This is a genomic window from Dietzia sp. JS16-p6b (assembly GCF_003052165.1).
Lineage (GTDB): Bacteria > Actinomycetota > Actinomycetes > Mycobacteriales > Mycobacteriaceae > Dietzia.
Genome location: NZ_CP024869.1, coordinates 1,875,441 through 1,990,114, shown reverse-complemented (window position 1 = coordinate 1,990,114; position 114,674 = coordinate 1,875,441). Strand labels below are relative to the sequence as shown.

General features: G+C 70.1%; 110 protein-coding genes, 4 tRNA genes and 1 pseudogene (2 of these 115 cut by a window edge). 89 read left to right on the top strand and 26 right to left on the bottom strand.

The window, feature by feature from the left end:
• Window positions 1–79: the 3' portion of a tyrosine recombinase XerC gene (locus CT688_RS09075; protein WP_107756636.1), read on the top strand. It extends 890 nt beyond the left edge of the window; only the last 79 of its 969 coding nucleotides appear in the window; its start codon lies beyond the left edge, outside the window; it ends in the stop codon at window positions 77–79.
• A gap of 65 nt (window positions 80–144) precedes the next feature.
• On the opposite strand, the gene CT688_RS09070 is transcribed toward CT688_RS09075, so the two are convergent.
• Window positions 145–744 (bottom strand): M23 family metallopeptidase, encoded by a 600-nt coding sequence (locus tag CT688_RS09070; RefSeq protein ID WP_197431397.1) that lies wholly within the window; start codon window positions 742–744, stop codon window positions 145–147.
• Window positions 745–1,134: 390 nt separating this feature from the next.
• Here CT688_RS09070 and rpsB point away from each other — a divergent pair, with 390 nt between their 5' ends.
• The 5 genes from rpsB to CT688_RS09045 all read left to right on the top strand — a co-directional run bounded on the left by rpsB (window position 1,135) and on the right by CT688_RS09045 (window position 5,556).
• A complete protein-coding gene (rpsB, locus tag CT688_RS09065) occupies window positions 1,135–2,031 on the top strand; it encodes a 30S ribosomal protein S2 (protein ID WP_107756635.1) in 897 nt (298 codons plus the stop codon).
• A 202-nt stretch (window positions 2,032–2,233) separates the two neighbouring features.
• On the top strand, window positions 2,234–3,058 hold the full coding sequence (gene tsf, locus CT688_RS09060) for a translation elongation factor Ts (protein WP_107756634.1): 825 nt from the start codon (window positions 2,234–2,236) through the stop codon (window positions 3,056–3,058).
• Between the two features lie 241 nt (window positions 3,059–3,299).
• Window positions 3,300–4,025 carry a UMP kinase gene (gene pyrH / locus CT688_RS09055; protein WP_107756633.1) on the top strand — a complete coding sequence of 242 codons (726 nt, stop codon included), beginning with the start codon at window positions 3,300–3,302 and terminating at the stop codon, window positions 4,023–4,025.
• 47 nt (window positions 4,026–4,072) lie between these two features.
• Window positions 4,073–4,630 (top strand): ribosome recycling factor, encoded by a 558-nt coding sequence (gene frr / locus CT688_RS09050; protein WP_107756632.1) that lies wholly within the window; start codon window positions 4,073–4,075, stop codon window positions 4,628–4,630.
• A gap of 47 nt (window positions 4,631–4,677) precedes the next feature.
• Window positions 4,678–5,556, top strand: a complete 879-nt coding sequence (locus tag CT688_RS09045) for a phosphatidate cytidylyltransferase (RefSeq protein ID WP_107756631.1) — start codon at window positions 4,678–4,680, stop codon at window positions 5,554–5,556.
• A gap of 23 nt (window positions 5,557–5,579) precedes the next feature.
• On the opposite strand, the gene CT688_RS09040 is transcribed toward CT688_RS09045, so the two are convergent.
• Window positions 5,580–6,002 carry a lipopolysaccharide assembly LapA domain-containing protein gene (locus CT688_RS09040; protein ID WP_107756630.1) on the bottom strand — a complete coding sequence of 141 codons (423 nt, stop codon included), beginning with the start codon at window positions 6,000–6,002 and terminating at the stop codon, window positions 5,580–5,582.
• Between the two features lie 86 nt (window positions 6,003–6,088).
• Between CT688_RS09040 and rlmN the strand changes: the two genes are divergently transcribed.
• On the top strand, window positions 6,089–7,198 hold the full coding sequence (gene rlmN, locus CT688_RS09035; RefSeq protein ID WP_107758108.1) for a 23S rRNA (adenine(2503)-C(2))-methyltransferase RlmN: 1,110 nt from the start codon (window positions 6,089–6,091) through the stop codon (window positions 7,196–7,198).
• Between the two features lie 145 nt (window positions 7,199–7,343).
• On the opposite strand, the gene CT688_RS09030 is transcribed toward rlmN, so the two are convergent.
• On the bottom strand, window positions 7,344–7,703 hold the full coding sequence (locus CT688_RS09030) for a DUF2631 domain-containing protein (RefSeq protein ID WP_107756629.1): 360 nt from the start codon (window positions 7,701–7,703) through the stop codon (window positions 7,344–7,346).
• A 164-nt stretch (window positions 7,704–7,867) separates the two neighbouring features.
• On the opposite strand from CT688_RS09030, the gene dxr reads away from it, so the two are divergent.
• From dxr to map, 5 genes are all read left to right on the top strand, one after another.
• Window positions 7,868–9,031: a 1-deoxy-D-xylulose-5-phosphate reductoisomerase gene (gene dxr, locus CT688_RS09025; RefSeq protein ID WP_231750269.1), complete on the top strand. Its 1,164-nt coding sequence runs from the start codon at window positions 7,868–7,870 to the stop codon at window positions 9,029–9,031.
• A gap of 6 nt (window positions 9,032–9,037) precedes the next feature.
• Window positions 9,038–10,255 carry an RIP metalloprotease gene (locus CT688_RS09020; RefSeq protein WP_107756627.1) on the top strand — a complete coding sequence of 406 codons (1,218 nt, stop codon included), beginning with the start codon at window positions 9,038–9,040 and terminating at the stop codon, window positions 10,253–10,255.
• A gap of 136 nt (window positions 10,256–10,391) precedes the next feature.
• Window positions 10,392–11,540, top strand: coding sequence for a flavodoxin-dependent (E)-4-hydroxy-3-methylbut-2-enyl-diphosphate synthase (gene ispG / locus CT688_RS09015; RefSeq protein WP_182612891.1), 1,149 nt, complete (start codon window positions 10,392–10,394; stop codon window positions 11,538–11,540).
• 3 nt (window positions 11,541–11,543) lie between these two features.
• Entirely contained in the window at window positions 11,544–12,398 is an 855-nt protein-coding gene (locus CT688_RS09010; protein WP_107756625.1) for a GNAT family N-acetyltransferase, read from the top strand.
• Between the two features lie 46 nt (window positions 12,399–12,444).
• Window positions 12,445–13,320 carry a type I methionyl aminopeptidase gene (map, locus tag CT688_RS09005; RefSeq protein WP_107756624.1) on the top strand — a complete coding sequence of 292 codons (876 nt, stop codon included), beginning with the start codon at window positions 12,445–12,447 and terminating at the stop codon, window positions 13,318–13,320.
• Window positions 13,321–13,355: 35 nt separating this feature from the next.
• Here the strand turns inward: map and mtr are convergent, their stop codons facing one another.
• Together mtr and CT688_RS08995 are read right to left on the bottom strand one after the other, a co-directional pair.
• A complete protein-coding gene (mtr, locus tag CT688_RS09000) occupies window positions 13,356–14,756 on the bottom strand; it encodes a mycothione reductase (protein ID WP_107756623.1) in 1,401 nt (466 codons plus the stop codon).
• Between the two features lie 5 nt (window positions 14,757–14,761).
• Entirely contained in the window at window positions 14,762–15,799 is a 1,038-nt protein-coding gene (locus CT688_RS08995; protein ID WP_231750268.1) for an alpha/beta hydrolase, read from the bottom strand.
• A gap of 132 nt (window positions 15,800–15,931) precedes the next feature.
• On the opposite strand from CT688_RS08995, the gene mqo reads away from it, so the two are divergent.
• Entirely contained in the window at window positions 15,932–17,428 is a 1,497-nt protein-coding gene (gene mqo, locus CT688_RS08990) for a malate dehydrogenase (quinone) (RefSeq protein ID WP_107756621.1), read from the top strand.
• Between the two features lie 131 nt (window positions 17,429–17,559).
• Window positions 17,560–18,786, top strand: coding sequence for a uroporphyrinogen-III C-methyltransferase (cobA, locus tag CT688_RS08985; RefSeq protein WP_107756620.1), 1,227 nt, complete (start codon window positions 17,560–17,562; stop codon window positions 18,784–18,786).
• A gap of 8 nt (window positions 18,787–18,794) precedes the next feature.
• Here cobA and CT688_RS08980 read toward each other — a convergent pair whose 3' ends face one another.
• Complete coding sequence (locus CT688_RS08980; protein ID WP_107756619.1) at window positions 18,795–19,544, bottom strand: YaaA family protein; 750 nt, start codon at window positions 19,542–19,544, stop codon at window positions 18,795–18,797.
• Window positions 19,545–19,602: 58 nt separating this feature from the next.
• Here CT688_RS08980 and CT688_RS08975 point away from each other — a divergent pair, with 58 nt between their 5' ends.
• Entirely contained in the window at window positions 19,603–21,354 is a 1,752-nt protein-coding gene (locus CT688_RS08975; RefSeq protein ID WP_107758107.1) for a proline--tRNA ligase, read from the top strand.
• 4 nt (window positions 21,355–21,358) lie between these two features.
• Here CT688_RS08975 and CT688_RS08970 read toward each other — a convergent pair whose 3' ends face one another.
• Both CT688_RS08970 and CT688_RS08965 read right to left on the bottom strand, forming a co-directional pair.
• Complete coding sequence (locus CT688_RS08970) at window positions 21,359–21,763, bottom strand: DUF4439 domain-containing protein (RefSeq protein WP_107756618.1); 405 nt, start codon at window positions 21,761–21,763, stop codon at window positions 21,359–21,361.
• The gene (locus CT688_RS08965; protein WP_107756617.1) at window positions 21,760–22,242 is read right to left on the bottom strand and encodes a hypothetical protein; all 483 of its coding nucleotides are present in this window, start codon (window positions 22,240–22,242) and stop codon (window positions 21,760–21,762) included. The genes CT688_RS08970 and CT688_RS08965 overlap by 4 nt, the downstream gene beginning before the upstream one ends.
• A 108-nt stretch (window positions 22,243–22,350) precedes the next feature.
• Between CT688_RS08965 and rimP the strand changes: the two genes are divergently transcribed.
• From rimP to CT688_RS17475, 22 genes and pseudogenes are all read left to right on the top strand, one after another.
• Window positions 22,351–22,896, top strand: coding sequence for a ribosome maturation factor RimP (gene rimP / locus CT688_RS08960; protein ID WP_107756616.1), 546 nt, complete (start codon window positions 22,351–22,353; stop codon window positions 22,894–22,896).
• A complete protein-coding gene (gene nusA, locus CT688_RS08955; RefSeq protein ID WP_107756615.1) occupies window positions 22,893–23,879 on the top strand; it encodes a transcription termination factor NusA in 987 nt (328 codons plus the stop codon). Before rimP ends, nusA begins: the two co-directional genes overlap by 4 nt.
• Window positions 23,880–24,018: 139 nt before the next feature.
• Entirely contained in the window at window positions 24,019–24,321 is a 303-nt protein-coding gene (locus CT688_RS08950; protein WP_107756614.1) for a YlxR family protein, read from the top strand.
• Window positions 24,322–24,487: 166 nt separating this feature from the next.
• Window positions 24,488–27,304, top strand: coding sequence for a translation initiation factor IF-2 (infB, locus tag CT688_RS08945; protein WP_107756613.1), 2,817 nt, complete (start codon window positions 24,488–24,490; stop codon window positions 27,302–27,304).
• Window positions 27,305–27,416: 112 nt separating this feature from the next.
• Window positions 27,417–27,878: a 30S ribosome-binding factor RbfA gene (gene rbfA / locus CT688_RS08940; protein ID WP_107756612.1), complete on the top strand. Its 462-nt coding sequence runs from the start codon at window positions 27,417–27,419 to the stop codon at window positions 27,876–27,878.
• Window positions 27,875–28,849 carry a bifunctional oligoribonuclease/PAP phosphatase NrnA gene (locus tag CT688_RS08935; RefSeq protein WP_107756611.1) on the top strand — a complete coding sequence of 325 codons (975 nt, stop codon included), beginning with the start codon at window positions 27,875–27,877 and terminating at the stop codon, window positions 28,847–28,849. The genes rbfA and CT688_RS08935 overlap by 4 nt, the downstream gene beginning before the upstream one ends.
• Window positions 28,833–30,227, top strand: coding sequence for an MATE family efflux transporter (locus tag CT688_RS08930; protein ID WP_231750267.1), 1,395 nt, complete (start codon window positions 28,833–28,835; stop codon window positions 30,225–30,227). Before CT688_RS08935 ends, CT688_RS08930 begins: the two co-directional genes overlap by 17 nt.
• Window positions 30,224–31,149 (top strand): annotated as a pseudogene (locus tag CT688_RS08925) (metallophosphoesterase). The gene CT688_RS08930 and the pseudogene CT688_RS08925 overlap by 4 nt, the downstream one beginning before the upstream one ends.
• Window positions 31,146–31,853: a 4'-phosphopantetheinyl transferase gene (locus CT688_RS08920; RefSeq protein WP_107756610.1), complete on the top strand. Its 708-nt coding sequence runs from the start codon at window positions 31,146–31,148 to the stop codon at window positions 31,851–31,853. Before CT688_RS08925 ends, CT688_RS08920 begins: the two are co-directional and overlap by 4 nt.
• Before the next feature lies 1 nt (window position 31,854).
• Complete coding sequence (gene truB / locus CT688_RS08915) at window positions 31,855–32,775, top strand: tRNA pseudouridine(55) synthase TruB (protein ID WP_370446295.1); 921 nt, start codon at window positions 31,855–31,857, stop codon at window positions 32,773–32,775.
• A 23-nt stretch (window positions 32,776–32,798) separates the two neighbouring features.
• Window positions 32,799–33,776: a bifunctional riboflavin kinase/FAD synthetase gene (locus CT688_RS08910; protein ID WP_107756609.1), complete on the top strand. Its 978-nt coding sequence runs from the start codon at window positions 32,799–32,801 to the stop codon at window positions 33,774–33,776.
• 112 nt (window positions 33,777–33,888) lie between these two features.
• Window positions 33,889–34,158, top strand: coding sequence for a 30S ribosomal protein S15 (rpsO, locus tag CT688_RS08905; protein ID WP_017836938.1), 270 nt, complete (start codon window positions 33,889–33,891; stop codon window positions 34,156–34,158).
• A gap of 337 nt (window positions 34,159–34,495) precedes the next feature.
• A complete protein-coding gene (locus CT688_RS08900; RefSeq protein WP_107756608.1) occupies window positions 34,496–36,763 on the top strand; it encodes a polyribonucleotide nucleotidyltransferase in 2,268 nt (755 codons plus the stop codon).
• Between the two features lie 97 nt (window positions 36,764–36,860).
• Window positions 36,861–38,180, top strand: coding sequence for a pitrilysin family protein (locus tag CT688_RS08895; RefSeq protein ID WP_107756607.1), 1,320 nt, complete (start codon window positions 36,861–36,863; stop codon window positions 38,178–38,180).
• 43 nt (window positions 38,181–38,223) lie between these two features.
• Entirely contained in the window at window positions 38,224–38,973 is a 750-nt protein-coding gene (dapB, locus tag CT688_RS08890) for a 4-hydroxy-tetrahydrodipicolinate reductase (RefSeq protein ID WP_107758104.1), read from the top strand.
• A 7-nt stretch (window positions 38,974–38,980) separates the two neighbouring features.
• Window positions 38,981–39,460 carry a hypothetical protein gene (locus CT688_RS08885; protein ID WP_107756606.1) on the top strand — a complete coding sequence of 160 codons (480 nt, stop codon included), beginning with the start codon at window positions 38,981–38,983 and terminating at the stop codon, window positions 39,458–39,460.
• Window positions 39,457–39,909, top strand: a complete 453-nt coding sequence (locus CT688_RS08880) for a flavodoxin family protein (protein WP_107756605.1) — start codon at window positions 39,457–39,459, stop codon at window positions 39,907–39,909. Before CT688_RS08885 ends, CT688_RS08880 begins: the two co-directional genes overlap by 4 nt.
• A gap of 35 nt (window positions 39,910–39,944) precedes the next feature.
• Complete coding sequence (gene thyX / locus CT688_RS08875; protein WP_107756604.1) at window positions 39,945–40,697, top strand: FAD-dependent thymidylate synthase; 753 nt, start codon at window positions 39,945–39,947, stop codon at window positions 40,695–40,697.
• 58 nt (window positions 40,698–40,755) lie between these two features.
• The gene (gene dapA / locus CT688_RS08870; RefSeq protein WP_107756603.1) at window positions 40,756–41,703 is read left to right on the top strand and encodes a 4-hydroxy-tetrahydrodipicolinate synthase; all 948 of its coding nucleotides are present in this window, start codon (window positions 40,756–40,758) and stop codon (window positions 41,701–41,703) included.
• A complete protein-coding gene (locus tag CT688_RS08865) occupies window positions 41,700–43,856 on the top strand; it encodes a ribonuclease J (protein WP_107756602.1) in 2,157 nt (718 codons plus the stop codon). Before dapA ends, CT688_RS08865 begins: the two co-directional genes overlap by 4 nt.
• A 62-nt stretch (window positions 43,857–43,918) precedes the next feature.
• A complete protein-coding gene (locus tag CT688_RS08860; RefSeq protein ID WP_194305377.1) occupies window positions 43,919–44,518 on the top strand; it encodes a TIGR03085 family metal-binding protein in 600 nt (199 codons plus the stop codon).
• A 313-nt stretch (window positions 44,519–44,831) separates the two neighbouring features.
• On the top strand, window positions 44,832–47,414 hold the full coding sequence (locus CT688_RS17475; protein WP_197431396.1) for a DNA translocase FtsK: 2,583 nt from the start codon (window positions 44,832–44,834) through the stop codon (window positions 47,412–47,414).
• A gap of 11 nt (window positions 47,415–47,425) precedes the next feature.
• Here the strand turns inward: CT688_RS17475 and CT688_RS08845 are convergent, their stop codons facing one another.
• Window positions 47,426–47,707: a YciI family protein gene (locus CT688_RS08845; protein WP_107756599.1), complete on the bottom strand. Its 282-nt coding sequence runs from the start codon at window positions 47,705–47,707 to the stop codon at window positions 47,426–47,428.
• Window positions 47,708–47,784: 77 nt separating this feature from the next.
• Here CT688_RS08845 and pgsA (CT688_RS08840) point away from each other — a divergent pair, with 77 nt between their 5' ends.
• From pgsA (CT688_RS08840) to CT688_RS08800, 9 genes are all read left to right on the top strand, one after another.
• Complete coding sequence (pgsA, locus tag CT688_RS08840; protein WP_107756598.1) at window positions 47,785–48,372, top strand: CDP-diacylglycerol--glycerol-3-phosphate 3-phosphatidyltransferase; 588 nt, start codon at window positions 47,785–47,787, stop codon at window positions 48,370–48,372.
• A 12-nt stretch (window positions 48,373–48,384) separates the two neighbouring features.
• On the top strand, window positions 48,385–48,918 hold the full coding sequence (locus tag CT688_RS08835; RefSeq protein WP_370446294.1) for a CinA family protein: 534 nt from the start codon (window positions 48,385–48,387) through the stop codon (window positions 48,916–48,918).
• A gap of 16 nt (window positions 48,919–48,934) precedes the next feature.
• Window positions 48,935–49,273 carry a helix-turn-helix domain-containing protein gene (locus CT688_RS08830; protein ID WP_107756596.1) on the top strand — a complete coding sequence of 113 codons (339 nt, stop codon included), beginning with the start codon at window positions 48,935–48,937 and terminating at the stop codon, window positions 49,271–49,273.
• Window positions 49,274–49,370: 97 nt separating this feature from the next.
• Window positions 49,371–50,198 carry a PspA/IM30 family protein gene (locus tag CT688_RS08825; protein WP_107756595.1) on the top strand — a complete coding sequence of 276 codons (828 nt, stop codon included), beginning with the start codon at window positions 49,371–49,373 and terminating at the stop codon, window positions 50,196–50,198.
• A 70-nt stretch (window positions 50,199–50,268) separates the two neighbouring features.
• Entirely contained in the window at window positions 50,269–50,463 is a 195-nt protein-coding gene (locus CT688_RS08820) for a DUF3046 domain-containing protein (RefSeq protein WP_107756594.1), read from the top strand.
• A 222-nt stretch (window positions 50,464–50,685) separates the two neighbouring features.
• Window positions 50,686–51,792, top strand: a complete 1,107-nt coding sequence (gene recA / locus CT688_RS08815; protein WP_017836921.1) for a recombinase RecA — start codon at window positions 50,686–50,688, stop codon at window positions 51,790–51,792.
• Entirely contained in the window at window positions 51,792–52,400 is a 609-nt protein-coding gene (locus tag CT688_RS08810) for a regulatory protein RecX (RefSeq protein WP_107756593.1), read from the top strand. The genes recA and CT688_RS08810 overlap by 1 nt, the downstream gene beginning before the upstream one ends.
• Before the next feature lie 14 nt (window positions 52,401–52,414).
• Window positions 52,415–54,004 (top strand): tRNA (N6-isopentenyl adenosine(37)-C2)-methylthiotransferase MiaB, encoded by a 1,590-nt coding sequence (miaB, locus tag CT688_RS08805; protein ID WP_370446293.1) that lies wholly within the window; start codon window positions 52,415–52,417, stop codon window positions 54,002–54,004.
• Window positions 53,992–54,564, top strand: coding sequence for a hypothetical protein (locus CT688_RS08800; RefSeq protein ID WP_107756591.1), 573 nt, complete (start codon window positions 53,992–53,994; stop codon window positions 54,562–54,564). The genes miaB and CT688_RS08800 overlap by 13 nt, the downstream gene beginning before the upstream one ends.
• A 77-nt stretch (window positions 54,565–54,641) precedes the next feature.
• Here the strand turns inward: CT688_RS08800 and CT688_RS08795 are convergent, their stop codons facing one another.
• On the bottom strand, window positions 54,642–56,027 hold the full coding sequence (locus CT688_RS08795; RefSeq protein WP_107756590.1) for a DUF349 domain-containing protein: 1,386 nt from the start codon (window positions 56,025–56,027) through the stop codon (window positions 54,642–54,644).
• A gap of 195 nt (window positions 56,028–56,222) precedes the next feature.
• Here CT688_RS08795 and CT688_RS08790 point away from each other — a divergent pair, with 195 nt between their 5' ends.
• The 3 genes from CT688_RS08790 to CT688_RS08780 are packed head-to-tail and all read left to right on the top strand — an operon-like array spanning window position 56,223 to window position 58,620.
• On the top strand, window positions 56,223–56,918 hold the full coding sequence (locus CT688_RS08790) for a hypothetical protein (RefSeq protein ID WP_231750265.1): 696 nt from the start codon (window positions 56,223–56,225) through the stop codon (window positions 56,916–56,918).
• Complete coding sequence (gene miaA, locus CT688_RS08785) at window positions 56,870–57,877, top strand: tRNA (adenosine(37)-N6)-dimethylallyltransferase MiaA (RefSeq protein WP_107756588.1); 1,008 nt, start codon at window positions 56,870–56,872, stop codon at window positions 57,875–57,877. Before CT688_RS08790 ends, miaA begins: the two co-directional genes overlap by 49 nt.
• Before the next feature lie 35 nt (window positions 57,878–57,912).
• Window positions 57,913–58,620 carry an IclR family transcriptional regulator gene (locus tag CT688_RS08780; RefSeq protein ID WP_231750263.1) on the top strand — a complete coding sequence of 236 codons (708 nt, stop codon included), beginning with the start codon at window positions 57,913–57,915 and terminating at the stop codon, window positions 58,618–58,620.
• 81 nt (window positions 58,621–58,701) lie between these two features.
• Here the strand turns inward: CT688_RS08780 and CT688_RS08775 are convergent, their stop codons facing one another.
• Window positions 58,702–60,882: a malate synthase G gene (locus tag CT688_RS08775; RefSeq protein ID WP_107756586.1), complete on the bottom strand. Its 2,181-nt coding sequence runs from the start codon at window positions 60,880–60,882 to the stop codon at window positions 58,702–58,704.
• Between the two features lie 119 nt (window positions 60,883–61,001).
• Between CT688_RS08775 and dapF the strand changes: the two genes are divergently transcribed.
• Both dapF and hflX read left to right on the top strand, forming a co-directional pair.
• Window positions 61,002–61,886 carry a diaminopimelate epimerase gene (dapF, locus tag CT688_RS08770; protein WP_197431395.1) on the top strand — a complete coding sequence of 295 codons (885 nt, stop codon included), beginning with the start codon at window positions 61,002–61,004 and terminating at the stop codon, window positions 61,884–61,886.
• A 56-nt stretch (window positions 61,887–61,942) separates the two neighbouring features.
• A complete protein-coding gene (gene hflX / locus CT688_RS08765; protein ID WP_107756585.1) occupies window positions 61,943–63,391 on the top strand; it encodes a GTPase HflX in 1,449 nt (482 codons plus the stop codon).
• Between the two features lie 98 nt (window positions 63,392–63,489).
• On the opposite strand, the gene lexA is transcribed toward hflX, so the two are convergent.
• A complete protein-coding gene (gene lexA / locus CT688_RS08760; RefSeq protein WP_017836910.1) occupies window positions 63,490–64,158 on the bottom strand; it encodes a transcriptional repressor LexA in 669 nt (222 codons plus the stop codon).
• A gap of 228 nt (window positions 64,159–64,386) precedes the next feature.
• Here lexA and CT688_RS08755 point away from each other — a divergent pair, with 228 nt between their 5' ends.
• From CT688_RS08755 to CT688_RS08745, 3 genes are all read left to right on the top strand, one after another.
• Entirely contained in the window at window positions 64,387–64,749 is a 363-nt protein-coding gene (locus CT688_RS08755; protein WP_156607182.1) for a hypothetical protein, read from the top strand.
• Between the two features lie 114 nt (window positions 64,750–64,863).
• Window positions 64,864–65,322 (top strand): transcriptional regulator NrdR, encoded by a 459-nt coding sequence (gene nrdR / locus CT688_RS08750; RefSeq protein ID WP_107756583.1) that lies wholly within the window; start codon window positions 64,864–64,866, stop codon window positions 65,320–65,322.
• A gap of 80 nt (window positions 65,323–65,402) precedes the next feature.
• The gene (locus CT688_RS08745) at window positions 65,403–65,948 is read left to right on the top strand and encodes a hypothetical protein (RefSeq protein ID WP_156607180.1); all 546 of its coding nucleotides are present in this window, start codon (window positions 65,403–65,405) and stop codon (window positions 65,946–65,948) included.
• A gap of 30 nt (window positions 65,949–65,978) precedes the next feature.
• On the opposite strand, the gene hrpA is transcribed toward CT688_RS08745, so the two are convergent.
• Together hrpA and CT688_RS08735 are read right to left on the bottom strand one after the other, a co-directional pair.
• Window positions 65,979–69,893, bottom strand: a complete 3,915-nt coding sequence (gene hrpA / locus CT688_RS08740) for an ATP-dependent RNA helicase HrpA (RefSeq protein ID WP_107758102.1) — start codon at window positions 69,891–69,893, stop codon at window positions 65,979–65,981.
• Between the two features lie 47 nt (window positions 69,894–69,940).
• On the bottom strand, window positions 69,941–70,129 hold the full coding sequence (locus CT688_RS08735) for a hypothetical protein (protein ID WP_017836905.1): 189 nt from the start codon (window positions 70,127–70,129) through the stop codon (window positions 69,941–69,943).
• 47 nt (window positions 70,130–70,176) lie between these two features.
• On the opposite strand from CT688_RS08735, the gene CT688_RS08730 reads away from it, so the two are divergent.
• The gene (locus CT688_RS08730) at window positions 70,177–70,938 is read left to right on the top strand and encodes a hypothetical protein (RefSeq protein ID WP_107756581.1); all 762 of its coding nucleotides are present in this window, start codon (window positions 70,177–70,179) and stop codon (window positions 70,936–70,938) included.
• Between the two features lie 56 nt (window positions 70,939–70,994).
• Here CT688_RS08730 and CT688_RS08725 read toward each other — a convergent pair whose 3' ends face one another.
• Together CT688_RS08725 and CT688_RS08720 are read right to left on the bottom strand one after the other, a co-directional pair.
• Complete coding sequence (locus CT688_RS08725) at window positions 70,995–71,654, bottom strand: TrkA family potassium uptake protein (RefSeq protein WP_107758101.1); 660 nt, start codon at window positions 71,652–71,654, stop codon at window positions 70,995–70,997.
• Between the two features lie 91 nt (window positions 71,655–71,745).
• On the bottom strand, window positions 71,746–72,408 hold the full coding sequence (locus CT688_RS08720) for a TrkA family potassium uptake protein (protein ID WP_107756580.1): 663 nt from the start codon (window positions 72,406–72,408) through the stop codon (window positions 71,746–71,748).
• A gap of 113 nt (window positions 72,409–72,521) precedes the next feature.
• Between CT688_RS08720 and CT688_RS08715 the strand changes: the two genes are divergently transcribed.
• From CT688_RS08715 to dxs, 3 genes are all read left to right on the top strand, one after another.
• Window positions 72,522–74,513 (top strand): APC family permease, encoded by a 1,992-nt coding sequence (locus tag CT688_RS08715; RefSeq protein WP_107758100.1) that lies wholly within the window; start codon window positions 72,522–72,524, stop codon window positions 74,511–74,513.
• Window positions 74,510–75,835, top strand: coding sequence for a class I SAM-dependent RNA methyltransferase (locus tag CT688_RS08710; protein ID WP_107756579.1), 1,326 nt, complete (start codon window positions 74,510–74,512; stop codon window positions 75,833–75,835). Before CT688_RS08715 ends, CT688_RS08710 begins: the two co-directional genes overlap by 4 nt.
• Window positions 75,836–75,944: 109 nt before the next feature.
• Window positions 75,945–77,834 (top strand): 1-deoxy-D-xylulose-5-phosphate synthase, encoded by a 1,890-nt coding sequence (gene dxs / locus CT688_RS08705; RefSeq protein ID WP_107756578.1) that lies wholly within the window; start codon window positions 75,945–75,947, stop codon window positions 77,832–77,834.
• 12 nt (window positions 77,835–77,846) lie between these two features.
• Here dxs and CT688_RS08700 read toward each other — a convergent pair whose 3' ends face one another.
• Window positions 77,847–79,085, bottom strand: a complete 1,239-nt coding sequence (locus CT688_RS08700; RefSeq protein ID WP_107756577.1) for an HRDC domain-containing protein — start codon at window positions 79,083–79,085, stop codon at window positions 77,847–77,849.
• Complete coding sequence (locus tag CT688_RS08695) at window positions 79,082–79,669, bottom strand: DUF3000 domain-containing protein (RefSeq protein ID WP_107756576.1); 588 nt, start codon at window positions 79,667–79,669, stop codon at window positions 79,082–79,084. The genes CT688_RS08700 and CT688_RS08695 overlap by 4 nt, the downstream gene beginning before the upstream one ends.
• Before the next feature lie 106 nt (window positions 79,670–79,775).
• Here CT688_RS08695 and hemE point away from each other — a divergent pair, with 106 nt between their 5' ends.
• The 3 genes from hemE to hemQ are packed head-to-tail and all read left to right on the top strand — an operon-like array spanning window position 79,776 to window position 82,975.
• Window positions 79,776–80,891, top strand: a complete 1,116-nt coding sequence (gene hemE / locus CT688_RS08690; RefSeq protein ID WP_107756575.1) for a uroporphyrinogen decarboxylase — start codon at window positions 79,776–79,778, stop codon at window positions 80,889–80,891.
• Window positions 80,892–80,893: 2 nt separating this feature from the next.
• Window positions 80,894–82,276, top strand: a complete 1,383-nt coding sequence (locus tag CT688_RS08685) for an FAD-dependent oxidoreductase (RefSeq protein ID WP_107756574.1) — start codon at window positions 80,894–80,896, stop codon at window positions 82,274–82,276.
• Between the two features lie 3 nt (window positions 82,277–82,279).
• A complete protein-coding gene (hemQ, locus tag CT688_RS08680) occupies window positions 82,280–82,975 on the top strand; it encodes a hydrogen peroxide-dependent heme synthase (RefSeq protein WP_107756573.1) in 696 nt (231 codons plus the stop codon).
• Here hemQ and msrB read toward each other — a convergent pair whose 3' ends face one another.
• The 4 genes from msrB to CT688_RS08660 form a co-directional block, all read right to left on the bottom strand.
• Window positions 82,976–83,416, bottom strand: coding sequence for a peptide-methionine (R)-S-oxide reductase MsrB (gene msrB / locus CT688_RS08675; protein ID WP_107756572.1), 441 nt, complete (start codon window positions 83,414–83,416; stop codon window positions 82,976–82,978).
• 9 nt (window positions 83,417–83,425) lie between these two features.
• Window positions 83,426–84,592, bottom strand: a complete 1,167-nt coding sequence (locus CT688_RS08670) for a glycosyltransferase family 87 protein (RefSeq protein ID WP_234414823.1) — start codon at window positions 84,590–84,592, stop codon at window positions 83,426–83,428.
• An 80-nt stretch (window positions 84,593–84,672) separates the two neighbouring features.
• Entirely contained in the window at window positions 84,673–86,196 is a 1,524-nt protein-coding gene (locus tag CT688_RS08665) for an alpha/beta hydrolase (RefSeq protein WP_228549447.1), read from the bottom strand.
• Window positions 86,193–86,945 carry a dihydrofolate reductase family protein gene (locus CT688_RS08660; RefSeq protein WP_107756569.1) on the bottom strand — a complete coding sequence of 251 codons (753 nt, stop codon included), beginning with the start codon at window positions 86,943–86,945 and terminating at the stop codon, window positions 86,193–86,195. The genes CT688_RS08665 and CT688_RS08660 overlap by 4 nt, the downstream gene beginning before the upstream one ends.
• A 51-nt stretch (window positions 86,946–86,996) precedes the next feature.
• Here CT688_RS08660 and zapE point away from each other — a divergent pair, with 51 nt between their 5' ends.
• On the top strand, window positions 86,997–88,013 hold the full coding sequence (zapE, locus tag CT688_RS08655; RefSeq protein ID WP_107756568.1) for a cell division protein ZapE: 1,017 nt from the start codon (window positions 86,997–86,999) through the stop codon (window positions 88,011–88,013).
• A gap of 133 nt (window positions 88,014–88,146) precedes the next feature.
• Here the strand turns inward: zapE and CT688_RS08650 are convergent, their stop codons facing one another.
• The 4 genes from CT688_RS08650 to CT688_RS08635 all read right to left on the bottom strand — a co-directional run bounded on the left by CT688_RS08650 (window position 88,147) and on the right by CT688_RS08635 (window position 89,280).
• Entirely contained in the window at window positions 88,147–88,692 is a 546-nt protein-coding gene (locus tag CT688_RS08650) for an N-acetyltransferase (RefSeq protein ID WP_107756567.1), read from the bottom strand.
• A 290-nt stretch (window positions 88,693–88,982) separates the two neighbouring features.
• A tRNA-Val gene (locus CT688_RS08645) sits at window positions 88,983–89,057 on the bottom strand.
• A 28-nt stretch (window positions 89,058–89,085) separates the two neighbouring features.
• Window positions 89,086–89,159: transfer RNA gene (locus tag CT688_RS08640), tRNA-Cys, on the bottom strand.
• A 48-nt stretch (window positions 89,160–89,207) separates the two neighbouring features.
• Window positions 89,208–89,280 (bottom strand) — tRNA-Gly (locus CT688_RS08635).
• Between the two features lie 246 nt (window positions 89,281–89,526).
• Here CT688_RS08635 and CT688_RS08630 point away from each other — a divergent pair.
• The 27 genes from CT688_RS08630 to CT688_RS08500 all read left to right on the top strand — a co-directional run.
• A tRNA-Val gene (locus tag CT688_RS08630) sits at window positions 89,527–89,598 on the top strand.
• A gap of 391 nt (window positions 89,599–89,989) precedes the next feature.
• The gene (locus CT688_RS08625) at window positions 89,990–90,565 is read left to right on the top strand and encodes a MauE/DoxX family redox-associated membrane protein (protein ID WP_107756566.1); all 576 of its coding nucleotides are present in this window, start codon (window positions 89,990–89,992) and stop codon (window positions 90,563–90,565) included.
• Window positions 90,566–90,670: 105 nt separating this feature from the next.
• Complete coding sequence (locus CT688_RS08620) at window positions 90,671–91,279, top strand: redoxin domain-containing protein (protein WP_107756565.1); 609 nt, start codon at window positions 90,671–90,673, stop codon at window positions 91,277–91,279.
• Between the two features lie 70 nt (window positions 91,280–91,349).
• A complete protein-coding gene (locus tag CT688_RS08615) occupies window positions 91,350–92,063 on the top strand; it encodes a methylamine dehydrogenase light chain (RefSeq protein ID WP_370446292.1) in 714 nt (237 codons plus the stop codon).
• Between the two features lie 22 nt (window positions 92,064–92,085).
• Window positions 92,086–93,444, top strand: a complete 1,359-nt coding sequence (locus tag CT688_RS08610) for a hypothetical protein (RefSeq protein WP_107756563.1) — start codon at window positions 92,086–92,088, stop codon at window positions 93,442–93,444.
• On the top strand, window positions 93,444–95,045 hold the full coding sequence (locus CT688_RS08605; RefSeq protein ID WP_107756562.1) for a multicopper oxidase family protein: 1,602 nt from the start codon (window positions 93,444–93,446) through the stop codon (window positions 95,043–95,045). Before CT688_RS08610 ends, CT688_RS08605 begins: the two co-directional genes overlap by 1 nt.
• A gap of 6 nt (window positions 95,046–95,051) precedes the next feature.
• A complete protein-coding gene (locus tag CT688_RS08600; protein WP_107756561.1) occupies window positions 95,052–95,411 on the top strand; it encodes a plastocyanin/azurin family copper-binding protein in 360 nt (119 codons plus the stop codon).
• A complete protein-coding gene (locus CT688_RS08595; RefSeq protein WP_107756560.1) occupies window positions 95,408–95,761 on the top strand; it encodes a cupredoxin domain-containing protein in 354 nt (117 codons plus the stop codon). The genes CT688_RS08600 and CT688_RS08595 overlap by 4 nt, the downstream gene beginning before the upstream one ends.
• A 182-nt stretch (window positions 95,762–95,943) precedes the next feature.
• The gene (locus CT688_RS08590; protein WP_107758099.1) at window positions 95,944–96,744 is read left to right on the top strand and encodes a methylamine utilization protein; all 801 of its coding nucleotides are present in this window, start codon (window positions 95,944–95,946) and stop codon (window positions 96,742–96,744) included.
• Window positions 96,745–96,977: 233 nt separating this feature from the next.
• Entirely contained in the window at window positions 96,978–99,065 is a 2,088-nt protein-coding gene (gene thrS, locus CT688_RS08585) for a threonine--tRNA ligase (RefSeq protein ID WP_107758098.1), read from the top strand.
• Window positions 99,062–99,640 carry an HIT domain-containing protein gene (locus CT688_RS08580; protein ID WP_107756559.1) on the top strand — a complete coding sequence of 193 codons (579 nt, stop codon included), beginning with the start codon at window positions 99,062–99,064 and terminating at the stop codon, window positions 99,638–99,640. Before thrS ends, CT688_RS08580 begins: the two co-directional genes overlap by 4 nt.
• A gap of 13 nt (window positions 99,641–99,653) precedes the next feature.
• Window positions 99,654–100,298 (top strand): phosphatidylinositol phosphate synthase, encoded by a 645-nt coding sequence (gene pgsA, locus CT688_RS08575; protein WP_107756558.1) that lies wholly within the window; start codon window positions 99,654–99,656, stop codon window positions 100,296–100,298.
• Window positions 100,295–101,203, top strand: coding sequence for a phosphatidylinositol mannoside acyltransferase (locus tag CT688_RS08570; protein WP_107756557.1), 909 nt, complete (start codon window positions 100,295–100,297; stop codon window positions 101,201–101,203). The genes pgsA (CT688_RS08575) and CT688_RS08570 overlap by 4 nt, the downstream gene beginning before the upstream one ends.
• Before the next feature lie 7 nt (window positions 101,204–101,210).
• A complete protein-coding gene (locus tag CT688_RS08565) occupies window positions 101,211–102,326 on the top strand; it encodes a glycosyltransferase family 4 protein (RefSeq protein ID WP_107756556.1) in 1,116 nt (371 codons plus the stop codon).
• On the top strand, window positions 102,316–102,948 hold the full coding sequence (locus tag CT688_RS08560) for an NUDIX hydrolase (protein ID WP_107756555.1): 633 nt from the start codon (window positions 102,316–102,318) through the stop codon (window positions 102,946–102,948). Before CT688_RS08565 ends, CT688_RS08560 begins: the two co-directional genes overlap by 11 nt.
• 95 nt (window positions 102,949–103,043) lie before the next feature.
• Window positions 103,044–103,949: a pyridoxal 5'-phosphate synthase lyase subunit PdxS gene (gene pdxS / locus CT688_RS08555; RefSeq protein WP_107756554.1), complete on the top strand. Its 906-nt coding sequence runs from the start codon at window positions 103,044–103,046 to the stop codon at window positions 103,947–103,949.
• A gap of 7 nt (window positions 103,950–103,956) precedes the next feature.
• The gene (locus CT688_RS08550; RefSeq protein ID WP_107756553.1) at window positions 103,957–104,835 is read left to right on the top strand and encodes an acyl-CoA thioesterase II; all 879 of its coding nucleotides are present in this window, start codon (window positions 103,957–103,959) and stop codon (window positions 104,833–104,835) included.
• Complete coding sequence (gene pdxT / locus CT688_RS08545; RefSeq protein ID WP_107756552.1) at window positions 104,832–105,449, top strand: pyridoxal 5'-phosphate synthase glutaminase subunit PdxT; 618 nt, start codon at window positions 104,832–104,834, stop codon at window positions 105,447–105,449. The genes CT688_RS08550 and pdxT overlap by 4 nt, the downstream gene beginning before the upstream one ends.
• Before the next feature lie 81 nt (window positions 105,450–105,530).
• Window positions 105,531–106,283 (top strand): YebC/PmpR family DNA-binding transcriptional regulator, encoded by a 753-nt coding sequence (locus CT688_RS08540; protein ID WP_107756551.1) that lies wholly within the window; start codon window positions 105,531–105,533, stop codon window positions 106,281–106,283.
• A 59-nt stretch (window positions 106,284–106,342) separates the two neighbouring features.
• Entirely contained in the window at window positions 106,343–107,014 is a 672-nt protein-coding gene (gene ruvC, locus CT688_RS08535; RefSeq protein WP_107756550.1) for a crossover junction endodeoxyribonuclease RuvC, read from the top strand.
• Window positions 107,011–107,610: a Holliday junction branch migration protein RuvA gene (ruvA, locus tag CT688_RS08530; protein ID WP_107756549.1), complete on the top strand. Its 600-nt coding sequence runs from the start codon at window positions 107,011–107,013 to the stop codon at window positions 107,608–107,610. The genes ruvC and ruvA overlap by 4 nt, the downstream gene beginning before the upstream one ends.
• Window positions 107,610–108,701, top strand: coding sequence for a Holliday junction branch migration DNA helicase RuvB (gene ruvB / locus CT688_RS08525; protein WP_107756548.1), 1,092 nt, complete (start codon window positions 107,610–107,612; stop codon window positions 108,699–108,701). Before ruvA ends, ruvB begins: the two co-directional genes overlap by 1 nt.
• Complete coding sequence (gene yajC / locus CT688_RS08520; protein WP_231750261.1) at window positions 108,698–109,120, top strand: preprotein translocase subunit YajC; 423 nt, start codon at window positions 108,698–108,700, stop codon at window positions 109,118–109,120. The genes ruvB and yajC overlap by 4 nt, the downstream gene beginning before the upstream one ends.
• A gap of 54 nt (window positions 109,121–109,174) precedes the next feature.
• Complete coding sequence (secD, locus tag CT688_RS08515; RefSeq protein WP_231750260.1) at window positions 109,175–110,908, top strand: protein translocase subunit SecD; 1,734 nt, start codon at window positions 109,175–109,177, stop codon at window positions 110,906–110,908.
• Complete coding sequence (secF, locus tag CT688_RS08510) at window positions 110,905–111,960, top strand: protein translocase subunit SecF (protein WP_107756547.1); 1,056 nt, start codon at window positions 110,905–110,907, stop codon at window positions 111,958–111,960. The genes secD and secF overlap by 4 nt, the downstream gene beginning before the upstream one ends.
• Complete coding sequence (locus tag CT688_RS08505; protein ID WP_107756546.1) at window positions 111,957–112,514, top strand: adenine phosphoribosyltransferase; 558 nt, start codon at window positions 111,957–111,959, stop codon at window positions 112,512–112,514. The genes secF and CT688_RS08505 overlap by 4 nt, the downstream gene beginning before the upstream one ends.
• A gap of 45 nt (window positions 112,515–112,559) precedes the next feature.
• Window positions 112,560–114,674, top strand: the 5' portion of a protein-coding gene (locus CT688_RS08500; protein WP_107756545.1) for a bifunctional (p)ppGpp synthetase/guanosine-3',5'-bis(diphosphate) 3'-pyrophosphohydrolase. 261 nt of this gene lie beyond the right edge of the window; only the first 2,115 of its 2,376 coding nucleotides appear in the window; the start codon lies at window positions 112,560–112,562; the stop codon falls past the right edge of the window.

Here is a 114,674-nt window from a genome sequence, read left to right as displayed (position 1 = left end):
GGCGACAACCCAGGTGTACACACACGTCTCAGCGGAGCGGCTCCGCGCCGCCTATCGGGGCGCCCACCCGAGGGCCTGACCGGGTCGGCGGTGCCCGGGCCGGCGCTGCGCGGATCAGGCCGGCGTGGGTCGCCTCGGCGCGGCTCATCCGGCCCCGTCCCCGGGCAGGGTCGGCTTGAGGCGGATCGGCCGGTCGTGGACCGAGAGAAGGCTCAGCGGGTCGATGTAGTCGTCGTCACCCGCAGGCCCGCCCGAGGCGACGCGCGCGCCCCAGTGCAGACACGCGTGAACGGGACACCCTGCGTGGCCGGCGAGGAGATGTCCCACCGTGTCCCCGGTGGCGACGTCGTCCCCGGTGCGCACGGTGGCCCGGACCGGTTCGTAGGTCGTGCGGAGCCCCGCACCGTGTTCGATCGAGAGCACCGGACGACCGCCCACGGCGCCCGCGAACACCACGGTGCCGCCAGCGGGTGCGCGGATGACCGCGAGGGGCGGCGCCGCCAGGTCGACCCCCCGGTGCCCCGACAGCCATCGCTGAGCGGGAGGGTCGAAGGGCCTGACCGCCGACACCGGCCCGGGAAGCGGCCCCCTCAGATCCCGGCGCGGTGGTTCCGGGACCGCCGCGGCCCGGGGGGCCACGACCAGCAGCCCGACCACTGCCACCACTGCCGCTGCGGACACGACAGTGGACGCCCGGGCCGGGCGTGCAGGTGTCGTCGCGGTGGCCGGACTCGTGGATCCCATGGTGTGAGTACACCCGTCGGGCTCGGGTGAGGCCCGCCCGTCGGCCGTGCTGTGGAAGGTGCGGAGGACGCTCCACAGAAGGGGCGACCGGTGACGGTGTGTTGGAGTGCGGGCGCAGGCGGGTTATGATTTTCGACGCGGTCGACTGACGTCGATTGACTTCGCGTGTCCTGCGCTCTCCACGGAGGGGGCATCCGGACCCGGGGCGAGCAGCCCCGGCCATACCGGACAGCGGACCTGTAGGTGCCCCTGCTCGTCAGGGGTTCGGTCCGGTGCGGACACCAGGGCCCGAGACCACCCGGTCTCACGGGCGTAACCCGATACACAGAAAGCGAGGACGAGGGCCTCGCGGTCCGGCTGCTTCCAAGCCGGACGAGCCCTCAACCCATCATGGCAGTCATCTCCATGAAGCAGCTGCTCGACGCAGGTGCCCACTTCGGCCACCAGACCCGTCGCTGGAACCCGAAGATGCGGCGGTTCATCTTCACCGACCGCAACGGCATCTACATCATCGACCTGCAGCAGACCCTGACGTACATCGACCAGGCGTACGAGTTCGTCAAGGAGACCGTCGCCCACGGTGGCACCGTCCTGTTCGTCGGCACCAAGAAGCAGGCCCAGGAGGCCATCGCCGAGGAGGCCGCCAAGGTCGGTATGCCGTACGTCAACCAGCGGTGGCTGGGCGGCATGCTCACCAACTTCCAGACCGTGCACCAGCGCCTCATCCGCCTCAAGGAGCTCGAGGCGATGGAGCAGTCGGGCGGGTTCGAGGGCCGCACCAAGAAGGAGATTCTCATGCTCACGCGTGAGATGACCAAGCTGGCGCGCACCCTCGGCGGTATGCGCGACATGACCAAGGTGCCGTCCGTCGTGTGGATCGTCGACACCAACAAGGAGCACATCGCGGTCGGCGAGGCACGCAAGCTCAACATCCCGGTCGTCGCCCTGCTCGACACGAACTGTGATCCCGACCTGGTGGACTACCCGATCCCGGCCAACGACGACGCGATCCGTTCGGTCAGCGTCCTGACCCGGGTCATCGCCTCCGCCGTCGCCGAGGGTCTCAAGGCCCGCTCCCAGGCCGGCAAGGCCACCGGCGAGGAGGCCGAGCCGCTCGCCGAGTGGGAGGCCGAGCAGCTCGACCAGGTCACCGGCACCGCCGCGGCCGAGGGCGCCGAGTCGCCCGCCCAGGTCACCGGCACCGAGTCCCCTGTGGCCGAGGCCCCCGAGGCCGACCCGCAGGAGATCGCCGCCGCGACCTCCGAGGCTCCGGCCCCCGAGGCCTGACCTCCGCACGCTCGAACAGCTCGGGCCCGGCCGCCCACGATCCCTCCGGGGATCTCCCGGGGGGCCGGGCCCGAGGTGTCGGTGAATGCGGGCGAGGGGTCCACCGGCGCCGCGGCGTCTAGGGTGGAGTCGATCGCGCCGGCCGGCCGACGCCAACAACTTCCGATACATCACGAAACTCTTTTAGGAGGGTCGCCCCACCATGGCGAACTACACCGCTGCCGACGTCAAGCGTCTGCGTGAGCTCACCGGCTCCGGGATGATGGACTGCAAGAAGGCACTCGAGGAGACCGACGGCGACTTCGACAAGGCCGTCGAGGTCCTGCGCATCAAGGGCGCCAAGGACGTGGGCAAGCGTGCTGAGCGCACCACCGCCGAGGGCCTGGTCGCCGTCAAGGACGGCGTCATGATCGAGCTCAACTCCGAGACGGACTTCGTCGCGAAGAGCGCCGAGTTCATCGCGCTGGCCGACAGGATCGTCGCCGTCGCCGCAGCACAGGGCATCTCCGATCTCGATGCGCTCAACAATGCCGACCTCGACGGGTCGACGGTCGCCGACGCGGTGGTCTCGTTCTCCGCCAAGTCGGGCGAGAAGCTGGTCCTGCGTCGAGTGGGCAAGCTCGACGGCCCGGTCGCCGTGTACCTCCACAAGCGCTCCTCCGACCTCCCGCCGGCGGTCGGCGTCCTAGTGGCCTACGAGGGCCAGGGCGAGGCCGCGGAGGCGGCCGCCCGCTCGGCCGCCATGCAGATCGCCGCACTCAAGGCGCAGTACGTCTCACGCGACGAGGTGCCCGCCGACATCGTGGCCAAGGAGCGCGAGATCGCGGAGGCCACCGCCCGCGAGGAGGGCAAGCCGGAGCAGGCTCTGCAGAAGATCGTCGAGGGTCGTCTGAACGGCTTCTACAAGGACGTCGTCCTGCTGGACCAGCCGTCGGTCACCGACAGCAAGAAGACCGTCGGCGCGCTCCTGTCCGAGGCGGGTGCCACGGTGACCGCGTTCCTCCGCTTCGAGGTCGGCCAGGCCTGATCCCTCCCCGGCATCCGCGGTGGCGGATGCCACGTCGACGGCGGCACCCGGACCCCCGGGTGCCGCCGTCGGTCTGTGTCCGACCGTTCCGGCCTCCGAACGCGCGGGCTGCGGTGTGGCGCCGGGGGTGATAGGGCAGAATGGACGAGGTCCCACCATGGGCCGTACGGCCGCCCGACGAGGACGTCGGGGGGCGTTTGACGCACGAGACGGGCGCGATCCGTCCGGGACGAGGAGAGCGATGACCGACCCGCGGGACGGCTACAGACGTGTGATGCTCAAGCTGGGCGGAGAGATGTTCGGCGGGGGCGGCGTGGGGATCGATCCCGATGTGGTCCAGTCGGTCGCGAGGCAGATCGCCGAGGTCTCCCGCACGGGTGCGCAGATCGCGATCGTCATCGGCGGCGGGAACTTCTTCCGCGGCGCCCAGTTGCAGCAGCGTGGTCTCGACCGTGCGCGCAGCGACTACATGGGGATGCTCGGCACCGTGATGAACTGCCTGGCGCTCCAGGACTTCCTCGAGCAGGAGGGCGTGTCGACCCGGGTGCAGACCGCGATCCACATGGGACAGGTCGCGGAACCGTACATCCCCCTCCGTGCCGAGCGACATCTGGAGAAGGGACGGGTGGTGATCTTCGGCGCGGGCATGGGGATGCCGTACTTCTCCACCGACACCACCGCCGCCCAACGCGCGCTCGAGATCAAAGCGGAGGTGCTGTTGATGGCGAAGGCCGTCGACGGGATCTACTCCGACGACCCGCGGACCAACCCCGACGCCGAACTGTTCACGCGGATCGAGCACCGCGAGTGCCTGGAACAGGGACTGAAGGTCGCCGACACCACCGCGTTCAGTCTCTGTATGGACAACAAGATGCCGATCCTGGTCTTCAACCTCCTCACCGAGGGCAACATTGCGCGCGCGGTCGCCGGTGAGGAGATCGGAACCCTCGTCAGCAGCCCGGCCTGAGGCGCAGGACCCCCCACCTCACTCACGTAGAGAACGGAAGACATCACATGATCGACGACACCCTGCTCGAGGCCGAGGAGAAGATGGAGAAGGCCGTCGAGCGCGTCCGTGACGAACTCGCGGCCATCCGCACCGGTCGCGCCAACCCCGGCATGTTCAACCGGGTGCTCTGCGAGTACTACGGGACCCTGACCCCCATCACCCAGATGGCCAGTGTCTCGGTTCCCGAACCCCGGATGCTCATCATCAAGCCGTACGAGATGTCCCAGATCGGGCCGATCGAGAACGCCATCCGCAATTCCGATCTCGGCGTCAATCCGACCAACGACGGTCAGGTCCTCCGCGTGACGGTTCCGCAACTCACCGAGGAGCGTCGTCGCGACCTCGTCAGACAGGCCAAGGCCAAGGCGGAGGACGGCCGCATCGCAGTGCGCGGGGTCCGTCGAAAGGCGATGGACGAACTCAAGCGCATCGTCAAGGACGGCGAGGCCGGCGAGGACGAGGTCAACGCCGCCGAGAAGGAGCTCGACAAGCTCACCCACCGCTTCGTGGCCGACGTGGACGAGCTCGTCAAGGGCAAGGAAGGCGACCTCATGGAGGTCTGACCACCGACGCACCCGCCGACCGACCCCCGAGATCCGAGGAGAATGCCGTGGACACCGCCCCGCCAGGCCCACCCGGGCCCACAGCCGCGGCAGCTGCTCCACCATCGCGGGCGGGCCGGGACCTGACCCGCGCCATCCCCGTGGGCGTCGGGCTCGGGGCGCTGGTCATCGCGAGCATCGCGTTCAACCCCAGGGCCTGGTACCTGGTCGCCGCCGGCGCGGTCGCCATCGGGACCTGGGAGGTGTTCAAGCGTCTCCGGCAGGCCCAGTTCCGGCTCCCGCTCCTGCCTCTGCTCCTGGGCGGGCAGGCGATGGTCTGGGCCGGGTTCTTCGCCGGGGCCAGAGGGGCCTTCGCTGCGTTCGCCGCCACGACGGTTCTGGTCCTGGTCTGGCGGCTGTTGATGGCGGGCCTGACCACGGCACCGCAGAACTACCTCCGGGACGTCTCGGTCGCCGTCTTCGTCCTCGTGTGGATCGCGGTCCCGGGCGCTCTCGGGGCCATGCTCGCGGACGGCGACTTCGGGGCCCAGCGGGTCGTCGCCCTGATCCTGTTGGTGGTGTGTTCGGACGTCGGGGGATACGTCACAGGCGTGCTGTTCGGCAAGCATCCGATGGCGCCCGCGGTGAGCCCCAAGAAGTCGTGGGAGGGCTTCGCCGGCTCGATGGTGTTCGCCATCGTCGGGGGCGCGCTCGTCGTGGTGTTGTTGTTCGATGACAACGTCTTCAAGGGCGTCCTGCTGGGCGTCCTCACCGTGTTCACCGCGACCCTGGGCGACCTCATCGAGTCCCAGGTCAAGCGGGACCTCGGGATCAAGGACATGGGTACGATGCTGCCGGGACACGGCGGGTTCATGGATCGCCTGGACTCGGTCCTGCCCACCGCCGTCGTGGTGTGGATCATCTTCACCTTCGTCGTCCCGACCTGACCGCACCGGGCACCGCCGGCAGGTCAGCGGCCGCGGGCGCTCACCTTGCGCGCTCGGCGGGCACGCATACGGAGCTGGAGGATGCGGAACCCGGCGAACAGCGCCATGATCAGCGCACCGGCGATGGCGGCGAACAGGATCAGCACCCCCAACGGGAGGCTGAACTCGAGACCGAGATATCGGACGTCGGTCGAGGTGGTGTTCTGCGCGACGAAGACCAGCAGCAGAATCGTCACCAGAGCACCGAGGACCAGCCCCACCCACGCCGATCCGAGTCTGCCGGCCGAGACATCGGGAAGTCCGACGTCAGGTCCCCGCCCGGCATCCCGGGCCCCTTCGGCGGGCACCGGCGCCGAGGCGGAGGCGTGGGTGTCCTCGAGAGGGGCGATGTCGGTCGACGCCGGATCGTGATCGGGTTCTACGGGGTCGTGCGAACGCGTGGGCATGCCAGGACTCTATTCCCTCCGCCCGGCCCCCGGCATCCGCTGGCGGTGTGTCGTGCAGACCGGCTTCTGACACAATGGCACCCATCATGGTTGAGCCACTGCCCCTCGTCTTCGACGCCCCCCGGCGGGGTCTTCCCCCTCGTCACTTCGCCGATCTCGACGCCGCGGGCCGGGCCGAGGCGATGGGTGAACTCGGGGTCCCCGCGTTCCGGGGCAAGCAGCTCGCCAACCAGTACTTCGGTCGCCTCGAGGCGGACCCGGGTGCAATGACGGATCTGCCGGCCGGTCTGCGCGAGCAGATCGGTTCGGAGTTGTTCCCGCGCCTGGCCTCCTCGGTCCGGCACATCGCGGCCGACGGGGGCACCACGCGCAAGACCCTGTGGAAACTCCACGACGGGTCGCTGGTCGAGAGCGTCCTCATGCGTTATCCCGACCGCGCCACGCTGTGTATCTCGAGCCAGGCCGGGTGTGGAATGGCGTGCCCGTTCTGTGCGACCGGGCAGGCCGGGCTCCAGCGCAATCTCTCGGCCGCCGAGATTCTCGAACAGGTCCGGGAAGCGGCCCGGGCCATGCGGGACGGTGAGGTCCCCGGGGGGCCGGGCCGACTGTCCAACGTGGTGTTCATGGGAATGGGGGAGCCGCTGGCCAACTACAAGCGGGTTCTCACCGCGGTCCGGGGGATCGTCTCCCCGCCACCGTCGGGGTTCGGACTGTCCCAGCGGTCGGTGACGGTGTCGACCGTGGGGGTGGTGCCCGCCATCCACCGGCTCGCGGAGGAGGGGCTGCACGTCACCCTGGCGGTGTCCCTGCACACTCCCGACGACGAACTGCGCGACACCCTGGTCCCCGTCAACAACAGGTGGCCCGTCAGCGAGGTCATGGACGCCGCGCGGCACTACGCCGACGCCACGGGTCGTCGCGTGTCGATCGAGTACGCGCTGATCCGCGACGTCAACGACCAGACCTGGCGCGGGGAGATGTTGGGTCGACTGCTCACCCAGCGGCTCGGGCCCATGGCTCATGTGAACCTGATCCCGCTCAACCCGACACCGGGCAGTGAGTGGGACGCCAGCCCGAAGCACCAACAGGACGCATTCGTGGCGGCGGTTCGGCAATCCGGGGTGTCCTGCACCGTCAGGGACACCCGGGGTCAGGAGATCGCGGCCGCCTGTGGCCAACTCGCCGCCGAAGGGTGAGGCCCGGGGGGTGAGGCCGGGGGTCAGGCTCGCGAGGTGAGCGCCGGGGGTGAGGCTCGAAGGGATGAGGCCGGTCGCCCCGGACCACGGACGAGGCCGCCGCCCGCGAGATTCGCGGGCGGCGGCCTCGTCCGTGCAGGGGCTCTCAGCGCTTGGCGGGAGCGGTCCCGACCGCGCCGGACGCCGCGGCACCGACCACCGAGTAGTGATCGGCGGGCACCTCGTACACCCTGGCCTTCTTCAGGCTGTCATCCTTCTTCGGGCGCAGCGAGTGGAACATCCAGGCGGCGAGGAACAGGGCGATGGCGACCACCCAGATGTCCTCGACCCGGCCGATGTGGTTGCCGAAGAGCATGGCCAGGAGGAACAGCACGAAGAAGCCGCCCACGGCGAGGCCGACCTTCCTGCTGTGCTGGTGCCAGCCCCATTCAACGGAGGGCTCGTCCAGCGAGCTGATGCCCCCCACGACGATTTCCTTGCTGGTGTGGTGCCCGTCCGCGCTCATGCTCCCCGGTTCTCCTCACGGCTCGCTGGCGGCCCCGCGGGCCGCCGACATCGCGTCCAGTCTGGCACACGCCCGGTGAGGGACTGTGGGTAACCCGCCCGCATCGGGGCCGGGCGTGACCACGCGATGCGGCGCCGGGCGCTCCGGACGTGGACAATGACGAGGTGACCACGCGCGTTCTCATCCTCGGAAGCACCGGTTCGATCGGTACCCAGGCACTGGAGGTGACCTCCGGGGCCGGCCCCGGCCGGTTCGACGTGGTGGGCCTGGCCGCGGGCGGCGGGCGGATCGGGCTGCTCGGCGACCAGATCGCCGCCACGGGCGCCGGACACGTCGCCGTCTCCGATCCCGCCGGAGCCGCGCGTATCCGGGCGGAGTTTCCGGAGGTGACCGTGTTCGAGGGGCCGGGGGCCGCGACCGAGTTGGTCGGGGCAGTGGAGGCGGACGTCGTGCTCAACGGCATCGACGGCTCGATCGGCCTCGGCCCCACACTCGCGGCGCTGGGGACCGGCGCCCGTCTGGCGTTGGCGAACAAGGAGTCCCTCGTCGCCGGCGGCGCGCTGGTGACCGGCGCCGCCGCGCCGGGGCAGCTGGTGCCCGTGGACTCGGAGCACTCGGCCATGGCGCAGTGCCTGCGCTCGGGCACGGCGGACGAGGTCGCGGGACTGGTGCTCACCGCGTCCGGAGGCCCGTTCCGGGGCAGGACGCGCGCGCAGCTCGCGGACGTCACCGCGGAGCAGGCGCTGCAGCACCCCACCTGGGCGATGGGGCGGATGATCACGCTCAACTCGGCCACCCTGGTCAACAAGGCTCTCGAGCTCATCGAGGCGCATCTGCTGTTCGGGGTGCCCTACGACAAGATCGAGGTGACCGTCCACCCGCAGTCGGTGGTGCATTCGGCCGTGACCTTCGTCGACGGTGCCACGATCGCCAAGGCCTCTCCTCCCTCGATGAAGTTGCCCATCGCGCTGTCCCTCGGGTGGCCGGACCGGATCCCCGGGGCCACGACCCCCCTGGATTTCTCCGCCTCACACACCTGGACGTTCGAGCCCGTGGACGAGCAGACGTTCCCGGCGATCTCCGTGGCCCGCGCGGCGGGATCGGCGGGGGGCCTGCGGACGGCGGTGTTCAACGCCGCCAACGAGGAGGCCGCGCCGGCCTTCCTCGACGGCCGGATCGGCTTCACCGAGATCGTCGACGTGGTGGCGGAGACGGTCGGGGCGGCGGACGAGTGGTCATCCGATCCCCGGGATCTGGACGACGTGACGGCGGCGGAATCCTGGGCGCGGCGGCACGCCGCCGCCCTCGTCGCGGGTCGGGAGGGCTGAGCCGTGATGGTCCTCGGGATCGTGCTCTTCGCACTAGGGATCATGGTGTCGATCGTGCTCCACGAGTACGGGCACATGAGGGTGGCGCAGTGGTCGGGCATGAAGGTCCGTCGATTCTTCGTCGGTTTCGGGCCGACGCTGTGGTCCGTGCGCCGTGGCGGGATCGAGTACGGCCTCAAGGCGGTCCCGCTGGGCGGGTTCTGCGACATCGCCGGGATGACCGCGTACGACGAACTCGCGCCGGAGGACGAACCGAAGGCCATGTGGCGTCAGGCCTGGTGGAAGCGTGTGGCGGTCCTGCTGGCCGGCCCCGTCATGAACATCGTCCTGGCGATCGCGCTCTTCTACACGGTGGCCCTGGGGTGGGGTCTGGTCAACAGGGACGTCCAGCCGATCCCGACCGACCGGGTCGCTGCGGTGGTGGGCGACACCTGCGCGGCGGCGGATCGGTGCGGGGTCGGGGTCGGCCCCGCGGGTGAGGCGGGGATCCTGCCCGGCGACCGGATCACATCCGTGGACGGGCAGCCCGTGAACAGTTGGTCCGACCTGTCCGAGGTGGTCTCCGCGCGTCCCGGCCAGACCGTGCCGGTGACGGTGGACAGGGCGGGGGACACACTGACGACGACGGCGAGCCTGACCTCGTCCTCCGAGGGAGGGCAGGCGAGGGGGGCACTGGGAGTCCGGCTGTCCGAGGACGGGATCCCGCGGGAGATCCTCGACGACCCCGCCTATCAGTCGGTCCACACCTACGATGCGCTCGGAGCCATCCCGGCGACCTTCGTCTTCACCGGGGAGATGATCGAGGCCACGATCGACGGGCTCATCTCGTTCCCGTCCAAGATCCCGGCGGTGGCGGCGTCGATCTTCGGTGCCGAGCGGGCCGAGGACTCGCCCGTCTCGGTCGTCGGCGCGAGCCACATCGGCGGCCAGGCGGCAGAACAGGGTGCCTGGTGGCTCTTCCTGCTCTTCCTCGCCGGGCTGAACCTGTTCCTCGGGGCGTTCAACCTCGTCCCGCTCACCCCGTTCGACGGTGGGCACATCGCGGTGGTGTTCTACGAGAAGATCCGGGACGCACTGAGACGACTCCGCGGTCTGGCGCCGGGCGGGCCGGCCGACTACGAGAAGCTCGCGCCGCTGACGATCGGCGTGTTCGTGCTGCTGATCGGCGTGTCCGCCATCGTCATCACGGCGGACTTCGTCAACCCCATACTGCTGACGGGATGAGCGCGCGGACTCCTGCCCTCGCCCCCGCGCCCCGGAACGCGGATAATGGCGGACGCCGATCAGCGAGCACCCGGCTGGCAACCCTACGGAAGGCCCTGTTGTGAACGACTCCTCCTCCATCCCCGTCGGTCTGGGCATGCCAGACGGTCCGCCGCCGGTCCTCGCACCGCGCCGCAGGACGCGTCAACTGGCCGTGGGCCCGGTCGGTGTGGGCAGCGATCATCCGGTGTCGGTCCAGTCCATGACCACCACCAAGACCCACGACGTCAACGCCACGCTCCAACAGATCGCCGAGCTCACGGCGTCGGGCTGTGACATCGTGCGCGTGGCCTGTCCCCGCCAGGAGGACGCCGACGCCCTGTCGACGATCGCCCGCAAATCGCCGATCCCCGTCATCGCGGACATCCATTTCCAGCCCAAGTACATCTTCGCCGCGATCGACGCGGGGTGCGCGGCGGTGCGGGTCAACCCGGGAAACATCAAGGAGTTCGACGGGCGGGTCGCGGAGGTCGCGAAGGCGGCCGGTGCGGCCGGTATCCCCATCCGGATCGGGGTGAACGCGGGGTCCCTCGACCCACGACTGCTCGCCAAGTACGGCAAGGCCACCCCGGAGGCGCTCGTGGAATCCGCGCTGTGGGAGGCGTCCCTCTTCGAGGAGCACGGGTTCGGGGACATCAAGATCTCGGTCAAGCACAACGATCCCGTGATCATGGTGGAGGCCTACCGTCAGCTCGCGTCGAAGAGCGACTACCCGCTCCACCTCGGGGTCACCGAGGCCGGGCCCGCGTTCCAGGGCACCATCAAGTCCGCGGTCGCGTTCGGGGCCCTGCTGTCGGAGGGGATCGGCGACACCATCCGGGTCTCCCTCTCCGCGCCGCCGGTCGAGGAGATCAAGGTCGGCTCGCAGATCCTGCAGTCCCTGAACCTGCGTCCCCGCAAGCTCGAGATCGTCTCGTGCCCGTCGTGCGGGCGTGCCCAGGTGGACGTCTACAAGCTCGCCGACGAGGTCACCGCGGGTCTCGAAGGCATGACCGTCCCGCTGCGGGTCGCGGTCATGGGGTGCGTGGTCAACGGGCCTGGTGAGGCGCGTGAGGCGGATCTGGGTGTGGCCTCGGGTAACGGGAAGGGCCAGATCTTCGTCAAGGGCGAGGTCATCAAGACCGTCCCGGAGGCGATGATCGTCGAGACGCTCATCGAGGAGGCCATGCGGATCGCGGAGGAGATGGGCGAACCCGTCGGGGAGGCCGCCGTCGGCCAGGGCCCCCAGGTCAAGGTCACGCGATAGGCCATGACCGACACGGCCGCGCCTGCGGCAGCGACCGACGGATGCCGCGGGGTGGGGCCCGGAGAGGCCCGGGCACTCCTCGCTGTCCTCGAGTCCGACCCGCTGGTGTCGTGTCCCGCTGCGGAGAAGTTCGCCACCTCCGGTGCGGTCCCCGGGCCGGAGGGCAGGTTCCTCACCCTGGGTGGCCCCGAGAGGTCGTTGGTGTTCGTGGGGAGCTCGGTCCTGCCCCTGCGCGGTGACGCGCACGATCACCGCGCGCTCGGAGTCGCCGTGGCGGGCCTGGGTGTCGGTCCGATGTCCGTCCACGGGCGGAGGGAACAGGTCTCCGCACTGTGGGACGCTCTCGGCGCCTGCTGGGGTCCCCACCGGGAGTATCGGGACTCGCAGCACCTCATGTCCCTGCGCCGCCCGGTGGACCGGGCCCTCGTCCTCGGCGGTGTCCGGGCCGCGACCCTGGTCGAGTTCGAATCGGTCCTCGCCGCCGCTGCGGCGATGTACCGCGAGGAGCTGGGCTCCGATCCGTTCGCGGTGGGTTCCGGGATCCCGTTCCGGCGTCGGGTCGCGCGTTCCCTGGCCAGGGGCAGGACATGGATCGGGGTCGACGACGGTGAGGTGTTCTTCAAGGCCGACGTCGCCGCGGTCTCGTCGTGGTCGGCGCAGATCCAGGGGGTCTGGGTCCGACCCGAGCGGAGGGGGGCAGGGCTCGGAACCGGTGGCATCGCCGCGGTGTGTTCCGCCCTCCAGGCCCGCCGGTTGACTCCGTCGCTCGTGGTCAACGGATCCAACACCGCCGCCCGAGCGACCTACCGCCGGGTCGGGATGACCGACGCCGTCGACTACGCGACCGTCCTGCTGTGACCTCCCGGACCGGTCCGGTCGCGCGAGCGGCCCTATCCTGGAGACCATGACGACCCCCACCCGCCATCCCCTCGTCCCCGGTGACCCCACCCCGATCCGGACGGTGCCCGAGTCGATCCCACGGCCGGAGTACGTCTGGCGCGACCGCGTCGACGAGGCCAACGGTGAGCCGTGGGTGCAGACCCCCGAGGTGATCGAGTCGATGCGCACCGCGTGCACCATAGCGGCCGACGCCCTCGCCGTGGCCGGGCGAGCTGTGGCGCCCGGCGTCACGACCGACGAGATCGACCGGATCGCCCACGAGTACATGTGCGATCACGGCGCCTACCCGTCGACCCTGGGGTACAAGGGCTTCCCCAAGTCCAGCTGCGTCTCCCTCAACGAGGTGATCTGCCACGGCATCCCCGACACCACGGTGATCATGGACGGTGACATCGTCAACATCGACGTCACCGCCTTCATCGACGGGGTGCACGGTGACACCAACGCCACGTTCCTGGCCGGCGACGTCTCGGAGGAGAACAGGCTGCTGGTCGAACGGACCCGGGAGGCCATGGACCGGGGGATCAGGGCCATCCGGCCCGGCCGGGAGGTCAACGTGATCGGGCGCGTCATCGAGTCCTACGCACGACGGTTCGACTACACGGTCGTCCGGGAGTTCACCGGGCACGGCGTGGGGCCCACGTTCCACAACGGCCTCGTGGTGCTCCACTACGACGACCCGTCGCGGACCGAGGTCCTCGAGCCCGGTATGACCCTGACCGTCGAGCCGATGATCTCCCTGGGTGGTCCGGGGTTCGACGTCTGGGACGACGACTGGACCGTCACCACGGCGGACAAGGCGTGGACCGCCCAGTTCGAACACACCGTGCTGGTCACTCAGGACGGCGTCGAGGTGTTGACGCTACCGAGCGGGAGCTGACCCCGCGTGGTCGGCGCGGTGGCCCCGACGTCGGCTCAGAAGCCCCGGTCCGGGAAGTCCAGACCCAACAGGGCGTTCTCGACCACCTCGGCCATCGCGGGGTGGATCCAGTACTGACGACGCGCGAGTTCGGGAACGGTGATCTCGAACTCCATGGCCTGGATGAGGATCTGGATGAGGGACGGCGCGTGGGCGCCCATGATGTGGGCGCCCAGGAGTAGTCCGGTCGCCCGGTCGGCGATGAGCTTGCAGCATCCGACCGAGTCCTCCATGGCCCAGCCGTACGCCACGTCGCCGTAGTCCTGGACCTTCACCGTGATGTCGAATCCCGCCTCCCGGGCCTCGACTTCCGTCAGACCCACCGAGGCGATCTGGGGCCAGGTGAACACCGCCCATGGCACGTGTCGGTGGTTCACGGGATGGAGGTCGTCCGGGTGCCGCAGGTTGTGCCCGACCACCCGCTGCTCGTGATTGGCCACGTGCTTGAGCTGGTACGGCGAGCTCACGTCCCCGAAGGCCCACACGCCGTCGGCCGTGGTACGGCCGTACTCGTCGACGCGGACCCGCTCGATGTCCATCTCCACCCCGGCCGCCTCGAGTCCCAGGAGATCGCCGTTCGGGATCCGGCCGGTCGCCACCAGGAGTGCGTCGCCGGAACAGGTCGACCCGTCCTCGAAGGTGACCTCGACGCCGCGCCGGTCCGCGCCGGTCGCGGTCATCGTGGTGATCTGCTGCCCGAGCCGGACGTCCCACCTCAGTCGGGCCTGGTCGGTGAACCGCTCCGCCAGTTCCCGGTCCACGTGCTTGAGCAGGACGTCCGACCGGCCGATCACGGTCACCTCGACACCGAGAGCCGAGAACACGTGGGCGAACTCACAGGCGATGAAGCCGGAGCCCTGGATCACCATCGACCTGGGGAGCTCGGGGATCCTCATGACATCGTCGCTGGTGTAGTAGGCGACGCCGGCGTCGGTGACGATCCGGGGGATCAGGGGTCGGGCCCCCGCGGCGATCACGACGGAGTCGGCCGTGATGATCTCCCCGGTCCCCGTGTCGATGGTGCGCGGACCCACGAACCTCGCGTGACCGTCGTACACCGTGACGTTGTCGCACCGGTTCCGTCGGTAGTCCTCACCGCTCGAGGCGATGGGGTCGATCCGACGATCGAACACCCGCGAGACGATGTCGGGCCACCGGACACCGTCAAGGGTGGAGTCGATCCCGTACGTGCTCGAGTGGGTGATCGAGACGGCGGTGTCCGCGGCGTAGACGAACATCTTCGTGGGGATACAGCCCACGTTGAGACACGTCCCGCCGAAGGTTCCCTTCTCGCAGATCGCCACGGACTTGTCCGCGAACGACTCGTCGATCAGCGAGTTCCCGCTTCCGGTACCGATCACGACGAGGTCGAAGTGACGGGAGGGGGTCTGGGTCATTGTCGTCAGGACTCCTTGGTGTGGGGTGCGAGGATCTGGTCCAACCAGTCGCCGAGGTGTCGGAAGACCACCTCGAGCACGTCCGCGCGGGAGAGGAACACGTCGTGTCGGGCGCCGTCGACGGGGATGTCCGTGACCCGGTCCGAGACACGGTCGGCGAACCGCTCCATCGACCGCACGTCCAGGATCAGGTCGGTGTCGACGTCGGGCGCCCCGTCCCCGCGGTGGGTGCCCACGGAGGAGGCCGTGGACCGCAGCAGGAGGACGGGCAGAGGGAGGTCGACCCCCGCCTGCAGGCGCTTCTGCGCGCGGCGGACGGCCGCGAGCCAGCCGGCCCGGACCCCCACCCCGCCCGGGGGTTTGAGCTCGGTGTCGAAGTGGAAGTCCCCGTCATGATCGATGTGGGTGCTCACCACGTACCGGTCCGAGGTCTTCAGCGGGAGCCGGTAGTAGGGCCTGGCGGAACCGAGGGCACGGATGACCGGGTCCACCAGCCGGCGCGCGCGGTCGGGCAGGTCGAGCTGGAACCAGGGAGAGTTCAGGACCAGCCCGACGACGGGATCCAGTGCGCCCCTGTCGCGGCGGCGGGCGAGCCACAACGGCACCACGAGCCCTCCGGTCGAGTGCGCGGCCACGAGGACAGGCAGACCCGGGTGGTCGGCGGTGATCACGTCGAGCGACCGGTCGAGTTCCTCGTCGTATCTCTCCAGGTCGGTGATGAAGTGCGGCGTCAGTCCGTCCCGCCTGGAGCGGCCGCACTTGCGCAGGTCCACCCCGTAGGTGGCGAGCCCCCGATCGGCGAGGAACTCGGCGAGATGGGTGTGGAAGAAGTAGTCGGACAGTCCGTGGACCACCAGCAGCGCCGCGACCGGCTGATCCGGTGAGTCCTCGTGCCGGACCAGGGTGGCGGAGATGGGTCCCTCACCGTCCGGATCGGTCCCGAGTGGCAGCTCGAGACGACGGTAGGACGGCCCCAGCAGGTCCGGGATCCACCGCGCATCGGATCCGGTGGGGGCGACGGCATCGGGGGAGGGCGGAGACACGACGACCACCCTAGTCCGGTGTGCCGAGGGGGAGGTCCGGTGAGTAGTCTTGGGACCCGGTGGACGCGGGGTCCCAGGACGGGCCCGTGACGTGTCCGATTCGGGTCCACGACCAAATAGCGAGGGTAGCCGGTGACTTCAGACCAGGTGGCAAAGCACGGAACGACTGATGTGGCGCTCATCGGCGCGGGCACCATGAGCGCGACGCTCGGTGCTCTCCTGCGTCGCCTCCAGCCCGACTGGCAGATCGAGATCTTCGAGCGCCTCGAGGGCCCCGCGCTGGAGTCGTCCGATGCGTGGAACAACGCCGGGACCGGCCACTCCGCGCTCTGCGAACTCAACTACTCGCCCAAGACCGCCGACGGCGACGTGGACATCACCAAGGCCGTGAGCGTCAACGAGAAGTTCCAGGTCTCCCGGCAGTTCTGGTCCTATGCCGTGGAGAACACGATCCTCGGTGACCCGACGGAGTGGATCCGCCCGGTCCCGCACATGAGTTTCGTCTCCGGCGAGGCCGGCCAGGCGTACCTGCAGAAGCGGTACGACAGGCTCGCGGGTCACCCCCTGTTCCCCGGGATGGGCCACACCACCGACTTCGGGGAGCTCGAGCGTCGTGTTCCCCTCATGGCCCGGGGCCGCTCCCCGGAGCAGCCCTTCGCCCTCAGCTACTTCGACAACGGCACCGATGTGAACTTCGGTGCTCTCACCCGTCAGTTCGTGAAGTACCTGACCAGGACCGGCACCGAGGTCCACTACCAGAACCAGGTCAAGGACCTCGAGCGCAACACCGACGGGACCTGGCGGCTGACCGTTGCCAACCGCCACACCGGGGACGAGCGCACGGTGGACGCGAAGTTCGTCTTCGTGGGAGCGGGCGGCGGGGCCCTGCACCTCCTGCAGAAGTCGGGTATCCCGGAGATCAAGGGCATCGGCGGGTTCCCCGTCGGAGGCCAGTGGCTCCGCTGCACCAATCCCGACCTCATCGACCAGCACCAGGCCAAGGTCTACAGCCAGGCGTCGGTCGGTGCGCCACCGATGTCGGTGCCGCACCTCGACACCCGTGTCATCGACGGCAAGAAGGGGCTGCTCTTCGGCCCGTTCGCCGGATGGACCCCGAAGTTCCTCAAGATGGGCAGTTTCCTGGACCTGCCCTCGAGCGTCCGGCCGGGGAACCTGTTGCCCATGGCCAACATCGGCCTCACCGAGATGGGCCTGGTCAAGTACCTCATCACCGAGCTGGCCAAGAACCACGGCGCGCGTGTCGACGCACTCCGCGATTTCGTGCCGTCCGCGCAGGACGGGGAGTGGGAGAAGGTCGTCGCCGGGCAACGCGTCCAGGTGATCAAGCCCAACGGTCGCGGTGGCACGCTCGAGTTCGGGACCGCGGTGGTCAACGCGGCCGACGGGTCGATCGCCGGTCTGCTGGGTGCTTCCCCCGGTGCCTCGACCGCGGTCGACGCGATGGTCGATGTGCTCCGCCGCTGTTTCCCGAGCCGGTTCGCCGACTGGAAGCCCGCGCTCGAGGAGATGATCCCGTCCCTCGGGCGCGACCTGGCCGCCGAACCGGGTCTGTTCGCCGAGCAGTTCGAGCGGTCGACCCGCACACTCAAGCTCGACCAGAAGGTCTGAGCGCGGGCCGGACCCGCCACGAACGACCCCGCCATCCCCCGGTCGCCGCGTCACCGCGGCCGGGGGATGGCCTGTTCGGGGCCCCGGGGGCGGGGCGGTCCCGGCCACCGGTGGCGGATAGGATCGGCGGCATGATCCGGCCCGTGAACCCGTACCCTGTCGGCCTGGACCTCGAAGGCCGCCGGGTCGTGGTGATCGGCGGTGGATCGGTGGCCCAGCGGCGGATTCCCGTGCTCCTGGACTCCGGTGCCGTCGTCCACCTGGTGAGTCCTGAGATCACACCCACGCTGCAGGGGCTGGTCGACTCCGGGCGGATCCGCTGGGAGGCCCGCGAGTTCCGCTCGGGCGACCTCGACGGCGCCTGGTACGTGGTGGCGGCCACCAAGGACTCGCTGGTCAACGCGAGAGTCGCGGCGGAGGCGGAGCAGGACCGCACCTTCTGCGTGCGGGCGGACGCCGTCCACTCCGGCACCGCGGTGACGCCTGCGGTCGTCCGCCGCGACGAGATGCTGGTCGCGGTGCTCACCGGCGACCGGGCACGTACCGCAGAGGCCCGCGACCTCGTGGCCCGCGCACTGGACGGCGCGAGCGCCGGAGCACCGGACGCCGAGGAGGAGCTGCGGGGCACCGTCGCGCTGGTCGGCGGTGGCCCGGGAGCGGACGACCTCATGACGCTGCGGGGCAGGAATCTGCTCTCGCGCGCCGACGTCGTGGTGGCCGACCGGCTCGCGCCCCAGCGTCCGCTGGGGGAGCTGCGTCCGACCGTGGAGATCGTCGACGCGGCGAAGATCCCGTACGGCAGGTCCATGGCCCAGGACGCCATCAACCAGGTACTCGTGGACCGGGCGCGGGAGGGCAAGTTCGTCGTCCGGCTCAAGGGCGGTGACCCGTTCCTCTACGGGCGGGGATACGAGGAGGCACAGGCCTGCGCGGAGGCCGGGATCCCCTGCAGTGTCGTCCCCGGGGTGTCGAGCGCGCTTAGCGTCCCCGCCCTGGCAGGGATCCCCGTGAGCAACCGCGGCATGACCCATGAGGTCACCATCGTCTCGGGTCATCTGCCGCCGGGCCACCCGGGCTCTCTGATCGACTGGGAGGCCCTGGCACGGATGCGGGGGACGCTGGTCATCCTCATGGGGGTCAAGAACTCCCCGGCCATCGCGGAGTCGCTCATGACCGGTGGGCGGTCGGCGGACACACCCGCCGCGATCATCGTGGACGGGAGCCTGGACGGCCAGTTGGCGCACCGGTGCACCCTCGGGACCATGGCGGACACCCTGTCCGGCCATGACGTACGGCCACCGGCGATCGTGGTGGTCGGTGCGGTCGCCGGGCTCCCGCAGGTGCTGACCCGGGCCTGAGGCGGCTCTCAGGGGCGGGTCACCATCGTCAGGGTGGTGGCCGAGTCGTGCTCGAGCGTGTGTCCGGCCCGCCTGGCCACCCGCAGCAGCGCCGGGATGTCCGTCATCTCCGCGCGTGAGGTCGCGAGCGATCTGGCGAGGAGCCCCTTGTGGTGCTTGGAGAAGTGGGAGACCACCTTGCGGGTGCCGTCCGGGTACTGGGTGACGACGTCGACCGTGACGGCGCCCGGAACCGGTCCCAACTGCCGGTAACCCCCTGACCGGAGATCGATCACGAGGTCGTCCGCCCACTGCGAGGTGGCGGCGGTGAGTGCGGGCTTCCACACGGAGCGGAGCGTGCCGAGTCCGGGTAGTCGGGTCCCCGCCGAGAGTCGGTAGTGGGGGATGGGGTCGGCGGCGGCGAGCAGTCCGAACAGCGCCGACCCGATCCACAGCCGCGATTCGGCGCGCGACCGGGTGGCGCGGGTGAAGGAGGACTGGTCCAGCGCGTCGTAGAGCACCCCGGTGTACCGGCTGAGCGCGGGCGCGGTGGGTGAGGACCACAGGTGCGCGTCGTGGGTCACCTCGGCGGCGAGCGAGTCGCCCAGGCCGAGGGCGGTTCGTGCGCCGTCCGGATCGTCGGCGCACATCGCGACCAGGGCTCCGGCCACCGATCGCCGGGTGTCGGTGAGCGCGGGGAGCGACAGCGACGCCAGGTCCAGGGGGGCGCCCGACCCGCCGACGGACTTGGTCTCGGAGGGCGAGAGGAGGATGCGCACGCGGCCGAGGCTACCGTCGCGCCGGAGGCGGGTCCCCGGGCGGCTAGGCTTGACCACCGTGATCACGCGTCTGTCCCACCTGTTCCTGCGCACGCTCCGCGACGACCCGGCCGATGCCGAGGTCCTGAGCCACAAGCTGCTGGTCCGTGCCGGCTACATCCGGCGCGTCGCGCCCGGCGTGTACTCCTGGCTGCCCCTCGGTCTGCGCACCCTCCGGCGGATCGAGCAGGTCGTGCGAGAGGAGATGGACGCCTCCGGCGCCCAGGAGATCAGCCTGCCCGCGCTCCTGCCCCGCGAGCCCTACGAGACGACGGGGCGGTGGACCGAGTACGGGCCGGCGCTGTTCCGTCTCAAGGACCGCAAGGGCAACGACATGCTTCTCGGCCCCACCCACGAGGAGTTGTTCACGCTCACGGTCCAGGGTGAGTACTCCTCGTACAAGGACCTGCCCGTCACCCTGTACCAGATCCAGTCCAAGTACCGGGACGAGGAGCGACCCCGCGCGGGAATCCTCCGGGGGCGTGAGTTCACCATGAAGGACTCGTACTCCTTCGACCTGGACGACGCCGGTCTCGAGCGCTCGTACCAGGTGCACCGGGAGGCCTACCAGCGCATCTTCGACCGCCTGGGAATCGAGTACGTGATCTGCGCCGCCACCTCGGGGGCGATGGGCGGTTCGGCGTCCGAGGAGTTCCTCGCGATCTCCCCGGCGGGTGAGGACACCTTCGTCAGGTCGACCGACGGGCGTTACGCGGCCAACGTCGAGGCGGTCGTGACCCCGGTTCCGCCCTCCCGCCCGCTCGAGGGACTGCCTGCCGCCGTCGTCCACGACACCCCCGGGACGCCGACCATCGCGACGCTGGTCGACTGGGCCAACGGAGCGGGACTCGGCCGCGAGGTGACCGCGGCGGACACCCTCAAGAACGTGATGCTCAAGGTCCGTGCCCCGGGCGGGGACTGGGAACTGCTGGGCGTGGGCCTGCCCGGGGACCGCGAGGTCGACATGAAGCGCCTCGAGGCGGTCCTCGAGCCCGCCGAGGTCGCGGTGCTCGACGACGCCGACTTCACCGCCAACCCGTTCCTCGTCAAGGGGTACATCGGTCCCGGGGCCCTGGCCGCCCACGAGGTCCGGTACCTGGTGGACCCCAGGGTGGTCGAGGGGACCGCGTGGATCACCGGGGCGGACGAGCCCGGCAGGCACGTCGTGGACCTGGTCTGCGGCCGCGACTTCACCCCCGACGGAACGATCGAGGCCGCGGAGGTCAGGGAGGGTGACGAGGCCCCCGACGGCCACGGCACGCTCACCCTCGAACGGGGGATCGAGATCGGCCACATCTTCCAGCTCGGTCGCAAGTACACCGACGCCTTCGGATTCGACGTCCTCGGGGAGAACGGCAAGCCCGCTCGGGTGACGATGGGCTCCTACGGCATCGGGGTGTCCCGGCTGGTGGCCGTGCTGGCCGAGCAGTACGCGGACGAGAAGGGTCTGGTGTGGCCGCAGGCCGCCGCGCCGGCAGACGTCCACGTGGTGATCGCCAACAAGGACGAGGCGGCGATCAGCGGGGCCGCGACGCTCGTGGAGGCGTTCGACCGGGCCCGCCTCGAGGTGATCCTCGACGACCGCAAGGCCTCGCCGGGAGTGAAGTTCAAGGACGCCGAGCTGATCGGTGTCCCGTGGGTGGTCGTGGTGGGCCGTGGCTGGTCGGAGGGGACCGTCGAGCTCCGGGAACGCGCGACGGGCGAGATCACCCAGGTCCCGGTGGACGGCGCCGCCGAGGAGATCGTCCGCACGATCGGGGCCGGGCGCTAGCCGGTCAGGCCTGGGGAGGGAAGCCGGGTAGCGCCTCGAACGGGGCGCCCGGGACCAGCGTCCGCCACCGCTGGAGCTGGATCGACGCGGCCGTGAGGGAGTCGAGACAGAACCTCCGGACCTCCGGCGACCGCGCGGTGCCGATCTCCGTCCGCCACGCCACGCAGCAATCGGACTCGAGACGGATGGCGAGGAGCACTGGCGAGGTCGGGGTGTCGGGGGTCGTCAGATAGCCGACCGGGGCGGCGGGGGCCCCGGGCCAGAGTTCCTCCGCAGCGTCCCGCCGGGCGCGGTGGGCGGCGAGTTCACGCAGGACCGCGGCGCGGATAGAGCTGTCGGCAGCGGCCAGGACGAGGCCGTAACCGTAGACGGCGGCGTCCTCGGCCGCCAGGCCGGCTGGAGTCGTCATGCCAGCACCACCTCGACCGCGGTCGTGCAGGCGGCGGAGACCGAGGCCGCGAGTTCGGATCGGTATCCGCGCGAGTCCACGGCGACCTCGCGGGCACGACGCGCGTCCTCGCGTAGACGCTCCCGGACCTCCCCGATGGGGGGACAGACCGCGGGGACCCCGTCCCCGGGGCCGGGTGCGTCCGCCGTGTCGGTGGGCTCCGCCTCGGAGGCCCCGATCTCGGCAGAGAGCCGCTCGGCATGAATGCGGCGGGCATCGGCGATCCCGCGGAGCCGGGGGGCGTCGTCACCGTGGGAGGCGTCCGCCGCGGCGAGCTCCCGGGCGTCCCGGGCGGCGGCCGCGGCCAGTGCCAGCAGGGGATCCGGTTCGTCGTCGACCGGGGGCAGGGCGCACCCTCCGGCGAGCGCCAACCCGGTGGCGACCGCGGTCACGGCGACGAACCGTCGGCGCGACACGGGGGCGGTGAAGGAATCGGGCACCCCGACATCCTGCCAGGGCCCGTCGGTAGCCGGTCCCGGGGGCGGTACAGTGATCCGGCCCGTCCGCAACCCGGATCGGCACCCACCAGCCGCGACGCCAGGAGCACAGTGATCGTCCCCGAGCCCGACAGGGCGCACATCCGCAGAGCGGTCGTCGACCGCGGACTCGAACTCGAGGAGATCCGGGAGGACTCCCGGGCGGCCGACTGGCACGTCACCGTCGTCGTGGACGGCGACTCCGGTGTGACCCTGGACGATCTCGCGAGCCTGTCGACCGATCTCGATGCCGTCGCCGAGCAGTGGGGGGCACCCGACCAGGCGGTGACGTTCGAGGTGACGAGCCGCGGCGTGGACGCCCCTCTGGAGGCTCCCCGGCACTGGAGACGGGCTCGCGGACGCCAGGTCGACCTGACCTACGTCGAGGGGGTCGGCGGTCCGGCCCGTGGGCGGATCGGTGACCTCGACGAGGAGAACGGGACCGTACGGCTGGTCTCGAGGTCGGGTCGTGGGATGCGTGTGGACTCGGTACCGTTGGACGGCGTGGCACGCGCTGTGATCCGGGTCGAGTTCCGTCCCGCTCCGGAGGACGAACTCGCCCTCCTGTCGGAGCCCGCGAACCCCGGACGTGGCGGGCGAGAAGGAGAAGACAGTTGAACATCGACATGGCGGCGCTGAACATGTTGTCCCAGGAGCGGGAGATCCCGTTGGACGACCTGGTGCGGACCCTCGAGAACGCCCTGCTCACCGCGTACAAGCGCACCGAGGATGCGCACCGAGTCGCGAGGATCCAACTCGACCGGAAGGCCGGGACCGTCACCGTGATGGCCGCCGAGGTCGACGAGGAGGGGAACCGGATCGGCGAGTTCGACGCCACGCCCTCCGATTTCGGCCGGGTGGCGGCGGCGACGGCCCGGCAGATCATCCTCCAACGCCTGCGGGAAGCGGAGACCGAGCGGATCTACGGCGACCTCGTGGCCCGCGAGGGCGAGGTGGTCAGCGGGGTCATCCAGTCGGACTCACGCGCGAACGCCCGAGGGATCGTCGTCGTGCACATCGGACCCGAGAACGGAGGGACCGAGGGCACCATCGCTCCGGCCGAACAGGTCCCCGGCGAGACCTACGAGCACGGTGCGCGCATCAAGTGCCACGTGGTGGGGGTCCACAAGGGTCCGCACGGTGCCTCGGTCTCGCTGTCCCGTACCCACCCCGACCTCGTCCGTGGCCTGTTCGCCCTGGAGGTCCCCGAGATCGGCGACGGTTCGGTCCGGATCTCGGCGATCGCGCGCGAGGCCGGCCACCGGACCAAGATCGCGGTGGAGACCACCGTGTCGGGCCTCAACGCCAAGGGCGCGTGCATCGGGCCCAACGGCGCCCGCGTACGGGCGGTGATGTCGGAACTGAACGGCGAGAAGATCGACATCGTGGACTTCGACGAGGACCCGACGGTCTTCGTCGGCAACGCGCTGTCGCCTGCCAAGGTGATCTCCGTGACCGTGGCGGACGCCGAGACCAGGGCGGCGCGGGTCGTGGTCCCCGATTATCAGCTCTCACTCGCGATCGGCAAGGAGGGGCAGAACGCCCGCCTGGCCCATCGCCTGACACAGTGGCGGATCGACATCCACAGCGACGCGGAGTGACCTCCGGCGCGTGCGCGGTCCACGCGGTCGGGCGCGCCGTTAGTCTCGAGGGTCGACGACCTGTAGACTCATCTGATGTCACAGTGACTTCACGTTCACCCACTCGCGTGGGGGTGCGGTGAGAAACCGAGGCGGCCTCATGCAGGTGCGACACGACCAGCAGCAGGGCGCGGCCGAGGTGCGGGGTCCGGTTCGGACCTGCGTCGGCTGTCGCCGCCGGGATTCAGATTCCCGGCTCCTGCGGATCGTCCTCGATCCACGGGCGGCAGCCCTCTCGCCGGACCCCGCCCGGCGAGCGGTCGGACGGGGAGCCTGGGTGCACCGTGACCAGCGGTGCATCGCGACAGCACTCGACCGCAAGGCCTTCACGAGGTCACTGCGGGTCACCGGGAACGTGTCCCACGACGCGATCTCGGAGGTGCTCGAGACGCTATCGTCGTGAGCACGAGACCACCCGTCGGCCGCATGGGCCGATCGGGGGAGCACATGAGAAGGAACGGACCAGACACGATGAGCACACCGTGAAGCTCCAGCGATGAACGTCCATCGAATGTAGACCGAGGTCGCGCGGCCAGCCCTGCCGTGGAGACCTCGCAGTGAGGAGAGCAGTGGCAGGCAAGCCCCGTGTACACGAACTGGCAAAAGAGTTCGGTATCACCAGTAAAGAACTTCTGACGAAACTCCGCGATCAGGGGGAGTTCGTCAAATCCGCGTCCTCGACCCTCGAGGCGCCGGTCGTCCGTCGCCTCCGCGAGTCGCACGCACCGGCGGGCGGTGGATCCGACGCCGCGGCCTCGACGCCCGGCACGGGTGGGTCGACGGCACCCAAGCCCGGCGGGACCTCCAAGCCCTCGCCGGGTCCCCGTCCGGGTGCGGATCCCCGCAAGGCCGCTCCCAAACCCGCAGCGGACCGGCCCACCCCCGGTGCCAGGCCCGCCGCCCCGGCTCCCACGCCCGCGGCGGACCGGCCCACCCCCGGTGCCAGGCCTGCGGCCCCGGTGCCCGGACCCGCGCCCGAGCGCCCGGCACCGAGTGCCCCCGAGGCGCCGGCTGCCTCGCGTCCGGCACCCGGGCCGCGTCCGGCCGGGCCGAAGCCGGGGCCCAAGGCCCCGCGCGTCGGCAACAACCCCTTCTCGAGCGGCACCACTCCGGCGCCGCGTCCGCAGGGCGGCGCCCGGCCGACCCCCGGCCAGGGTGGTCCCCGTCCGGGCGGCCAGCGACCGGCTCCGGGTCAGGGCGGTCCCCGTCCGGCTCCGGGTCAGGGCGGTCCCCGTCCGGCGCAGCGTCCGGGCGCGGCGGGCCCGGGCGGTCCGCGTCCCAGCCCCGGCCAGATGCCCGGGCAGGTCGCACGTCCCGCCGCCGGTCGCGGTAGGCCGGGTGGCCCGGGCGGACGACCGGGTGGCGGTGGCTTCCGCCCCGGTGGCGGCGGTGCCGGTGCCCCGGCGGCGGGAGGCGGCGGTTTCCGCGGTCGCCCCGGCGGTGGCGGAGGCAACCGTGGCCGCAGTGGTGCGGCGGGTGCGTTCGGTCGTCCCGGTGGCGCTCCGCGCCGGGGCCGCAAGTCCAAGCGTCAGAAGCGTCAGGAATATGACTCGATGCGGGCCCCCGAGGTCGGCGGCGTCCGGCTCCCCGACGGTCGTGGGCAGGTCCTGCGGCTGGCGCAGGGTGCGTCGCTGAGCGACTTCGCGGACAAGATCGATGTCAACCCGTCGCAGCTGGTCCAGGCGTTGTTCAATCTGGGTGAGATGGTCACCGCCACGCAGTCCGTCACTCCGGAGACCCTGCAGCTCCTCGGCGAGGAGATGGGTTTCAAGGTCCAGGTCGTCAGTCCTGAGGACGAGGACCGCGAACTGCTCGACTCGTTCGATCTGTCGTTCGGTGAGGACGAGGGCGGCGAGGACGATCTCGAGATCCGTCCCGCGGTCGTCACCGTCATGGGACACGTCGACCACGGCAAGACCCGGTTGCTCGACAGCATCCGGTCGGCGAAGGTCGGCGAGGGCGAGGCCGGTGGGATCACCCAGCACATCGGCGCGTACCAGGTCACCGTTCCGGTCGACGACGTCGACCGGACGATCACCTTCATCGACACCCCGGGTCACGAGGCGTTCACCGCCATGCGCGCCCGCGGCGCCAAGTCGACGGACATCGCGATCATCGTGGTCGCGGCGGACGACGGTGTGATGCCGCAGACGGTCGAGGCGATCAACCACGCGCAAGCGGCCGACGTGCCGATCGTCGTGGCGGTCAACAAGATCGACAAGGAGGGCGCGCAGCCTGACAAGATCCGCGGCCAGATGACCGAGTACGGGCTCGTGCCGGAGGAGTACGGCGGCGACACGATGTTCGTCGACATCTCGGCGAAGCAGGGACTCAACATCGATTCGCTGCTCGAGGCCGTCGTCCTCACCGCGGACGCGTCCCTCGACCTGCGCGCCAACCCGGACATGGACGCGCAGGGTGTGGCCATCGAGGCGCACCTCGACCGCGGACGCGGCCCGGTCGCGACGGTGCTCATCCAGCGCGGAACGCTCAGGGTCGGTGACTCGATCGTCGCGGGCGACGCGTACGGGCGGGTCCGCCGCATGGTCGACGAGCACGGGGAGGACGTCGAGGAGGCGACCCCCTCACGTCCGGTCCAGGTGATCGGTCTGACCAGCGTGTGTGGAGCGGGTGACACCCTCATGGTGGTCGACGAGGACCGCACCGCCCGGCAGATCGCCGACAAGCGGAACGCGCGCAAGCGCAACGCGCTCGCCGCTCGGTCCCGCCGCCGGATCAGCCTGGAGGACCTGGACTCGCATCTCAAGGAGACGAGCCAGCTCAACCTCATCATCAAGGGCGACAACTCCGGTACGGTCGAGGCCCTCGAAGAGGCCCTCATGGGAATCGAGATCGACGACGAGGTGCAGTTGCGGGTCATCGACCGCGGTGTCGGTGCGGTCACCGAGACCAACGTCAACCTGGCTGCCGCATCCGACGCCGTCATCATCGGGTTCAACGTCCGCGCGGAGGGCAAGTCGACCGAGTTGGCCAACCGCGAGGGCGTCGACATCCGGTACTACTCGATCATCTACCAGGCGATCGACGAGATCGAGAGCGCGCTCAAGGGCATGCTCAAGCCGATCTACGAGGAGAAGAAGCTCGGCCAGGCGGAGATCCGCCAGCTGTTCCGCTCCTCCAAGCTCGGCAACATCGCGGGCTGCATGGTCCTCGACGGGATCATCCGCCGCAACGCCAAGGCCCGCCTCATCCGCGACGGCAAGGTCGTCGTCGAGGAGATGAGCGTGTCCTCGCTGCGCCGCGAGAAGGACGACGTGACCGAGGTCCGGGAGGGCTTCGAGTGTGGCCTCACCGTGACGTACTCCGACATCAAGATCGGCGACGTCATCGAGACCTACGAGCTCGTCGAGAAGCCGCGCGACTGACGTCGACGGCGACACCCCTGGGGGCAGGTTCCGTGGTCTGCGGGCCTGCCCCCACGGCATTCTGGGAATCGAACGGCCGCCCGGCGGCCGCATCACGTCAAGGAGGATCGCCATGGCCGGAAAGGGACGGGCCGGACGGCTCGGCAAGCGGATCGGGGAGATCGTCGCAACGGCGATCGAACACGAGATCAAAGACCCGCGTCTGGAGTACGTCACCATCACGGATTCCCGGATCACCGCGGATCTGCGGGTGGCCACCCTCTACTACACGGTCCGGGGCGAGACGCTGGACGAGGACCCGGACATCGAGGCCGCGGAGGACGCGCTGGCCACGGCGCGGGGTCGCCTCCGGACGATGGTCGGCAAGCAGACCGGGGTGAAGTTCACCCCCGAGTTGACGTTCGTCCTGGACTCCGTGCCGGACGCCGCGCGACAGATGGAGGAGTTGCTCGCCCGGGCACGGGCGCAGGACGAGGAGGTCCGTCGCGTGGCGCAGGGCGCACGTCCCGCCGGGGACGAGGACCCCTACCGGAGAGACGACGAGGAGGAGCGACCGGAGGGCGACGACCGGTGATCACCCTGGTGGACGCGGCCGGCGCGGCGAGCGTCCTGGCCCGGCACCGCGAGGTGACCGTGCTGTGCCACGTCCGCCCCGACGCCGACGCCCTCGGCAGTTCCGCGGGTCTCGCCCGCGCACTGCGTGCGGACGGCGTCGTGGTCCACCACTCGTTCGACCCCGGGGCCGTCCCGGATCCGCTCCGGGTCATCCCGGGCACGGACCGTGTGGTCTCGATCGACGAGGTGCCGGAACACGACGGCCTGGTGGTGACCCTGGACTGCGCCAGCCCGGACCGGGTGGGCGACTGGGAGCGGCTGGCCCGATCGGCGTCCGAGGTACTGGTGGTGGACCATCACCGTTCCAACCCCGGCTTCGGGACGCACCTGTTCCTGGACCCCGGAGCGGCCTCCACCGCGAGCATGGTCCTCGATGTGCTCGAGGCCGGACGCTATCCGATCGACCCCGATCTCGCGACGAGCCTCTACGCCGGTCTCGTCACCGACACCGGGTCCTTCCGGTGGGGTGGCGCGGGGTCGCACGACACGGCCCGGCGACTGCTCGCCGCGGGTGCGGAGGCCAGAGCGGTGGGATTCGCGCTGCTCGACGCGCATTCCTTCCCCTGGCTCCGGGTGCTGGGGGAACTGCTGAGCACGGCTCGCCTGGACCCCGGCGCGGTCGGGGGACGGGGGGTGGTCTGGCTGACGGTTCCCCACGAGGTCGTGGCGTCGGCGGACGAGGCGGACGTCGAGTCGCTCGTGTCCCACCTCCAGGGGGTGAGGGAGGCGCAGGTCGCGGTTCTCGTCAAGGAGATCCGCCCGGGAGAGTGCGCGGTATCACTGCGTTCCCGTCCCGGTCGCGGCGACAGTATCGATGTCTCGGCCGTCGCCTCGGCGCTCGGCGGGGGAGGGCACCCCGCTGCGGCCGGGTGCACCGTGCGCGGAGACGCCGCACGCGTCACGGCGAGGCTCCGTGAGCTCCTCGTCTGACCCGGGGCCTCGGCCCACCGCCCCGGAGATGGGCGTGGGGGATCTCGGACGCCGCCTGTGGTCGATCGCACTACCGGTCCTCCCGGTGCTGGCGGCCGAACCGATCTACCTGCTCGTCGACGGCATCGTCGTGGGCCGGCAGGGTCCCGAGGACCTCGCCGCGCTGGGTGTCGGCGCGCTGGTGTTGTTGGTGCTCGGCACCCAGATGAACTTCCTCTCGTACGGGACGACGGCCCGGGCCGCCCGACTCCACGGAGCCGGACGGCGTGCGGACGCGGTGGCGGAAGGGGTCCAGGCCACCTGGATCGCGCTGTCGGTCGGTGCGGTCGTGGTGGCGGGCGTCCACACGTTTCTCGGACCGCTGACGCGCGTGCTCGCGGCCGACGCCGAGGTGGCGGCCGGCGCCGCGGACTGGCTGAGGGTGGCGGTGTGGGGTATCCCGTGCATCCTGGTCGCGTCCGCCGGGCACGGGTGGATGCGGGGAGTCCAGCGCGTCAGGACGCCTCTCGTCCTGGTGGCCGTGGGGATAGGTGTCTCCACGATCGGCTGCGTGGTGCTGGTGCCCGGTCTGGGACCCGCGCCCGCGCTGGGACTGGTGGGCAGTGCGTGGTCCAACCTGGCGGGCCAGATGATCATGGCCGGGGGATTCCTCGGCGCCCTGGCGGGCGAGCACAGTGGATCGCTGCGTGCTCGGTGGAGCGTGATCGTCGAGCAGCTCCGTCTGGGAGTCAACCTGGTCATCCGTACCGCGTCCTTCCAGGTGACCTTCGCCGTGGCCACCACCGCCGCCGCGGCCGCGGGCGTCGACTCGCTCGCCGCGCATCACCTCGCGCAGCAGCTCTGGGCCCTGTACACCCTCGTGCTCGACTCGGTCGCGATCGCGGCACAGTCCCTCGTCGGTGCGGCGCTGGGCGCCGGCCTGGCCTCCCAGAGCCGCGCCCTGGCCCGCGCGGTGGTCGTGTGGTCGGTGGGGCTCGGTGTCGGGCTCGCCGTTATCACGGTGCTCTTCCGCGACCCGATGTCGACCCTCCTGTCGGGAGACGCGGAGGTCGCCGGCCGACTCGTCGTGGCGTTGACCGGCATGGCCCTCGTGGTGATCCCCGCCGCCCTGGTGTTCGGGCTCGACGGCGTCCTCCTGGGCGCCGGTGACGCCGCGTACCTCCGCACCAGCACCGTGATCGCCGCCCTGTGCGGCTTCCTGCCCGTCCTCCTGGCCACGAGACACTTCGGCTGGGGGCTCGCGGGTATCTGGTGGGGGATGGGCGTGTTCGTGGCGATGCGACTCATCGCGGTCGCCGCTCGGGTCCGCGGTGACCGCTGGCTGGTCCTGGGAGCGCGGACTCCTGCCGGTCGGCCGTCCGAGGGGACCAGGGCATGACCCGTGGCCCGAGCCTGCGCGCGGTGTCCGACCTGCACGTCGGCCACCGCGGCAACGCCGGCGTCCTCGACGACATCCGGCCGACCCACCCGGGGGACTGGTTGATCGTGGCCGGAGACGTGGCGGAGAAGACCGACCACGTGATCGGCGCACTTCACACTCTCGCGGACCGGTTCGAGCGTGTGATCTGGGTGCCGGGCAACCACGAGTTGTGGATCGGCTCCGACGACGACGGGATCAGCTCCACCGCGAAATACGACAGGCTGGTCTCCGCCTGCCGTTCGATCGGTGTCGACACCCCCGAGGACCCCTACCCGCTGTGGACCGGCCCGGGGGACCCGCGTGGGTCGTGCCGATGTTCCTGCTCTACGACTACTCGTGGACCCGCCTCCCCGGCCAGTCGCGCGAATCGGCTCTCCAGGGCGCCCGGGAACGACGGGTGGTGGCGTCGGACGAGTTCCTCATCGATCCGGCCCCGTACCCGGATGTCGCCGCCTGGTGTGTCGCTCGGCTGGTGGCCACGACGACCAGACTGGCGGCTCTGGACCCGGCGCACCCCACCGTGCTGGTGAACCACTGGCCACTGCTGCGCGCCCCGACGGAGGTCCTGCGACATCCGGATTTCGCGCTGTGGTGCGGCACCGGACAGACCGCGGACTGGCACCGTCGCTATCGGGCCTCGGCGTGTGTCTACGGGCACCTGCACATCCCGCGCAGCACCGTCCACGACTCGGTGCGCTTCGAGGAGGTCTCACTGGGATACCCGCGTGAGTGGGCGGCCCGTGGCCGGCCCGACCCACTGGCCCGCCCGATCCTCCCGGGCCCTGCCCACCCCCAGGTGCGGTGGATCCGGGGCGAGGAGGGGATGCCGAGGATCGCGCGGCCCGGTGAGACCGGACCCGACCTGGAGGAGGAACGGTGATCAGGGACCTGCTGCCCGACGACGTGGTGGCCGTGGAGTTCGACGAGCTCGGCATGACCGACGAGGCGGCGTTGGCCGCCATGTACCCAGTCGAGGCCGAGCAGATCGCCCGGGCCGTCGAGAGCCGGCGGATCGAGTTCGCCGCGGTCCGGGCCTGCGCGCGCGAGGCGATGAGCAGGCTGGGCGTGCCCCCCGGCCCGATCACGCGGGGCGGCAGGGGGATGCCGGTGTGGCCCACAGGGGTGGTGGGCACACTGACCCACACCGGGGGTCTGCGTGCCGCGGCGGTGGGGCCGACGGACCGGATCCGCTCCCTCGGACTGGACGTCGAACCCCACGGGCCGCTGCCCCGGGGGGTCCTCGAGGCAGTCGCGTTACCCGAGGAGGCGGCCTGGGTGACCGCGGCGCGGGAGGAGGAGGAGGCGGTCCACTGGGACCGGCTGCTGTTCACGGCCAAGGAGGCCACCTACAAGACGTGGTATCCGCTCACCCGGAGGTGGCTGGGATTCGCCGACGCCCACATCACCCTGACGCCCACCCACGTCGACGGCCGGTCCGCTTCGGGCGAGTTGCGGTCGAGGATCCTCGTCGACCCGCGCGCGGTCGACGGGGGACCCGACCTGGTGGAGTTCCACGGCCGGTGGGCGCTGTGGGACGGCCACATCGCCTCGGCGATCGCGCTCCGGCCGGGTGGTGGGGGATAGCGTGTCCGGCGTGACCCCGCGCAGACCCGACCCCCGCCCCGCTCCCGCCCCCGGACTCGTCGTGGTCGACAAACCGGCCGGCATGACCAGTCACGACGTCGTCGGGCGCCTGCGCCGGTACTTCGGAACGCGCAAAGTGGGGCACGCCGGAACGCTCGACCCGATGGCCACCGGCGTCCTGGTGGTGGGAATAGAACGCGCCACCAAGCTCCTGGGGCTGCTCGCGCTGGAGACCAAGTCCTATCGGGCCACGATCCGACTCGGGGAATCCACCACCACCGACGACGCTGAGGGCGAGACCACGGCGCGGGTCGACGCCTCGACGGTGACCGACGAGGCGATCGACTCCGCGGTCGCGGCACTCACCGGCGAGATCGAGCAGGTGCCGTCCTCGGTGAGCGCGATCAAGGTGGCCGGCCGACGGGCCTACGACCGGGTCCGGGCCGGCGAGGACGTCCGGCTCGACGCGCGGACCGTCACGGTGTCGCGGTTCGAGATCGTCGAGCGGATCCCTGCCGGAGCGGTGGTGGACCTCGTCGTCGTCGTCGACTGCTCCACCGGCACCTACATCCGCGCACTGGCCCGCGACCTCGGCGCCGCGCTCGGGGTGGGGGGACATCTCACCGCGCTGCGCCGTACGTGCGTGGGACCGTTCGGCCTGGATGTCGCCCGCACACTCGGAGAACTCGAGGAGGATCCGCGGTTGTCCCTGGACCTCGACACCGCCGCGTTGACCGCCTTCCCCCGCCGCGACATCGACGCGGACGAGGCGGAGGGACTGCGACACGGGCGGTGGCTGCAGGCCAGGGGTGACGACGGGGTGGTCGCGGCCGTGGGTCCGGACGGACGGGTCGCCGCCCTGGTCTCCGAGTCCGGCAATCGCGCCGCTCCGGTCGTCGTCATGCGACCGGCGGGCCTGTGAGGCCCGGGCGTAAGGTGGTCGCCGTGCAGCTGTGGCGGACGTTCGACGAGATCGTGATCCCCGACGGCGGGACCTCCGTCGCACTCGGGGTGTTCGACGGACTCCACCGGGGGCACCGGAGCCTGGTGGACCACGCGGTGGCGGCCGGGCGGGAGTCGGGCGCGAGCCCGGTGTTGGTGACGTTCGATCCGCACCCGGTCGAGGTCATCCGACCCGGCACCCATCCCCTGGTCCTGACACCGCTCGAACGACGCGCGGAACTGGCCGGCGAACTCGGTGTCGACGCGGTCTTCGCCCTGCCCTTCGATACCGGCATGGCCTCGTGGGACCCCGAGGAGTTCATCGACCGCGTTCTGGTCCGGGGATTGCGGAGTCGCTCCGTCACCGTGGGGAACAATTTCTCCTTCGGTCGACGAGCCGCGGGGACCCCGGAGACGCTGCGTGAGCTGTGCTCCGAGCGGGGGATCGACGTTCGCGTGATGGACCTGCTGGAACTCGGTGGGGAACCGGTCTCCTCCTCCCGGGTACGTCGACTGCTCGCGGAGTCGGACGTGGCCGGCGCGGCGACGATCCTCGGTCGTCCCCACCGCGTGTCCGGGACCGTCGTGCACGGGGCCGGACGCGGGGGACGCGACCTGGGGTACCCGACGGCGAACCTGGACCTGCCGGAGTACACGGCCGTGCCCGTCGACGGCGTCTACGCCGGGTGGTTCACCCTCCTCGACGAGCACGACGTCGACGGGACGATCCTCCCCGGCCGGCGCTACCCCGCCGCGATCTCCGTGGGCACCAACCCGACCTTCGGGGAGGCGGCGCGGAGTGTCGAGGCGTTCGTGCTCGACGAGTCGGCGGACCTCTACGGACGTGTGGCCGCCGTCGACTTCGTGGACCACGTCCGCGATATGGAGAAGTTCTCCTCGGTCGACGAACTGCTGGTGGCGATGGACCGCGACGTCGCCAGGACCAGAGTCGTCCTCGATGTGGGGACCGCGCGCCGCTGACGCCGATTGGGGTGTCGGGTCCGAGCGCTGGTAACGTCTTCTCCCGGCCCTCCTGCGGTCCGCGGCGGCGGGGCCATTCATTTTCGCGGACTGGAACAACCAGGAGTCACCCATGGCGTTGAGCACCGAAGAGAAGAAGGCCGTCCTGGCCGAGTACGGCATCCACGAGACGGACACCGGTTCGCCCGAGGCCCAGGTCGCGCTGCTCACCAAGCGGATCAGCCAGCTGACCGAGCACCTCAAGACCCACCAGCACGACCACCACTCCCGTCGCGGCCTCCTCCTGATGGTGGGCCGTCGTCGTCGCCTCCTCAAGTACATCGCGAAGGTCGACATCGCGCGCTACCGCTCGCTCATCGAGCGCCTCGGCCTGCGTCGCTGAGCCGGCACCGCCCGCACGTCCACTGTTCCCCGTCCTCGTCGAGGGCGGGGAACAGTGCTGTGCGGGGGCGGTGCCGGGAGTGTCAGCGATGACCCGGGGGAGTTGCCACTGGTAGCCTGATCACGGCCGGTGCGCGCGTACCGGGTGTCGACAGGTCCGATTGACGGTCCTCGGTAGTGGCTGCCGGAACGACGGGTGCCCCGGGAGGGGGCACCGGTTCCGACCGCTTCGATCGAAGACCGGAATCGCCACCGGGACGCCCTGACGCGTGATCCGGCGGGCCCGGCGGAGACGTCTCCGCCGTGAGGCCCCAGTCACCGACAGAACAGGACTACACATGCCAGAGATCACGGCCGTCGAGGTCGAAGACGGAGTCTTCGAGACCGTCGCGACCATCGACAACGGCGACTTCGGTCGCCGAGAGGTGCGATTCGAGACCGGACGCCTTGCCAAGCAGGCCGCCGGGGCGGTCGTCGCGTACCTCGACGACGACACCATGCTGCTGTCCGCCACGACGGCGGGAAAGCATCCCAAGGAGCATTTCGACTTCTTCCCCCTGACGGTGGACGTCGAGGAGCGGATGTACGCCGCAGGGCGCATCCCGGGTTCGTTCTTCCGCCGCGAGGGCCGGCCCAGCACCGACGCCATCCTCACGTGCCGCCTCATCGACCGCCCGCTGCGTCCCACCTTCGCGGACGGCGTCCGCAACGAGGTCCAGGTCGTCGTGACCGTCATGAGCCTGGACCCCAAGGACCTCTACGACGTCGTGGCGATCAACGCCGCATCGGCCTCCACGCAGCTGTCCGGCCTCCCGTTCTCGGGACCGGTCGGTGGCGTGCGGATCGCCCTGATCCCCACCGCCGCCCGCCCCGAGGGGCAGTGGGTCGCCTTCCCGACCGTCGAGCAGCTCTCCGAGGCGGTCTTCGACATGGTCGTCGCCGGTCGAGTCGTGGGCTCCGGTGACAGCGCCGACGTCGCCATCATGATGGTTGAGGCCGAGGCCACCGAGACCGTCATCGAGAAGATCGCGGGAGGCGCACAGGCGCCCACCGAGGACGTGGTGGCGCAGGGCCTCGAGGCGGCCAAACCGTTCATCTCCGAGTTGTGTGCCGCACAGCAGGCACTGGCGACCGCGGCACCCGCCGAAGCCCGTGAGTTCCCCCTCTTCCCGCCGTACCAGGAGGATGCGCTCGCCGCGGTCACCGAGGTGGCCGAGGCCAAGCTCGGCGAGATCATGTCGATCGCCGACAAGCAGGAGCGCGACGGCGCGACCGATCAGCTCAAGGCCGAGGTCCTGGCGTCGCTGGAGGAGCGGTTCTCCGGGCGTGTCGGGGAGCTGGGTGCCGCGTTCAAATCGCTCACCAAGAAGATCGTCCGGAAGCGTATCCTCACCGACCACTTCCGTATCGACGGACGCGGTGTCAGGGACATCCGCGCACTGTCCGCCGAGGTGGAGGTCATCCCGCGGGCCCACGGTTCCGCCCTGTTCGAGCGCGGTGAGACACAGATCCTCGGCGTCACCACCCTGGACATGGTCAAGATGGCCCAGCAGATCGACTCGCTCGGTCCGGAGACCAGCAAGCGCTACATGCACCACTACAACTTCCCGCCGTACTCCACCGGTGAGACCGGCCGGGTGGGCTCTCCCAAGCGTCGCGAGATCGGCCACGGAGCCCTCGCGGAGCGTGCGCTCGTGCCGGTGCTCCCCAGCGTCGAGGAGTTCCCGTATGCCATCCGCCAGGTGTCGGAGGCGCTGAGCTCCAACGGATCCACCTCGATGGGCTCCGTCTGCGCCTCCACCCTGTCCCTGCTCAACGCCGGTGTCCCGCTGCGGGCGCCGGTGGCGGGGATCGCGATGGGCCTGGTCTCCGACGAGGTCGACGGGGAGACCCGCTACGTCGCCCTCACCGACATCCTCGGTGCCGAGGACGCGTTCGGCGACATGGACTTCAAGGTCGCGGGCACGGGTATGTTCGTCACCGCGCTGCAGCTCGACACCAAGCTCGACGGCATCCCGTCCGAGGTCCTGGCCGGCGCGCTCACCCAGGCCCGGGAGGCCCGCCTGACCATCCTCGACGTGATGGCCGAGGCGATCGACGAGCCCGACGAGCTGAGCCCGTTCGCGCCCCGCATCATCGCGATCAAGGTCCCGGTCGACAAGATCGGCGAGGTGATCGGCCCCAAGGGCAAGATGATCAACTCGATCACCGAGGAGACCGGTGCGTCCGTCTCGATCGAGGACGACGGCACCGTCTACATCGGGGCCACCGACGGGGAGTCGGCCCAGGCCGCCATCGACAAGATCAACGCCATCGCCAACCCGCAGCTGCCCAAGGTCGGCGAGCGGTTCCTCGGAACGGTCGTCAAGACCGCCCCGTTCGGCGCCTTCCTGTCGCTGCTGCCCGGCCGCGACGGTCTGGTGCACATCTCGAAGCTCGGCCAGGGTAAGCGCGTCGGCAAGGTCGAGGACGTCGTGAACGTCGGCGACAAGATGCAGGTCGAGATCGCGGACATCGACAACCGCGGCAAGATCAGCCTCGTGCCGGTGGGCGACGAGTCCGCCGCGTCCGAGGCGTCGGCTGACGCCGAGGGCGACGACAACTGATCCACCGCCGGGGTCGCTCGCGCACCCCGGCACCCAGCGAGGCACGCACCCCTGATCCCGGGGTGCGTGCCTCGCATCGCTGGAAGGGAGAGCCGCCGTGGACCCCACGATCAGAGTGGACAGATCGATCCCCGGGCTACGTGTCGTCACCGAGGACCTCCCGTGGTGCCACACGGCGGCGGTCGGGGTGTGGATCGCGGCGGGATCCGCGCACGAGGCGCCCGGGGAGCACGGCGCCGCGCACTTCCTCGAACACGTCTTGTTCAAGCGGACGACCACGACATCGGGCAGGGAACTCTCCGAGCGGATCGATCTTCTCGGGGGGGACCTCAACGCCTACACCGGCCGCGAGCACACCTGCTATCACGTGCACGTCCCGGCCGAGGGCCTGGGGACGGCGGTCGACGTGCTGGTCGACGTGGTGGCGAACGGGTCCTGTGCGGCGGAGGACGTGGAGATCGAGCGGGACGTGGTGCTCGACGAGCTCGCGGGCCGGGCCGACGACCCGGAGGATCTCGCCTGTGAACTGGTCACGGAGGCCGTTCTGGGTGACGACCCGTTGGCCCGACCGATCATCGGTACCGAGGAGTCGGTGACGGCTCTGGACGCCGACACGCTGCAGTCCTTTCACCGGAGGGTGCTCCGTGCGGGTGATGTCGTGGTCGCCGCGGCGGGGCGCGTCGACCACGAGGACCTGGTCCGCCGCATCGCCGACGGACCGCTGGCCGCCGTGATCGCCGGCGGCCCGGACAGCGCGGCGTCCGCGCGGCCCGACCCGCGCGCCACCGGCCAGGACACCGGGCACGAGGGGTGGGCGCCGACGCCGGTCCTGGTGGGGGAGGACGACGACTGCGAGCAGGTCCTCCTGGCGCTGGCCCGACGAACCCCGTCGCGCGATCACCGGGACCGCGCGTCGGCCCAGGTCGCGACTGCCGTGCTCGGCGGTGGGCTGAGCTCCAGACTGTTCCAGCGGGTCCGCGAGGAGCTCGGGCTGGCCTACACCGTGTACGCGTCGATGGATCAGTTCCGCACCACCGGCCTCGTGTCGGTCGTCGCCGGCAGTCCGGTCGGGCGGGTGGACGCCCTGGGCGATGCTCTGGCCGAGGTCGTGTCCGGGATGGTCCGACGACCCCCGTCCCTCGACGAGGTGGACCGGGCGATCGGGCACCTCACCGGGTCGATCCGGCTGGGGTTGGACGATCCCCTGTCGCGGATGACGCGGATCGGCCGCCACCTGCTGGACCGCGACGCGGTGGTGACCGTCGCCGACTCGCTGTCCCGCCTGCGCGCGGTGCGCCGCGACGACGTCGCGGACTACTGGACGGGCGAGGTCGCTCCGTGGTGTCTGGCGGCCGTGGGTCCGGGCATGCCCGGCACCGAGGGTGCGGCGGGTCTCCTGGCCCGGGTGGGCGGATAGGCTGGTGGGCGGGTCGGCGACCAGTGAGGAGACTGAGGAGACGATGACGGTGACGAAGGTCGGTGTGCTCGGTGCACGCGGCAAGGTGGGCACGGCGATCTGCGAGGCGGTCCGCGCGGCGGAGGACCTCGAACTCGTCGCCGAGGTGGACCACGGTGACCCCCTGGGGATGCTCACCGATGCCGGAGCGGAGGTGGTCGTCGACTTCACCCACCCCGACGTGGTGATGGACAACCTCGAGTTCTGCATCACGCACGGCATCCACGCGGTGGTCGGCACGACCGGATTCACCGACGAACGTCTGGACACCCTGCGGGGGTTGCTCTCGTCTCATGCGGACACCGGGGTCCTCGTGGCACCCAACTTCGCCATCGGAGCGATCCTCATGATGCGCTTCGCCGTCCAGGCCGCCAGGTACTTCCCCTCGGCCGAGATCGTGGAACTCCATCACCCGAACAAGGCCGATGCCCCGTCGGGAACGGCACACCGCACCGCCGAGATGATGGCCACCGCCCGCACCGCCGCCGGGATGGGACCATGCCCGGACGCCACCTCCACGGAGCTGGAGGGGGCGAGGGGCGCCGACGTCGGTGGGGTGAGGGTGCACTCGGTCCGAGTGACCGGCCTGGTCGCGCACCAGGAGGTGATCCTGGGGACCCAGGGGGAGACCCTGACGATCCGGCACGATTCCCTCGACCGCTCCTCCTTCGCGCCCGGCGTCCTCCTGGGGGTGCGCTCCATCTCGCGTGTGCCCGGACTCACCGTGGGGCTCGACGCCTTCATGGATCTGTAGGCCGACCGTGGACAGAGTCGTCAAGCCCCTGGTCATGGCCCTCACCGCGGTCGGTCTGGTGGTGGCGTTCGGGTACCTGCTGTACCTCGGGTGGTCCATGGTCAGCCGATCCGAGTACCTCGCCATGCGTGGGCTCGGGGTCGGGATCATCCTGCTGACCGCCGTCGGGGCTTGGGCGACGTGGGCGATCCTGCGGAACGGGTTCGAACTCCAGAAGATCTCCGCCGCCGCCGCCGCGGAGGGGATAGAGCTCGACGTCTCCACCCTGGACCACCGTCCCTCCGGGCGTCTCGAGCACGCCGCGGCGGATGAGCTGTTCGACCGGGTCAGTGCCGAGTACCAGGCGGCCCCGGACGACTGGCGCACCAACTATCGTCTGGCCCGGGCGTATGACCATGCGGGCGACCGCGCCCGCGCCCGGGAGATCATGCGGGTGGCCATCACTCTGCACGAGGCGGACACCTCCGGTGCCCGGGATCAGCGATGAGCGCCGTTCTCCTGGTCCACCACGCACCGTCCCCGAGGCTCCGCCGCATACTGGAAGCCCTGGAGCGCGGGCTCGCGCATCCCGAACTCGAGGGAGTCGAGGTGGAGTCGGTACCCGCTCTGGCCACGACCGACGACCACGTACTCCGGGCGGACGGATACGTCCTGCTCACCCCGGCGAACTTCGGTTACATGTCAGGTGCGCTCAAGCACTTCTTCGACCGCACCTATTACACGTGCGAGGGCGCCGTGGCCGGTCGGCCCTTCGCACTGTGCGTGCACGGGGACGACGACACGTCGGGGGCCGTCACCTCGGTCGAGCGGATCACCACCGGGTGGGATCTGCGACCGGTGGCGCCGGCCCTTCATCTGACCGGCGAGCCCGGCGGCGAGGATCTCGACGCCGCGTCCGAGATCGCCGCGACGGTGGCCGCACACCTTCTCGGCTGACCCGCCGGGCGACACGACACCACGAGGAGTCCACCATGTCCGAGCTCGTCCGGCGGCAGGTCCGCATGGTCGCGCACACCGCGTTCACGCCACCCGACGAGATCGGGTGGGAGACGGACGCCGACGGCGGATCCGCACTGGCCGAGTTCGCGGGTCGGGCCTGTTATCAGAGCTGGGACAAGCCCAATCCGCGCACGGCGTCGAACGCCGGCTACCTGAGGCACATTCTCGAGGTGGGGCACCTCTCGGTGTTCGAGCACGCGAGTGTGACGTTCTACATCACGGGCATCTCCAGATCGTGCACCCACGAACTCATCAGGCACCGACACTTCTCCTACAGTCAGCTGTCGCAGCGGTTCGTCCCGGAGCACGATTCAAAGGTGGTGCCCCCGCCGGCGATCGCGGAGGACCCGGAACTGGTGGAGATCTTCCGCCGGGCGACCGACGCGTCCCGGGAGGCGTATGCGGAGATGCTCTCCAAGCTCGAGGAGAGATTCGCCGACGTTCCCAACCCGATGTTGCGGCACAAGCAGGCGCGACAGGCCGCGCGTTCGGTGTTGCCCAACGCGACCGAGACCCGGATCGTGGTCACCGGCAACTACCGCTCGTGGCGCCACTTCATCGGGATGAGGGCGACCGAGCACGCGGACACCGAGATCCGCGGGCTGGCCATCGACGTCCTGCGGCAACTACGCGCGGCTGCGCCGGCGGTGTTCGCAGACTTCGAGATCACCTCGCTCGAGGACGGTTCGGAGATCGCGGTGAGTCCCTACGTCCTGGAGGGGTGATCCGTAACGCCGGGTCGGAATCGGGACTTCCCGTGGTCTGAGGGTAGTCTGGGAGGCCATGACACACGTGACCACAGGGGGCCCGACGTCGGCGGACGGTCGACAGGCACTCTCCCCGCCCGGGCGCCCCACTCCGTTCGGCACGGTGCTCACGGCGATGGTCACTCCCTTCGGGTCCGATGGCTACGTCGACCTGAGGGCCGTCGCGTGTGTCGCGCAGCACCTCGTGGACTCCGGGTGCGACGGTCTCGTTGTCTCCGGGACCACGGGAGAGTCGCCCACCACCACGGACGCGGAGAAGATCGCGGTTCTCGAAGCCGTTCTGGCCGCGGTGGGGGACAGGGCGTTCGTGGTCGCCGGGGTCGGGACATACGACACCGCGCATTCCGTGCACCTCGCGCGGCAGGCGGCGTCAGTCGGTGCGCACGGCATGCTCGTGGTGACGCCGTACTATTCCAAGCCCACCCAGGCCGGCCTCGACGCCCATTTTCGGGCGGTCGCCGACGCCACCGATCGACCGGTGATGCTCTACGACATCCCACCGAGGTCGGTGGTCCCGATACAGGCGGAGACGCTCATCGGGCTGTCGTCCCACCCCAATATCGTCGCCGTCAAGGACGCCAAGGGTGACTTCCATGACGCGGTCACCGTGATGTCCCACTGTGACCTCGTCTACTACTCGGGAGATGACCAGCTCAACCTCCCGTGGTTGGCCGTGGGAGCCAGCGGTTTCGTCAGCGTGATCGGCCACGTGGCCGCCGCGCATCTCGTGGAACTGCGCCGTGCGTTCCTCGCGGGCGACATCGACACCGCGCGTCACATCAACCTCGGACTCCTCCCGCTCTTCGACGCCCAACGGGCTCTCGGTGGCGTGTCGATGTCCAAAGCAGCTCTAGAACTTCTCGGGATCCCGGCCGGAGCGCCGCGACTCCCGCAGTTACCACCCACCACCGAGCAACAGGACGCGTTGGCGTCGCTGCTGCACAGAGCAGGAGTCATCAGATGACAGAAGACCCGACCACCAACCGGGGTCGCAGCCGCACACGGCGCGCCGCCGGGCGCCCCACCGGCGAACCCGCGCCCGCGACCGCCGTGCAGTTCACCGAGCCCGCGGCCACCTCGGCCGCGCCGTCCACGAGCAGCGGCGACGACCGCCCGACGCAGGACCAGGACAGTCAGGGGCAGCGGAGGCAGGGCAAGTCCCAGCAGGGCGGCTCCCAGCAGGGCGGTTCCCAGAAGAGCAGGGGACAGCAGGGCAAGGGACAGCAGGACCAGAAGCAGGATTCTCCCAAGGGCGGTTCGCGCGGTCGCGGGCGTGGGTCCGCAGGCGGTGGAAACCAGTCCGGTGAGAGCCAGTCCGGTGGGCAGCAGGGTCGCGGCCGCGGAGGCCGGGGCCGCGGTCGCGGGAACGGCAACACCTCCACGGCCGAGTTCGGCGGGGTCAAGACCATGCAGGGCGGGGACATGACCGTGCGTCTGCCCAGCCCGCCCAAGCCCCGCAAGGGAGCGCTGCGGATGGTGGCCCTCGGTGGAGTCACCGAGATCGGCCGCAACATGATGACCTTCGAGTACGACTCGAAGCTGCTCATCGTCGACTGTGGCGTGCTGTTCCCGAGCTCGACAGAGCCGGGAGTGGACCTCATCCTCCCCGATTTCGGGCACATCGAGGACCGCCTCGACCAGGTCGAGGCGCTCGTGTTGACCCACGCCCATGAGGATCACATCGGGGCCATCCCGTTCCTGCTCAAGCTCCGACCGGACATCCCGATCCTGGGGTCCCGCTTCACGCTCGCACTGGTCGCGGCCAAGTGCCGTGAGCACCGCATCAAGCCCGTCTTCCGTGAGGTCGACGAGTCCAGCGTGAGCACCCTCGGGAAGTTCGAGGTGCGCTACTTCGACGTCAACCACTCGATCCCCGAGTGCCTCGGCGTGGTCATCCGCGCCGGCGGTCAGTCGGTGATGATGACGGGCGACATCAAGCTGGACCAGCTCCCGACGGACAAGCGCCCCACCGACCTGCCCAAGATGGGCAGGTTCGGTGACGAGGGCATCGACCTCCTGCTGATGGACTCGACCAACGCGACCACGCCGGGCGTCAGTCGGTCGGAGTCTGAGATCGGTCCCGCTCTCCAACGGCTCATCTCGGACGCCCGTCAGCTCGTGGTCGTGGCGTGCTTCGCCTCGAACGTCTACCGCGTCCAGTCGGTCATCGAGGCGGCCGCCGCGAGCGGGCGCAAGGTCGCCCTCACCGGTCGGTCGATGATCCGGAACATGGAGATCGCACTCGAGATGGGGCTGCTGTCCGATCCCGAGAACGTGATCGTGGACATGGATACCGCGGCGAAGCTCCCGTCCGAGAAGGTCGTCGTGATGACCACCGGAACGCAGGGCGAGTCGATGGCGGGGCTGTCCCGCATGGCGCGCCGTGAGCACCGCCAGATCAACCTCTCCGAGGGCGACACCGTGATCTTCTCCTCGTCCATCGTCCCGGGCAACGAGGAGCCCGTCTTCGGTGTCCAGAACAGCCTGTCCCAGATGGGCGTGAACGTGGTCACCAGCCGCGACGCGAACGTCCACGTGTCGGGCCACGGCGACGCGGGGGAGTTGCTCTTCGTCTACAACGCCGTGCGCCCCAAGAACGCGATGCCGGTCCACGGCGAGTGGCGACACCTGCGTGCCAACAAGGCTCTGGCGATTGCCACCGGGGTGCCGGAGGAGAACGTGGTGCTGGCCCAGAACGGCGTCGTGGTGGAGTTGGTGGACGGGAAGGCCTCGGTGGTCGGCCAGGTCCAGGTGGGCAACCTCTACGTGGACGGCCTGTCGACCGGCGACATCGGTGACACCGTCCTGGCTGACCGCACCGCGCTCGCCGAGGACGGCTTCATCGTCGCGACCGTGGTCGTGGATCCCCGTACCGGGCGACCGGTGAGCAAGCCCCAGATCATCGGAAAGGGCTTCACCGACGAGCCGGGCGCACTGGACCCCGTGGTCGAGCTCGTCGAGAACGCATTGTGGGACCTGGCGGGCGAGGGCGAGACCGATCCCTACCGCCTCGCGCAGTCGGTGCGCCGCACAGTCGGTTCCTGGGTGTCCGAGAAGTGGCGCCGCAAGCCGATGATCGTGCCCACCGTCATCACCTCCGTGGCGGCGGAGGGCTGAGGCGGGTGGACCCCGGCCGGCGGACACTGGCGCAACGGGAGCGGAGCGCTCTCGTCGAGACGATGCGTGCCGCCGGTCCGGAGGCGCCGACACTGTGCGACGGGTGGACGACCCGGGATCTCGCCGCGCACCTCGTGGTGCGAGAAGCGCGCCCCGACGTCGCCGCGGGGATCGTCCTGCCGGCGCTCGCCTCGCGCATGGAGGACCTGCGCCTCCGGGAGACCGAGACCCCGTGGGAGGAACTGCTGGAGAAGATCGCCGCGGGCGCACCGTGGTACTCACCGCTCCGCTACGCAGACCGTGTGGCCAATGCCGCGGAGTACCTCGTGCACCACGAGGACGTCCGAAGGGCCGACGGGCAGTGGACGGCGCGGGAGTTCGGCATCGAGGATCTCGATCGCATCTGGGCGCTCGGGACGACCGTGGCGAAGACGTTCCTGCGGCGGGTGACCGCCCGTGTCGATCTGCGTACCCCTCCGGGGATGAGTCTGAGCAAGCCCGGTGCGGTGTCCACCGGGGCCGCGCTCGCCCCGCTCGTCAGCGTGACGGCCGCCCCCGTGGAGCTTCTCCTGTGGGCGTTCGGTCGGCGTGCGGTCGACGTGGACATCTCCGGCTCGCACCAGGGGATCGCCGCGCTGGAGGCGGTGCCGAGGGGCATCTGACCTACCGCCGCCCCGTGTGGCTGCTGTTACCGATGGGGTGCGAGAAGATAGAGTGACTCCCATGGCACCCAGCTCGAACACGCGATCCACCCGTGCCCCAGGTGGACGACGCCCGGCCTCGAAGTCCGCCGGACAGCGAACCACCGCGTCTACCTCGTCGTCGTCCCGTGGGGGTGGTTCCCGGCGCGGTGCCGTCGTCTCGACTCCGAAGTCCGGTACGCGCGCACGTTCCCGCGCGGTGACGCCCGCTCCGGAACGGACGTCCGGAGCCTTCGGCGCGGTCGGTCGCGGTCTGCGGGGTGGATGGGCGGGGATGGCGAGAGGCCTCGGTCACGGTGTGCGCGGCCTGCGGGGCGCTGACGACGAGGACCGTGTCGCACCGCCGCACAGACGGGACGGACTCGGGTTGGCCCTCGTCGGGATCGCGATCGTGTTCGCAGGAGCGGTGTGGTTCGGCGCGGCGGGCCCGGTCGGGGAGTGGATCGACACGGGTGTCCGGACGGTCGTCGGAACCCCCAGCGCGCTCCTGCCGCTGGTCCTCGGTGTCTGGGGCGTGCTCGTGATGGCCCGGGAGCCACGGCCCGACGTCCAGTCCAGGTGGGTGGTGGGGACCACCGTGACCACACTCGGTGTGCTGGGTCTGTGGCATCTGGGATCGGGTTCACCCGCGGACCCGGACGGTGTCCGTGGCGGAGCCGGCGTGCTGGGGAGGATCGTCGGGGGCACGCTCGAGGCGGGCCTGTCCATCTTCGTCGCCGTCCCGCTGTTGGTCCTGCTCGTCGCGTTCGGTGTCCTGGTTCTTGTGGGTCGACCGGCCAGGGAGATCCCGGGAGTCGTGCGCGGGTTCTTCGGGTGGGACGGAAGCGGAGACATCGTCGATCACGAGGACCCGGAGGCGGTCTGGGACGACCCGGACGCCACGACCGCGTACCCGATCTCCGAGAACGGTACCCCGGACGACCGGGAGCGACCCGCACCACGACGTCAGGCGCGCCGCCGGGTGGCCGCGTGGTCGGATACGCCGAGCACCGGCGAGACGGTCGAGATGCCGGCTGCCGCCGGTGCAGCAGGCGAGTCGGTGTCCGAGGGCGACGGGCCCCCCGCCGCACCCCAGCGCCGGTCCCGGAAATCGGCCGCTCGCACCGCAGTACTGCCCTCGGCCGACACCGGCGTCGTCGACGGCGTCGACGGCGTCGACGGGCCCGGCGTGGACGACGACATCGTCGCGACCACCGCCCGCCCGGCGGGATCCCGCGCAGCAGCGGACACAGCCGTTGTGCCGCAGACCAACTCCCCGTCCACCCACACCGCGGCGGACAGTGACGTCGACCGGCTCGATTCCCAGAAGCAGTTGCTCAACGGGGTCGAGTACACCCTGCCGCCCGTGAGCCTGCTGACCGCGGGAGACCCGCCCAAGGAGCGCAGCGAATCCAACGACCAGATGATCGAGGCCATCCAGGGCGTCCTCGAACAGTTCAAGATCGACGCCGCGGTCACCGGGTTCACCCGCGGGCCGACGGTCACGCGGTACGAAGTCGAGCTGGGCCCCGGTGTGAAGGTGGAGAAGATCACCGCGCTGCACCGGAACATCGCCTACGCGGTGGCCACCGACAACGTCCGGCTCCTCGCCCCGATCCCGGGCAAGTCCGCCGTGGGTATCGAGGTCCCCAATCTCGACCGTGAACTGGTCAGACTCGCCGACGTTCTCACCGATCCCAAGACCGCCACGAAGCACAACCCGATGCTCATCGGGCTGGGTAAGGACATCGAGGGGGATTTCGTCACCGCCGATCTGGCGAAGATGCCGCACCTGCTGGTGGCGGGTTCGACGGGCTCGGGCAAGTCCAGTTTCGTCAACTCGATGCTCGTGTCGTTGCTCACCCGGGCGACCCCGGACGAGGTGCGGCTGATCCTCGTGGACCCCAAGATGGTCGAACTGACACCGTACGAGGGCATCCCGCACCTGATCACCCCCATCATCACCCAGCCCAAGAAGGCGGCAGCGGCGCTGGCGTGGCTGGTCGAGGAGATGGAGCAGCGTTATCAGGACATGAAGTCGACCCGGGTGCGCCACATCACCGACTTCAACGATCGCGTGAAATCGGGCGCCATCACCACCCCGCCCGGGAGCGAGCGCGTCTACCGCCCGTACCCGTACATCGTCGCCGTCGTGGACGAGCTCGCCGATCTCATGATGACCGCGCCCCGGGACATCGAGGACGCGATCGTGCGGATCACGCAGAAGGCCCGGGCCGCCGGCATCCACCTCGTACTGGCCACCCAGCGTCCGTCGGTCGACGTGGTGACGGGTCTGATCAAGACGAACGTGCCGTCGCGCCTGGCCTTCGCGACCTCCTCGCTCACCGACTCGCGGGTCATCCTGGACCAGGCGGGGGCCGAGAAGTTGATCGGCATGGGCGACGGACTGTTCATCCCCATGGGAGCGTCCCGGCCGATCCGTATGCAGGGCGCCTTCATCACCGACGAGGAGATCCACGAGGTCGTCGACTACGCCAAGAACCAGGCGGAGCCCGACTACGACGACACCGTCACCGCCGCCAAGGAAGAGTCCACGAAGGAGATCGACGGGGACATCGGAGACGACCTGGACGACCTGCTCGCCGCCGTCGAACTCGTGGTCTCCAGCCAGTTCGGGTCCACCTCGATGCTGCAACGCAAGCTCCGCGTCGGATTCGCCAAGGCCGGGCGCCTCATGGACCTGATGGAATCGCGCGGCATCGTGGGCCCCTCCGAGGGGTCCAAGGCCCGTGACGTCCTGGTCAAACCGGAGGAGTTGGCCTCGGTCATCTGGATGATCAAGGGGGGCACGCCGCCGCAGGAAGACGCCGACGAGCCGACCGGGAGCGAGACCCTCGACGAGGCGCCGGTGGGCTGAACGTCCGAAGGTCAGGCCAGCGCGCCGAACACGGGCATCCACCCCCGGACTGTGACCCCGGATACAAACCCACGCAGACAATGCGGGTCCTCGGCGACCAGGGAGCGGGCTGCGCCGGCGTCGTCCGCCTCGACGATGAGCAGAGCCCCGGACCCGTCGGTGTACGGTCCCACCGTTCGAATCGTCCCCGCCTCGACCTGGGCGGACAGCCACTCGCGGTGCGCGGGCTTGTTCGCCTCCCGGTCCTCCGACTGCTCTGGTTCGTACCGGTAGCTGACTGCGAAGAGCGGCATCGCTGGGGTCCTTCCCGATCATGGTGAGAGCGTTTTCGGATCCAGGGTATTGGCCCGGGTCTCGCTAAGGTGTGGGGGTGACACTTCCCTTCACCGACGACGGCCGCCCCGGTGCCGAGGTCCCCCTGCTCAACATCGCCAACGTGCTCACCGTCCTGCGAATCCTGCTGGTCCCGGTGTTCGTGGTCCTGTTCTTCGTCTCCGACGCCCAGGATCCGTGGTGGCGAGTCGGTGCGTTCGTGGTATTCGCGCTCGCGATGGCGACCGACTACGTGGACGGGTACCTCGCCCGGCGCCTGGGCCTGGTCACCGATTTCGGCAAGATCGCCGACCCGATCGCGGACAAGGCCCTCATGGCCGCGGCCATGATCTCGCTGTCCCTGGTCGACGAGCTGTTCTGGTGGGTCACGATCGTGATCCTGGTCCGAGAGGTCGGGATCACCCTCTGGCGCCTGTTCGGTGTGGACCACGTGGTGGCGGCCAGCAAGGGCGGAAAGCTCAAGACCGTCACCCAGACTCTGGGGGTGGGGATGCTGATCCTGCCGCTACCGTACTGGTTCTGGCCGGTCGAGTGGGCGGTGATCGGGGTGGCTCTCGTGCTGACCGTCTACACGGGTGTCGACTACCTGGTGAAAGCGCGTCAGGCAGCGCGGGCCGGGCGCTGAGGGCCCGGAACCGTGTCCGACACGACATCCCCTGTGCGCCCGGGTGCCGGGCCCGATCCCTCAGCCGCGGCCGCGGTGACAGCTCTCGCCGGGCGGGGATGGACGCTGGCGACCGCGGAGTCGCTGACCGCGGGGTTGCTCGCGGCCACCGTGGCCGGTGTCCCGGGGGCGAGCGCGGTCCTGAGGGGCGGCCTCGTGGTCTACGCCACCGACCTCAAACACGACCTCGCCGGGGTTCCGGAAGACGTGCTCCGGAGGCACGGGGCCGTCTCAGGTGAGACGGCTCGCGCCCTCGCCGCGGGCGCGGCCCGCCGGTGCGGGGCCGACGTCGGGGTGGGGTTGACCGGCGTGGCGGGACCCGACCGGCAGGAGGGGCATCCGGTAGGGACCGTCTACCTGGGGTTCTGTGCACCGGGACTCGCTCCGTGGTCGACGGAGCTGGAACTACGTGGCGGCCGCGACGCGATCCGCCGGGCTGCTTGCGACGCGGCCCTCGACCGGCTGGTGGGGATCGTCGGCTACCGCGGGAACGAATCGGGCGCATGAGGCGTTGTACCCCGTGATGCCGAACATCCAGATGACCACGCTGCCCCACCCGGACCACCGGAGCGGCCCCCCGTTGCTCCGGGAGACCCTCGGGACGGTGCTCCGCGGACTGAGGGGCGAGACGGGACGGACCCTGAGGGACGTCGCGGACGCGGCCCGGGTGAGTCCCGGGTACCTCTCCGAGATCGAGCGCGGACGCAAGGAGGCCTCGAGTGAGCTCCTCGCGTCGATCTCGGGCGCTCTCGACGTGTCCCTCGGGGAGATCCTGATCAGGGCCGCCGTCCAGGTCTCGCCCCCGGGCACCGTCCCGGCCCCGGGGACCGTGTCACCGCGGGAACCGGTCCTCGCGGCCTGAATCCCGCCCCGGCAACGCCCGGTGGTCGCCCCCCGGCGTAGTTCGGTACCGTGGTAACGACCCGTCGTCCGAATCGGCAGAAGGACACTACGCAGCGATGGCCAATCCGTTCACCAAGGCATGGCGCTACCTCATGGCGTTGTTCGATTCGAAGATCGACGAGAATGCTGACCCCAAGGTCCAGATCCAGCAGGCGATCTCGGACGCACAGCGCCAGCACCAGCAGCTGTCCCAGCAGGCGGCCGCCGTGATCGGCAACCAGCGGCAGCTGGAGATGAAGCTCAACCGACAGCTGGCCGACATCGAGAAGCTGCAGGGTTCGACGCGGCAGGCGCTCCAGATGTCCGAGCAGGCCCGCCAGAACGGTGACGCCCAGAAGGCGACCGAGTACGAGAACGCCGCGGAGGCGTTCGCCGCCCAGCTCGTCACCGCCGAGCAGAACGTCGAGGACCTCAAGGGTCTGCACGACCAGTCGCTCCAGGCCGCGGCCCAGGCCAAGAAGGCCGTGGAGCAGAACGCGATGGTCCTCCAGCAGAAGGTGGCCGAGCGGACCAAGCTGCTCAGCCAGCTGGAGCAGGCCAAGATGCAGGAGCAGGTCAGCGCGTCGCTGCAGTCGATGTCCGAGGTTTCCTCCGGAGGAAACACCCCGAATCTCGACCAGGTGCGGGACAAGATCGAGCGGCGGTACGCCAACGCCCTCGGTTCGGCCGAGCTCGCCCAGAACTCCGTTCAGGGCCGGATGCTCGAGGTCGAGCAGGCGTCGACGCAGATGGCCGGGCACAGCCGTCTCGAGCAGATCCGCGCGTCGATGAAGGCGGAGGGTGGCCAACTCGGGCAGGGCACCGGTTCGGCGTCCCAGCTCCCTCAGGGGCAGCCCCAGGCCGCGACGTCGCCGGAGCAGCAGGCGCAGACCGAACAGCAGTGAATCGTGCGAGGACGGGCCGCCGGTGAGGACGCCGGCGGCCCGTCCTCGTCCGTCGTGAAAGGGTGGGCACGTGACTCTGACGGAGTTCAGGGCCCGGACCGTCGAGGCCTTCGGGGACCTGCGAGCCGATCATCTCGTACGTTCCCATCACCTCGGGGCGTTCGACGGACGCACGGCGGAGGAGGCCATCGACGCCGGCGCCCCGGTCAAGCAGGTCTGGTTGGCCCTGTGCGCCGAGTTCGAGGTTCCCGACTCGTTACGTTGACACCCGGGCGGCGTGTCGTTGCCCCTCGAACACGCGTTCGCCTATAGTCGGGGCACGTGATGACGGGAGTGCCCGTCCACAGGGCGCCGTCCCTCCACAGTGAAGGGGTGCCGGGCTCGCGCGAGTCGTTCGTGTCGTACCCGACCCGTAGCGTCCGCGAGAGAGCAGACCACACAGACCATCCGGCACGACACCGGTGGTCGAGCACGAACGGAGAACATCATGGCCCCCAAGAACACCGCCAAGTCCGGAACCCGGACCGGCGTCGCCCCGAATCGGGAGCAGGCACTGGAGCTGGCGCTCGCCCAGATCGACAAGGCCTACGGCAAGGGGTCGGTCATGAGGCTCGGGGATGACACCCGCCCGCCGGTCCAGGTGATCCCCACCGGCGCCCTGTCGCTCGACGTCGCACTCGGAGTCGGCGGGTTCCCCCGCGGGCGCGTCGTGGAGGTCTACGGTCCGGAGTCGTCGGGTAAGACCACCGTCGCACTGCACGCCGTGGCCAATGCGCAGGCCGCCGGTGGTATCGCCGCGTTCATCGACGCGGAGCACGCACTGGATCCCGAGTACGCCCGCAAGCTCGGTGTGGACACGGACAACCTCATCGTCTCCCAGCCGGACACCGGCGAACAGGCGCTCGAGATCGCGGACATGCTGGTCAGGTCCGGATCCATCGACATCCTGGTCGTCGACTCCGTCGCGGCGTTGGTGCCGCGGGCGGAGATCGAGGGCGAAATGGGCGACAGCCACGTGGGACTCCAGGCCCGCCTGATGAGCCAGGCGCTCCGGAAGATGACCGGTGCGCTGCACAACACCAACACCACCGCCATCTTCATCAACCAGCTGCGCGAGAAGATCGGGGTGATGTTCGGCTCGCCCGAGACCACCACCGGCGGTAAGGCGCTCAAGTTCTACGCCTCGGTCCGCCTGGACGTGCGCAGGATCGAGACCCTGAAGGACGGCGCGGATGCGGTGGGTAACCGCACCAAGGTCAAGGTGGTCAAGAACAAGATCGCCCCGCCGTTCAAGATCGCGGAGTTCGACATCCTCTACGGGGAAGGCATCAGCCGCGAGGGATCGCTGATCGACATGGGCGTGGAGAACGGGTTCGTCAAGAAGTCGGGTTCCTGGTTCACCTACGGTGCCGACCAACTGGGGCAGGGCAAAGAGAATGCCCGCCGGTATCTGAAGGAGAACCCCTCGGTTCGCGATGAGATCGAGCGGAAGATTCTCGACAAGCTCAACATCGGGGCCGGTGCGGAGCTCGCGGAGATCGAGGCGGAGGCAGATGAGGACGCACCCATCGACGTGGTGCCTGTCGAGTTCTGATGAGTGTCCGGGAGCCTGATTCCGACGAGCGGGTGCGGCGGATCACATCGGAGCAGCTACGCGCGGCGATCGCCGCGGTGGAGGCCAGGTCGTCAGGGAGCTCGGATCTGCCACCGTTGGCGCCCGAGGCCCACGACGCCGCGACTGCGGCCCTCCGACTCCTGCGCCACCGTCCCCGTAGCGAACACGAACTCCGCGAGAGGCTTCTGGGTAAGGACCACGCGCCGGCCGCCGTGGACGAAGCGCTGGCCAGGGTCCGGGTCTGGGGCCTGGTGGACGACGCCGAATTCGCATCGGAATGGGTCAGAGGCCGCCGACGCCGACGCGGACGGTCGCGCGGCGCCCTCGAGCGGGAGCTCCGCGAGAAGGGTGTCGCCGAGGCCCACATCGCCAGGGCGGTCTCCCACATCGACGAGTGCGACGAGCATGACCACGCCGCCGAGCTGGTGCGGGCGCGGCTCGCGCGCCGGCCGACCGGGTCCCGTCGCGCCGCCGACCTCCAGGGGGAGCGGCGCAGGTTGGTGGCGTTCCTCGGACGGCGGGGTTATCCGACGGGGTTGGCGATGACGGTGGTCGATGCCGAATTGGCGGCCCAGGTGTCGCCCTGAGTACCCTGGCCTGCGTGGATACTCTCGTGACCGACCAGCAGACGACCGCCGGAGACGCCGGTGTCGAGCGTGTCGAGCGTGTGGAGGGGCGCACCTATCAGGTGCGGACCTTCGGATGCCAGATGAACGTCCACGACTCGGAGCGGCTCTCGGGTGTACTCGACGAAGCGGGATACGTCCCGTTCGAGGGCGAGGCGGATCCCGTACGGGGCGCACTGCCGGACCTCGTCGTGTTCAACACCTGCGCCGTCCGTGAGAACGCCGATAACCGCCTCTACGGCACGCTCGGCCATCTGCGACCGTGGAAGGACGCCAACCCGCGGATGCAGATCGCAGTCGGGGGCTGCCTCGCGCAGAAGGACAAGGACGTCGTGGTCTCGCGGGCACCGTGGGTCGACGTCGTCTTCGGCACCCACAACCTCGGTCACCTCCCCACCCTGCTCCAGCGTTCGCGCCACAACGAACGAGCCGAGGTGGAGATAGCCGACTCGCTCCAGCACTTCCCGTCAGCCCTCCCCGCGACTCGCGAGTCCGCCTACGCCGGCTGGGTCTCCGTGTCGGTCGGCTGCAACAACACCTGCACCTTCTGCATCGTCCCGTCCCTCCGCGGCAAGGAGGTGGACCGGCGTCCCGGAGAGGTACTCGCAGAGATGCGGGCGCTGGCGGACGAGGGTGTCCTCGAGGTCACCCTGCTGGGTCAGAACGTCAACGCTTACGGGCGCTCGTTCCACGACCCTGCCGAGCCGTCCGACAGGGGAGCCTTCGCGAAGTTGCTGCGCGCTGCCGGTCGGGTCGAGGGAATCGAACGGATCCGGTTCACCTCGCCCCATCCGGCGGAGTTCACCGACGACATCATCGAGGCGATGGCCGACACCCCCGCCGTGTGCCCACAGCTGCACATGCCCCTGCAATCGGGCTCGGATCGTGTGCTCCGGGCGATGCGGCGGTCGTACAGGTCGGAGCGCTTCCTCGGCATCCTGGACAGGGTGCGTGCCGCGATGCCGCACGCGGCCATCACCACGGACATCATCGTCGGTTTTCCCGGCGAGACCGAAGAGGACTTCCAGGCCACTCTCGACGTCGTCGAGAAAGCACGCTTCACCAGCGCTTTCACGTTCCAGTACTCACCGCGACCGGGGACGCCGGCGGCGACGATGGACGAGCAGATCCCCAAGTCCGTGGTGCAGGAGCGCTACGACAGACTGATCCGGCTCCAGGAGCGGATCACCCTCGAGGAGAACGAGAAGCAGGTCGGTCGTGAGGTCGAGCTGCTCGTCACGGCGGACCAGGGGCGAAAGGACGCCGCGACCGCTCGGATGACCGGCCGGGCCCGCGACGGCCGCCTGGTGCACTTCGCCCCGGTGGGGGAGCACTCCGGGCGGATCCGTCCCGGCGACGTGGTCACCACCCGAGTCACCTCGGCGGCACCACACCACCTTCTCGCCGATGACGGAGTGCTGACCCTGCGGACGACCAGGGCGGGCGACAGGCACGAAGCCGGTGAGAAGCCGGAGACGCCACCGATCGGGGTGGGGCTCGGACTGCCCACCCTGCGGAGGGCCGCCGACACCCCCGACACCACCCCGAAGGGATGCCCCACGTGAACACCGCTGACCGCCCCGACCCGATCGAAGGGATTCTGGAGTCCGGCACCGTCAACTCGGAGCTCCGTCAGAAAGATCGGGTCCTGGGCCACACTCTCGTGATCGGCAAGGCCTATCTGGCGTCGGCTCTCCTGATCGTGCTGCTCGCGGCCGCACTGGTGTTGCCCCACAGTGACGGGGTGCGCGGTCTTGATGTGTTGTTCTTCACCGAAGCGGCCCGGGCCCAGGAGACGTCGCTGCCGTCCCACGTGTTCGTCCTCATCTATTCGGCCGGTGCCATCCTGTTCGGCGCGGTCATGATCATCACCCAGAAGTGGTGGGCGGCGGGGATCGCGTGGGGCGCGAGTTGTGTCGCCGCCGTCTACGGGATGCTCGCGATCTGGCTGCGCCAGTCCGGGCGAGGACCCGACCCGGATTTCCGGGACTTCGGGGCCCCCGGGATCGGGATGTACGTCAGCGTCATCCTGGTGCTGCTGCTGGTGATGACACTGGCGGGCGTGCTGTGGGCGCGGACGCCGGAGCAACGAGAGCTCGAGGACTCGCTGCGCCACCGCGAGTGAACCGGAGCCCCACCGTTCAGGGGGTCCTGCTCACGTCTCCCGCCTCAGAGGCGGGGCTCAACTGACGATCGTCGTGCTCAGCGGGTGTCGACAGCGTTCTCGGCGGCCTCTGCCCACTCCCTCCACTGCGTGGCCTGCGCGCGGGCCTTCTCCGCATCCTTCGACCTGCCCGCGGCTTCGGCCTTCGCCGCCTGCTCTTCGAAATCGTCCACGCGCACCCAGAACTGGGCGGCGCGGGCCTTGGCCTCGGGGTCGGTCCGTCGCCACTCCGCATCCGCCGCATCGGACACGGACCTCTCCAGCGCCCGGATCCTTCCCTCGAGCTCTCCCATCCGCTCCCGCGGGACCTTGCCGATCTCCTCCCAGCGGGTCTGGAGTTCCCGCAGGGCCGTGCGCGCGGCGGTGAGGTCCTTCTGGGGATCGATCCGGCCCGCGTAGTCGGCGAGCAGCGCCTCTTTCGCATCCGCGTTGCCGGCGAACTCGGCGTCCCTCTCGGCGGCCGCGGCATGGCGGGCGTCGAAGAACGTGTCCTGGGCCGCCTTGAACCGCTTCCACAGCGCGTCATCGGCCTCGCGGGGTGCGCGGCCCGCGGCCTTCCACTCGTCCATGAGCCGCCTGAACGCGGTCGCCGTGTCATTCCAGTCGGTCGAGCCCGAGATCGCCTCGGCGCGCTCGACCAGCTCTTCCTTGACCCGCTTCACCGATGCCCGATTGCGGTCCAGTTCCGCGAAGTGCGAACCCCGGCGACGGTTGAACGCCTCGCGCGCCTTGGAGAAGCGCTTCCACAGGGCGTCGTCGGTCTTGCGATCGATACCTCGGATGGTCTTCCACTCGTCGAGGATCTCCCGCAGGCGATCGCCGGCGGCCTTCCACTGGGTGGAGGACTCCCCGATCTCCTCGGCCTCGACGGCCAGCGCCTCCTTGCGTGCGATCGCGGTCGCGCGCTCCTCCTCCTTACGGTGGCGCGCCTCGGCCTCGACGGCGCCGGACCGTTCGATCACTGTCACCAGCCGGGCCGCGAGGGTGTCGAGATCGCCCACCGCGGCCGCGGTCGGGAGCTGTTCGGCGAGCGTTTCGGCGGACGCGCGCGTCTTGCGCGCGTCCTGCGGGTGAGACTCGAGACGGGCCTCGAGGAGCATGACCTCGGCCACCAGATCGTCGTACCTGAGGCCGAAGTGTGCCAGGCCCTCTTCCGGAGCGCCGGCCTGCCAGGATCCCACCTGCCGCTCTCCGTCGGAGGTCTTGACGAACACCGCGCCGGAGGCGTCGACCCGTCCCCACTCGGACGGGTCCGACGCCCGGGCGATCCGCGTATCCGGGGTCGCCGACGCCCGCGGTCCAGCCTTCCGGGCGAGGGCGGCGGGCGAGGGCGCACCGGGGCGCGGGCCCGGCGTCGGCGCGGGGGTCGGTGCGGACGCTCCGGGGTTCGCCACACCGGGGCTGGTCGGTGACTGGTCGCTCATCTGGTCCTCATCTCGTCCCGCCGCGTGACACGGCACCATCGCCGGAAAATCCCACCGGTCGTCGCCTCACCGGCCCCGTGAGGGGTCGGTATCCCCCTAGTGTGTACCAAGCTCTGCCCGGGCGCCGGGGTATCTTCCGCGAGTCCGGCAGAGTCCTGAGGTCGGGCTCCGGTGGTGGTCAGTAAGGTTCTCGGTGTGAGCACCTCTGTCGTAGTGGTACCCGGAGCACCGGTCCTGGTGCCCGAGCTGTCAGGGGCAGCGGCAGGGGAGTCGGCCGCGCAGGTCGACGCGGTGGTGGCGATGCTCAGAGCCGCCGGGGCCGGCGTCGACAGCGCTCTGGTGCGGGGAACGGATACCGCGGGCCGGACGATCGGTGACGTGAGTTCGTCCCTGGTGCGATGGGGCGCGGAGGTGCCAGTCGGGCGGCCCGGGGCACCGCAGGCCGATCACGAGGAGGTCCCCGACGCCGCGCTGATCGCCTGGTGGCTGCTCGACCGGGCCGGGATCGACCTGCCCCGGTCCTTCGTCGGAGTCACCGCTGCCGGGCGGCTCCCACGGCTCCAGAGCGCGAACACCCTCGTCGTCGTCGTGGCCGACGGCCCCGCGTCGCTCTCCCCCCGCGCGCCCGTCCCCGAGGATCCGCGCGGCGTCGCCCTCGATGCCGACCTGACCGGGTGGTTACGGAACGGCGGTCCGCTCCCGGATCCCGGGGACGTGGTGGCGCAGGCGGTGGGGTGGTGGAGCAGGCCCGCGTGGCTCGAGCTCTCCGGGCTGGTGGGGCACCGGGCGGCCGTGGAGTCGATCTCGTGGGCCCCCTTCGGGGTGGGGTACCACAGTGCTCGATGGGCCTTGTCGTCCTCGGACTCCGCGGCGGCGGGGGACCAGGAGTGAGCGGCCCAGTACCGGTCGCCGTGGTGGGGCCGACCGGGACCGGGAAGTCCGAGCTCGCCCTCGATCTGGCGGAGCGGCTGGGCGGGGAGGTGATCAACTGCGACGCCATGCAGCAGTACCGGGGCATGGACATCGGCACCGCGAAGCTGCCGCTGTCCCTCCGGCGCGGGATCCCGCACCACAGGCTCGACGTGCTCGACGTGACGCAGACCGCGAGCGTCGCCGATTTCCGTCGCGAGGCCGAACGCGAGGTCGCCGAGATCCGGCGACGCGGGCGCGTACCGATCCTGTGCGGGGGGTCGATGATGTACATCCAGGCACTGGTCGACGACTGGGCCATCCCGGACACCGACCCGCAGGTCCGGGCCTCCTACGAACGGCGCCTCGAGGAGATCGGGGTACAGGCGTTGCACGCCGAGCTCGGCCGCGTGGACCCCGAGGCCGCGCGGTCCATCCTGCCGACTGATCCCCGCCGGACGGTGCGGGCACTGGAGGTGATCGAACTGACCGGGAAGCCGTTCTCCGCCTCCAGGCCGACGATCGGCGACCCCCGGTGGGGCACACGCCTGCTCGGCCTCCGCTGCGCGCTCGGAGAACTGGATGAACGGCTGGAGGCGCGTACCGTCCGGATGTTCGATGACGGGCTGGTCGCGGAGGTGCGAGGGCTCGTCGGACTCGGACTGCTCGAGGGCGTGACGGCCCGTCGGGCGATCGGGTATGCGCAGGTACTCGACGAGATGGACGACGACCTGGCGATCGACGAGGGGGGAGTGGCCCGCGCCCGCGAGCGGACGGTGATCGGCACCCGACGCTACGTCCGCAGGCAGCGGTCCTGGTTCGGGCGTGATCACCGCATCAGGTGGATCGACACCGACACCCGTCCGGTCGACGGGGCACCTGCCGGTGGTCGGACGCCCCTGGACGCCGCGCTCGAGATCCTGGACGGGGTGCAGCGGTGAGCTCACCGAACGCTGGTCGAGGACGTGTCCAGTCGGTGGACAGGGCGTTCGCCCTGCTCGACTCGCTGGCCCGCCGAGGCGGTCGCGCCACTCTCGGCGAACTGTGCGCTGATACCGGATTGGCCGCGGCGACCGTCCACCGACTCTGCGGGACCCTCGCCGAGACCGGTCATCTCCGTCGGGACACCCGCCGCGACTATCTGCTCGGCCCCCGGTTGCAGCGGATCGGTGAGGTGGCGGCACAGGCGACGCGGTCGTGGGCGACACCGGTCCTCGAGGCCGTCGTCGAGGGGACCGGCGAGACCGCCAACCTCGCCGTCCGCGACGGGGACGGCGTGGTGTACCTCGCCCAGGTACCGTCACCGCATTCGATGCGGATGTTCACCGAGGTGGGACGCCGGGTGCACGTGCACTGCACGGCGGTGGGCAAGGCGTTGGCCGCCCGAGACCACGACGACGAGGTCCGCGCGATGCTCGCGAGGACCGGTATGCCCGGGTACACGGACTCCACGATCGTCGAGCCGGACACCCTGATCGAGGAACTCGAGCGCATCCGGCGCGTGGGATTCGCCACGGACGAGTCGGAACAAGAAGAGGGGGTCCGCTGCGTCGCGATCACGGTCGGGGCGGGCGCCGCCGCGGTCGCCGTGTCCGCGTCGGGTCCCGAGGCGAGGTTCACCGAAGAGCGCCGCGACGCCGCGGTGGACATCCTGAGGGCCGCGGTGGCCCACCTGCACCCCTGATCGGCCGGACCGGCCGGTCGCGGGACCCGCTACCCGGGGGTGCGGGTGGCGGGTCCCGCGAGATGCCGGGTGGGAACCGGTCTACAGCCCGTTGGCCGCCTTGAACTCGCGACGGCGGCGGTGCAGGATCGGCTCGGTGTAGCCCGACGGTTGGCGGGTCCCCTCGAGGATGAGCTCGCGGGCCGCCTGCCAGGCGATCGAGGATTCGACGTCCGGCGCCATGTTCCGGTACGCCTCGTCACCGGCGTTCTGCCCGTCGACGATCTCGGCCATCCGTCGGAGCGAGTCCTCGACGTCGTCCGCCGTGATGATGTCGTGGCGGATCCAGTTGGCCAGCATCTGCGAGGAGATCCGCAGGGTGGCGCGGTCCTCCATGAGGTTGACGTCGTGGATGTCCGGCACCTTCGAGACACCGATTCCCTGCTCGACCCAGCGGACCACGTAGCCGAGGATGGTCTGACACGAGTTGTCGACCTCCTCCTTCTTCTCGGCGTCCGACCAGGTGGTGTCCGGTGCGAGCGGCACCGTGAGGATGTCGTCGACACTCGCGCGGGCGCCGCCGGCGAGCAGCTCCTCCTGGCGGGCCATCACGTTGACCCGGTGGTAGTGGGTGGCGTGCAGCGTGGCGCCTGTCGGGGAGGGCACCCACGCGGTGTTCGCGCCGGCGCGGGGCTGACCGATCTTCTCGGCGAGCATCTCCGCCATGAGGTCGGTCTTGGCCCACATGCCCTTCCCGATCTGCGCTCGGCCGCGGAGTCCGCACGCGAGACCTGTGTCGACGTTGAAGTCCTCGTAGGCGGTCATCCACCGGGCGGACTTCATCTCGCCCTTGCGGATCATCGGCCCGGCCTCCATGGAGGTGTGGATCTCGTCGCCCGTCCGGTCGAGGAATCCGGTGTTGATAAAGACGACGCGCTCCGTGGCCTCGGCGATGCAGGCCGCGAGATTGACCGAGGTGCGGCGCTCCTCGTCCATGATCCCCACCTTGAGGGTGTTCGCCGGCAGGCCGAGGAGTTGCTCGACCCGGCTGAACAGCTCGGTGGTGAACGCGACCTCGTCGGGTCCGTGTTGCTTGGGCTTGACGATGTAGATCGACCCGTGCCGGCTGTTCCCGCGCTCGTTGCCCTCGGCGATCCCGTGCATCCCCGCCAGGGAGGTGATGAGAGCGTCGAGTATCCCCTCCGGCAGCTCATTGCCGTCGGCGTCGAGAACCGCCGGGTTGGTCATCAGGTGACCGACGTTGCGCACGAAGAGCATGGAGCGGCCGTGGAGCCTGACCTCGCCCGCGCCGTCGGGAGCGGTGAAGACCCGGTCGTCGTTCAGGACACGGGTGAAGGTCTTGTCGCCCTTGGTGATCTCCTCGGACAGATCACCCTTCATGAGGCCCAGCCAATTGCGGTACCCCAGGGTCTTGTCCCGGGCGTCGACGGCGGCGACGGAGTCCTCGAAGTCCATGATGGTGGAGACGGCGGACTCCAGGACGACGTCCTTGACGCCCGCGGAGTCCGTGGAACCGATCGGGGAGTCCGGGTCGATCTGGATCTCGATGTGCAGCCCGTTGTTGCAGAGCAGGACGGACGACGGGGAGGCGGCCTGACCGAGGTACCCCACGAACTTCTCCGGGGCCTTCAGGCCGGTGGTCGATCCGTCGGCGACGGTCACCTGGAGACTGCCGTCGACGACGGCGTATCCGGTGGAGCCCACATGGCTGCCCGACGCCAGCGGAACGGCGTCGTCCAGGAACTCGCGGGCCCAGGCGATCACCTTGTCGCCGCGGACCTTGTTGTACCCCGTGCCCTGTTCCGCCCCGTCCGACTCCGGGATCGCGTCGGTGCCGTAGAGCGCGTCGTAGAGCGATCCCCACCGGGCGTTGCCGGCGTTGATCGCGAAGCGGGCGTTCATGACCGGGACGACGAGCTGGGGTCCGGCGACGGTCGCGATCTCCGCGTCGACGTTCTCCGTGGTGACGGAGACGGAATCCGGCTCGGGCACCAGGTAGCCGATGTCCCGCAGGAACTGCGTGTACGCGCGCTGGTCGATCGGGGCAGGGTTCTCGTGATGCCAGGCGTCGATCTTGGACTGCAACGCGTCGCGGGTCTCGAGCAGTTCACGGTTGCGGGGGGCCAGATCCGTGAAGATCTCGGAGGCACCCGCCCAGAACGCGTCGGGATCGACCCCGGTGCCGGGGATCGCCTCGGTGTTGACGAAGTCGTAGAGGACCTCGTCGACCTGAATACCGCCGACAGTGATGCGTTCGGACATCGATGCTCTCCTCACATAGGGACCGTTCCTGCAGACGACTCTAGTGCTCACGAGCCCTGTGATCATCCGACTTTTCCGCAGGGTGGAACGGGGTGCCGGGGTCGCTAGACTCGGATGCCATGACCTCCACGCCTGTGACCGCACCGTCCGAGGGACTGTCCTTCATCAAGGGTCACGGAACTCTCAACGACTTCGTGATCCTGCCCGACGACCGGGCGGAACTGGGGCTCGACGAGGACCTGGTGAGGGCGTTGTGCGACAGGCGGGGCGGACTCGGCGCGGACGGGGTACTCCGGATCGCCACGGCCGGTGCCCTGGTCGACCGGGGCGTCCTCCCCGCTCTGCCGGACGGCGTCGATGCCGTGGACTGGTTCATGGACTACCGGAATGCGGACGGTTCGATCGCGGAGATGTGCGGCAACGGCGTGAGGGTGTTCGCCCACGCCCTCGTCGCGACCGGCCGTGCCGGGGTCGGCCGGATCGCCGTCGGCACCCGGTCCGGTCCCCGTCCCGCCGACATCCTCCACCACGACCACACCCACGCCGTGGTCCGTGTGGACATGGGTGAACCCGTGCTCCTCGGGGTGTCCTCGGCGGAACTCGCCGGACGCGTGTACGCGGGCCTCGCCGTGGACATGGGCAACCCGCACCTCGCGTGCGTGGTCCCGGGTCTGGGGGCCGCGGGGTTACGCGACCTACCGGTGCACGAGGCGCCGGTCTACGACACCGCGTTCTTCGGCGAGGGGGTCAACGTGGAGTTCGCCACCCCGCTGGTGGACGGACGGGTGTCGATGCGCGTCCATGAGCGGGGATCGGGGGAGACGATGTCCTGCGGCACCGGCATCGTCGCCACCGCCGTCGCGGCTCTGGCCGACGCCGGAGAGGCCACGGGCGAGGTCCTGGTCTCCGTCCCCGGGGGCGAGGTCGGGGTGACCCTGACCGGTTCCGGTTCGACCCTCACCGGACCGTCCGAGCTCGTCGCGCACGGGTGGTACACAGGGTGACGCCCGGCTCCGTTCGCGGAGGCGTCGTGGACGCATCTGTGAGATGATGCTCGTGGATGACTATCGATGACGCCGCCCCTGACCGGGCCACACGAGACCATGACCCTTCGGTCGGAGACTTCCAGCTCGAGGAGCGCTCGTCGCTGCGCCGAGTCGTCGGCCTGTCGACCGAGCTCCAGGATGTCAACGACGCGGAGTACCGCAAGCTCCGTCTGGAGCGTGTCGTCCTGGTCGGGGTCTGGACCGAGGGCACGTCAGCGCAGGCGGAGGCCGCCATGGCCGAGCTGGCCCAGCTCGCCGAGACCGCGGGCTCGGAGGTCTGCGATGCGTTGATCCAGCGGCGCGACAAGCCGGACCCCGCCACCTACATCGGTTCCGGTAAGGCCAGGACCCTCAAGGACGTCATCGCCGCGACGGGCGCGGACACGGTGATCTGCGACGGTGAACTGACACCCGGCCAGCTCATCGCCCTCGAGAAGGTGGTCAACGTCAAGGTGATCGACCGCACCGCCTTGATCCTCGACATCTTCGCCCAGCACGCCACCAGTCGTGAGGGCAAGGCCCAGGTCTCGCTTGCGCAGATGGAGTACATGCTCCCGCGGCTGCGCGGCTGGGGCGAGGCGCTCTCCCGGCAGGCCGGCGGCAGGGCGGGGAGCAACGGTGGCGTCGGGCTCCGTGGCCCCGGTGAGACGAAGATCGAGACCGACCGCCGTCGGATCAGGGAGCGCACCGCCAGACTCCGCCGGGAGATCAAGGGCATGAAGCAGGCGCGCGACACCAAGCGTCATCGACGGCGCGCGACCCCGGTGCCGTCGATCGCCATCGCCGGGTACACCAACGCCGGCAAGTCGAGTCTGCTCAACCGACTGACGGGCGCGGGAGTGCTGGTCCAGAACGCACTGTTCGCGACCCTGGACCCGACGACCCGGCGCGCCGAGCTCCCCGATGGGCGAGTGGTGGTCTTCACCGACACCGTCGGATTCGTCCGGCACCTCCCGACGCAGCTCGTCGAGGCGTTCCGGTCGACGTTGGAAGAGGTCGTCGATTCCGAGCTCCTCCTGCACGTGGTGGACGGATCTGACACGTTCCCGTTGCGCCAGATCGACGCCGTCCGGACAGTCATCAACGACGTCGTGGAGGAGCAGCACGCCGAGAGGCCCCGCGAACTCGTGGTGATCAACAAGATCGATGTGGCCGACCCCGTCGTGCTGACGGAGCTGCACCACGCGCTACCGGACGCGGTGTTCGTGTCGGCGGCGACGGGTCAGGGTGTCGACGAACTCCTCGAGAGGATCATGGGGGTGGTCGCCTCGGGGGACACGCGGGTCACGCTCGAGATCCCCTTCACGAGGGGAGACGTGGTCTCCCGTGTCCACGCGGAGGGCGCTGTGGTCGCCGAGGATCACACGAAGGACGGAACCCGGATAGAGGTTCGACTCCCCGCCTCAGTGGCGGGAGAACTCGACGAGTATCGCGTCCCCGACCGGCGTGACGGGGTCGCCTGACCAGAGCGCCGTGAGGGTCCGATCTGCCCTGACGCACGTCGCGATCGTGGTTCCCGCCTCGGCCGGGTGAGGTCAGGCGACGCACCATCGGCACAGGCTCAGAGCTTGCGGAAGACGGTCACGACCTTCCCGAGGATCGTCGCGTGCTCTCCGGGGATGGGACGGAACGAGGGGTTGTGGGGCAGGAGCCAGACCCCGGTCGAATCCCTGCGGAACGTCTTGACCGTGGCCTCGCCGTCGATCATCGCCGCCACGATCTCGCCGTTGTCGGCGACATTCTGCCGACGGACCACCACATAGTCGCCGTCACAGATCGCGGCGTCGATCATCGATTCGCCAACAACCCTGAGCATGAACAGGTCTCCTGATCCCACCAGGTCGGAGGGCAGGGGGAATACCTCCTCCACAGCCTGCTCGGCGAGGATCGGACCGCCGGCCGCGATCCGCCCCAGGACCGGGACGTAGACCGGTTCGACGGCTCCGCCGGGCCGTACGTCCTCCTGCGCGGGTGCACGTCGCCCCCGCGATCGCTGACCGGGGACGCCGTGGACGTCGACCGCCCGCGGCTTGTGGGGGTCGCGGGTCAGGAAGCCCTTCTTCTCCAGGGTCCGCAGCTGATGGGCCACGGAGGAGGTGGACTGTAGGCCGACCGCATCACCGATCTCCCGGATGCTCGGCGGATAACCCCTCTCCTTGACGGTGTCGTGGATGTGCAACAGCACGCTCTTCTGGCGTGTCGTCAGGGCCTCGAAGTCTGGTTTGGGCATGCGGCGGTCCCTTCAGCGAATGGGTGTTCGACGTCTCTTTCTGTGTACACCCTACGTCGGACCGGGCGGGGGCGCCACACAGGTGTTCGAAGAATTCGCGCGCAGGTGTCGACTCTGTCGGACCCGCGTGATACAACTCTAGGCACGTTCGGGTTCGAACAGATGTGCACAAGTAGTCACACGAGTGTGCGAATCCGGTTCGCACGGAGTATCGAGTGGGGAGTGGTCATGACCGTCCTGGAAATGCAGCAACGATCGCGTCCGTCCATCCCGTGGACGGAGGTGTGTGCGACCGCGCACGACCGGTTCGATTCACCCAGGGAGGGGACGCGCGTCCCTGCCGAGGTCCCGTCCGTCACCCGCACCCTCGACCGTGGCCGGAAGGTGCCCACGCGGTCGGTGGCACCCGGTCGCCGGGTGAGCGTGCGGACGGCGTCCACGGGTCAGGTCAGGGCGTGCGGGGTGGAGGCGAGACCGGCTGCACCGGTGGTGGACGACGTGCCGACCTGGGCGCTGGTGGTCGGCGGCATCGTCTTCGGAATCCTGATGCTGTTGGCGTTGGCCCTCGTGGGCGGGCCCGCCTACGCGTGACCCACGGCATCGCCTTCTAGAATGGTCCCGGGACGGCGGCCCGTCGCCCTCGCACCGCTGTCGGCTCCGGCCGGTGGACCGGTTCGAACCAGGTCGACGAATGGCGAAGCTGGAATGTACTGCCCCATATGTCACCACGAGGACTCTCGGGTGATCGATTCGCGGTCGGTCGACGAGGGGCAGGCGATACGGCGTCGACGCGAGTGCCCCGAATGCGGACACCGGTTCACCACCCTTGAGACACCGCTGTTGACCGTCCTCAAACGCAACGGCGTGACGGAACGTTTCAGTCGGGACAAAGTGGTCCGCGGCGTGCGCCGCGCCTGCCAGGGGAGGTCGGTCGACGAGGACGCGCTCCGGCGGCTCGCTCAGCAGGTCGAGGATGCGGTCAGGGCCGGCGGGGCGTCCGAGGTTCCCGCTCATGAGATCGGACTGGCCATCCTGGGACCTCTCCAGGATCTCGACGAGGTCGCCTATCTGCGCTTCGCCTCCGTGTACAAGCAGTTCAGTTCCGCAGCAGACTTCGAGCGCGAGATCATCGCACTCAGAGAGCGCCACGCCGCTCACCGGTGAGCGAGGGTTCTTCGTCGTAGCGACGAGCGCGGGCCCGCCGCGCTGAGCCCCGTTCCGCGGCAGTGATCTACTCTCAGACCATGCTCCGGGTGGTTGCGAGCGCGTCACTGTTGGTGCCGTTCGTCGTGAGCGCCTGGCTGGTCATCGGGCCTCACCACCCGGTATTCCCGTGGGCGTTCTCGGCCGGTGTCCTCGGGATCCTGGGCGTTATGGGCCCCGTGCCCGAAGCGATGATCCCGAGGTGGGTGACCGCTACAACGCAGCGGACGATTCACCGCGCCCGCTTGTTCGGTATCCCCTCCGTACTCCGTGCGCTGGATCGGGTCGGATGGAATCGCGCTCTCGGGCGACGCGTCAACTCGTGCCATGGTCGGACTGGGCTGGTGGAGATTCGCGCCAGGGCCACGCAGAGCCTGGTCGCCCACGGGGTGGGCGCGGGGATCCACGCCGCGGTGGCCATCCCACTCGTGTTCGCCGGCGCCTGGCGGAGCGCGGTGATCGTGGTGGTACTCGGCATCGGCGTGCACCTTGTGCCCGTCGCGATGCAACGGTACGTGCTGGCGAGGGTGGATCGGGTGGACCGAGTGATTCAGGCCCGCGGGGCTGGGCGAACCCCGGATTCGTGAGCGAGAGGTAGCGAGGCGGGCGTCGTGGGCTCACCTCCCGGTCCGGCGGGAGAGAGCGGCGGTCACCGCCTTCTCGATCCTCTCGGCGGAGACAGGGCGCGAGGTGCCCAGGGACTGTGCGAAGAGTCCGACGCGATACTCCGCCAGCATCCATCGCAGATCCCGGGACGTCCTCGCCCCACCCGGTCGCCCGCGCAGTGCCGCCGTCGCCTGTGCCACGGTCGCCTCCGACTCCTTGAGCCGTGCGGTGAGCTCCCGATACCTCGCCGGTGACTTCTCCGCCAGGTCGAGCCTGAGGTCGATCGCTCTCACATGACGCTCCAGTTGCGGCAGGACCTCGACGGGGTGACGCGCGAGGAATCCCTTGCCCACGAGGAAGTCCAGCGCGGGTCGGACGTCGTCTGCGACGTCACGCGGGGCCTGCTCCAACCGCGCCGTCACCGATCGCGCGGCGACCAGCGCCGGGAGAGCGGCGGTGATCGACGCCGAGACGGCGCCCGGCGCTTCGGCCCTGGCCCGCGCACGCAGCTCCTCGAACTCCTGCACGGTGAGTACCGGCACCCCCTGACGTGTGGCGAGCATCCGTCCACACGCGGCCAGGGCCGCGTCGGAGACCAGTCCGTCGGCACCGCCGTGGGGATACTGGGTGAGCGCGAGGCGCTGCTCCACCGGACGGCCCCGGAGTATCGCCGCCGCGGTGATCACATCCTTCGAGATCATCGTCAACACGGCCGCGGCCTGAGCGGCCCTCCTCTCCTCCTCGGTGGCGCACGCGATCCGGTGGAGGCCGTCCGGGCGCACCTGCAGCGCCGGATAGACCGTGACCTCGACACCGTCGACCGTCCCGCTGATCGAGGTCTCCAGGTCCCCGATCGTGTCCGCGGTCCAGGCCCGATGGGGCCCGTCGTCGGGGACGAGTCGCGAGTTGAGCGTGGCTCGGACCTTCTCCACCAGGCGGCTGCGCAGGGCGGCGAGATCGGTACCCGAGGCCACCACCTCGTCGCCGTCGACGACCTCGAAGCGCATGCGCAGATGGCCGGGGAGGTGTTCCGGATGGAATTCGCGGGGATCGACGGTCGTCCCGATCCTGGCCGAGAGCGCCCCGGCGAGAGCCACCGGGAGAGGAGCCGAGCGCGGGGTGAGATCTCCGGCCAGCAGCTGTGCGTATTCGGCGGGAGGGGAGCACAGACGCCGTAGGTACTTGGGCAGAGTTCGCAGCATCTCGGTGTACAACTCCTCCCGAAGGCCGGGGACCAGCCACTCGAAACCGGAGGCCGCGACCGAGGACAATTGGGGGAGAGGGATCCGCACGGTGATGCCATCGGAGTCGACACCAGGGTCGAACGCGTACCTGAGCTCGAAATCCCGCTCACCCTGCTTCCAGATCGGCGGGAACTCGGAGGCGGCCGGAGCGGTGTCCGAGGTGCGGATCCGCTCGGGCGTCAGTCGTAGACGGTCCGGATCCTTGCGGCCCTGCTTCTTCCACCACGACTCCAGGTGGCGCCCGGAGGTGATGTCGGTGGGGAGTCGCTCGAGGTAGAACTCGACCACCGCGTCGTCATCGATGACCAGGCCCCGGCGCCTGCTCCGGGTCTCCAGTTCGCGCGCCTGCTCCACCGCCGCGGCGTTCTCGGTGATCACCGGGATGCGGGTTGACCACCGGCCCTCCACGATGCCGTGCCGGACCAGCATCTCCCGGGCGAGCGGTGCATCGACCCGGGACAGGAGGATGCGGCGCGATTCGACGACGGGCAGACCCAGGAGGAGAACCTTCTCGTAGGCCATCGCGGCGCCCTGGGCGTCGGACCAGTACGGCTCGGAGTACTGGGACCGGACCAGGTGAGCCCCGAGGGTTTCGATCCACGCCGGGTCGATGCGCGCGACATCACGGGCCCACAGCCTGGACGTCTCCACCAGCTCGGAGGCCATGACCCAGCGCGGTGGTCTGCGGGCGAGATCGGAACCGGGGAACACCTGGAAGCGGATGCCGCGGGTGCCGCGGAACTCCCTGGTGTCCTCGTCTTTCATCCCGACGTTGGTAAGCAGGCCGGACAGGATCGCCTTGTGGAGGTCGTCCTCGGCGGCGTGGCCGGACGGCGGATGCCAACCCCGGTCCCGGCACATGCTGGTCAACTGGGCGGTGAGGTCTTGCCATTCCCGGATCCGCAACCAGTGCAGATACTCGGCCTTGCACATCTTGCGGAACGCGCTGCCAGAGAGTTCGCGGCGCTGTTCCGTGAGGTAGCGCCACAGGTTGAGGTAACCCAGGAAGTCCGAGGACTTGTCGGCGAACCGACGGTGGAACTGGTCCGCCTTATCTCGGTCCTCGGCGGGTCGCTCCCGCACGTCCTGAACCGTCAGCGCCGCCACCACCACCAGGACGTCCCCCAGCGCGCGGTTGCGGTGGCCCTCCACCACCATCCGCGCCAGACGGGGATCGAGGGGGAGGGACGCCATGTCGCGACCCACCCTCGTCAGGTGCGGGCGCCCGTCGTCGTCGATCCGGAGCGCACCGAGTTCGGTGAGCAGCGTCATCCCGTCCCGGACGGCCTTGCGGTCGGGTGGTTCGACGAACGGGAAATCGTCCACGGCGCCCAGGTCGAGATCGGCCATCGACAGGATGACCGACGCCAGATTGGTGCGCAGGATCTCCGGGTCGGTGAACTGCGGCCGGGAGTCGAAGTCATCCTCCGAGTACAGGCGGATGCAGATTCCGTCGGCGACGCGGCCACAACGGCCGGCGCGCTGCGCGGCGGAGGCCTGTGAGATGGGTTCGATCGGCAGTCGCTGGACCTTGGTGCGTGTCGAATAGCGGGAGATCCGCGCGAGGCCGGTGTCCACGACGTAGCGGATTCCCGGAACCGTCACCGAGGTCTCCGCGATGTTGGTCGACAGGACGACGCGCCGGGTCGAGTGCTGACGGAACGCCCGTTGCTGCTCGGCGGCGGTGAGCCGGGCGAAGAGAGGGAAGATCTCCGTTGCCTTGAACCTCCGGCCCCGGAGCACCTCCTCGGCGTCGCGGATCTCGCGCTCGCCGGACAGAAACACGAGGACGTCGCCATCCCCTTCGGCGAGGAGTTCGCCCACGGCGTCGGCGAGCGCGTCCAGGGGATCCAGGTCGACGGTGCGGTCCGCGTGGTCGACCCGGAGCGGCCGGTACCGGATCTCCACCGGGAACGTGCGACCGGAGACCTCGATGACAGGGGCGGGCCGGCCCGCCGCATCCGCGAAGTGGCGCGCGAAGCGGTCCGGGTCGATCGTGGCGGAGGTGATGATGACCTTGAGGTCCGGTCGGCGGGGCAGGATCTGCCGGAGGTAGCCCACCAGGAAGTCGATGTTGAGACTGCGCTCGTGCGCCTCGTCGATGATGATCGTGTCGTAGGCGCGCAGCAGCCGGTCCCTCCGGATCTCGGCGAGCAGAATGCCGTCGGTCATGAGTTTGACGGCCGTGTCGGCGCCGGTGCGGTCGTCGAATCGCACGGCGGAACCGACCAGGTGGCCGGGCTCCGCTCCGAGCTCCTGGGCGATGCGTTCGGCGACCGTCCGGGCCGCCAGACGGCGGGGCTGGGTGTGTCCGATCATCCCACGCACGCCTCGGCCGAGTTCCAGACAGATCTTGGGGATCTGGGTGGTCTTGCCGGACCCGGTCTCCCCGGCGATCACCACGACCTGGTGGTCGCGGATCGCCGCCGCGATCTCGTCCTTGCGGGCGCTGACCGGGAGGTGCTCGGGGTACTCCGGTGTCGGGATCGACCCGGCGCGCCGCCGCAGTCGTTCGGCGGCGTCGTCGATCCTCCTGCCCAGGTCGGCCACCTGGTCCGCGCGCGCCTTCCGGATCCTCGACCGGAGCCGGTGGGCGTCGAGGATGCCGACGTCATCGAGTCGGACGAGCAGATCGTGCCGGGCCCGGCGCAGGTCGGGGGCGGGCTCGGAGGACGTCGTCATGGTGTACACCAGCGTATCGCCAACCGGTGACCCCACCGATCCGGGTGTCAGCCCGATGAGCCGTCCCGGCGCGACTGGAGGCGGGTGTAGCGCTGGTGGAGTCGCTCCCGGATCTCGTCGGGCTCGTAGGCCTGCCGCCGGCGTTCGGTCCGCGCGGCGAGGATGCCTGTGGCCGCCACGCCGACCACTCCGGCGGCGCCGACCACCTTGAACCACTGCCGTCCGCGGGGTGCCATGGTCCAAGGGTAGGTCCTACGGCCGCGTCACCTGGCAGGATCGCGGCATGAGCCTCGACACCGTCCCGCTCGCCGCCGCAGCCCACCGCACCCGGACCGGGGACCTCTGGCTCTTCCATGGGCGCACGACCGCCGACAGGCTCATTCAGACCCTGACCAACTCCCCCGTGAACCACGTGGGGGTGGCGGTGGTTCTCGACGATCTACCGCCGCTCCTCTGGCACGCCGAGATGGGTCGCGCGCTGACGGACGTCTGGACGGGTCGCAGGCAACGCGGCGTCCAACTGCACGATCTCGAGGCGGCGGTGCGTCAGTGGACCGGGCCGTACGGACAACGTGCATGGTTCCGGCAGATCAGCCCGGAGACCGGTGAGGCGCAGGAGGACGCGGTACTGGAGACGATCGCCCGCCTGAACGGTGTGTCGTTCCCCTCCGCGGGGCGCCTGACCGCCCGGTGGGCCCGGGGTCGGTGGGCAGCTCGGGGACGGCGCCGATCCGTCCGCGACGCCGGCACGGGGCCCGGGTCCGGAGGGGACGGTGAGGCCGTTGCCCGGGGGAGGCGGGGCATCGGTCTCCCGTGGCGCAGAACCGTCGACACCGGGCCGGTACTGCGCATGGAGGCCGCCTATTGCGCCGAGGTCGTCGGGATGACACTCGAGGCGATGGGCGTCCTGCTGCCGGCCGGTGATGCCAGTTGGTACGACCCCGGACGGTTCTGGAGCGGAGACGCACTGCCCCTCGCGCCGGGGTGGGACTACGGGCGGGAGGTCGCGGTCACCGTTCCCGCAGACGCGGACCGCGGGTACTGACCAGCGCGCTCGGACGCAGCTGCCTGGCGGGACGCTCGAGCGGGAGTCAACGGGTGTCAGCCGCCGAGGATCGCGATGCTCAGATCCTCCTCGGCCGTCTCGGGGGCCACGACGAGCAGTTCGTCACCGGGCTCGAACGGGACGTCGGGTTCGGGAGTGATCACCCTGCCTCCCCGGAGGACGGCCACCAGCGCCGCGTCGCGGGGGAGCCGGACGCGGGAGACGGGCCTGCCCGCGAGGGGGGTCTGGTCCGGCAGCGTCACGCTCACCAGGTTGACACCGCCGCGACGCAGGGTCATCAGCCGCACGACGTCACCGACGGCGACGGCCTCCTCGACCACCGAAACCATGAGCCGGGGCGTCGAGACGGCCACGTCGACCCCCCAGCGGTCGTCGAACAGCCACTCGTTCCGCGGGTCGTTGACGCGGGCGACCACCCGGGGCACGGCGAACTCCGTCTTGGCCAGCAGGCTCACGACCAGGTTCACCTTGTCGTCGCCGGTGGCAGCGACCACCACGTCGGACTCCTCGGCCCGGAGCCGTTCGAGGAAGCTGAGCTCGCACGCGTCCCCCACGAGTTGCCGGGCACCGGTGACCGAGTCGCGGTCGAACACGGCCGGGCGTCGGTCGACGAGCGTCACGTGGTGGTCATTGGCCAGGAGCTCGCGGGCGATGGATCGCCCCACCACGCCTGCGCCGGCCACCAGCACCCGCATGGTGGAGGCATGGAACGTGCGGGTGGAGGCGCGGTCCAACAGGCCCGCGCCGTCCGCGTAGTCGGGGACCGGGTCTCCGCCGACGGGCCGGTCAGTCATCAGTTGGTCCTCGCTTCACGATGTCGTCGAGATCGTCCACCACGGCGGAGGGCACGGCCAGGTGGATCAGGTCCTCCGCCTGCGCGAGAGTGCCGCCATCGGGGACCCGGCATTCGCCGAAACGGGTGAGGGCGACCGCGGTGCCACCGACGGTCCCGGCCAGGGAGGCGAGGGTGGCCCCGACCCACACCGGGGGAGGGACCACCGCGACAAGCGAGACCTCACCGGTCTGATCGCGCCAGACCACCGGGCTCGAACCGGACGTGATGTATCTGATGAGGCGGCCGGTCGCCCAGGGGACCGTCGCGACGGTGGGGATGCCCAACCTCTCGTAGACCTCGGCGCGTCCGGCGTCGTAGATCCTGGCGATCACCCGCTCGACGCCGTAGGTTTCGCGGGCCACCCTCGCGGCGATGATGTTCGAGTTGTCCCCGGAGGAGACCGCCGCGAACGCGTCGGCGCCGTGGAGCCCGGCGTCCACGAGGACCTCGCGGTCGAAGCCGAGTCCGGTGACGGTGCGGCCGCCGAACCGCTCGGGCAACCTTGCGAACGCCGCGGGGTCCCGGTCGATCACGACCACCTCGTGACCGTCCTCGTCGAGTTCGGTCGCCAGCTCCGCCCCGACCCGCCCACAGCCCATGATGATGACCCTCATGGTGAGTACCGCTCCTCACGGTCCGCGACGCGCGGACCCGTGGGATCACGCTACTCCCGTCGGCAGAACTGTCCCTGCGGCACGCGGAGCCCTACGATGTGTCGGTGTCCAGGATCTCCCGGGTGTCCGTCGGAACCAAGCGCCTGTTGCTGGGGCGTCCTTTCCGCAGCGACACCTCAGGGGACTCGCCGTTGCGCAAGCGGATCGCACTGCCGGTCTTCGCCTCGGATGCGTTGTCCTCCGTCGCCTACGCCCCCGAGGAGATCTTCCTCATCCTGTCGTTGGCCGGGATGTCGGCCCTCGTCTTCACCCCGTGGGTCGGCCTCGCGGTGGCGGTCGTCATGGTGGTCGTGATCGCCTGTTATCGACAGAACGTCCGCGCCTATCCGTCCGGCGACGGTGACTACGAGGTCGCCACCGTGAACCTCGGGCCCAACGCCGGACTGGGCGTCGGCGCGGCCCTGCTCATCGACTACGTCCTCACCGTGGCGGTGTCGATCTCGGCGGCGGCCGCCAACATCGGCTCCGCCATCCCGTTCGTCTACTCGAACGAGGTCGTCTTCGCCGTCGTCGCGATCGTCCTGCTCACCGCGATCAACCTCCGGGGCATCCGGGAGTCACGAGCGATGTTCGCGATCCCGGTCTACGCGTTCATGGCGGCCATGACCACACTGGTGGTGTGGGGCTTGTTCCAGGTGGACGTTCTGGATCGTGACCTGAGGGCGGAGTCCGCGGACTTCGAACTCGTCACGCCCGACGGGGTGGCCGTCGCCGGGCTCGCCCTCGCGTTCGTGGTGGCCAAGTCCTTCGCCTCGGGGTGTGCCGCGTTGACCGGAGTGGAAGCCATCCACAACGGCGTACCCGCGTTCCGCAGTCCCCGGGCCCGGAACGCCGCCACGACCCTGGTCATGCTCGGGGTGGTGTCGATCTCGTTCCTGCTCGGTCTGATCGTGTTGGCGAACAAACTCGGGGTCCAGATCGCGGAGGACCCGGCCGCCCAACTGATCGGCGCCCCGGAGGACTATCACCAGAAGACGATGATCGCGCAGCTGGCCGACCCCGTCTTCGCCGGACTCCCGGTCGCCTTCTACGTGATCATGACCATCACCACGCTCATCCTGGTGCTCGCGGCCAATACCGCGTTCAACGGATTCCCCGTGCTCGCCTCGGTCCTCGCGCGGGACAAGTACCTCCCGAGGCAGCTCGCCACGCGCGGCGACCGCCTCGCCTTCTCCAACGGGATCGTCCTGCTCGCCATCGCGGCGATCGTCCTCGTGGTGGCCTTCGACGCCCAGGTCACCGTGCTCATCCAGCTCTACATCGTGGGCGTCTTCGTGGCGTTCACCCTGAGCCAGCTCGGGATGGTCCGTCACTGGACACGGCGACTGGAGAGCGAAGAGGTCCCGGCGGTCCGACGTCGGGTGCAGCGCGCCCGCGCGGTCAACGGGGTCGGCTTCGTGCTCACCTCGGGTGTCCTGGTGATCGTCATGGGCACCAAGTTCTTCGCGGGCGCCTACATCGCGGTGCTGGCGATGCTTGCCGTGTTCGGGGTCATGAAGCTCATCAAGCGGCACTACGAGTCGGTCGCGCGTGAGCTCGAGGACTCCTCCTGGGAGGTCGTGCTCCCGAGCCGCACCCATTGCGTCGTGCTGGTGTCCAAGCTCCACCTGCCCACCCTCCGCGCGCTGGCCTACGCCCGGGCGACCAGACCGGACACCATCGAGGCACTGACGGTGAACATCGAGACCACGGAGACCCGGGTGCTGGTGCGGGAGTGGGAGCGCAGGCGCATCTCCGTACCGCTCAAGGTGGTGGAGTCCCCGTACCGGGAGATCAACCGACCGGTGGTCGACTACGTCAAGCGGCTGCGGGACCAGTCGCCCAGGGACGTGGTGATCGTGTACATCCCGGAGTACGTGGTGGGGCATTGGTGGGAACAGCTGCTGCACAACCAGAGCGCGCTGCGCCTGAAGACCCGTCTGCTATACGAGCGGGGCGTCATGGTGACCAGCGTTCCGTGGCAGCTGTCGTCGTCGGACGGCCGCGCGGAGCAGGCGCGTGACGAACCGATCATCGGGCGCTGGGGCGCGCCGGAGGACCGATGACGCCGGTGACCGGGACCGACTGGACGGGGCGCGTGCTGCGACTGCGCATCGAGGGTCCGGCGCAGGGTGGTGAGTTCGTGGCCCGGCACTCCGGACGAGTGGTGTTCTGCCGCGGCGGGATCACGGGGGAACTGGCCGAGGTGGTGATCGACGACGACCCCGGGCGGGCATTCTGCCGCGGAACCGTGACCCGCGTGCTCGAACCGTCACCCGACCGGATCGACCCCGTCTGTCCGGCGGCGGCGGCCGGTGCAGGGTGTTGCGACTGGAGCCACATCGGCCCGTCGGCCGCCCGGGAGTTCGCGGGAGTCGTCCTGGCCGACCAGGCCCGCCGTATCGGGCGGATCGGGTCGGTTCCGGATCGTGTCGCCGTGGACGTCCCCGCGGGTGACGGTGCGACCACCGGGTGGCGGACGGTGGCCCGGTGGGTGACGGGGGACGACGGCGTGCCGGGCGTCCGACGCGCGCGCTCGCGCGAGGTGGTGACCCGGCCGTGCGTCCAGGCGGACCCGCGGATCGGCGAGGCCATCCGGGCCGCGGGCCTGGGGCCGGGCCGGGAGGTCCTCGGCGTCCTGGGGGACGACGGGCAGGTGCACGTGGCGCACCGCCCGGTCACCGACCCGGTGTCGCGCGGGCGCGACCGCCGGTCCCGGCGGGGCGCGGCGACCCGGGCGCGGGCCAGGGCCTCGCGAGCCGGAGAGTGGGAGCCCGTGGCGGGCGCCCCGACCGTGACCCGGAGGGTGGGGGAGCGCACCTGGCGGTTGCCGGTCGACGCGTTCTGGCAGGCGCACAGATCCGCTGCCGCGCACTACAGCGAACTCGTCCGCACCGCCGTGTCCGGCGCCCCCGCCCTCCCCGGCGACCCGGTGGTCTGGGACCTCTACGGGGGAGCGGGCCTGTTCTCCGCCGCCGTCCTCGACGTGGTCCCCCGGGCCCGCGTAATCGTGGTCGAATCCTCGCCCGCCTCCCTCGAGGCCGTGGGATCGGCTCTCGGGATCGGCCCCGCGGTCGTCCCGGTGGCGTCGAGGGTGGAGCCGTTCCTGGAGCGGTCGAGCGGTTCCGGCGATCGCGGCGACGAACCCGACCTCGTGATCCTGGACCCGCCGAGAGGCGGCGCGGGAATCGAGGTGATGGCCACGCTCGCTCGTGGTACGGCGTCCCGCATCGTCCATGTGGGGTGCGACCCGGCCAGCCTCGCGCGCGATGTCGGGGTGCTCGTGTCAGCCGGTTGGACACTCGCGGGGATCCGCGGTGTCGCGGCGTTCCCCGCGACACACCACGTGGAGGGCCTCGCCGTCCTCGACTCACCGCGGGTGCGCTGATCCCGGTGAGCCGGGGCCGGTCGGCCGGCGGCGGGCGCGAAGACCGTTTCCCCGTAGACTGTGGGTTCGACCCTGCGGGGTGCGGCAAGGGAAGGGGCAGTCGACGGCAATGAGTGTGCTCGATCAGGTGAACGGCCCCTCCGACCTCCGTGCACTCGGATCCGACGAGCTGGTCCGGCTCTGCGGTGAGATCAGGGAGTTCCTCATCCGCAAGGTGTCCGCGACAGGTGGGCACCTCGGCCCCAATCTCGGCGTGGTGGAACTGACGGTCGCGCTACACCGCGTGTTCGACTCCCCGCGGGACCCCATCGTCTTCGACACCGGGCACCAGTCGTACGTCCACAAGATCGTCACGGGTCGGAAGGACCAGTTCGACGGTCTTAGGACGCGCGGGGGTCTGTCCGGCTATCCGTGCCGTGCGGAGAGTGAACACGACATCGTCGAGTCCTCGCACGCGACCTCGTCGCTCTCGTACGCCGACGGACTCGCCAAGGCGTACTCCCTCAGCGGCCAGAACGACCGGACCGTCGTCGCGGTGATCGGCGACGGGGCGATGACAGGGGGCATGGCCTGGGAGGCGCTGAACAACATCGCCGCCGGCAAGGACCGGCCCATGGTGATCGTCGTCAACGACAACGGCCGGTCGTACTCGCCCACGATCGGCGGACTGGCCGAACGGCTCGGGGTCCTGCGTCTCCAGCCCGCGTACGAGAAGGCGATGGACCACACCAAGCGCACTCTGGGCGCCCGAAAGGACCTCCTCGGCAAGGCCGTGTACTCGATCCTGCACGGGATCAAGACGGGACTCAAGGACGTGGTCTCACCGCAGGAGTTGTTCGCCGACCTGGGTCTGAAGTACATGGGGCCCGTCGACGGGCACAATCTGGCCGCCACCGAATCGGCGTTGCGGTTGGCCAAGGACTTCGGCGGGCCGGTGGTCGTCCACGTGGTGACCCGCAAGGGCATGGGCTACGTCCACGCGGAGAACAACGTCGCCGACCAGATGCACGCGACCGGGGTCATCGACCCCGACACCGGCCGCCCGCTCTCGTCGTCGTCGTCAGTGGACTGGACGTCGGTCTTCTCCGAGGAGCTGTGCGAGATCGGGGCGCAGCGAGACGACGTGGTGGCCATCACCGCGGCCATGGCCGGACCGACGGGGCTGACCGCCTTCGGCGACCGGTTCCCGGATCGCATGTTCGACGTGGGCATCGCAGAGCAGCACGCGGTGGCCTCGGCCGCCGGACTCGCGCTGGGTGGGCTGCACCCCGTGGTGGCCGTCTACTCCACGTTCCTCAACCGGGCGTTCGACCAGCTGCTGATGGACGTCGCCCTTCTCGGGCTACCGGTCACCCTGGTACTCGATCGCTCCGGGGTGACCGGCCCCGACGGCGCCAGCCACAACGGGATGTGGGACCTGTCCCTGGCGGGGATCGTCCCGGGCGTCCGGGTGGCCGCACCGCGCGATGCCGAGACCCTCCGCGCGGAACTCCGTGAAGCCGTGGCGGTGACGGACGGCCCGACCGTGGTGCGCTTCCCCAAGGGGTCCGTCGGTGAGCCCCTTCCGTCGTTGGAGACATCGTCGGACGGCGTTGACCGGGTGTTCGGGACCGGGGACGCCGACATCCTGGTGGTCGCGGTCGGGTCGATGGTCGCGCCGTCGATGGCGGCGGCACGGGAACTGCGGGCCGAGGGGGTATCGGTCGACGTGGTCGATCCGCGCTGGGTCTATCCCGTCCCGCAGTCGATCGTCGACTCCGCCCGTGGTCGCCGGCTCGTGGTGACGGTCGAGGACAACGGGATTCACGGCGGCGTCGGTTCGGCGGTCTCGGCGGTGCTGGAGCGCGCGGGGGTCGGTGTTGATCGACTGACCCTCGGCCTTCCGCAGGAGTTCCTCGATCACGCCTCCCGGGGCGAGATCCTCTCCGACACGGGGTTGACCGCGGAGGGGATCGCCGACGGTATCCGCCGTCGCCTCTACGACCGCGTCGAGAGCTGAGGGACGGCGGTCTCAGCCGTCCGCTCTGAACCGGCGCACCGCCTCGAGCAACGGCGCCTGCGTCAGGTCGATCTGCCATCGGCGGGCACCCTCGTCCCCGAGGACCCGGTGGAGCAGCTCCGCGTCGTCGGCGGGGTCGGTGGTGGCCGCCCGCCACGCCCACAGCCGGAGCGACGACGGCTTGAGCAGCAGGCCCTGGTCGATACCGAGCTCCCGGGCGAGCGAACCGATCGCCTCGCGAGCGATGTCCAGCAGAGCGGCCGCCTCCGGGTCCGTGCGCTTCCACGTGGTGTGCGGAGGATGCTCGCCGCGTGGCGCCTGACGGGCGGGTAGGTCGCCACGCCCGAGTTCGGCGGCCCACTCCAACGCGGCCAGCCAGTCGTCGGCCAGTCGTCTGCGATGCGGACCCTCGAAACCCTCGATCGCCAGGAGGTCCGACCGGTTCGTCGGCGCGGTCCGGGCCGCCTCGATGATCGCCGCGTCCGTGAGCAGTCTCTTGGGGGCGATGTCCCGCTCTGCCGCCACCCGGTCACGCGCCATCCACAACTCCCGCGCGCGGGCGAGCTGGCGGGCGTCGCGAAGTGTGCTCAGGCGGTCCAGTCGACGCCAGGGGTCCGGCGCGGTCGGAACCGGACCGGAGTCCACGAGGTGTCGACATTCCGCGTCGAACCAGTCACGCCGACCGAGCTCGTCGAGGCGGGGGAGCACCGCCTCCGCGAGGTCGTGGAGGAACAGCACGTCGTAGGCGGCGTAGTCGAGCCACGCCGGTGGCAGCGGGCGACGGGACCAATCCGCCGCCGAGTGCGCTTTGGCCAGCCCGATCCCCAGGTACTCGGAGATCATCGTGCCCAGGTTCACCCGCTCCAACCCGAGGAATCGCCCGGCGAGTTCGGTGTCGATGACAGCGCTCGGGCTGATCCCGAGTCCACGGAGTGACGGGAGGTCCTGGCTCGCGGCGTGCAGGAGCAGGGGGCGCTCGGAGAGGAGGCCGGCGAGCGGTCCGACCGTCCGGCCCGGTGTCTCGGGGTCGACCAGTAGCGCCGGCCCATCGGCCGGACGCAGCTGCAGCAGGAAGGCGCGCTCGGAGTAGCGGATCCCTGACGCGCGTTCGACGTCCACCGCCACCGGCCCGGCGGAGGACGTGATGACGGAGGCGACCGCCCGGAGGCCGGGGGCGTCGTCGACGAAGTCGTACTCGGCCGGGGGCGGTGGGGCCCCGGGCGGGGTCTGGCCGCGACGTCGGCCGCTCACGCCCGACGGGGTAGGGACGTCACGCCGACCGGCGGGAGTCCGGCGGCGAGCGAGAGGGTCTTGCAGAACGCGGCCGCGTGGCCGGTCAGGTCGGGGTCGAGTGCGGTCCACGACGCGCGCAGCTCGAGCTGATGGGCCTGCGGTGGCCCGGAGATGTCGCCGTAGCGCACCGAGGCGGTACTGGTGACTGTCCCGCCCAGGGACGTGTAAGGTCCGGCGTCCTCCTCCAGGGCCTCGGTGAGCCAGCTCCAGGCGACCCGGGGCAGGAGCGGATCACCGGCGAGCGAGGCCTCCATGTCCGCCTGGATGTAGGCGACCAGTCGGAGGGTGCCGTTCCACGCGTCGTCCCCGGCAGGGTCGTGGAGGAGGATCAGACGGCCGAACGCGTCGCCGTCGGAGAACTCGGGCACATCGTCCCCGCCGGGCGGAATGATCTCCACGCCGAGTGCGTGACTGTACGGCGCCAGTCTCTGAGGCGGACGGATCGGGCCGACGGAGATCTCAGGGCGGACCTCGAGCCGGGACAGCGACTCGACCGCCTCCCGGAAGACCTCGGGCTCGCCGTCATTGACCGATGTGCTCACAGGGCCTCACGCTAGCGACCGGCCGACGGCGGCCCGAGGAGGCGCGCCGTCTGCCACCGGGGTGGGGTGAGGGGCCCCGGTGACGGACTCATGGGACCATGGGGGTGTGCTGAACTCCGATGTGCCCTCGAATCCCAGGTCCGCCGACTCCCGGGGTGCCGGGCCCGCCACGGCTCGACGAGCCGGGACCGGACCCTACCTCGACGAAGTCAGGGGCACCGGCGCCGCCCGCACCCCGGTGTGGTTCATGCGTCAGGCGGGACGCTCGCTCCCCGAGTACCGCGAACTCCGGGCCGGGACCACCATGCTCGAGGCCTGTTTCGATCCCGAGATGACCTGCGAGATCACGGTGCAGCCCGTCAGGCGCCACGGGGTGGACGCCGCCATCTTCTTCTCCGACATCGTCATCCCGCTCGCGGCGGCGGGGGTGGACATCGACATCGTCCCGGGCACCGGGCCGGTGGTCTCCACGCCCATCCGCGACGAGGCCGGGGTCGCCGCCCTGCCCGACCTCACACCGGACCGCCTCGAGAAGATCGGCGAGGCCGTCCGCCTGGTGATCGCCGAGCTCGACCCGCACGTCGCGCTCATCGGATTCGCCGGCGCCCCGTTCACCCTGGCCTCCTACCTCATCGAGGGAGGCCCCAGCCGCAACCACGAGCACACCAAGTCCCTGATGTACTCCCGACCCGACGTCTGGCACGCGCTGATGTCCAAGTTGGCCGATCTGACCACGGTGTTCCTGCGTACCCAGATCGACGCCGGTGTGGACGCGGTGCAGCTGTTCGACTCATGGGCGGGGGCGCTGAGCCTGCGCGACTATCGTTCGATGGTGCTGCCGCATTCGGCCGGGATCTTCTCGGACGAGGTGATCTCCACCGTTCCCCGGACGCACTTCGGGGTGGGCACCGGGGAGCTCCTCGGCGCCATGGGGGAGGCCGGTCCGGAGGTGGTCGGGGTGGACTGGCGGATCCCGCTGGACGACGCCGCCGGGCGGGTGCCGGGGAAGGTGCTCCAGGGCAACCTCGACCCCGCCATGCTGTTCGCCGATCGTCCCGCCCTGGACTCCGAGGTCCGCCGGATCCTCGACGAGGGTTCGCGCGCGCGTGAGCTCGGAGCCCGCGGCCACGTGTTCAACCTGGGGCACGGGGTCCTGCCCGCCACCGACCCGGGCGCCGTGACCCATGTGGTGGAGCTGGTCCACGAACTGAGCGGGAAGTAGGGGTGGCGCCTCGAGTCGCAGTGGTCGGTGGTGGCCTGAGCGGCCTGACCGCCGCCTATCAGCTCGCCCTCGACCTTCCTGACGCCCGGATCACGGTGCTCGAGGCGTCCGACATCCCGGGCGGGGCGCTGCACACGGTCGACTTCCCGTCCGGGCCCATGGAGCTCGGGGCCGAGGCCTTCATCGGCCGTCGCCCGGAAGCATCCGAACTCGTCGCCGAGCTGGGCCTGACCGACGCCCTGCGCCATCCCGGCCCGCTCGGCCCGGCGATCCTCACCGGCGGCCGGCTGGTCCCGATGCCGCCCGGCACCGTCATGGGGCTGCCGTCCGACGTGACCGCCCTGACCGGCGTCCTGACCCCCGCGGAGTCGGACGCCGCCGCCCGCGAGAGGGACACACCACTGGAGTGGGAGCCAGGCGGCGACGTCTCGCTGGGCCGCCTGGTCGCCGAGAGGTTCGGAGACGCGGTGGTCTCGCGACTCGTCGACCCCATGCTCGGCGGCGTGTACGCGGCGCCCAGTTCGGGGCTCGGCCTGCGCCAGGTGGTCCCCGGACTCGCCGAGGTGTTGGACCGGGGTGCCCCGACGCTGACCGACGCTGTAGGTCAGCTCGTGGGTGACCGCGTCCCGGGACCCGTGTTCGCCACCCTGAACGGTGGATACAGGACACTCGTGGGGTCGCTGATCGAGGCCTCGGGGGCGCGCGTGCGCACCCAGGCCGCCTGCACCGCCCTCCATCGGGAAGAGACCGGCTACACCCTGACCGTCACCGGCGCACGCGGGTCATGGGTCGAGGAGGCCGACCTCGTCGTCGTCGCCGTCCCCGTCCCCCACGCCGCGCCGCTCCTGGCCGCGGCCGGTGGAGTGGACGACGCGGTGACCGGCCTGGCCGGCATCCGGACGGCCTCGTCCGCGGTGGTGGCGATGGAGGTGGACAGGGGGCTGGACCTGCCCGAGCTGTCCGGAGTGTTGGTGGCCACCGACGAGCCGGTGCCGTTCAAGGCGATGACCTTCACCAGTCGCAAGTGGCCCCATCTCGACACCCGGCCCGGCCACCTGGTGCGGGTGTCGTTCGGGCGACTGGACGACGACGAGGTGCTCCTCGCCGACGACATCGCGCTCGCCCGGATGGCTGAATCCGCCCTGGCCGGCGTGTGCGGATCCGCGCCGAGGATCCTGCATTCCCGCGTCCGGCGCTGGGAGGACTCCCTCGCGGAGATCGGGCCGGCGCACGCCGACCGGATCGCGGACGTGCGGGCCGGACTGGCGGACCGGCTCCCCGGGGTGGAGGTGGTCGGAGGGGCGACCGAGGGGGTCGGTGTGCCCGCGTGCATCGGTTCCGCTCGGGCCGCGGCCCGGCGGCTGGCGGCAGGGTGGCAGGATTGAGACATGGCACGCCTCGACTACAAGAAGCTCAACTCGACCCTCCGGTACCTCATGTTCTCGGTCTTCACCGTGACCCCCGGGAAGCTGGGGGAGGACCGGGCCGCGGTCACCGCTGACCTCGAGCGGTTCCTCGCGCGGTTCGACGACACGGACGTGGTGGTCCGCGGGCTCTACGACGTCTCGGGGTTGCGGGCCGAGGCCGACTTCATGATCTGGACCCACGCCGAGCACATGGAGGATCTCCAGCGGTTCTACAACGAGTTCCGGCGCACCACCATCCTGGGTCGGGCCAGCACCGCCTACTGGTCCAACACCGCCCTGCACCGGCCCGCGGAGTTCAACAAGAGCCACATCCCGGCCTTCCTCGCCGAGGAGGAACCGGGCGCGTACATCTCCGTGTACCCGTTCGTCCGGTCCTACGAGTGGTACCTGCTCCCCGACGAGGAGCGTCGCCGCATCCTCGCCGAGCACGGGCGCGCCGCCCGCGAATACCCGGACGTCCGCGCCAACACCGTGCCGTCCTTCTCGCTCGGCGACTACGAATGGCTCCTGGCCTTCGAGGCCCCGCAACTGGATCGGATCGTCGACCTCATGCGCGTCATGCGCAGCACCGAGGCGCGCCGTCACGTGCGCGAGGAGATCCCGTTCTTCACCGGTCCCCGGGTCAGCGCCGAGCAGCTCGCCACCTCGATGCCCTGATCAGTCCTCGGCGGGTTCGAGGGTCATGCTCACCGAGTTGATGCAGTACCTCAGATCGGTGGGGGTGGGGTAGCCCTCGCCCGAGAAGACATGCCCCAGGTGGCCGTGGCAGTTCGCGCACAACACCTCGGTCCGGGTCATCCCGAGGGAGGTGTCCGTCCGCTCGATGACGGCCCCGCCGGCCAACGGCGTGAAGAACGAGGGCCAGCCGCAGTGGGAGTCGAACTTGGCGTCGCTGCGGAACAGCTCGGCCCCGCAGCCACGGCACCGGTAGACCCCTTCGGTCTTGGTGTCGGTGTACTCGCCGGTGTACGGCCGCTCGGTGCCCGCCCGGCGCAGGACCTGGTACTCCTCCGGGGTCAGCCTGCGGCGCCACTCGGCGTCATCGAGGGTGAAGGAGGGGTGCGGGGTGTTGGAGGGGGTGTCGGTGCGCTCACTCATGCCCGCAGGCTACGCCGCCGCCGCGGCCGGTGCGATCCGCTCGTGCCGACGCGGGTCCGTCCGACGCCACAGCAGGATCGCCAGCACGGTGCAGAGCAGCAGCAGCCATCCGAGCGTGGGGTGGGCGAACTCCAGCAGGCGCCCGTAGTACGGCCATCGCGCCGACTCCCAGAAGTCGAGTGTGAAGAACCCGTAGGCCGCCAACCAGGCGGGCCAGTTGCGGACGAACGACTTGTCCAGCACCACGGTGAGCATGATGGGGATGAGCATCATCGAGTAGTACATCTGGCCGAGGCTGGAGACCAGGAACACACCGGTCAGGATGACCCCGGAGGTGGTGGCGAGCCACAACACCTCGTGGTTGTGCCGGTAGTCGAGCAGGAGATACACGGCCAGCAGGGTGGCCACCACGATGAGGATCCGGGCCACCAGGATGAGCGGCTCGGGGACGCCGTAGTACAGACCGAGCCCGGCGATGGAGCTGTTGTAGTAGTCGCGGACCTCGCTCATGTAGGGCGCGGTGACCTCGAGATACCGGCCGGCGTCCACGGTGAGCGCCCACCCCGCGGCCATCGTGGCGGCGGGGATCGCCAGGGCGGCCACGAAGGGCTGCCACTGTCGACGGATCAGCGGGAGGACCAGCAGAGGCGCGAGCATCGGCTTGATCGCCAGTGACAGCCCCATCGCGACCCCGGCCCACCACAGTCGCCTGCGGTACAGCAGATAGAGGAAGGACACCTGGCACAGGAAGATCACGCCGTTGACGTTCGTGAACACCAGGGTGTTGGTGACCGCCTCGGTACAGAACGCGCCCAGAAGGATCGCCGGGGCGGCGAACGACCGCACGTCGAGGTCGAACAATCGCATGAGAAGCCACAGTGCGGCGATGATCGCGGCGGCGTTGACCAGGATGAACAGCCACCGGGCCACCGTGTAGTTGTCGATCACGCCGAAGGGGGCCAGGAGGAACGTGCCGCTCGGGGCGTAGAGATAGTGCGGCTGAACCGTGAGCAGGTTCTCGCTGTAGACGGGTTCGCCCGCGAGGAAACGCCTGGTCGCCGCGTAGACGGTCCCGAAGTCGTTCGTGATGGATCCGTTGACGGCCTTGATGAGCACGCGATGGATCACCGTCATGATCGCCAACGGCCACAGGATCTGGTTCAACAGGCGGGGCACGGAGTCAGTGCTTCGGGTCGGCAACGGCACGGTGTGCAGGCTACCGGTCGGGGGCACGTCCTTCTGGTAGGCGCCCCGGGTCAGGACGGGCAGGCCACGGATCGGTCGACGGTGGTCGGGTCGGCGAGGAAGCCCGAGAGGGTCGACCGGGCGCACGCCGAGTGGAGCACCACCCACGATCCGGGAGCGCCCCAGGTGAGAATCCGGATGTCTCCCGCCCCGGCGCCGGTCAGCATGCCCGCGGTGGGTTCCAGGGCGGCGGCGCCGGCGACGGGGTCCGCGATCCCTCCCATGAGGAGCACGGGCACGGATCCGGGCAGCTCCACGGGCGTGCGTTCCGGGACGGGCCAGGTCGAACAGGCGGAGAGCTGGGCGGCCAGGATCTCCCCGAAGGGTGCGTCGTCCGCCCATTCGGTGGCGAGCTCGGGTACGCGGTTGACCGGAACCCGCCTGGGCAGGTCGGAGCACTCCGCGACGTACGGAAGTGAGGAGCTCCTCAACGCCTCCGCCCGGGCACGCACCAACGGACCGGGGGCGCCCGCATCGGGGTCCGTCCCCGCGATCTCACCGAGGATCTCGTCCCCGTCGGACGCCTCCGCTGCGGAGGCACCGGACAGGTCGGTGAGTGCGGATCGGATCACGTCGGACAGGAGCGCGGCCGGCACGCGGGCCCCGGGATCTCTCGCGGCGTCGAGGGCGCGGGAGACGGCCTCGACCCTCTGTTCCCCGTCGCCCGGGCCGCACTCGGGACGAGTGCAGGAGGCCGCCCACAGCCGTAACGCGGTATCGGAGCCGTCGAGCGCGGATCGCGCGGCGGTCTCCTGGTCGCCGTCCCACGGTGCGGGGGAGTCCAGGACCAGGAGCGACAACCGATCGGGGTGCGCCCCGGCGTAGTCCAGGGCGGTGCGGGCGCCCGAGCCCAGGGCGAGCACCGCGAGCCCCGGCACACCCCACGACCGACGCAGTTCCTCGAGGTTCTCCGCCGCCCCGGCGGCACCGAAGTCGAGTTCCCGCCCGGCGAGCTGATCAGTGCAGGACTGCGCGGTCTGGGCGAGTTCGCCGCGGAGGTCCGGTGCCCCGGGGTCCGTACCCCGCTCGGCGAGTTCGTCCAGCGTGCGGCGGGCCGACGGGGTCAGGCAGGCACCGGCGGGTCCGGTGCGGCCGATGTGGTCGAGGATCACCAGCGGATGCGATCCCACGATCTCGGTGCCCGCCGAGGCGAACCTGATCGCGAGCGAGTCGGCGGGATCGCCGGGTCCGGCCACCACGACCAGGGGGGCTGCGTCCCGAGGTGTGTCCCCGGTGGTGAGGCGGAGGACAGGGGTATCGCCGAGCAGCGCGCAGTCGACCCGGGCGTCTTGGGGAAGCCCGCGGGTCCCGCCCTCCGCACAGGGAATCCACTGGAGCTCGGATCGGGGCGTCTCCCAGTCTGGTGGGGTGATGAGTTCCGCTTCGCTGTCGGGAGCGGGCGCGCGACCAGGTCCGTCACCGGTGGCCAGTCGCGGTCCCGAGGCGGGTAGGGGAGCACACCCGGCCACGGCCACGACTGCGACGAGCGCGGTGAGCACCGCGCGGGTGGAACGGGCGCCACGTCTCCCGGTCAACGGACGCCCTCACCGACCACCCAGCGGGTGTACAGGCCTCCCGACGGGCAGGAGAACGCCGAGACGACGCGCATCGGCACCCGGGTGTATCCATGCCCGTGGCCCGGGGTCAGTGTCGAGTCGTCGCCTCCGACGATCGCCTCCGGCGCCACCGAGAGGACGAGCTCATCCACGGCGCGTTCCGAGAGGAGCTCCCCGAGGAGTCGGGGGCCACCCTCGAAGTCCACCTCGGCGGCGTGGAGGCGGGATGCCAACGCACGGACGGCGGCACCGGTCGGGCCCGGGTCGAGCACATGGACGGTCACGCCCCGTGCCCGCGCGGCCCCGACGAGCCGGGGGTCCGTCTCGTGTGCCGCCGCGATCTGCATCCTGTCGTCGGTGTCGGCACAGAGGTCGATCAGCTCATCGGGAAGGGACCGGGTGAGTACGAGGACGGTGGGCGCGTGCCCTGTCCGCCTGTCCGCCCAGACCGGGCTCACCTCGGCGGGGCCGTAGTCCTCGGCCAACGCCGTGCCGGAGCCCACCAGGACGAGGTCGGCGCGGGCCCTCATGGCGTCGTAGACCAGGCGGTCGGTGGGCGTTCCCAGGCCCCCGCTCCGGCCGTCGACGGTCGTGGTGCCGTCGACGGAGGCGATCATGACAGCACGGATCACCGGTGCCGCGGTCGGGCTCTCCGGCCGGAGCGCGGCCCAGATCGCGTCGAGCGACGCCGGGTCGTCGCCGAGCGCTGGTGGTCGTGTCGACAGCACCCGGGCCTCCTTCCGTTCTTCACGCCTGTCGCCCCACGATAGGCTCATCGCATGGTCTCCCGCCTCGTTGACGTCACCCCGGTGGTCCCTGCCGACCAACTCGTGGCGCAGATGGTCCCGCCGTCGATGTTCGATGACGTGAGTTTCGATTCCTACATCCCCGACCCTGCCGAGCCCTCGCAGGAGGCCGCGGTCACCGCCTGTCGGCGATTCGCGGAGTCGGTGGTGGCCCGTCGCGCCCCGAAGAAGGGACTGTTCGGGCGTCGGCCCAAGTCGGTGGAGGGCGCGGGGATCTACCTCGACGGTGGCTTCGGGGTGGGCAAGACCCACCTGTTGACCTCGATCTATCACACGTGTCCCGAACCGAAGGCGTTCGGCACGTTCGTCGAGCTCACGCACGTCGTGGGCGCCCTGGGCTTCAACCGGGCGGTCGAGGAGCTGTCCGGACACTCCGTCCTGTGTATCGACGAGTTCGAACTCGACGATCCCGGCGACACCATGCTGGTGTCCCGGCTGCTCGCGGAACTCACCACGGCGGGTGTCAGCGTCGCCGCGACCTCCAACACCCTCCCCGAGCAGCTCGGTGAGGGTCGTTTCGCGGCCAAGGACTTCATGCGCGAGATCCGCAAGATGTCGGGGATCTTCGAGTCGATCCGGGTCGACGGGCCCGACTACCGGCATCGCAACCTGCCCCCGGCGCCGGACCCGATGTCCGACGAGGCGCTCGAGGCGGACGCCGAGGCGGAACCCGGGGCGACGTTGGACGACTTCGACGCGCTGTGCGGGCACCTGGCCACCCTCCACCCGTCCAAGTACAACCGCCTCGTCGACGGGGTGACCAGGGTGTGCCTCCGGGACGTCGGCCCGCTGCCGGACCAGGCCATCGCACTGCGCCTGGTCGTCCTGGCGGACCGCCTCTACGACGCCGGTATCCCCGTCCGCAACTCGGGGCAGAAGCTGGACGCGATCTTCACCGAGGAGATGCTCGCCGGCGGATACCGGAAGAAATATCTCCGGGCCACGTCCCGGCTCCTCGCGCTGTCACGCTTCGAGACGGTCGGCGGCTGAGCCGGGATCGAGACCGCCCGTACCGGCAGTCCACGCGATCTACCCACCAGTCCACCCACCCGGCCCACCCCGGCCGGTCGCTCACCCGGCCCACCCCGGCCGGTCGCTCACCCGGCCCACCCCGGCCGGTCGCTCACAGTGGGCGCTGGACCGGGCGTTCCAGGACGACGTCGCGGTTCCGCACGCCCCCGACCATGAAGTCGCGGTGCCCCCGTCTCTCGAAACCGCTCCGGGCGTAGAAGGCGAGCGCTCTCGAGTTCGCCACGTTCGTCGCCAGCCACAGACTCCGCGCGCCGGAGTCCTGCGCGTGCCGCACCACGGCGTCGAGGAGCCGACCGGCTTCGCCGCTGCCGTGCAGGCACGGGTGGAGATAAAACTTGCTGACACCCACGGTCGGGCGGCTCGAGATCACCCGCGCGCAGGACTCGTCCATCGCGGTGCCCTCGACGAGCAGGGCGTAGGCCAGGATGTCGCCATCGGGCCCGACACCGGCGAGGAGTCGATGGGTCGGGTCCTCCAGGTACCCGCGGAACGAGGTGGGCCCGAGTGTGTCGCGCACGAACGCCTCCACCGACGCACGGGGCAGGTCGGGCGGACACGCGAGCGGGAAGGTCAGAGCGGCCAGGGTCGAGAGGTCGTCGATATCGGCCGCCAGCGCCGATCGGATCGTGAGGGTCATCGTCGACGAGGCTAACCGCCGACTGTCCCGGACAGGAATCGCGGCTCAAGCCGGCCCCCGCGCGCATCCTGGTCGTGCTCTCCGCGGGAATGTGGCGAAATCACCGCAGTGAGAACGACCAAGGCAAGCGGCCCGCGCGCGCGAGGACTCCACCGCCGCGGACATGGCCGACGCCCAAGCGCGACGCCCCGGAGAACGCTCGACGCCCCGGACAAAGCTCCACGCCCCGGACAAAGCTCCACGCCCCGGAAAAGCGCGACGCCCCGGCGGAAGACCGGGGCGTCGTGTCGTGGTGCGCGATACTGGGATTGAACCAGTGACCTCTTCCGTGTCAGGGAAGCGCTCTCCCGCTGAGCTAATCGCGCGGGACTCACCAACCGGATCACTCCGGCGTGGAGGTGGAGACGGGAATCGAACCCGTGTTGACGGCTTTGCAGGCCGCTGCCTCACCACTCGGCCACTCCACCGAAAAGGTATCGAGCCCGGTGAGGACTCCTGGCTCCTCGATCCCTCCGAGCGGATGACGGGATTCGAACCCGCGACCCTCACCTTGGCAAGGTGATGCGCTACCAGCTGCGCCACATCCGCACTGCTCCCCGGCGTGCTGTTGCTCACCGCGTTGCGAGAATGAACATTAGCCGACGCCGATCTTGGAACACAAATCGGGGGGCGGAAACGTCGCCTCATCTGCTCTGATGCTGCCCATCCGGGCGGGCTGTGCGTCCGGCGAGGGGGCGGCGAGGTGCGCGCGAGGTCGTCGAGGACCCCGAATTGGGTCCCGGCGCGGGGCTTGCTACAGTGTTGCGGTGCCGACGCGAGAACGACGGCGCACGAGGTCCTATAGCTCAGTGGAAGAGCGCTCCGTTCACACCGGAGAGGTCACTGGTTCGAACCCAGTTAGGACCACCGCAGGCGCAGCCCCTGTCTCCCCCCGGGAGGCGGGGGCTTTTTCGCGTTCACAGGCCACTTCCTCGTTCACAGACCACTTCCTCGTTCACAGGCCACGCCCGGTCGCCCACGCCCGGTCGCCCGGTCGCCCGGCGCCCGGTCTCCCGGCGCCCGGCGCCCGGTCTCCCGGCGCCCGGCGCGCGTATGAACCCCCACTGTCATCGTTTCTCTACGGGTGAGGAGACCTCGCCGGCCGCACCGTCTCGTCGACTGTGATCTCGACAACTTCAGAGCGTTAGAAACAACTGAGCACTTTGCTGGCAACGCCTGAGTAACACACCGGGCATAGCGTCCGCGACGTGCCACGACATCTGAATCGTGGGAGCCGAGCGCGTCGGAAGGAACGGCAATGACGGGAATGTTCGCCACGTCGGTCATCGGGATCGCACTGCTCGCCGCCGGGCTGAGCAAGCTACGCGACATCGAGGGCCACTCCCGAGTGGTCGTCGGATACAAGATCCTGCCCGACGCCGTCGCGGCGCGTGTGGGACGGGTTCTGCCGTTCCTCGAGATCGTGCTCGGTGCGGCGTGTCTCGGGCGAGTCGGCCTGCCGGCCGTCGCGTGGTCGGTGGCCGTCCTGTTCTGCGTCTATGCGGCCGGACTGGCAGTGAACCTCCTCCGAGGCCGCACGGAGCTGGACTGCGGATGCTTCGCCTTCGGTGAGCACGACGCTCCCAGGATCGGGTGGTGGCACGTGGCCAGGGCCCTCGCGTTCGCCGCCGGCGCCGTGGCCTGCCTGTACCTGCCGGGCCCGAGTTCTCTGCCCGAGGTGGCGACCGGGTTCGTCCTCGCCGTACTGGCGGTCGCGCTGGCGTTCGGGGCGGCCGCGGTGTCCTCGACGTTGACGCTCGGTCGGAGCAGGGTCGACGACTACCTCCAGCCGGCCCGCGACGAACTCAGCCGGCGCTACTCCGCCTCCCCCTAGCGGTTCCCCGCCCCAATAAGGGAATTCTTATCTGTCACATCCTCTACACCCGCATGCCGCAGTCGGGCGTCGCCCGATCGTCCACCCTCGAACAGGAGTACTCCTATGTCTGCTTTCGTCCTCACGCTGCTCGTCGTCCTCGTGCTGGTCGACGTCGTCCTGGTCCTGATGATCCTGGGGTTGGCCCGGGAACTGGGCCGGGTCCAGGTGCGTCTCGGCCCGCTCGGGGCCAGGGTGCTCGACTCGGGTCCTGCGGTCGGGGACACCGGCCCGTCCTTCTCGGGCCTGGTCGACCACATGGAACGGGACACCACCGTCGCCGGCGAGCGCGACAAGCCCCAGCTGCTGATGTTCACGGGCCCGAAGTGCTCGACCTGCAAGGCGTTGCTCCCGGGGATCAAGGCCATGGCCAAGGCCGAGCGCGACCTCGACGTGGTGCTGATCTCGGACGGGACCGAGGAGGAGCACCGTGAGTTTTTGGCCGGAGCCGGGATCGGCGCGGAACTGTCCTACCTCGACGCCCGCGACGTGGGCATCGCGTACCAGGTCGGCACCACTCCGTACGGGATCCTCCTGGACACCGACGGGTCCATCGCCGCCAAGGGTCTGTGCAACAACATGCAGCACGTCGAGAGTCTTCTCAACGCGCTGGAGTCGGGCACGCCGACGATCCAGCACCTCTACGCCGGTATCGGCGTCCCCACCGCCTCGTGAGCGCACCGCGGCGCTCGTCACCGCGGTCCGCGCACGATCCGTCCACCCCATGCAAGGAAAGGAACACCTCGTGGCTCACATCGATGACTCCGACCAACGCCGCCTGACAGAACACGCCGAATGGCTGTCCGGCGGGGGAGGGAGTTCGCTCAGCAAGGTCTCCCGGCGCCTGTCGGAACGCACGTCCCGCCGCTCGGTCCTCTCGAAGATGGCCAAGTGGACCATGGGCCTGTCGGGAGTGGCCGTGGTCGGCGCACTGCCGGTCACCCGCGACCCCCAGGCCCTCGCCCAGCAACCGCCCGCGTCCGGCGCCACGACGCCCCCCGCCCCGCAGAATGCGGTGACCCCGTTCGGGGCCGGTGACGACCTCCTGCCCACGTACGACGGCAAGGATCCCACCGAGTGCAACTACTGGCGCTGGTGCAACATGGACGGCCGACCCTGCCCCTCCTGTGCGGGCGGCGGAGTCTCGACCTGCGCACCCGGATCGAAGCCGGGAGCGGAGTACTGGGTGGGGTGCTGCACCCATCCCGCGAACGGCAAGACGTACCTGATCGCCTACTACGACTGTTGTGGCGCCCCGCGGTGCTCCACGAAGTACTGCGGCGAACCGGACGCCCAGGCCGTCATGTACAACCCGGTCTCCGGCAGTTTCGATCAGGAGATCATCTGGTGCGTCTCGGACGAGTCCCAGTCGTACACCTGCACGCTCGCCCCGATCATCGGCGAGGACTGCCAGACCAACCACGCCACCCGCCCGCGCGTCGGCGCGGGCTCCCGCTAGAAGGGCCGAGAGGACCACTCAGATGACCGTTTTCACCACCCCCCGCCTCGCGGGCCTCTCCGCGGCCACCGCGGCCGTGCTCCTGCTGGTCGGGTGTTCGCCCGGTTCCGACGGCGGAGACGACGGGGAGTTCGACGTGGCCAACGGGGTCGCGACCACCTACGAGTTCCCGAACGTCCCCGCGGTCACGGCCCCTCCGGCGAACGCCACGCTCGGCGACGAGGACCAGGAACTGGGAGAGGTCGGCGCCGACCCGAACATCCCGTACACCGCCGAGGTGACACCGATCGGCGCCGACTGGATGATCGCCGCAGAGTGGCGCGACGACGAGACCGTCTGGGCCGCCTTCGACCCCGCCGACGGCGTCGTCAAGACCCGCATCACCACAGGTCACGGTATCTGGGACGACGTCGTCCACCTCTTCACGACCGATACCCCTGCCGACCCGCAGGCCGTGGCGTTCGAGGTGTGGACCCCGCGCGGTTCGCGCGGCCAGGCCGACTACACCGTCTCGACCTACTCCGGAAACCTGCTCGAACCCGACGAGGTGCTCCTACCGCGCCACGTGCGGTTCCACTCCCGAGAGGGTTCGCACACGATCAGCGGCGCCGGCCGGTTCATGACCTCGTGGGACGACCAGCTCTTCGGGCCCCGTGTGGTGGATCTGGACCGCGGGGTGCTGTCCGGAGAGCAGCAGATCATCGGCTGCGGACCGTACACGTGGCCGGTCGGGGACAAGATCTACTCGGTGTGCGAACGATCCCGCGAACTGCTCGAGCTCACGATCGACGACGAGGGGCGCATCAGCGAGAGCGGCCGCTCGAAGGTCCTGCCCGAGGGTTTCACGGCGTCTCGTGAGGCGCACTTCGCCGACGACGTGGAGTCCGGGTTCCTCATCAACGAGGCCGGCGAGGCCTACCTCTTCGACTTCTCCTCCGGCCTGCCCACCGACGAGGTGCGTCCGCTGGGCAACGTGGGTCGAGACGGAGGACGCTTCTACACGAACGGCATCCGTCCCGACGGGGAGCAGTTCTTCGTGGAGTACACCGATTCCGACATCCATCCTCATTCCGCCAACGGGGGAGACGTGGTCCGGGTCCGGTTGTTCGACGTCGACGGCGCGCGGGAGACCCAGAACCTCGATCTGGAGAAGCTCGGGCTGGACTCGATCGACTCCGTCTCCTACAACCTCGACGGATCGGTCCTCTACGTCCTGGGCACCGCCCCCGGAACGGGTGACGACGAGGGGGAGGACCTGCCCACGATCGTCGGCGTCGACCCCGCGACGGGGGAGGTCGTCTCCACCGCGACGATCACCGGCCACGCCGGCGGCTCCGACGGTGTCAGCGGAGTGCGGGCCCCGGAGCGGAGGGTCGCCTGATGGGACTTTCCCCGGGGACGCTGGACCCGGCCCGGTCCGGAGTGAGCCGACGGGCCTTCCTGGCCGCGCTCGGACTCGGTGGGGTGGGGGTGGCGATGGCGGCCTGCGCGGCCGAGAACGCCATCACCACCGCCGTTCAGGCCTCGGACCGGATCGGGTACGCGGATCCCGAGGTCGCCGCGGCGGAGGCCGCCCGGTTCAGTTCGGGGCGCGCGGTGGACGTCACGGTGACAGCCGCACTCGCCGCCTTCGGTCTCGCCGGTCGTCAGGTCTCGGCGAGGTCGTACGGCGACGGGCCGGTGGGGCCGGAGATCCGGGCCTCCCTGGGGGACGAACTCCGGGTCCACCACGTCAACGCCCTGGACGAGGAGACCGTGATCCACTGGCACGGCATCCAGATCCGGAACGACATGGACGGTGCCCCTCCGTTGACGGGTGAGAACGTCGCCCCCGGTGGGTCGTATGACTACGCGTTCAGGCTGCCGCACGCCGGGACGTACTGGTATCACTCGCATTCCGGGCTCCAGGCGGATGAGGCGATGCTGGGCGCGCTGATCGCCGAGGATCCGAAGGATCCTTACGGCGCCGACGTCGACCTGGTGGTCGTGCTCGACGACTGGACCGTGGGGCACGGGCCGTCACCTGAGGACCTGCTCCGCGCCCTCAACCCGGCGCTGGGTGGGCACGCGGGCCACGGGGGACACGGAGGGCACCAGGGTCACGGATCCGTGACGACGACGACCACGACCCCGGTGGATCCGGAGGCCATGGCGCGGACCGCCGGGCCGCATCCGGAGTCCGTGGAACTCGGCGGGATGACCCAGCACATCTCCTACCCGGTGCACCTGATCAACGGCCGACCCACCGCCGACGCCGAGCCGCTGGTGGCACCCCCGGGCGCCACCGCGAGGCTCCGCATCATCAACGCCGCGGCGGAGACGCCGTACCGCGTGGCCGTGGGAGGTCGCATGATGCGGGTCATCGAGACCGACGGGTTCCCCTGCGAACCGGTGGATGCCGCGTCCGTGCTCGTGGGGATGGCCCAGCGGGTCGACGTCCTGGTCGAGGTCGGCTCCGGCACGTGGCCCGTGGTCGCGCGGGTGGAGGGCACGGACGACTTCGTCGCCACGACCCTGCGCAGCCGGGACTCGGTCACCAGCGTCGACCTCGCCCGGTCCGGCCGGATACCCGAGCTGGACCGCACGCCGGTTCAGGACTCGGGCCTCCGGGCCACCGAGGCCTCCGCACTGCCGGCGCGGTCCCCGGATCGGACCTTCCGACTGGAACTCATCCAGTCGCCCTCGGATTACGTGTGGGGGATCGCCGGACCGGATGTCGGGAAGGTGACCATGCGGACGGGGGAGCGCATCCGCGTCGAGATGACCAACAACACGACGATGTGGCACCCCATGCACCTGCACGGACACACGTTCGGGGTCCCGGAGTACGGCGGGTTGCGGCGAGACACCGTGATCATCCACCCGGGCCAGAATCTGGCGTTCGAGTTCGACGCCGACAACCCGGGGGCGTGGATGTTCCACTGCCACAACGCCTACCACCTGGACGCCGGGATGACGACCAACTTCTACTACGAGAGGTAACTGACGATGTTGCGACACACCGCCAAGATCGCCGCGATCGCCGTGTCGGCGGTCCTGCTGACGACCGGGTGCTCTTCTGACGGCGGGACCGGGGGCGCCTCCTCCGGCACCACCGTGCAGGTCCGTGTCCTCGACATGAGCTACGACCCCGCGGTCGTGACGATCAAGCCGGGGGACACCGTCGAATGGGTCTGGGAGGCCTCCCTTCCCCACGACGTCGTCTCCGACGACGACGCGCCGATGAGTTTCGCCTCCGAACTCCAGACGGAGGGGAGCTACTCGCAGACGTTCGACACCGCCGGCGTCTACGGCTACCACTGCACCCCGCACGCCCAGATGACCGGGGAGGTGATGGTCGAAGAATGACCCGCACCCGGACGGGTCTCCCACGTCGACACCCGGGCCTGGCCGTCGTGGCCGCCGCGGTCCTCGCGGTCACCGGGTGCGGGAGCTCCCCGGAGCCGACCAGGGTCACGGTGCGCAACGTCGCCTTCGACCCCCGGGAGGTGCACCTGACGGCCGGGGAGGAGGTCGCCTGGTTCTACGACGACGGAGGGACGTTCCACGACATCGTCGTGGACGGCCTCACGTCGACAGCCGGCTTCCGCGCCGAGGGCGAGCACAGGATGACGTTCGACCAGCCCGGTGTCTACCGCGTCACCTGCTCCATCCATCCCCAGATGGTGGGCACCGTCATCGTCAGCCCCCGCCGGTGATCACGCGTCAACCGGACACAGATCTCTCGCTCATTCCACTATCGAGGAGGAACATCATGACCAGTACCCAGACCACAGCCCCACACCTCGCAGAGGTCCCTCCGCCCGACGTGGCGGAAGGCAGGACGGTGGCCGACATCTCCGATCTCGACCTGGGTGACCGGCCGGGCATCCGTCCCCGGATGGGTGTCGCCGTCGGCCTGGCCACCAGGCTCGGCGTGGCCGCCGCCTCCGTGGCGGTGGGCGTCGGTGCGGCCGTCGCCGTCGGCGCGGTCGGTGGGCTCACCGCATCCGTTGCCCTGACGGTCGGAGTGGTGGGCGCCGCCGCCCTCACCGCCGTCGCCGCGAACTGGTCGACCTGCGGCATGTCCGTGGCGGGCGTCGTCGCCGCGCCCAAGCAGTCGGACCGTCCCGGCGACGGGTCCGCGCTGGCCCGGCTGGGGGCGCATCTGGCGGGATCACTGCTCACCGCTCTGCCGGTGGGCGCGGGCCTGGGGCTCCTGGGCATGGCCGCCAACCAGGTCGTGGGGCCGGTGCCCGTCGCCCCGGTGTTGGCGGGATGGTCCCTGCTCGCCCTGATGTACGGCCTGCACGAGACCGGGCTCGTCCGCATGCCCACCCCCATGCGACGTCAGCAGCTGCCACGGCACCTGCGCCGGGTCGGCCGGCCCATGAGGGTCTCGTTCTACTTCGGGACGTTGATCGGGCCGGGGTTCATGATCTTCATCCGTTCGAGCGCGTACTACCTGCTCTTCCTGGGCACCGTGGCGCTCGCGAACCCCGCCCTGGGTGCGGCGTTGTTCGCCGCCGTGTCGGTCGGCCGATGCGGGCCGTCGGTCATGGCGATCGTGCACCAGCACCGCGGCGGCACGATGGGTGACTTCCTGCTCAAGTGCATGTCCGCGGACCGGCTCGTGCAGCTCGCCGCGGGCTCCGGCCTGCTCGCCCTGGCCGGGTTCGGAGCCGCGGCTCTGGCCGTGTGACGACGGCGCCCACCAGGAGTGCGCGCGGGGCACCCGGTCCGTCACACGGGCCGGGTGCCCCGCGGGTGCGTGAGCGTCCCGGTACGTCCCCCGGGCGGTCCGGGACTCCGGGGGCCGCCGGGTAGCATGGACCGGCCCAGGTCCGTCGTCGGAGTTGGTGCGCCCGTCACGGGTGGCCCGCAGTCACCCGTCGTCCACTGCCGAGGAGATCGCCCCCCGTGTCCGAGAACCGCATGCCGGAAGCCGACGTCGACGCGACGGGTGCGGGCACCGTGACCACGACCGTCATCCCGGCGGGGGAGCCGGCGGGCAAGATCCTCGCCGAGCGGGAACTGCAGGTCAGGAGTGGGCCCGGCACCATCGTGGTGGTGCGCGACCCGGGTGGCGCGCTGCGCGATCTGTCGTGGGTCCCCGAGGTGGACACCCAGGTCGAACTCGTCCGTGCGGACACCGAGGACGGCAGGTCCGTCATCAGACACTCCTGTGCCCACGTCCTGGCGCAGGCCGTGCAGGACAAGTTCCCCGAGGCGAAGCTGGGGATCGGCCCGCCGATCGAGAACGGCTTCTACTACGACTTCGACGTGGCCGAACCGTTCACCCCCGAGGACCTCAAGGACCTCGAGAAGCGGATGAAGAAGATCATCAAGTCGGGCCAGCGGTTCGCCCGGCGCGAGTACGCCTCGCTGGACGAGGCCCGCGCCGAACTCGCGGGCGAGCCCTACAAGCTCGAACTGGTCGAGGACAAGGGCCGGGCCGACTCAGGCGACGCCGGGGGCGCCGAGGCGCTCGAGGACGCGGAGATCATGGAGGTCGGGGCGGGAGCGCTGACCGCGTACGACAACCTCAACCCTCGGACCGGCGAGGTGATCTGGTCGGACCTGTGCCGGGGGCCCCACGCACCGACCACCAAGTTCATCCCCGCGTTCACCCTCACCCGGTCCTCCGCGGCGTACTGGCGCGGGGACCAGAAGAACGCCGGCCTCCAGCGCATCTACGGCACGGCGTGGGAGAGCACGGAGGCGATGGACGCCTACCTCGATCGCCTCGCCGAGGCGGAGAAGAGGGACCACCGCCGGTTGGGCACCGAACTCGACCTGTTCAGTTTCCCGGACGAGATCGGGTCGGGGTTCCCGGTGTTCCACCCGCGCGGCGGGATCATCCGCAACGAGATGGAACAGCACTCCCTACGCCGCCATCTCGCGGCCGGGTACTCGCTGGTCAACACGCCCCACGTGACCAAGGGCGACCTCTTCCGCAAGTCCCAGCACCTGAGCTGGTACTCGGAGGGGATGTTCCCCCCCATGGTGCTCGACGCCGAGTACGATGCCGAGGGCAACGAGACCAAGCCGGGTCAGGACTACTACGTCAAGCCCATGAACTGCCCCATGCACAACCTGGTCTTCGACTCCCGCGGCCGCTCCTACCGCGAACTGCCCCTGCGGATGTTCGAGTTCGGCACGGTCTACCGCTACGAGAAATCCGGCGTCGTCCACGGCCTCACCCGCGCTCGTGGATTCACTCAGGACGACGCCCACATCTACTGCACCGAGGAGCAGATGGAGGGCGAGATCGCCTCCGTCCTGTCCTTCATCATCTCGCTGCTGCGCGACTACGGACTCGAGGACTTCTACCTCGAGCTGTCCACCAAGGACCCCGAGAAGTACGTCGGGGGCGACGAGATCTGGGAGCGGGCCACCGAGACGCTCGAGCGGGTCGCCACCCACTCCGGCCTCGAGCTGGTCCCGGACCCGGGCGGGGCGGCGTTCTACGGCCCCAAGATCTCGGTCCAGGCTCGGGATGCGATCGGACGCACCTGGCAGATGTCCACCGTGCAGCTCGACTTCAACCTCCCCGAGCTCTTCGATCTCACCTACAACGCCGCCGACGGCACCAAGAAGCGTCCCGTGATGATCCACCGGGCACTCTTCGGTTCGATCGAACGATTCTTCGCCGTCCTGCTCGAGCACTACGCGGGGATGTTCCCGGCGTGGCTGGCCCCCGTGCAGGTGGTCGGGATCCCCGTGGCGGAGGCCCACGAGAAGCACCTCGAGGACGTGATCGACGAGCTCCGGGGCCGGGGGATCCGCGCCGAGCTCGATCTGGCCGACGAGCGGATGCAGAAGAAGATCCGCACCCACACGACCGGCAAGGTCCCGTTCATGCTGCTGGCCGGCGACCGGGACGTGGAGGCGGGGGCGGTAAGCTTCCGGTTCCCCGACGGCACCCAACTGAACGGGGTCTCGCGTACCGCCGCGATGGACAAGATCGGGTACTGGATCAACTCGCGGCGCAACGACGTGCCCACCGCGGAGCGGGTGTGACGCCCCGGGAGCCGATCCGGTCGGACGGCTACCGCCAGTACGGGGCGGGGGAGGACCGTCTCCAACGGCTGTGGACCCCGTATCGCATGGCCTACATCGCGGAATCGGCGCCCCCGCCCGTCGAGGGCATGACGGGGGAGCCGTTCCTCGACATCCCCCGGATGAGTGACGAGGACGGTCTGGTGGTGGCCCGCGGAGCGGCCGTCTACGTGGTCCTCAACCTCTACCCCTACAACCCGGGGCACTCCATGGTGGTGCCGTACCGCAAGGTGGCCGACCTGGAGGATCTCGACGACGACGAGTCGCGCGAACTCATGTCCTACACGCAGCACCTCATCCGGGTCATCAAGGCCGTGTCCCGGCCCGATTCCTTCAACGTGGGACTCAACCTGGGCAGTGCCGCGGGGGGATCGCTGTCCGGCCATCTCCATCAGCACGTCGTGCCGCGCTGGATCGGGGACGCCAACTTCATTACCGTGACCGGCGACACCAAGGTGCTGCCGCAGCTGCTCCGCCAGACCCGACAGCTCCTGGCCGAGGCGTGGTCGACGGTGCCCGGTCCCGACCGCACCTGATTCGGGGGAAGAGATGCTCAGCGAGTTCGGAAGGTCGGGCGTCACCAAGGTGGCGCACCCCTTCGCGGCGTTCCTGGTCCGGATCGGGGTCACGGCCAACGGCATCACCCTGACCGGGCTCATCCTGACCTGCGCGGCGGCGGTGGTCCTCTTCGGCAACGGCCATCTGGTCGCCGGGGCGATAGTGATCGCCCTGTGCACCCTGCTCGACCTGGTCGACGGCGCGGTCGCACGGGCGGGAGACGGCGGGTCCCCGTACGGCGCACTGGTCGACGCGGTGTCGGACCGGGTGGCGGACGGCGTCATACTCGCCTCCCTGCTGTGGTGGCTCGTGGACGGGCGCCCCGACGACAAGTACGCACTCGGCATGCTGCTGGCCTGCCTCGTGCTCTCGCAGGTGGTCTCCTATTCCAAGGCGCGTGCGGACGCCGGCGGACTGCGCACGCCCGGTGGCCTCATGGAACGCGCCGACCGTCTGGTGTTGATCCTCCTCGGCGCCGGGCTGGAGGGACTGGGGGTGCCCTGGGCCCTCTCGGTCGCGCTCACGGTGGTGGCGGTGGGCAGCCTCGTCACCGTCATCCAACGGGTGTGGGGCGGGCGGGCCGACTACCTCGGGCGGCCCGACCGGCTCGAGTCACCGTCGGCGGGCGACCTGTGACCCGCACGGGCCAGCGCCTCTCGGACCTCGGATACGCCGCGGGGTGGGCTGTGGTCCGCGCGCTTCCCGAACCGGTGGCGCGGGCCCTGTTCCGGGCCGGGGCGGATCTCGCCGCCCGACGTCAGGGCGAGGACTCCCAACTACGCCGGAACCTGTCGCGGGTCCTCGGCGTCGAGCCGGCACAGGTTCCGGACGACCTCATCCGGGACTCCTTCCGGTCCTACGCCCGTTACTGGCGGGAGGCGTTCCGCCTCCCGTCGATGGACCGCGAGGCGGTGGCCCGCGAGATGGATCGGACCATCGAGGGCGTCGAGCATCTCGATGCGGCGCTCGCCGGGGGCCGCGGCGTGATCGTGGCCCTCCCGCACTCGGCCAACTGGGATCTCGGCGGGACTTGGCTGGCCCGCCGGTACGGCACCTTCGCGACGGTCGCGGAGAGGTTGGAGCCGGAATCGCTGTACCAGCGTTTCCTGGCGTACCGGGAGAGCCTGGGCTTCACCATCTATCCGCACACCGGTGGCCCGACGCCTCCGTTCGAGGCGCTGCGCGAGTTCCTCGCCGGGGGCGGGATCGTGTGCCTGCCCGGCGAGCGCGACCTGCGGCACACCGGTGTCCCCGTCACCTTCTTCGGTGAGACCACCCGCATGCCCGCCGGGGCCGCGAGGCTCGCGGTCGAGACCGGGGCCCCGCTCCTGGTGGCGCAGTTCTGGTACCCCGACGAGGAGACGATGCGCGTGCGGATCACCCCGCCCGTGGACGTCTCCGGGGGCGTCGAGGCGGGCGTCCAGGCGATGGCCGACCTGTTCGCCGAGGGGATAGCCCGTCACCCGGCGGACTGGCACATGCTCCAACCCCTCTGGCTGGCCGACCTGTCCGCCGACCGCCGCGCACGGATCGAGGGTTGATCGACCCGTGCGCATCGGCATGATCTGTCCCTACTCCTTCGATGCGCCGGGGGGCGTCCAGGCTCACGTGGTGGACCTGACCGAGGAGCTGCGTCGGCGCGGCCACACGGTCCGGGTACTCGCTCCCGGTCGCGCCGAGAACGCCCCTGTCTCCGGGATGACGCTGACCGGCCCGGGGGTGCCGATCCCGTACAACGGGTCCGTGGCCCGGTTGAGCTTCGGCCCGGCGGCCTGGCGCGCGACCCGTCACTGGCTGCGTGACGAACCGCTCGACGTCTTGCACATCCACGAGCCCAACGCGCCCGGGGTGGGGATGTTCGCCCTGGCCATGTCCTCCGGGCCCATCACGGCGACCTTCCACACCTCGACCACGAAATCGATGATCCTCGGTGCGGCAGACGGGGCCCTCGCGCCACTGCTGGAGAAGATCCGCGGTCGGATCGCGGTCTCGACCCTGGCCCGGCGGTGGCAGATGGAGGCCCTGGGGTCAGGCGCGGTGGAGATCCCCAACGGGGTCGACGTGTCGGCCTTCCGCGGGGTCGACGCCTCCGCCGAGTACAGCGACTCACCCACGGTGGCCTTTCTCGGACGCTACGACGAACCGCGCAAGGGTATGGACGTGCTCGTCTCCGCGCTCCCGGACGTGCTGCGGGCCGTGCCCGGCCTCCGGTTGCGGATCATGGGTGACGGCGACGAACGGGCCCTGCGTGCCCGGTTGCCGTCAGTCCTCGACGTGGAGTTCCTCGGCCGGGTCGACGACACCCGCAAGGCCGCGGTACTCGCGGCGGCGGACGTCTACTGCGCCCCCAACACCGGCGGCGAGAGCTTCGGGATCGTCCTGGTGGAGGCCATGGCCGCCGGGACCGCCGTGGTGGCCTCGGACCTCGACGCGTTCCGCCGTGTCCTGAGCGACGGGGAGTGCGGAGAACTCGCCCCCGTCGGGGATCCCGACGCCCTGGCCCGCGCCCTCATCCGTGTCCTCGGCGACTCCTCGCACCGCGCCGATCTGTGCGCCCGCGCGTCGGAGGCCGTCCGGGAGTTCGACTGGCCGGTCGTGGCCGAGCGCGTGATCCGCGTGTACGAGACCGTCCGCGCCCCCGGGGAGACGCTTCATGTCCGCTGAGGTCGTCCTCGTCGTCGTCCTACTGGCCCTCCTGCTGGTCGCCGCCCTGATCACCGCCTACGTCACCGCCCATCGTCTCGACCGGCTGCACATCCGGACGGATCTCGCCCGGGCGGCCCTGATCGGCGCGCTGGAGCGCCGCCACACGGTGACCGCGGCGATCATCGCCGAACTGGGGGGCAGGGACCCCGTGGCGGCCCAGCGTCTGTCGCACGCCCTCGTGCGGGCTCGGGCCCACCCCTCGGACACCGTCACCGGGACCGACCCCCGTCCGGAGCCGGCGCCGGACAGGCCCGGGCGATCCGGTCGGGCCGGTCCGCCAGGCCCGCCCGGTCACGGAGGTCGGCCCCCTGAGGACGGTTCCCCGGACACCGAACGGGCGGAGAACAGCCTCGGCACGCTGCTGGCGGGGCTTGACGTGGCCGCGCTCCCGGCCGACCTCGCCGCAGAGCTCGAGGACGTGACCGACCGGGTGGCGATGGCCCGGAGTTTCTACAACGACGCGGTCCGCGACACGAGGAACCTCCGCGAGCAGGGCACCGTGAGAGCGTTCCGGCTGGCGGGACGCGCACCGATGCCCGACTACGTCGAACTCGTCGACCACCCACCTGCGGGAGGCTGACCCCGCACGGTGGGGCGGCGGTTGGGGAACCGAGGTCAGGGCGACCTACACTGGACGCCTACCACGAGTCATCGACGCCAGGAAAGGCCTATTTCGTGAGCGAGCCGCAGTCCACCGAGAACACCACCGGAACCGCACGCGTCAAGCGAGGTATGGCCGAGATGCTCAAGGGTGGCGTCATCATGGACGTCGTGACCGCCGAGCAGGCGAAGATCGCCGAGGACGCCGGCGCCGTGGCCGTCATGGCCCTCGAGCGCGTCCCCGCCGACATCCGCGCCCAGGGCGGGGTCGCGCGGATGAGCGACCCCGACCTCATCGACGGGATCATCGACGCCGTCTCCATCCCCGTGATGGCCAAGGCGCGCATCGGTCACTTCGTCGAGGCACAGATCCTCCAGGCGCTCGGCGTGGACTACGTCGACGAGTCCGAGGTCCTCACTCCGGCCGACTACGCCAACCACATCGACAAGTTCGCGTTCACCGTCCCGTTCGTCTGTGGTGCGACCAATCTCGGTGAGGCGCTGCGGCGCATCACCGAGGGCGCGGCGATGATCCGGTCCAAGGGGGAGGCCGGCACGGGCGACGTCTCCAACGCCACCACCCATATGCGGAAGATCCGCCAGGAGATCCGCCGCCTGCAGAACCTGCCCGAGGACGAGCTCTACGTGGCGGCGAAGGAGCTCCAGGCGCCGTACGAACTGGTCAAGGAGGTCGCTGAGAAGGGCAAGCTCCCCGTGGTGTTGTTCACCGCCGGCGGCATCGCCACCCCCGCCGACGCCGCGATGATGATGCAGCTCGGCGCCGAGGGCGTGTTCGTCGGGTCGGGCATCTTCAAGTCCGGCAATCCCTCCGAGCGCGCCAAGGCGATCGTCAAGGCGACCACCTTCCACGACGACCCCGAGACCCTGGCGACCATCTCCCGCGGTCTGGGCGAGGCCATGGTGGGCATCAACGTCGACGACATCCCGGAGCCGCACCGGCTCGCCGAGCGGGGTTGGTGACCCTCCGGTGGCCAAGATCGAGGACATCCTCGCGATCGAGCGGATCGACCGCGACCTCTACCGCGGTCACGCGATCGAGACCCATCTGCAGCGCACCTTCGGCGGTCAGGTCGCCGGCCAGACACTGACCGCCGCGGTCAGCACCGTCGACGACGACAAGCACGTCCATTCCCTCCACGGGTACTTCATCCGGCCGGGGGTCCCGTCTGCACCCACCGTCTTCCAGGTGGACCGGCTGCGGGACGGGCGGAGCTTCGCCACCCGGCGGGTCACCGCGATCCAGGAAGGTGAGCCGATCTTCTCGATGTCGGCCTCCTTCCACCTCCGCGACCAGGAGGGGATCGAGCATCAGGACCCGATACCACAGGTCATCGATGCCGAGGAGATTCCCGCGCCCCGGTACGAGGACCTGGACGAGACCCACCGCGTCTTCGTGGACGAGTGGGCGCAGTGGGACATCCGGATGGTGCCTCGCGAGAAGCTCCGCGGATCGTCACAGTTCGCCTCCCAGCAGCGGGTGTGGTTCCGATGTGTGGACGAGCTGCCGGACGACCCCAACTTCCACGTCTGCACACTCGCCTACATGTCGGACATGACCCTGCTCAGCTCGGCGAAAGTCATCCATCCTGACGAGCCGACCCAGGACGCCTCGCTGGACCACGCCATGTGGTTCCTGCGCCCGTTCCGGGCCGACGAGTGGCTGCTGTACGACCAGACGTCACCGTCCGCCTTCGGGGGCCGGGCCCTCACCCAGGGTCGCATCTTCGACCGCACCGGGCGCCTCGTCGCCGCGGTCACCCAGGAAGGGCTGTCGCGTCGGCTCCGGGAGGGCGCGCAACCCTTCCCGGTGGACATGTCGGGTGGCACCGACCCGGACCGAGGGTGAGCGCGTCGGGCCGGCCCCGGATCGGTGTGCTCGCCCTCCAGGGCGACGTCGCCGAGCACCTTCGGCACCTCGAGACCGTCGGCGCCGAGGCCGTGACGGTGCGCCGCCGATCGGAACTCGACTCCGTCGACGGACTGGTGCTCCCGGGCGGTGAATCGACCGCGATGAGCCGCCTGCTGGACGTGTACGAGATGTACGAGCCGGTGTCGGAACGCATCGCGGACGGTATGCCCGTCTACGGCTCGTGCGCGGGCATGATCCTGCTGGCGTCACTGGTGCTCGACACCCGCCCCGACGCCACCTGGTTCTCCGCCATCGACATGACGGTCCGACGCAACGCCTTCGGCCGGCAGGTCGACTCGTTCGAGGCCGACCTCGTCGTCGACGCCCTCGGCCCCGACCCGCTGCGCACCGTCTTCATCCGCGCGCCCTGGGTGGAGAGCGTGGGACCGGACGTCGACGTCCTCGCGGGCGTCCATGCGTCGGACGGCCGGGAGCACGTGGTCGCCGTGCGCCAGGGCAACGCCCTGGCCACCTCGTTCCACCCCGAGGTCACCGACGACGTGCGCGTCCATCGGTACTTCCTCGACATGGTGACGGCGGCGACCTCGTAGAGTGGGCCGTCAGCGGCACCTGTAAGTCACCCGGAGGTCATCCAGGCCTCATCCCCAGACACCCGGAGGGCGGAACTCCCCATGTCAGGCCATTCCAAGTGGGCCACCACCAAGCACAAGAAGGCGGCGATCGACGCCAAGCGCGGAAAGCTCTTCGCCAAGCTCGTCAAGAACATCGAGGTGGCGGCCCGCACCGGTGGTGGTGACCCCGACGGCAACCCTACGCTGTTCGACGCCATCCAGAAGGCCAAGAAGAACTCGGTTCCCGGCGACAACGTTGAGCGGGCGCGTCGGCGTGGTGCCGGCGAGGAGGCGGGCGGCGCCGACTGGGAGACCATCATGTACGAGGGCTACGGGCCCAACGGCGTGGCGATGCTGATCGAATGCCTGACGGACAACCGCAACCGCGCGGCGATGGAGGTCCGGACGGCCATGACCCGGGGCGGCGGCAACCTGGCGGACCCGGGTTCCGTGGCCTACCTCTTCACACGGAAGGGCGAGATCATCCTGGACAAGGGCGATCTCGAGGAGGACGACGTCCTCATGGCGGTGCTCGACGCGGGGGCCGAGGAGGTCAACGACCTCGGCGACCGCTTCGAGGTCATCTGCGAACCCACCGACCTCGTCCAGGTCCGGTCGGCCCTCCAGGCCGCCGGGATCGACTACGACTCGGCCGAGTCGGTCTTCCGGGCCTCCGTAGAGGTGACGGTCGACGCAGAGGGGGCGGGGAAGATCTTCCGCCTCATCGACGCCCTCGAGGACTCGGACGATGTCCAGAACGTGTACTCGAACGTCGACGTACCGGACGACGTGCTCGCGTCGCTGGAGTCCTGAGGAGCCTGGCGCTGGTACGCTATCGAACGTAGGTTCTAGCACCGATCGGCGGAGGTTCGATGCGCGTCATGGGAGTGGACCCCGGGCTGACCCGGTGCGGTCTCGCGTTGATCGAGACCGCACCCGGTCGCGGCGTCACCGCCCTCGACGTGGACGTGGTGCGGACCAGAACGGACGAGCCCGTCGAGCGCCGCCTCCGTGCGGTGCACGAGGTGGCCGACGAGTGGATGGCCATCCACCGCCCCGACGTGGTGGCCATCGAGCGGGTCTTCGCCCAGAACCAGGTGTCCACCGCGATGGGCACGGCGCAGGCCGCTGGCGTCGTGGCCATGGCCGCGGCCTACCGGGACATCCCGGTGGCGTTCCACACCCCCTCCGAGGTCAAGGCGGCAGTGACCGGGAGCGGTCGCGCCGACAAAAAGCAGATGACACTCATGGTCACGCGGATACTCGGCCTGCAGAAGCCCCCGAGCCCGGCCGACGCCGCCGACGCGCTGGCGCTGGCCGTCTGCCACAGCTGGCGGGCGCCGATGCAGGGTCGGGTGGCCGCCCTCGACGCCCAGGTGTCGAGATCCCGCGCGGGCTTCGAGGCCAAGGTCGTCGAGGGCAGGGCGGCGGCGACCCGCGCCGCCGGAGTCGGTCGGTCGCGGAGCGGGACCAGCACCGCCGACCAGGAACGCGCGCGGGCGGCGGCACGGGGGATGGCTCGAACGAAGGGAGTGCGCTGGTGATCGCCTCGATCAGGGGGACGGTGGCCGAGATCGGTCTGGACCGCTGCGTGGTGGAGACCGGTGGCGTCGGCGTCCTGGTCCACGCGACGCCGGCCGCGCTGGCGGGTCTGCGCCGGGGCGCGGAGGGCACGCTGCACACCGAGCTCGTGGTGCGCGAGGACTCGCTGACGCTCTACGGGTTCGACTCCGCGGACGCCCGTCGCCTCTTCTCCACCGTGCAGACGGTCTCCGGCGTGGGACCGCGCCTGGCCCTGGCGATCCTGGCCACTCTCGAACCCGACCAGCTGGTCCGGGCGCTGGGGACGGAGGACGTCTCGGCGCTCACCCGCGTGCCCGGGGTGGGCAAGCGCACGGCCGAGAGGATGGTCCTCGAGCTCAAGGACAAGGTCGGGCCCGTACACGACGCCGACGGCAGCGCCGCCGGACCCGGGGTGTCCGCGGCCCCGGCGGCGACCGAGGTGGCCGGAGCGCTCGAGGGACTCGGTTTCTCGGCCACGGAGGCGGAGAAGACGGCGGCCGCCGTCCTGTCGGACGATCCGGACCTGGGTCCGGCGGAGGCCCTGCGTCTGGCACTGCGGTCGCTCGGTAGGCGCTGATGACCGGGCCGTACCGGGACGCGGACGGGAGCGAGGCGGAGGTGGGGTTGTCCGCCGCGTCGACCCCGTTCGACTCCGATGTCGAGGGTGCCCTCCGTCCGCGGAACCTCGGGGAGTTCATCGGTCAGGTGACGGTCCGCGAGCAACTCGAGCTCGTTCTCACCGCGGCCACCCGGCGTGGGGTGGTCCCGGACCACCTGTTGTTCTCCGGCCCGCCGGGTCTGGGAAAGACGAGCCTGGCGATGATCGTCGCGGCCGAGCTCGGGGGATCGCTCCGCATCACCTCCGGCCCCGCTCTGGAACGCCCGGGGGATCTCGCCGCCATGCTCTCCAACCTCATCGAGGGCGACGTCCTGTTCATCGACGAGATCCACCGGATCGCACGTCCGGCAGAAGAGATGCTGTACCTCGCCATGGAGGACTTCCGGATCGACATCATGGTGGGCAAAGGGCCCGGCGCGACCTCCATCCCGCTGGAGATCGCCCCGTTCACACTGGTCGGCGCCACCACCCGATCAGGTGCGCTCACCGGCCCGTTGCGCGATCGCTTCGGCTTCACGGCGCACATGGACTTCTACACGGACGAGGACCTGGCCCGCATCGTCTCCCGGGCGGCCGAGATCCTCGAGATCCCGGTGCAACCGGACGCGGCGATGGAGATCGCCGGGCGCTCCCGCGGCACACCGCGGATCGCGAACCGCCTGCTGCGCCGCGTCCGCGACTACGCCGAGGTCCGGGCGGACGGGCGGGTCACTGTTCCGGTCGCCCGCGCGGCGCTCCGGGTCTACGAGGTGGACGAGCTGGGCCTGGACAGACTGGACCGTGCGGTCCTGCGCGCGCTGCTCGTCCAACATGAGGGCGGGCCGGTCGGATTGAGCACGCTCGCCGTGGCCGTGGGGGAGGAGGCGACCACCCTCGAGGAGGTCTGTGAACCGTTTCTCGTCCGTGCCGGTCTGCTCGCCCGCACGCCCCGTGGCCGGGTCGCCACCGCCGCGGCGTGGGAGCACCTGGGCCTGCGCCGATCGGACAGGGATCCGACCGAACCGATGCTGCCGGTGGAGACGGAGACGGGACCCGGCCCGCGCGGATGACCACCCGGGTGGCATCCTCGGACGAGACCGGTCCGACGCCCGGACCCGACACCTTCGGACCCACCGACGGGTCCCGACACGAGAGGACCCCCATGGGACTGGAACTCCTGTTGCCACTCATGATCATCGCGCTCGTCGCGCTGATGTTCTTCCAGAGCTCCAAGCAGCGGAAGGCGATGAAGGACCTGCAGGAGATGCAGGCCTCACTCTCGGTCGGTGATCAGGTGCTCACCACCTCCGGGCTGCACGCCACGGTCGTCACGGTCGGCGAGGAGACCCTGGTCCTGGAGATCGCCCCCGGGGTCCGGACGCAGTGGGACCGTCGGGTGATCCGCGAGAAGCTCGACCCCGGAACGACCCCCGGATCGTCCACCGGAGAAGACGGCGCTGATTCCGGACGAGGGGCTACCGGCGAGTAGTGTGATGGGGCCGTCCAGCCGGAGGCCCCTGCAGAAGACCGAGAGAGATCACCCGTGTCACCAGTCCGTTCTCGGCGTGTAGACGCCCGCCCCAGGCCCTGGGCACTGCTGTCCTCGTTCTGCGTGGTGTTCTTCATCCTCTTCCTCGCGGCGTTCGCCGTCGCCGATCGGGGACTCGCACCCAAGCTCGGCATCGACCTGCAGGGCGGGACCCGGGTCACGCTGATCCCCATCGGACAGCCCGACGAGCAGGACCTGCGTCTGGCCCAGGACATCATCCGCGATCGCGTCGACGGCCTCGGCGTGGCCGGGACCTCGGTGGTCATCGAGGGCAGCAACATCGTCCTCACGGTCCCCGGCGAGGACTCGAGCCAGGCCCGGGACCTCGGGACCACCTCGCAACTGACGATCCGCCCCGTCCTCGAGGTCCAGCCGGTCGCCGAGGGGGACGTCGAACCCGTCGATGCCGCGGTCGGTGACCGAGAGGCGGTCGCCCGGGCGGTGGAGGAGGCCCTCGAGGTACGACAGGGCGACCCCGAGGAACTCATCCAGCGTCTGCCGGAGTTCCGGTGCCCTGAACGAGAGATCACGGCGGGGTTCGAGGATCAGTCCCAGGCGCTGATCGCGTGCGGAGAGGGCGCCAAGTACGTCCTCGGCCCCGTCCCGTTGCTCGTCGGCGAACCGGAGGACGGTGAGCGCCTCGACGGCCAGCAGATCGTCAAGGACTCGGTGAGCTCTGGCTTCAGCCAGCAGGCCGGACAGAACGAGGTGTCGTTCCGGTTCAACGCCGGACCCGGACAACAGGGCAGCGCCACCTGGTCGCGCCTGACCCAGGAGTACCTGCAGCGCCAGATCGCCATCCTCCTGGACGGCGAGGTGATCAGCGCGCCGGTGGTCCAGGGGGTGACCCCGGTCGGGTCGGCCACGTCGATCACCGGCAGTTTCACCATGGACGAGGCGGCGACGCTCGCCGGGAACCTCCGGTTCGGCGCCCTGCCGATCTCGTTCGAGGACCCGAACGTCGACAACGTGCCCGCCTCGCTGGGTCTGGCCTCCCTCGAGGCCGGCCTGCTCGCAGGAGCGATCGGTTTCCTGCTGGTGCTGGTGTACACGGTGCTGTACTACCGGTTGCTCGGCGTGATCGCGTTCTTCTCCCTCGTGATCTCGTTCCTCGTCACCTATGTGATGCTCGTGTTCCTCGGGTACACGGTGGATTACAGCCTCGACCTGGCCGGGGTGGCGGGCCTCATCATCGGTATCGGCATGACCGCGGACTCCTACGTCGTGTTCTTCGAGAGGATCAAGGACGAGCTCCGCGACGGTCACCGGTTCAGATCCGCGGTACCCAGAGCGTGGAAGAGCGCCAGTCGCACCATCATCACCGGCAACGTGGTGAGTCTGATAGGCGCCGTGGTGCTGTACCTGCTGGCCACCGGAGAGGTCCGCGGATTCGCCTTCACCCTGGCACTGAGCACCGTCATGGACGTCCTCGTCGCCTTCACCGTCCTGTGGCCGCTGGTGTACCTGGCCTCGACCAAGCCGTTGTTCACCAAGCCGTGGGCCAACGGCCTCGGCCGGATGGAGTCCCTCCGGGCCGACTCCGCCGAGCGACGCCGCCACGAGCAGGACGCCGAGAAGGACGGATCCGATCCGGGCTCCGAGCGCGGCCGAGGCGTGTCCGCCACCGTGCGGGGCCCGGATGGGCGACCCACCGATCCGGGGCCGGCGTCCCCGGGCGTGACGATGATCCTGCCGCGCCGTGACGACTCCGAGGAGGAGGGCCGATGAGCGCCCCGGGAACGATCGACTCCGACGGCACGGCGGGTCCCGACCAGCCGGAGAGCCTGTTCAACCGTCTCTACACGGGGACCGGCGCGTTCCCGATCGTGCAGCGCCGCCGCCTGTACTTCCTCCTGACCGGGGCGATCGTCGCGATCTGCCTCGCGAGCATCATCTTCCGGGGGTTCACCTTCGGGATCGACTTCACCGGCGGCACCAAGTTGACGATGCCGGCGGGGGATGCGGACACCGGCCGGGTTGCCGCCGTCGTCGAGGAGACTCTCGGTCAGGAGCCCCAGACGGTCCAGATCGTGGGAGCCGGCAACGCGCGCATCGTCGAGGTGGAGACCGGCTTCCTCACCAGTGACGAGATCTACGCGACCAAGCTCGCGCTCGTGGAGGAGTTCCAGCCCGTCGCGGCGAGCGGCGAGGTCTCGATCGAGGCCGTCGGCGACTCCGCGCGCAGCGAGAGCTGGGGTGGACAGGTCACCCAGCAGATGATCATCGCCCTGGCGGTCTTCATCGTGATCGTGTTCGGCTACATGGCGCTGCGCTTCGAGTGGCGGATGTCGGTGGCCGGCGTCGTCGCGCTCTTCTTCGACGTCATCACCACGGCGGGCGTCTATTCGCTCCTGGGATTCGAGGTCTCACCCGCCACGGTCATCGGCCTGCTCACCATCCTCGGTTTCTCCCTCTATGACACGGTCATCGTGTTCGACAAGGTGGACGAGAACACGCGCGGCAGCAAACACTCCTCGAGCAGCACCTACGCCGAAGAGGCGAACCTCGCGGTCAACCAGACGCTCATGCGATCGATCCACACCACCACCATCGGCATCCTCCCGTTGCTGGCGTTGCTGGTGGTCGCGGTGTGGATCCTCGGGGTGGGCACGCTGCTCGACCTCGCCATCGTCCAGGTCGTCGGCATCATCACGGGCACGTTCTCGTCGATCTTCCTCGCGACCCCGCTGCTGGTGTGGCTCAAGGAGTTCGATCCCGCCACCAAGCGCCAGACCGCCAAGGTCCTGGCCCGCCGGGAGAAGGCCGGGGCCACCGCATGAAGGGCCACGGGACCTCGGGTGTGTCCCCGGGGGTCGTGGCCGCCGTCGAGCGCCTGATGCGCCGGGTCGAGGACTTCCCGGTGGCCGGCGTCCAGTTCTGTGACCTCACCCCCGTGCTGGCCGACCCCGAGGGTTTCGACGCCGTGGTGGCGGGCCTCGCCGCGGGTCATGAGATCGGGTCGGTGGACTACGTGGCAGGGCTGGACGCGCGTGGCTTCCTGCTCGCCGGGGCGGTCGCGTTGCGGCTGCGCACCGGCGTGCTGGCCATCCGAAAGGCGGGCAAACTCCCACCGCCGGTGCACTCGCGCTCGTACGAACTCGAGTACGGGGCGGCGACGCTCGAGCTCCCCGCCGACGGCCTCGACCTCAGTGGCACGCGGATCCTCGTGGTGGACGACGTCCTGGCCACCGGCGGCACTCTCGGAGCGGCCGTCGGGCTCCTCGACGACTGTGGCGCCGTGGTGACCGGCCTGTCGGTGGTGCTCGAAGTACCCGGGCTCGGGGGTAGGGATAGACTGTCCGGCACACCGCTGACCTGCCTCACGGTCGCGTGACCACCGCCCGTCGTTGACGGACCGGACATGGAGGGAGAAGCCGGAATGACCGATCGGCAGGATCCCACCGCGAACATCGGAGCCGGCCCCCAGCCCGCACCTGCGGAGCAGACCCGGTCCAGCAGCCAGCCCAACACCCAGCCCCTCCCGGTGATCCCGGGCGCCCGCCCGTCCGCCGGCCGTCGCGTCCGGGCCAGGTGGGCCCGGCGCCTCACCTCGGGGTTGACGGTGACGTCCACTCCCGCGGTCCTGGAACCCCTTGTCCGGGTGCACCGGATCCACCACGCCAAAGCCGACGTGGCGCTGCTCTCGCGTGCCTACGCACTCGCAGAACGCCAGCACGAGGGCGTGTTCCGGAAATCCGGCGACCCCTACATCACCCATCCACTGGCGGTGGCGACCATCTGCGCCGAGATGGGCATGGACACCACCACCCTCGTGGCAGCGCTGCTGCACGACACCGTGGAGGACACCGACTACTCCCTCGAGGCCCTGGCCTCGGATTTCGGTGACGAGGTCGCACACCTCGTCAACGGGGTCACGAAGCTGGACAAGGTCGACTTCGGCGAGGCGGCCGAGGCCGAGACGATCCGCAAGATGATCATCGCGATGGCGCATGATCCGCGGGTGCTGGTGATCAAGGTCGCCGACCGCCTGCACAACATGCGGACCATGCGATTCCTGCCGCCGGAGAAGCAGGTCAAGAAGGCCCGCGAGACCCTGGAGGTGATCGCGCCTCTGGCCCACCGTCTCGGAATGGCCACCGTGAAGTGGGAACTCGAGGACCTGGCTTTCGCGATCCTGGAGCCCAAGAAGTACCAGGAGATCGTGCGACTGGTCGCCGATCGCGCGCCGAGCCGGGACGTCTACCTGGGAACGGTGATCACCCGGGTCAGGGCCGAGCTGGAGAACGCCCACATCCAGGCCCGGGTCGAGGGCCGACCCAAGCACTACTGGTCGATCTACCAGAAGATGATCGTCCGGGGACGCGAGTTCGACGAGATCCACGACCTGGTGGGCATTCGCGTGCTGTGCGAGGACGTCCGGGACTGCTACGCCGCGATCGGCGTGGTGCATTCCGCCTGGAAACCGATGCCGGGGAGGTTCAAGGACTACATCGCCCAGCCCCGCTTCGGCGTCTACCGCTCACTGCACACCACCGTGATCGGTCCCGACGGCAAACCGTTGGAGATCCAGATCCGGACCCACGAGATGCACCGGAACGCCGAGTACGGGATCGCCGCGCACTGGCGGTACAAGGAGACCCGCGGCAAGCACCACGGCGATCCCGCCGAGGTGGACGAGATGGCGTGGATGCGCCAACTGTTGAGCTGGCAGCGGGAGGCCGCCGATCCGGGGGAGTTCCTGGACTCCCTGCGGTTCGAGATGACCAGCAAGGAGATCTTCGTCTTCACGCCCAAGGGCGACGTGATCAATCTCCCCGTCGGTGCGACACCGGTGGACTTCGCCTACGCCGTCCACACCGAGGTCGGTCACCGGTGCATCGGTGCGCGGGTCAACGGCAAGCTCGTCGCGCTCGAGAGGCCACTGGAGAACGGCGAGGTCGTCGAGGTCTTCACCTCGAAGGACCCCAACGCGGGCCCCAGTCTGGACTGGCAGAAGTTCGTCGTCTCGGGCAGGGCCAAGAGCTCGATCCGGCAGTGGTTCGCCAAGGAGCGGCGCGAGGAGGCCCTCGAACGGGGCAAGGATCTCATCACTCGGGAGGTACGCCGAGGCGGGGTGCCCGTCCACCGGGTCTTCTCCAACGAGTCACTGGCGGGCGTCGCACGTGAGTTGGGTTTCGCCGACGTCACGGCGCTCTACACGGCGATCGGGGAGAACCACGTCTCCGCGAAGCACGTCGTGGGTCGGCTCGTCGCGGCCCACGGGGGGGTCGACGAGGTCACCGAGGAGCTGGCGGACCGTTCGAGGGACAAGAACATCACCTCGAACCGACCGGCGCCCCCCGGTCCGGGGATCCTGGTGGGCGGGGTGAAGGACGTGCACGCCAAGCTCGCCCGCTGTTGCATGCCGGTCCCCGGGGACGAGGTGCTGGGGTTCATCACCCGCGGTGGCACCGTGAGCGTCCACCGCACCGACTGCACCAACGCCTCCGACCTGCACAGGGAGCCCGAGCGACTGGTCAAGGTCGAGTGGGCA

Coding starts and splice junctions, on each gene's coding strand:
- CT688_RS08880 (WP_107756605.1), top strand. CDS start 39,457: ATGAGCGCCGTTCTCCTGGTCCACCACGCACCGTCCCCGAGGCTCCGC.
- tsf (WP_107756634.1), top strand. CDS start 2,234: ATGGCGAACTACACCGCTGCCGACGTCAAGCGTCTGCGTGAGCTCACC.
- CT688_RS08720 (WP_107756580.1), bottom strand. CDS start 72,408: ATGAGGGTCATCATCATGGGCTGTGGGCGGGTCGGGGCGGAGCTGGCG.
- rbfA (WP_107756612.1), top strand. CDS start 27,417: ATGGCCGGAAAGGGACGGGCCGGACGGCTCGGCAAGCGGATCGGGGAG.
- CT688_RS08745 (WP_156607180.1), top strand. CDS start 65,403: ATGCTCCGGGTGGTTGCGAGCGCGTCACTGTTGGTGCCGTTCGTCGTG.
- rpsO (WP_017836938.1), top strand. CDS start 33,889: ATGGCGTTGAGCACCGAAGAGAAGAAGGCCGTCCTGGCCGAGTACGGC.
- ruvB (WP_107756548.1), top strand. CDS start 107,610: ATGACCGGGCCGTACCGGGACGCGGACGGGAGCGAGGCGGAGGTGGGG.
- nrdR (WP_107756583.1), top strand. CDS start 64,864: ATGTACTGCCCCATATGTCACCACGAGGACTCTCGGGTGATCGATTCG.
- CT688_RS09020 (WP_107756627.1), top strand. CDS start 9,038: ATGGTCCTCGGGATCGTGCTCTTCGCACTAGGGATCATGGTGTCGATC.
- CT688_RS08825 (WP_107756595.1), top strand. CDS start 49,371: ATGGCCAATCCGTTCACCAAGGCATGGCGCTACCTCATGGCGTTGTTC.
- CT688_RS09070 (WP_197431397.1), bottom strand. CDS start 744: ATGGGATCCACGAGTCCGGCCACCGCGACGACACCTGCACGCCCGGCC.
- rlmN (WP_107758108.1), top strand. CDS start 6,089: ATGGTTGAGCCACTGCCCCTCGTCTTCGACGCCCCCCGGCGGGGTCTT.
- yajC (WP_231750261.1), top strand. CDS start 108,698: ATGACCACCCGGGTGGCATCCTCGGACGAGACCGGTCCGACGCCCGGA.
- CT688_RS08610 (WP_107756563.1), top strand. CDS start 92,086: ATGACCGTTTTCACCACCCCCCGCCTCGCGGGCCTCTCCGCGGCCACC.
- CT688_RS08860 (WP_194305377.1), top strand. CDS start 43,919: ATGCGTGCCGCCGGTCCGGAGGCGCCGACACTGTGCGACGGGTGGACG.
- CT688_RS08725 (WP_107758101.1), bottom strand. CDS start 71,654: ATGCGGGTGCTGGTGGCCGGCGCAGGCGTGGTGGGGCGATCCATCGCC.
- lexA (WP_017836910.1), bottom strand. CDS start 64,158: ATGCCCAAACCAGACTTCGAGGCCCTGACGACACGCCAGAAGAGCGTG.
- CT688_RS08865 (WP_107756602.1), top strand. CDS start 41,700: ATGACAGAAGACCCGACCACCAACCGGGGTCGCAGCCGCACACGGCGC.
- dapA (WP_107756603.1), top strand. CDS start 40,756: ATGACACACGTGACCACAGGGGGCCCGACGTCGGCGGACGGTCGACAG.
- mtr (WP_107756623.1), bottom strand. CDS start 14,756: ATGACCCAGACCCCCTCCCGTCACTTCGACCTCGTCGTGATCGGTACC.
- hflX (WP_107756585.1), top strand. CDS start 61,943: ATGACTATCGATGACGCCGCCCCTGACCGGGCCACACGAGACCATGAC.
- ispG (WP_182612891.1), top strand. CDS start 10,392: ATGCCAGACGGTCCGCCGCCGGTCCTCGCACCGCGCCGCAGGACGCGT.
- frr (WP_107756632.1), top strand. CDS start 4,073: ATGATCGACGACACCCTGCTCGAGGCCGAGGAGAAGATGGAGAAGGCC.
- CT688_RS08540 (WP_107756551.1), top strand. CDS start 105,531: ATGTCAGGCCATTCCAAGTGGGCCACCACCAAGCACAAGAAGGCGGCG.
- hrpA (WP_107758102.1), bottom strand. CDS start 69,893: ATGACGACGTCCTCCGAGCCCGCCCCCGACCTGCGCCGGGCCCGGCAC.
- dapB (WP_107758104.1), top strand. CDS start 38,224: ATGACGGTGACGAAGGTCGGTGTGCTCGGTGCACGCGGCAAGGTGGGC.
- CT688_RS08830 (WP_107756596.1), top strand. CDS start 48,935: ATGCCGAACATCCAGATGACCACGCTGCCCCACCCGGACCACCGGAGC.
- miaA (WP_107756588.1), top strand. CDS start 56,870: ATGGGCCTTGTCGTCCTCGGACTCCGCGGCGGCGGGGGACCAGGAGTG.
- CT688_RS08755 (WP_156607182.1), top strand. CDS start 64,387: ATGACCGTCCTGGAAATGCAGCAACGATCGCGTCCGTCCATCCCGTGG.
- CT688_RS09030 (WP_107756629.1), bottom strand. CDS start 7,703: ATGAGCGCGGACGGGCACCACACCAGCAAGGAAATCGTCGTGGGGGGC.
- CT688_RS08560 (WP_107756555.1), top strand. CDS start 102,316: ATGTCCGCTGAGGTCGTCCTCGTCGTCGTCCTACTGGCCCTCCTGCTG.
- rpsB (WP_107756635.1), top strand. CDS start 1,135: ATGGCAGTCATCTCCATGAAGCAGCTGCTCGACGCAGGTGCCCACTTC.
- CT688_RS09040 (WP_107756630.1), bottom strand. CDS start 6,002: ATGCCCACGCGTTCGCACGACCCCGTAGAACCCGATCACGATCCGGCG.
- CT688_RS09010 (WP_107756625.1), top strand. CDS start 11,544: ATGACCGACACGGCCGCGCCTGCGGCAGCGACCGACGGATGCCGCGGG.
- CT688_RS08710 (WP_107756579.1), top strand. CDS start 74,510: ATGACGCCGGTGACCGGGACCGACTGGACGGGGCGCGTGCTGCGACTG.
- CT688_RS08735 (WP_017836905.1), bottom strand. CDS start 70,129: ATGGCACCCCGCGGACGGCAGTGGTTCAAGGTGGTCGGCGCCGCCGGA.
- CT688_RS17475 (WP_197431396.1), top strand. CDS start 44,832: ATGGCGAGAGGCCTCGGTCACGGTGTGCGCGGCCTGCGGGGCGCTGAC.
- dxs (WP_107756578.1), top strand. CDS start 75,945: ATGAGTGTGCTCGATCAGGTGAACGGCCCCTCCGACCTCCGTGCACTC.
- dapF (WP_197431395.1), top strand. CDS start 61,002: ATGACCTCCACGCCTGTGACCGCACCGTCCGAGGGACTGTCCTTCATC.
- pyrH (WP_107756633.1), top strand. CDS start 3,300: ATGACCGACCCGCGGGACGGCTACAGACGTGTGATGCTCAAGCTGGGC.
- CT688_RS08845 (WP_107756599.1), bottom strand. CDS start 47,707: ATGCCGCTCTTCGCAGTCAGCTACCGGTACGAACCAGAGCAGTCGGAG.
- CT688_RS08605 (WP_107756562.1), top strand. CDS start 93,444: ATGGGACTTTCCCCGGGGACGCTGGACCCGGCCCGGTCCGGAGTGAGC.
- recA (WP_017836921.1), top strand. CDS start 50,686: ATGGCCCCCAAGAACACCGCCAAGTCCGGAACCCGGACCGGCGTCGCC.
- CT688_RS08950 (WP_107756614.1), top strand. CDS start 24,019: ATGCAGGTGCGACACGACCAGCAGCAGGGCGCGGCCGAGGTGCGGGGT.
- secF (WP_107756547.1), top strand. CDS start 110,905: ATGAGCGCCCCGGGAACGATCGACTCCGACGGCACGGCGGGTCCCGAC.
- CT688_RS08900 (WP_107756608.1), top strand. CDS start 34,496: ATGCCAGAGATCACGGCCGTCGAGGTCGAAGACGGAGTCTTCGAGACC.
- CT688_RS08800 (WP_107756591.1), top strand. CDS start 53,992: ATGCCCCACGTGAACACCGCTGACCGCCCCGACCCGATCGAAGGGATT.
- CT688_RS08625 (WP_107756566.1), top strand. CDS start 89,990: ATGACGGGAATGTTCGCCACGTCGGTCATCGGGATCGCACTGCTCGCC.
- CT688_RS08600 (WP_107756561.1), top strand. CDS start 95,052: ATGTTGCGACACACCGCCAAGATCGCCGCGATCGCCGTGTCGGCGGTC.
- hemQ (WP_107756573.1), top strand. CDS start 82,280: ATGGCACGCCTCGACTACAAGAAGCTCAACTCGACCCTCCGGTACCTC.
- thrS (WP_107758098.1), top strand. CDS start 96,978: ATGCCGGAAGCCGACGTCGACGCGACGGGTGCGGGCACCGTGACCACG.
- ruvC (WP_107756550.1), top strand. CDS start 106,343: ATGCGCGTCATGGGAGTGGACCCCGGGCTGACCCGGTGCGGTCTCGCG.
- CT688_RS08620 (WP_107756565.1), top strand. CDS start 90,671: ATGTCTGCTTTCGTCCTCACGCTGCTCGTCGTCCTCGTGCTGGTCGAC.
- map (WP_107756624.1), top strand. CDS start 12,445: ATGACGACCCCCACCCGCCATCCCCTCGTCCCCGGTGACCCCACCCCG.
- thyX (WP_107756604.1), top strand. CDS start 39,945: ATGTCCGAGCTCGTCCGGCGGCAGGTCCGCATGGTCGCGCACACCGCG.
- CT688_RS08505 (WP_107756546.1), top strand. CDS start 111,957: ATGAAGGGCCACGGGACCTCGGGTGTGTCCCCGGGGGTCGTGGCCGCC.
- CT688_RS08730 (WP_107756581.1), top strand. CDS start 70,177: ATGAGCCTCGACACCGTCCCGCTCGCCGCCGCAGCCCACCGCACCCGG.
- CT688_RS08595 (WP_107756560.1), top strand. CDS start 95,408: ATGACCCGCACCCGGACGGGTCTCCCACGTCGACACCCGGGCCTGGCC.
- CT688_RS08590 (WP_107758099.1), top strand. CDS start 95,944: ATGGGTGTCGCCGTCGGCCTGGCCACCAGGCTCGGCGTGGCCGCCGCC.
- CT688_RS08970 (WP_107756618.1), bottom strand. CDS start 21,763: ATGACGACTCCAGCCGGCCTGGCGGCCGAGGACGCCGCCGTCTACGGT.
- cobA (WP_107756620.1), top strand. CDS start 17,560: ATGATCCGGCCCGTGAACCCGTACCCTGTCGGCCTGGACCTCGAAGGC.
- CT688_RS08775 (WP_107756586.1), bottom strand. CDS start 60,882: ATGTCCGAACGCATCACTGTCGGCGGTATTCAGGTCGACGAGGTCCTC.
- CT688_RS08650 (WP_107756567.1), bottom strand. CDS start 88,692: ATGACCCTCACGATCCGATCGGCGCTGGCGGCCGATATCGACGACCTC.
- CT688_RS08795 (WP_107756590.1), bottom strand. CDS start 56,027: ATGAGCGACCAGTCACCGACCAGCCCCGGTGTGGCGAACCCCGGAGCG.
- msrB (WP_107756572.1), bottom strand. CDS start 83,416: ATGAGTGAGCGCACCGACACCCCCTCCAACACCCCGCACCCCTCCTTC.
- pgsA (WP_107756558.1), top strand. CDS start 99,654: ATGCTCAGCGAGTTCGGAAGGTCGGGCGTCACCAAGGTGGCGCACCCC.
- zapE (WP_107756568.1), top strand. CDS start 86,997: ATGGTCTCCCGCCTCGTTGACGTCACCCCGGTGGTCCCTGCCGACCAA.
- CT688_RS08810 (WP_107756593.1), top strand. CDS start 51,792: ATGAGTGTCCGGGAGCCTGATTCCGACGAGCGGGTGCGGCGGATCACA.